95 protein-coding genes and 1 pseudogene (1 of these 96 running past the window's edge) are annotated in these 114,262 nt (G+C 68.0%); 43 read left to right on the top strand and 53 right to left on the bottom strand.

Features of this window, described 5'->3' with window-relative positions:
* Positions 1-141: 141 nt before the first annotated feature.
* Complete coding sequence (locus HNQ52_RS13865) at positions 142-1,392, bottom strand: aminotransferase class I/II-fold pyridoxal phosphate-dependent enzyme (RefSeq protein WP_183961767.1); 1,251 nt, start codon at positions 1,390-1,392, stop codon at positions 142-144.
* Between the two features lie 360 nt (positions 1,393-1,752).
* Between HNQ52_RS13865 and rsgA the strand changes: the two genes are divergently transcribed.
* The 4 genes and pseudogenes from rsgA to HNQ52_RS13845 all read left to right on the top strand — a co-directional run bounded on the left by rsgA (position 1,753) and on the right by HNQ52_RS13845 (position 5,319).
* Positions 1,753-2,838 (top strand): ribosome small subunit-dependent GTPase A, encoded by a 1,086-nt coding sequence (gene rsgA, locus HNQ52_RS13860; protein WP_183961766.1) that lies wholly within the window; start codon positions 1,753-1,755, stop codon positions 2,836-2,838.
* 4 nt (positions 2,839-2,842) lie between these two features.
* On the top strand, positions 2,843-4,102 hold the full coding sequence (locus HNQ52_RS13855; RefSeq protein WP_183961765.1) for a peptidase MATCAP family protein: 1,260 nt from the start codon (positions 2,843-2,845) through the stop codon (positions 4,100-4,102).
* A 27-nt stretch (positions 4,103-4,129) separates the two neighbouring features.
* Positions 4,130-4,538, top strand: a pseudogene (locus HNQ52_RS13850) (VOC family protein).
* Positions 4,539-4,548: 10 nt separating this feature from the next.
* Positions 4,549-5,319, top strand: a complete 771-nt coding sequence (locus tag HNQ52_RS13845; RefSeq protein WP_183961764.1) for an NRDE family protein — start codon at positions 4,549-4,551, stop codon at positions 5,317-5,319.
* Positions 5,320-5,322: 3 nt separating this feature from the next.
* Here HNQ52_RS13845 and HNQ52_RS13840 read toward each other — a convergent pair whose 3' ends face one another.
* Positions 5,323-5,748 carry a hypothetical protein gene (locus HNQ52_RS13840; RefSeq protein ID WP_183961763.1) on the bottom strand — a complete coding sequence of 142 codons (426 nt, stop codon included), beginning with the start codon at positions 5,746-5,748 and terminating at the stop codon, positions 5,323-5,325.
* On the bottom strand, positions 5,745-6,335 hold the full coding sequence (locus tag HNQ52_RS13835) for an RNA polymerase sigma factor (RefSeq protein ID WP_183961762.1): 591 nt from the start codon (positions 6,333-6,335) through the stop codon (positions 5,745-5,747). Before HNQ52_RS13835 ends, HNQ52_RS13840 begins: the two co-directional genes overlap by 4 nt.
* 126 nt (positions 6,336-6,461) lie before the next feature.
* On the opposite strand from HNQ52_RS13835, the gene HNQ52_RS13830 reads away from it, so the two are divergent.
* Both HNQ52_RS13830 and HNQ52_RS13825 read left to right on the top strand, forming a co-directional pair.
* On the top strand, positions 6,462-6,791 hold the full coding sequence (locus HNQ52_RS13830; RefSeq protein ID WP_183961761.1) for a DUF6249 domain-containing protein: 330 nt from the start codon (positions 6,462-6,464) through the stop codon (positions 6,789-6,791).
* A 115-nt stretch (positions 6,792-6,906) separates the two neighbouring features.
* Positions 6,907-7,950, top strand: a complete 1,044-nt coding sequence (locus tag HNQ52_RS13825) for an NAD(P)-dependent alcohol dehydrogenase (protein WP_183961760.1) — start codon at positions 6,907-6,909, stop codon at positions 7,948-7,950.
* A gap of 7 nt (positions 7,951-7,957) precedes the next feature.
* Here HNQ52_RS13825 and uraD read toward each other — a convergent pair whose 3' ends face one another.
* Together uraD and puuE are read right to left on the bottom strand one after the other, a co-directional pair.
* Entirely contained in the window at positions 7,958-8,458 is a 501-nt protein-coding gene (gene uraD / locus HNQ52_RS13820) for a 2-oxo-4-hydroxy-4-carboxy-5-ureidoimidazoline decarboxylase (RefSeq protein ID WP_183961759.1), read from the bottom strand.
* Positions 8,455-9,390 carry an allantoinase PuuE gene (puuE, locus tag HNQ52_RS13815; RefSeq protein WP_183961758.1) on the bottom strand — a complete coding sequence of 312 codons (936 nt, stop codon included), beginning with the start codon at positions 9,388-9,390 and terminating at the stop codon, positions 8,455-8,457. Before puuE ends, uraD begins: the two co-directional genes overlap by 4 nt.
* Positions 9,391-9,807: 417 nt before the next feature.
* Between puuE and uraH the strand changes: the two genes are divergently transcribed.
* From uraH to HNQ52_RS13785, 6 genes are all read left to right on the top strand, one after another.
* Positions 9,808-10,161, top strand: coding sequence for a hydroxyisourate hydrolase (gene uraH / locus HNQ52_RS13810; protein ID WP_183961757.1), 354 nt, complete (start codon positions 9,808-9,810; stop codon positions 10,159-10,161).
* 3 nt (positions 10,162-10,164) lie between these two features.
* A complete protein-coding gene (locus tag HNQ52_RS13805; RefSeq protein WP_183961756.1) occupies positions 10,165-11,433 on the top strand; it encodes a urate hydroxylase PuuD in 1,269 nt (422 codons plus the stop codon).
* 237 nt (positions 11,434-11,670) lie between these two features.
* Positions 11,671-12,777, top strand: coding sequence for a sensor domain-containing diguanylate cyclase (locus HNQ52_RS13800; RefSeq protein ID WP_183961755.1), 1,107 nt, complete (start codon positions 11,671-11,673; stop codon positions 12,775-12,777).
* 415 nt (positions 12,778-13,192) lie between these two features.
* On the top strand, positions 13,193-14,200 hold the full coding sequence (gene alc / locus HNQ52_RS13795) for an allantoicase (protein WP_183961754.1): 1,008 nt from the start codon (positions 13,193-13,195) through the stop codon (positions 14,198-14,200).
* A gap of 5 nt (positions 14,201-14,205) precedes the next feature.
* A complete protein-coding gene (locus tag HNQ52_RS13790) occupies positions 14,206-14,703 on the top strand; it encodes an ureidoglycolate lyase (protein WP_183961753.1) in 498 nt (165 codons plus the stop codon).
* Between the two features lie 339 nt (positions 14,704-15,042).
* Positions 15,043-15,588, top strand: a complete 546-nt coding sequence (locus HNQ52_RS13785; protein WP_183961752.1) for a phosphoribosyltransferase family protein — start codon at positions 15,043-15,045, stop codon at positions 15,586-15,588.
* On the opposite strand, the gene HNQ52_RS13780 is transcribed toward HNQ52_RS13785, so the two are convergent.
* A complete protein-coding gene (locus tag HNQ52_RS13780; protein WP_183961751.1) occupies positions 15,553-17,019 on the bottom strand; it encodes a hypothetical protein in 1,467 nt (488 codons plus the stop codon). The two genes, HNQ52_RS13785 and HNQ52_RS13780, sit on opposite strands and share 36 nt — an antisense overlap.
* Before the next feature lie 163 nt (positions 17,020-17,182).
* Here HNQ52_RS13780 and HNQ52_RS13775 point away from each other — a divergent pair, with 163 nt between their 5' ends.
* Positions 17,183-17,941 carry a DUF2884 family protein gene (locus HNQ52_RS13775; RefSeq protein WP_183961750.1) on the top strand — a complete coding sequence of 253 codons (759 nt, stop codon included), beginning with the start codon at positions 17,183-17,185 and terminating at the stop codon, positions 17,939-17,941.
* 248 nt (positions 17,942-18,189) lie between these two features.
* On the opposite strand, the gene HNQ52_RS13770 is transcribed toward HNQ52_RS13775, so the two are convergent.
* The 5 genes from HNQ52_RS13770 to HNQ52_RS13750 all read right to left on the bottom strand — a co-directional run bounded on the left by HNQ52_RS13770 (position 18,190) and on the right by HNQ52_RS13750 (position 26,202).
* The gene (locus tag HNQ52_RS13770) at positions 18,190-19,311 is read right to left on the bottom strand and encodes a histidine kinase (protein ID WP_183961749.1); all 1,122 of its coding nucleotides are present in this window, start codon (positions 19,309-19,311) and stop codon (positions 18,190-18,192) included.
* Positions 19,283-20,584, bottom strand: coding sequence for a Xaa-Pro dipeptidase (locus HNQ52_RS13765; protein WP_183961748.1), 1,302 nt, complete (start codon positions 20,582-20,584; stop codon positions 19,283-19,285). Before HNQ52_RS13765 ends, HNQ52_RS13770 begins: the two co-directional genes overlap by 29 nt.
* A 289-nt stretch (positions 20,585-20,873) precedes the next feature.
* Positions 20,874-24,464, bottom strand: a complete 3,591-nt coding sequence (locus HNQ52_RS13760) for an ABC transporter permease/M1 family aminopeptidase (RefSeq protein WP_183961747.1) — start codon at positions 24,462-24,464, stop codon at positions 20,874-20,876.
* A gap of 261 nt (positions 24,465-24,725) precedes the next feature.
* Positions 24,726-25,622, bottom strand: coding sequence for an ABC transporter ATP-binding protein (locus tag HNQ52_RS13755; protein WP_183961746.1), 897 nt, complete (start codon positions 25,620-25,622; stop codon positions 24,726-24,728).
* A 289-nt stretch (positions 25,623-25,911) separates the two neighbouring features.
* A complete protein-coding gene (locus HNQ52_RS13750; protein ID WP_183961745.1) occupies positions 25,912-26,202 on the bottom strand; it encodes a hypothetical protein in 291 nt (96 codons plus the stop codon).
* 478 nt (positions 26,203-26,680) lie between these two features.
* Between HNQ52_RS13750 and HNQ52_RS13745 the strand changes: the two genes are divergently transcribed.
* The 3 genes from HNQ52_RS13745 to lpdA are packed head-to-tail and all read left to right on the top strand — an operon-like array spanning position 26,681 to position 31,622.
* Positions 26,681-28,129: a dihydrolipoyllysine-residue acetyltransferase gene (locus HNQ52_RS13745; RefSeq protein WP_246387848.1), complete on the top strand. Its 1,449-nt coding sequence runs from the start codon at positions 26,681-26,683 to the stop codon at positions 28,127-28,129.
* A gap of 25 nt (positions 28,130-28,154) precedes the next feature.
* Positions 28,155-29,711 carry a bifunctional GNAT family N-acetyltransferase/carbon-nitrogen hydrolase family protein gene (locus HNQ52_RS13740; RefSeq protein WP_183961743.1) on the top strand — a complete coding sequence of 519 codons (1,557 nt, stop codon included), beginning with the start codon at positions 28,155-28,157 and terminating at the stop codon, positions 29,709-29,711.
* A gap of 51 nt (positions 29,712-29,762) precedes the next feature.
* Positions 29,763-31,622, top strand: coding sequence for a dihydrolipoyl dehydrogenase (gene lpdA / locus HNQ52_RS13735; protein WP_183961883.1), 1,860 nt, complete (start codon positions 29,763-29,765; stop codon positions 31,620-31,622).
* Between the two features lie 32 nt (positions 31,623-31,654).
* Here the strand turns inward: lpdA and HNQ52_RS13730 are convergent, their stop codons facing one another.
* Entirely contained in the window at positions 31,655-32,464 is an 810-nt protein-coding gene (locus tag HNQ52_RS13730) for a hypothetical protein (RefSeq protein WP_183961742.1), read from the bottom strand.
* A gap of 267 nt (positions 32,465-32,731) precedes the next feature.
* Between HNQ52_RS13730 and HNQ52_RS13725 the strand changes: the two genes are divergently transcribed.
* From HNQ52_RS13725 to HNQ52_RS13715, 3 genes are all read left to right on the top strand, one after another.
* The gene (locus HNQ52_RS13725; protein WP_183961741.1) at positions 32,732-34,099 is read left to right on the top strand and encodes a tryptophan--tRNA ligase; all 1,368 of its coding nucleotides are present in this window, start codon (positions 32,732-32,734) and stop codon (positions 34,097-34,099) included.
* A 338-nt stretch (positions 34,100-34,437) separates the two neighbouring features.
* Positions 34,438-35,370 carry an MBL fold metallo-hydrolase gene (locus tag HNQ52_RS13720; protein WP_183961740.1) on the top strand — a complete coding sequence of 311 codons (933 nt, stop codon included), beginning with the start codon at positions 34,438-34,440 and terminating at the stop codon, positions 35,368-35,370.
* A gap of 66 nt (positions 35,371-35,436) precedes the next feature.
* Positions 35,437-35,826, top strand: coding sequence for a VOC family protein (locus HNQ52_RS13715; protein WP_183961739.1), 390 nt, complete (start codon positions 35,437-35,439; stop codon positions 35,824-35,826).
* A 447-nt stretch (positions 35,827-36,273) separates the two neighbouring features.
* On the opposite strand, the gene HNQ52_RS17580 is transcribed toward HNQ52_RS13715, so the two are convergent.
* From HNQ52_RS17580 to HNQ52_RS13690, 4 genes are read right to left on the bottom strand one after another with little or no spacing between them, the layout of a single operon-like run.
* On the bottom strand, positions 36,274-37,998 hold the full coding sequence (locus tag HNQ52_RS17580) for a dihydrolipoamide acetyltransferase family protein (protein ID WP_343059372.1): 1,725 nt from the start codon (positions 37,996-37,998) through the stop codon (positions 36,274-36,276).
* Positions 37,995-38,348: an SH3 domain-containing protein gene (locus HNQ52_RS13700; protein ID WP_183961738.1), complete on the bottom strand. Its 354-nt coding sequence runs from the start codon at positions 38,346-38,348 to the stop codon at positions 37,995-37,997. Before HNQ52_RS13700 ends, HNQ52_RS17580 begins: the two co-directional genes overlap by 4 nt.
* A complete protein-coding gene (locus tag HNQ52_RS13695) occupies positions 38,348-39,334 on the bottom strand; it encodes an alpha-ketoacid dehydrogenase subunit beta (protein ID WP_183961737.1) in 987 nt (328 codons plus the stop codon). The genes HNQ52_RS13700 and HNQ52_RS13695 overlap by 1 nt, the downstream gene beginning before the upstream one ends.
* Entirely contained in the window at positions 39,334-40,428 is a 1,095-nt protein-coding gene (locus tag HNQ52_RS13690) for a thiamine pyrophosphate-dependent dehydrogenase E1 component subunit alpha (protein WP_183961736.1), read from the bottom strand. Before HNQ52_RS13690 ends, HNQ52_RS13695 begins: the two co-directional genes overlap by 1 nt.
* A gap of 427 nt (positions 40,429-40,855) precedes the next feature.
* Here HNQ52_RS13690 and HNQ52_RS13685 point away from each other — a divergent pair, with 427 nt between their 5' ends.
* From HNQ52_RS13685 to HNQ52_RS13675, 3 genes are all read left to right on the top strand, one after another.
* Positions 40,856-41,722 carry a tryptophan 2,3-dioxygenase gene (locus HNQ52_RS13685; protein WP_183961735.1) on the top strand — a complete coding sequence of 289 codons (867 nt, stop codon included), beginning with the start codon at positions 40,856-40,858 and terminating at the stop codon, positions 41,720-41,722.
* A 175-nt stretch (positions 41,723-41,897) separates the two neighbouring features.
* Positions 41,898-43,403 (top strand): peptide MFS transporter, encoded by a 1,506-nt coding sequence (locus HNQ52_RS13680; protein ID WP_183961734.1) that lies wholly within the window; start codon positions 41,898-41,900, stop codon positions 43,401-43,403.
* Positions 43,404-43,494: 91 nt separating this feature from the next.
* On the top strand, positions 43,495-44,973 hold the full coding sequence (locus HNQ52_RS13675) for a peptide MFS transporter (protein WP_183961733.1): 1,479 nt from the start codon (positions 43,495-43,497) through the stop codon (positions 44,971-44,973).
* Positions 44,974-45,164: 191 nt separating this feature from the next.
* Here HNQ52_RS13675 and HNQ52_RS13670 read toward each other — a convergent pair whose 3' ends face one another.
* Entirely contained in the window at positions 45,165-45,644 is a 480-nt protein-coding gene (locus tag HNQ52_RS13670; RefSeq protein WP_183961732.1) for a MarR family winged helix-turn-helix transcriptional regulator, read from the bottom strand.
* A gap of 91 nt (positions 45,645-45,735) precedes the next feature.
* Between HNQ52_RS13670 and hppD the strand changes: the two genes are divergently transcribed.
* The 6 genes from hppD to maiA all read left to right on the top strand — a co-directional run bounded on the left by hppD (position 45,736) and on the right by maiA (position 51,116).
* On the top strand, positions 45,736-46,824 hold the full coding sequence (gene hppD / locus HNQ52_RS13665; protein WP_183961731.1) for a 4-hydroxyphenylpyruvate dioxygenase: 1,089 nt from the start codon (positions 45,736-45,738) through the stop codon (positions 46,822-46,824).
* A gap of 199 nt (positions 46,825-47,023) precedes the next feature.
* Positions 47,024-47,353 (top strand): endonuclease domain-containing protein, encoded by a 330-nt coding sequence (locus HNQ52_RS13660; protein WP_246387847.1) that lies wholly within the window; start codon positions 47,024-47,026, stop codon positions 47,351-47,353.
* 50 nt (positions 47,354-47,403) lie between these two features.
* The gene (gene hmgA, locus HNQ52_RS13655) at positions 47,404-48,693 is read left to right on the top strand and encodes a homogentisate 1,2-dioxygenase (RefSeq protein ID WP_246387846.1); all 1,290 of its coding nucleotides are present in this window, start codon (positions 47,404-47,406) and stop codon (positions 48,691-48,693) included.
* Positions 48,694-48,710: 17 nt separating this feature from the next.
* Positions 48,711-49,337 (top strand): lectin, encoded by a 627-nt coding sequence (locus HNQ52_RS13650; RefSeq protein WP_183961729.1) that lies wholly within the window; start codon positions 48,711-48,713, stop codon positions 49,335-49,337.
* 57 nt (positions 49,338-49,394) lie between these two features.
* Positions 49,395-50,393 (top strand): fumarylacetoacetate hydrolase family protein, encoded by a 999-nt coding sequence (locus HNQ52_RS13645; RefSeq protein ID WP_183961728.1) that lies wholly within the window; start codon positions 49,395-49,397, stop codon positions 50,391-50,393.
* Between the two features lie 60 nt (positions 50,394-50,453).
* Positions 50,454-51,116, top strand: a complete 663-nt coding sequence (maiA, locus tag HNQ52_RS13640) for a maleylacetoacetate isomerase (protein ID WP_183961727.1) — start codon at positions 50,454-50,456, stop codon at positions 51,114-51,116.
* Between the two features lie 117 nt (positions 51,117-51,233).
* On the opposite strand, the gene HNQ52_RS13635 is transcribed toward maiA, so the two are convergent.
* Positions 51,234-55,619, bottom strand: a complete 4,386-nt coding sequence (locus HNQ52_RS13635) for an Ig-like domain-containing protein (protein WP_183961726.1) — start codon at positions 55,617-55,619, stop codon at positions 51,234-51,236.
* Between the two features lie 168 nt (positions 55,620-55,787).
* Positions 55,788-56,915, bottom strand: a complete 1,128-nt coding sequence (locus tag HNQ52_RS13630; RefSeq protein ID WP_183961725.1) for a PilT/PilU family type 4a pilus ATPase — start codon at positions 56,913-56,915, stop codon at positions 55,788-55,790.
* Between the two features lie 216 nt (positions 56,916-57,131).
* Between HNQ52_RS13630 and HNQ52_RS13625 the strand changes: the two genes are divergently transcribed.
* The 7 genes from HNQ52_RS13625 (at position 57,132) to HNQ52_RS13595 (ending at position 64,622) form a co-directional block, all read left to right on the top strand.
* Entirely contained in the window at positions 57,132-57,467 is a 336-nt protein-coding gene (locus HNQ52_RS13625) for a DUF4398 domain-containing protein (RefSeq protein ID WP_183961724.1), read from the top strand.
* On the top strand, positions 57,464-58,429 hold the full coding sequence (locus tag HNQ52_RS13620; RefSeq protein ID WP_183961723.1) for an OmpA family protein: 966 nt from the start codon (positions 57,464-57,466) through the stop codon (positions 58,427-58,429). Before HNQ52_RS13625 ends, HNQ52_RS13620 begins: the two co-directional genes overlap by 4 nt.
* A gap of 398 nt (positions 58,430-58,827) precedes the next feature.
* Positions 58,828-59,046, top strand: coding sequence for an HP1242/YdcH family protein (locus tag HNQ52_RS13615; RefSeq protein ID WP_183961722.1), 219 nt, complete (start codon positions 58,828-58,830; stop codon positions 59,044-59,046).
* Positions 59,047-59,371: 325 nt separating this feature from the next.
* Positions 59,372-60,742, top strand: coding sequence for a pyridoxal-phosphate dependent enzyme (locus tag HNQ52_RS13610; protein ID WP_183961721.1), 1,371 nt, complete (start codon positions 59,372-59,374; stop codon positions 60,740-60,742).
* 128 nt (positions 60,743-60,870) lie between these two features.
* Positions 60,871-62,031 carry a cystathionine gamma-synthase gene (locus HNQ52_RS13605; protein WP_183961720.1) on the top strand — a complete coding sequence of 387 codons (1,161 nt, stop codon included), beginning with the start codon at positions 60,871-60,873 and terminating at the stop codon, positions 62,029-62,031.
* Positions 62,031-63,227, top strand: coding sequence for a GumK N-terminal domain-containing glycosyltransferase (locus HNQ52_RS13600; protein WP_183961719.1), 1,197 nt, complete (start codon positions 62,031-62,033; stop codon positions 63,225-63,227). Before HNQ52_RS13605 ends, HNQ52_RS13600 begins: the two co-directional genes overlap by 1 nt.
* Before the next feature lie 30 nt (positions 63,228-63,257).
* The gene (locus HNQ52_RS13595; protein ID WP_183961718.1) at positions 63,258-64,622 is read left to right on the top strand and encodes a glycosyltransferase; all 1,365 of its coding nucleotides are present in this window, start codon (positions 63,258-63,260) and stop codon (positions 64,620-64,622) included.
* Positions 64,623-64,647: 25 nt separating this feature from the next.
* On the opposite strand, the gene HNQ52_RS13590 is transcribed toward HNQ52_RS13595, so the two are convergent.
* From HNQ52_RS13590 to HNQ52_RS13510, 17 genes are all read right to left on the bottom strand, one after another.
* Entirely contained in the window at positions 64,648-66,855 is a 2,208-nt protein-coding gene (locus HNQ52_RS13590) for a hypothetical protein (protein WP_183961717.1), read from the bottom strand.
* Positions 66,852-68,984, bottom strand: coding sequence for an acyltransferase family protein (locus HNQ52_RS13585; protein ID WP_221282095.1), 2,133 nt, complete (start codon positions 68,982-68,984; stop codon positions 66,852-66,854). Before HNQ52_RS13585 ends, HNQ52_RS13590 begins: the two co-directional genes overlap by 4 nt.
* 45 nt (positions 68,985-69,029) lie before the next feature.
* Complete coding sequence (locus HNQ52_RS13580) at positions 69,030-72,212, bottom strand: glycosyltransferase family protein (RefSeq protein ID WP_183961715.1); 3,183 nt, start codon at positions 72,210-72,212, stop codon at positions 69,030-69,032.
* A complete protein-coding gene (locus HNQ52_RS13575) occupies positions 72,209-73,966 on the bottom strand; it encodes a heparinase II/III family protein (RefSeq protein WP_221282094.1) in 1,758 nt (585 codons plus the stop codon). The genes HNQ52_RS13580 and HNQ52_RS13575 overlap by 4 nt, the downstream gene beginning before the upstream one ends.
* Before the next feature lie 13 nt (positions 73,967-73,979).
* The gene (wecC, locus tag HNQ52_RS13570) at positions 73,980-75,308 is read right to left on the bottom strand and encodes a UDP-N-acetyl-D-mannosamine dehydrogenase (RefSeq protein ID WP_281378039.1); all 1,329 of its coding nucleotides are present in this window, start codon (positions 75,306-75,308) and stop codon (positions 73,980-73,982) included.
* Positions 75,232-76,359: a non-hydrolyzing UDP-N-acetylglucosamine 2-epimerase gene (gene wecB, locus HNQ52_RS13565; protein ID WP_183961713.1), complete on the bottom strand. Its 1,128-nt coding sequence runs from the start codon at positions 76,357-76,359 to the stop codon at positions 75,232-75,234. Before wecB ends, wecC begins: the two co-directional genes overlap by 77 nt.
* A complete protein-coding gene (locus HNQ52_RS13560; protein ID WP_183961712.1) occupies positions 76,356-77,000 on the bottom strand; it encodes an ATP-binding cassette domain-containing protein in 645 nt (214 codons plus the stop codon). The genes wecB and HNQ52_RS13560 overlap by 4 nt, the downstream gene beginning before the upstream one ends.
* A 68-nt stretch (positions 77,001-77,068) precedes the next feature.
* Positions 77,069-77,854, bottom strand: a complete 786-nt coding sequence (locus HNQ52_RS13555) for an ABC transporter permease (protein WP_183961711.1) — start codon at positions 77,852-77,854, stop codon at positions 77,069-77,071.
* 116 nt (positions 77,855-77,970) lie between these two features.
* Positions 77,971-79,113, bottom strand: a complete 1,143-nt coding sequence (locus tag HNQ52_RS13550) for a glycosyltransferase (RefSeq protein ID WP_183961710.1) — start codon at positions 79,111-79,113, stop codon at positions 77,971-77,973.
* A 51-nt stretch (positions 79,114-79,164) separates the two neighbouring features.
* Positions 79,165-80,289 carry a dTDP-4-amino-4,6-dideoxygalactose transaminase gene (gene rffA / locus HNQ52_RS13545; protein ID WP_183961709.1) on the bottom strand — a complete coding sequence of 375 codons (1,125 nt, stop codon included), beginning with the start codon at positions 80,287-80,289 and terminating at the stop codon, positions 79,165-79,167.
* The gene (locus tag HNQ52_RS13540) at positions 80,286-81,158 is read right to left on the bottom strand and encodes a class I SAM-dependent methyltransferase (protein WP_183961708.1); all 873 of its coding nucleotides are present in this window, start codon (positions 81,156-81,158) and stop codon (positions 80,286-80,288) included. The genes rffA and HNQ52_RS13540 overlap by 4 nt, the downstream gene beginning before the upstream one ends.
* A complete protein-coding gene (locus HNQ52_RS13535; RefSeq protein WP_183961707.1) occupies positions 81,155-81,517 on the bottom strand; it encodes an EamA family transporter in 363 nt (120 codons plus the stop codon). Before HNQ52_RS13535 ends, HNQ52_RS13540 begins: the two co-directional genes overlap by 4 nt.
* A 32-nt stretch (positions 81,518-81,549) precedes the next feature.
* The gene (locus HNQ52_RS13530; RefSeq protein ID WP_246387858.1) at positions 81,550-82,497 is read right to left on the bottom strand and encodes a glycosyltransferase family 2 protein; all 948 of its coding nucleotides are present in this window, start codon (positions 82,495-82,497) and stop codon (positions 81,550-81,552) included.
* Positions 82,498-82,499: 2 nt separating this feature from the next.
* On the bottom strand, positions 82,500-83,144 hold the full coding sequence (locus HNQ52_RS13525) for a NeuD/PglB/VioB family sugar acetyltransferase (RefSeq protein ID WP_183961705.1): 645 nt from the start codon (positions 83,142-83,144) through the stop codon (positions 82,500-82,502).
* Positions 83,138-83,779, bottom strand: coding sequence for an HAD family hydrolase (locus tag HNQ52_RS13520; protein WP_183961704.1), 642 nt, complete (start codon positions 83,777-83,779; stop codon positions 83,138-83,140). The genes HNQ52_RS13525 and HNQ52_RS13520 overlap by 7 nt, the downstream gene beginning before the upstream one ends.
* A gap of 5 nt (positions 83,780-83,784) precedes the next feature.
* Complete coding sequence (locus HNQ52_RS13515) at positions 83,785-84,750, bottom strand: ATP-grasp domain-containing protein (RefSeq protein WP_183961703.1); 966 nt, start codon at positions 84,748-84,750, stop codon at positions 83,785-83,787.
* Positions 84,747-85,592 carry an NAD-dependent epimerase/dehydratase family protein gene (locus HNQ52_RS13510; RefSeq protein WP_183961702.1) on the bottom strand — a complete coding sequence of 282 codons (846 nt, stop codon included), beginning with the start codon at positions 85,590-85,592 and terminating at the stop codon, positions 84,747-84,749. Before HNQ52_RS13510 ends, HNQ52_RS13515 begins: the two co-directional genes overlap by 4 nt.
* Positions 85,593-85,808: 216 nt before the next feature.
* On the opposite strand from HNQ52_RS13510, the gene HNQ52_RS13505 reads away from it, so the two are divergent.
* Positions 85,809-86,549, top strand: a complete 741-nt coding sequence (locus HNQ52_RS13505; protein ID WP_183961701.1) for a CoA transferase subunit A — start codon at positions 85,809-85,811, stop codon at positions 86,547-86,549.
* A gap of 10 nt (positions 86,550-86,559) precedes the next feature.
* Positions 86,560-87,195: a CoA transferase subunit B gene (locus tag HNQ52_RS13500; protein ID WP_183961700.1), complete on the top strand. Its 636-nt coding sequence runs from the start codon at positions 86,560-86,562 to the stop codon at positions 87,193-87,195.
* Positions 87,196-87,436: 241 nt separating this feature from the next.
* Here the strand turns inward: HNQ52_RS13500 and HNQ52_RS13495 are convergent, their stop codons facing one another.
* The 7 genes from HNQ52_RS13495 to HNQ52_RS13465 all read right to left on the bottom strand — a co-directional run bounded on the left by HNQ52_RS13495 (position 87,437) and on the right by HNQ52_RS13465 (position 95,298).
* Complete coding sequence (locus tag HNQ52_RS13495) at positions 87,437-88,858, bottom strand: mannose-1-phosphate guanylyltransferase/mannose-6-phosphate isomerase (RefSeq protein ID WP_183961699.1); 1,422 nt, start codon at positions 88,856-88,858, stop codon at positions 87,437-87,439.
* The gene (locus tag HNQ52_RS13490; protein WP_183961698.1) at positions 88,855-89,367 is read right to left on the bottom strand and encodes a hypothetical protein; all 513 of its coding nucleotides are present in this window, start codon (positions 89,365-89,367) and stop codon (positions 88,855-88,857) included. The genes HNQ52_RS13495 and HNQ52_RS13490 overlap by 4 nt, the downstream gene beginning before the upstream one ends.
* 41 nt (positions 89,368-89,408) lie before the next feature.
* Positions 89,409-90,347 (bottom strand): electron transfer flavoprotein subunit alpha/FixB family protein, encoded by a 939-nt coding sequence (locus tag HNQ52_RS13485; protein WP_183961697.1) that lies wholly within the window; start codon positions 90,345-90,347, stop codon positions 89,409-89,411.
* Between the two features lie 181 nt (positions 90,348-90,528).
* Positions 90,529-91,275 (bottom strand): electron transfer flavoprotein subunit beta/FixA family protein, encoded by a 747-nt coding sequence (locus tag HNQ52_RS13480; RefSeq protein WP_183961696.1) that lies wholly within the window; start codon positions 91,273-91,275, stop codon positions 90,529-90,531.
* 146 nt (positions 91,276-91,421) lie between these two features.
* On the bottom strand, positions 91,422-93,284 hold the full coding sequence (gene cysN / locus HNQ52_RS13475) for a sulfate adenylyltransferase subunit CysN (protein ID WP_183961695.1): 1,863 nt from the start codon (positions 93,282-93,284) through the stop codon (positions 91,422-91,424).
* 127 nt (positions 93,285-93,411) lie between these two features.
* Positions 93,412-94,326: a sulfate adenylyltransferase subunit CysD gene (gene cysD / locus HNQ52_RS13470; protein WP_183961694.1), complete on the bottom strand. Its 915-nt coding sequence runs from the start codon at positions 94,324-94,326 to the stop codon at positions 93,412-93,414.
* Positions 94,327-94,434: 108 nt separating this feature from the next.
* Positions 94,435-95,298: an ATP-grasp domain-containing protein gene (locus HNQ52_RS13465; protein ID WP_183961693.1), complete on the bottom strand. Its 864-nt coding sequence runs from the start codon at positions 95,296-95,298 to the stop codon at positions 94,435-94,437.
* Between the two features lie 175 nt (positions 95,299-95,473).
* Between HNQ52_RS13465 and HNQ52_RS13460 the strand changes: the two genes are divergently transcribed.
* Positions 95,474-97,075: a serine hydrolase gene (locus HNQ52_RS13460; protein ID WP_183961692.1), complete on the top strand. Its 1,602-nt coding sequence runs from the start codon at positions 95,474-95,476 to the stop codon at positions 97,073-97,075.
* On the opposite strand, the gene HNQ52_RS13455 is transcribed toward HNQ52_RS13460, so the two are convergent.
* From HNQ52_RS13455 to HNQ52_RS13445, 3 genes are read right to left on the bottom strand one after another with little or no spacing between them, the layout of a single operon-like run.
* Positions 96,976-97,491 (bottom strand): GNAT family N-acetyltransferase, encoded by a 516-nt coding sequence (locus HNQ52_RS13455; protein WP_183961691.1) that lies wholly within the window; start codon positions 97,489-97,491, stop codon positions 96,976-96,978. The genes HNQ52_RS13460 and HNQ52_RS13455 overlap by 100 nt on opposite strands.
* Positions 97,491-97,772 (bottom strand): type II toxin-antitoxin system TacA family antitoxin, encoded by a 282-nt coding sequence (locus HNQ52_RS13450; RefSeq protein ID WP_183961879.1) that lies wholly within the window; start codon positions 97,770-97,772, stop codon positions 97,491-97,493. The genes HNQ52_RS13455 and HNQ52_RS13450 overlap by 1 nt, the downstream gene beginning before the upstream one ends.
* A 35-nt stretch (positions 97,773-97,807) precedes the next feature.
* Positions 97,808-99,409, bottom strand: a complete 1,602-nt coding sequence (locus HNQ52_RS13445) for an electron transfer flavoprotein-ubiquinone oxidoreductase (protein ID WP_183961690.1) — start codon at positions 99,407-99,409, stop codon at positions 97,808-97,810.
* Between the two features lie 161 nt (positions 99,410-99,570).
* On the opposite strand from HNQ52_RS13445, the gene HNQ52_RS13440 reads away from it, so the two are divergent.
* Positions 99,571-100,923: an amidase gene (locus HNQ52_RS13440; protein ID WP_246387842.1), complete on the top strand. Its 1,353-nt coding sequence runs from the start codon at positions 99,571-99,573 to the stop codon at positions 100,921-100,923.
* A 13-nt stretch (positions 100,924-100,936) separates the two neighbouring features.
* On the opposite strand, the gene HNQ52_RS13435 is transcribed toward HNQ52_RS13440, so the two are convergent.
* From HNQ52_RS13435 to HNQ52_RS13420, 4 genes are all read right to left on the bottom strand, one after another.
* On the bottom strand, positions 100,937-101,461 hold the full coding sequence (locus HNQ52_RS13435; RefSeq protein ID WP_183961688.1) for a Rid family hydrolase: 525 nt from the start codon (positions 101,459-101,461) through the stop codon (positions 100,937-100,939).
* Between the two features lie 130 nt (positions 101,462-101,591).
* Positions 101,592-102,182 carry a BON domain-containing protein gene (locus HNQ52_RS13430; protein ID WP_183961687.1) on the bottom strand — a complete coding sequence of 197 codons (591 nt, stop codon included), beginning with the start codon at positions 102,180-102,182 and terminating at the stop codon, positions 101,592-101,594.
* Positions 102,179-102,595 carry a YraN family protein gene (locus HNQ52_RS13425; RefSeq protein WP_246387856.1) on the bottom strand — a complete coding sequence of 139 codons (417 nt, stop codon included), beginning with the start codon at positions 102,593-102,595 and terminating at the stop codon, positions 102,179-102,181. The genes HNQ52_RS13430 and HNQ52_RS13425 overlap by 4 nt, the downstream gene beginning before the upstream one ends.
* Positions 102,596-102,597: 2 nt before the next feature.
* Complete coding sequence (locus tag HNQ52_RS13420; protein WP_183961686.1) at positions 102,598-104,421, bottom strand: penicillin-binding protein activator; 1,824 nt, start codon at positions 104,419-104,421, stop codon at positions 102,598-102,600.
* A 305-nt stretch (positions 104,422-104,726) separates the two neighbouring features.
* Between HNQ52_RS13420 and rsmI the strand changes: the two genes are divergently transcribed.
* The gene (rsmI, locus tag HNQ52_RS13415) at positions 104,727-105,569 is read left to right on the top strand and encodes a 16S rRNA (cytidine(1402)-2'-O)-methyltransferase (protein ID WP_183961685.1); all 843 of its coding nucleotides are present in this window, start codon (positions 104,727-104,729) and stop codon (positions 105,567-105,569) included.
* A gap of 91 nt (positions 105,570-105,660) precedes the next feature.
* On the opposite strand, the gene tfpB is transcribed toward rsmI, so the two are convergent.
* The gene (gene tfpB / locus HNQ52_RS13410) at positions 105,661-107,487 is read right to left on the bottom strand and encodes a type IV pilus assembly ATPase TfpB (protein ID WP_183961684.1); all 1,827 of its coding nucleotides are present in this window, start codon (positions 107,485-107,487) and stop codon (positions 105,661-105,663) included.
* An 87-nt stretch (positions 107,488-107,574) separates the two neighbouring features.
* On the opposite strand from tfpB, the gene glyQ reads away from it, so the two are divergent.
* The 3 genes from glyQ to HNQ52_RS13395 all read left to right on the top strand — a co-directional run bounded on the left by glyQ (position 107,575) and on the right by HNQ52_RS13395 (position 112,072).
* A complete protein-coding gene (gene glyQ, locus HNQ52_RS13405; RefSeq protein WP_183961683.1) occupies positions 107,575-108,492 on the top strand; it encodes a glycine--tRNA ligase subunit alpha in 918 nt (305 codons plus the stop codon).
* Between the two features lie 217 nt (positions 108,493-108,709).
* Positions 108,710-110,890 (top strand): glycine--tRNA ligase subunit beta, encoded by a 2,181-nt coding sequence (gene glyS / locus HNQ52_RS13400; protein WP_183961682.1) that lies wholly within the window; start codon positions 108,710-108,712, stop codon positions 110,888-110,890.
* Between the two features lie 282 nt (positions 110,891-111,172).
* Positions 111,173-112,072: an acyltransferase gene (locus HNQ52_RS13395; protein WP_183961681.1), complete on the top strand. Its 900-nt coding sequence runs from the start codon at positions 111,173-111,175 to the stop codon at positions 112,070-112,072.
* Between the two features lie 22 nt (positions 112,073-112,094).
* On the opposite strand, the gene HNQ52_RS13390 is transcribed toward HNQ52_RS13395, so the two are convergent.
* On the bottom strand, positions 112,095-113,723 hold the full coding sequence (locus HNQ52_RS13390) for a sulfite reductase subunit alpha (RefSeq protein ID WP_221282092.1): 1,629 nt from the start codon (positions 113,721-113,723) through the stop codon (positions 112,095-112,097).
* Positions 113,720-114,262: the 3' portion of an FAD:protein FMN transferase gene (locus tag HNQ52_RS13385; protein WP_183961680.1), read on the bottom strand. It continues 375 nt past the right edge of the window; 543 of the gene's 918 nt are visible here — the last part of the coding sequence; its start codon lies off the right edge, out of view; it ends in the stop codon at positions 113,720-113,722. The genes HNQ52_RS13390 and HNQ52_RS13385 overlap by 4 nt, the downstream gene beginning before the upstream one ends.

Genomic DNA, 114,262 nt, shown 5'->3' with positions numbered 1-114,262 from the left:
GCCAATCTTCCGACCGATCACACGTGGCGCCCTCATCCGCCCTGCCGGGCACCTTCTCCCGCAGGGAGAAGGACGGCTTCGCTTGAAGTTCCCGCAGCGTTCGATGCGGTCGGCGTCGGAGCGCTTTCGCAGCCGCACAGCTCAGGCAATCGCCGCCTGGCTCGCCGCGCCGCGGGTTTCCCAGCGCGCCAGCGCATGTTCGATCCGTCCGAACACGTCGCGGATCTCGTCCGGCTGCGGCAACAGCGTGACGCGGAAGTGGTTGCGGTAGCCCACGTTGAAGCTCGACCCGGGCACCACCAGCACACCCTCGTTGTCGAGCAGGTCGAGCGCGAAGCGATGGTCGTCGAAATCCTGCAATCCCGTGGTGTCGATGCCGGGGAAGGCGTACAGCGCACCCATCGGCGCGTGCAGCGAGAGGCGTCCGCTCGCGTTGCAGGCCTCGATCACAGCGCGGCGTGCCTCGAACAGGCGACCGCCCGGCGCGGTGAGTGCGCCGATGGTGTCCGGGCCGGTCAGCGCGGCGAGCGCGGCCCACTGGCCCGGCACGTTGGCGCACAGGCGCAGTGCGCCGAGCAGGTCGAGCGCGTGGTGGTAGTCGCCGCTGCGGATCGGGTCGCCGGACAGCACGGCCCAGCCGACGCGGTAGCCGCAGGCGCGGTGCACTTTCGACAGGCCGCTGAAGGTCAGGCACGGCAGGTCGCCGGCCAGCGGCGCGAGCGGAACGTAGACCGCGTCGTCGTAGGTGATCGCGTCGTAGATCTCGTCGCTCATCAGCAGGATGCGATGGCGCTCGGCCACCCTGACGATCGCTTCCAGCGTGGCGCGCGAATACACCGCGCCGGACGGATTGTTCGGGTTGATCAGCACGATGGCGCGCGTGCGCGGCGAGATCAGCGCCTCGATCTGTTCCGGATCGGGCTGGAAGCCGTGCTCGGGCCTGCAGTCGTAGTAGACCGGCACGCCGTCGTTGAGGATCGTGGCCGCGCTCCACAGCGGGTAGTCCGGGCTCGGCAGCAGCACTTCGTCGCCGGGATTGAGCAGTGCGCGCAGGCTCAGATCGATGAGCTCGCTGACGCCGTTGCCGAGGAACACATGCGCGGCCGTCACGCTGCGCGCGCCGCGCTGCACCTGCTGTGCGGCGATCGCCTCGCGCACCTGCGGCAGCCCCTGCTGGTGGCAGTACGGGTCCGATTCGGCGATGTGTTCGGCGATGGCGGCCTGCAGATGCTCCGGCGCGCGGAATCCGAACGCGCCCGGGTTGCCGATGTTGAGCTTGATCAGCGTGCGGCCCGTGGCTTCCAGATCGCGGGCGCGGCGGGCGAGTTCGCCGCGGATTTCGTAACGGACCTGGGACAGGCGCTGGCGGGTCGGAACGGTGCGGGACGACATGGCGGGAGCGGTGGTGAAGTGCGCGCAGGGTACCGTAAAACGTGCGTTGTTCCGACCGGAAATGAGGCGAAAACGGGGCAGCGCCGTGCGTTTATTCCTTCTCCCGCCGGGAGAAGAGCCTGCCCCGGACTTGATCCGGGGTGCCCGGCAGGGTGGATGAGGGCGCCACTTCGCAAACCACCGAAGCGGCGTGCCGGTAATCATGAGCGCCTGCTTCCGGCTGAAGACTCGGCGCACCCCTTCAGGACATCGTGGCGTGGCGCCCTCATCCGGCTGCCGCCACCTTCTCCCGCAGGGAGAAGGACTGCGAGACCGGGTGGCGCGAAAAAACCCGGCGTGCCAGACGGGCATAATCGGGGCATGACCGACGCCGCAGCCGTCCCCGCCCCGCTCCGCGCCTACGGTTGGCGCGACGACGCGCCGGCGGGCGTCGCCTTCGCCGCCGCCGGCGGCGGCCGCGTCGCGCGGGTCACCGAGCAGCACCGCTCCGGCTACATCGTCACCGACGGCGCCCGCGACTTCGCCGCGCAGTCTCCGGCGGCATGGATCCGCGCCGGCTTCGACCCGGTCGAGCGCGCCGCGGTCGGCGACTGGGTGCGGCTCGACGCCGACGTCGACCAGATCCTCGACCTGCTGCCGCGCAGCAGCCTGTTCAAGCGCGGCGCCGCGGGCGAGCACCAGAAGACGCAGCCGATCGCGGCGAACGTCGACACCGTGTTCGTCGTCACGGGCCTGGACAACGATTTCAATCCGCGCCGTCTGGAGCGCTACCTTGTGCTGATCCACGGCAGCGGCGCGTCGCCGGTGGTGGTGCTGACCAAGGCCGATCGCAGCGATGCCGTCGACGCCCTGCGCGCGCAGCTCGCGCAGATCGAACAGGGCGGCGTGCCGATCCACGCCGTCAACGCCAAGGATGCCGCCAGCGTGGCGCAGCTGCACGGCTACCTCGCGCCCGGCCGCACCGTGGTGCTGGTGGGGTCGTCCGGCGCCGGCAAGTCGACGCTCACCAACACCCTGCTCGGGCGCGAGAAGATGAAGACCAACGCGGTGCGCGGGCACGATTCGCGCGGCCGCCACACCACCACGCACCGCGCCCTGCTGCCGCTGCCGCAGGGCGCCTGCCTGATCGACACGCCCGGCATGCGCGAACTGAAGCTGACCGGCGACGAAGACACCGTCGACGCCGTCTTCGACGACATCGACGCGCTCGCCGCGTTGTGCCGGTTCCGCGACTGCAAGCACGACCGCGAGCCCGGTTGCGCGGTGCGCGCCGCGCTCGAGGCCGGTACGCTGGACCCGGCGCGCTGGGCCAACTACGCCAAGCTGCAGGGCGAACTCGCCACCGCCGCCGACGCGGTGGCCGCGCAGCAGGCCAGGAAGGGCGAGGCGCGCGTGCAGAACAAGGCGCTGCAGAAGCGGCTCGACGAGAAGTACGGAAAGCGCTGAGCGCATGGACGATCCCGCAACGCTGGACCGCATCGCCGACCTCGACCGCCGCCTCGTGGCGGCCGTGCGCGGCATCAAGCTGCTCACCGCGGTGAGCTGGCCGGCGACCACGCAGCAGGAGTTCCTCGCCGCGCACCGGCGCGGCAACGCGGCATTGCCGGTGGTGAGTTATCCGAAGCTCGAATTCTCCGCGGTGCGCGAGGAGCTGGACGCGATCGACGCCGCCGCCGATCCGCAGCATCCGCTCGGCGACTACCTGCACCGCACCACCGAGAGCTACCGCATCGCCACCTGGCTGCTCGAATCGCTCGGCACGGCCGGTGTGGTGGAGCCGTCGATCCGCCTGTTCGGCAAGCCGGGCGACCGGCTCGCCGGCGGCGATCTGAGCAATCTCGATGCGGCCCGCCATTTCATCGAACTTGCGAACGAGCTCGATCGTGAACTGGTGTCCGAGGACCAGGCCTACGTGCTGTCGGCCGAAGTGCTGCAGCAGGAACTGGGCGAGCAGATCGACCGTTTCTTCGTGCACCACAAGGTGCGCGTGGAGATCGATCCGAACCTGATCGCCAAGGCCGCTGCCGGCCCGACACGCATCCGCCTGCGTTCGGCCACCGCGTTCACCGAATACGATCGCCACCAGCTGCTCGAACACGAAGCCTTCGTGCATTCGCTCACCGCGCTCAACGGGCGCGAGCAGCCGAACCTCAAATCGCTGGCGCTGAACTCGCCGCGCACCACCGCGACCCAGGAAGGACTTGCGACCTTCGCCGAACAGATCACCGGCACCATCGACATCGAGCGCATGAAGCGCATCAGCCTGCGCATCGTGGCCATCGACAACGCGCTGCAGGGCGCGGATTTCCTCGACGTGTTCCGCTTCTTCCTCGATGCGGGCCAGAGCGACACGGACAGCTTCACGTCCACCATGCGCGTGTTCCGCGGCGTGCCGCTGACCGGCGGCTGCGCGTTTACCAAGGACACGGTCTACCTGCACGGACTGATGGGCGTGCACACATTCTTCCGCTGGGCATTGAAGAACCGGCGGCTCAAGCTCTGCCACCTGCTGTTCGCCGGCAAGATGAATCTGCACGACGTGTTCGCGCTCGAACCCTATTTCGACTCGGGCTTCCTCGCCGCGCCGCTGTACCTGCCGCCGTGGGTGGCGCGTGCGAACGGGCTCGCGGGCATGCTGGCGTTTTCGCTGTTCGCCAACCGCATCCGGCTCGACCGCGTGGAAGAAGAAGACCTCGTGCTCGGGTTGTGAGCGCGGCGCAACGCACCGGAGAGGACGATGGCGAACGTGCTGATCAATCTCGATGTCGCGGACCTGGCAGTTGCGGAGGCCTTCTACTGCGCTGCGTTCGGACTGCGGCCGGGGCGCCGCTTCGGGGGGGGGCGGGGTCGAGCTGCTCGGCGCGCAGGCGCCGATCTATCTGCTCGAAAAAACCGCCGGCACGGCCGACGCGTTTGCCCCGGCCACCGTGCGCCGTTACGACTGCCACTGGACGCCGGGGCACCTGGATCTGGTCGTCGACGACCTGGACGCCGCACTCGAACGCGCGGTGGCCGCAGGCGCACGGCGCGAGGGCGACACGCGCACGGCCGTATGGGGCCGCATCGCGCAGTGCGCCGACCCGTTCGGCCACGGCTTCTGCCTGCTGCAGTTTCTCGGGCGCGGCTACGACGCGATCGCGACGTGAGCGCCGCCTCATGTGCCTGATCGCGTTCGCCCTCGACGCGCATCCGCGCTACCGCTTCGCGCTGATCGGCAACCGCGACGAAGTCCACGCCCGGCCGAGCGCGCCTGCGGGCCCGCTCCCGGACCTGCCCGGCGTGTATGGCGGGCGCGACCTGGAACACGGCGGCAGCTGGCTGCTGGTGTCGCGGCACGGTCGGCTGGCGGCGTTGACCAACGTGCGCGCGGGCTTGCCCACCGAGGTTGCGCCGCGATCGCGCGGCGAGCTCGTGCGGCGGTTCGTGCACGAGACGACGGACGTCGATGCCTTCTGCGCGGCGCTGCGGCCGCAGGCCCCCGCGTACGGACGATTCAACCTGCTGTTGTGGGACGGCGAACGCACGCGGCTTGCCACCAACCATCCGGCCTTCGCCACGCGCGCGCCGGAGCGCGGCGTGCACGGATTGTCGAATGGCGACTTCGATGCCGACTGGCCGAAGGTGCGGCACGCGCGGACGGCGCTGCGCGACTGGCTCGCGCGCGACGACGGCGACATCGAACCGCTGTTCCAAGCGTTGCACGACGAGCGTCCGGCGGCGGACGACGCGCTGCCGGACACCGGCGTCGGCCTGGCGCTGGAACGCGTACTGTCGCCGCCGTTCATCCGCGGCGAACGCTATGGCACGCGGGCAAGTTCGGTGGTGCTGATCGACGCGGCGGGATGCGACTTCGCCGAGCGGCGGTTCGCATCGGGCGGCGTGCCGCAGGGGCAGACGCGGGTCGTGCTGCCCTGGGACAGGGCCTGAGCGTCAGCGGGCCGAGACAGCCTGCCGCAGCCGTCCCGTGAGCCACGACAGCCCCACGCAGCCTGCGAGCGCGGCAAGCCATCCCGCCGCCGCGGGGGATCCGGACGCGAGCAGCGATGCACTCGCCTGCCACCACGCCGCGCCGTACACGAGCGCGGTCACCGTGCCGCCGATGCCGAGCGCCACCGCGAGCCCCAGCGTGAGCGCGCGTTCGAGTCCGTCGCCGGCGCGTGCCACGCGCCGCGCAACATCGCGCGCGAACTCCGGCGGCAGCGCCGGCATCGGCGTGTTGCGCAGGGCCTGCGCCACGAGGCGGTACGGCGCGCTGGCGGCATCGTCGGCGGCCGAACTCAGGTGCAGGCGCGCGTTGCGGCGCGCGCGCTCCTGCGCCTGCCACTGAAGTTCGTCGATCTCGTGCGGCGTGTTCATGGGGGGACTCCGAGGCGTGGGGCAAGCAGGTCGCGCAACAGCTTGCGGCTGCGGAACAGGTGGCTCTTGATCGTGCCTTCGGCGAGCCCGGAGATGCGGGCGATGTCGCCGATCGGCAGCTCGTCCAGATGGTAGAGGGTGAGCAGCGTGCGCTGCAGCGGCGGCAGCGTGTCGATGGCCGCATGCAGGTGCGCCAGGGTCTGGGCATCGCCGTGCGCGGCTTCCAGGTCGATGCCGTCGCCGACGCGTTCGGCCAGGCCCATGCCGTCGTCGCGCTCGCCGCCGTCGGCCAGCGGGATGCGCTTGCGCTCCAGGTGCCGCTTCGCGAGCGAATAGGCCACCTGCCCGATCCACGACTTCAGCGCGCTCTCGTAACGGTACTGGTGCAGGCATTGGTGCACGCGCAGGAAGGTCTCCTGGCACAGTTCGCGCGCGTCCTCCGGGTTGTGCACCATGCGCAGCACGATGTGCCAGCACAGGTTCTGGAACTGGCGCACGAGTCGCTCGAACGCGCCCGGTGCGCCGGCCAGCACGGCCTGCACCAGGGCGTGATCATCGGCGGTGGCGTCGGCGGCGGCGTCGTTCATCGGGACAGGGATACGCCGGTGGGGCGATCGGTTGCAACTGCATCCGCACGGCGCCGGCTGCAACCGGCCGCGCGCCCGCCGTCTCTCTTGTGGCGTAGACCGGCCCCCACCCACTGGAATCCTGCCATGAACTTCGAAATCCTCATTCCCATCACCCTGTTCGCCTCGATCGCCTACGCGATCAAGGCCGTCGTCGATGCCCGCGTGCGCCGCCAGCTGGTGCAGTCGAACGTGTCGCAGGAGCTGGTGCGCTCCATCGTCGAAGGCGACGAGGCGCGCCGCCGGCATGCGTCGCTGCGCTGGGGCATCGTGCTGGTGGCGCTGGGCCTCGGCTTCGCCGTGATCGAAGGCCTGGACTGGACCGAGGTCACGCCCGGTGGCGTGGCCGTGCTGCTGGTCTTCACCGGCCTGGGCAATCTCGGCTACTACCTGCTGGCGCGCCGCCTGGGCGTGTGACCGCCGCCCGTCGCACGGGCACCACTGCCGCCGCGCTTCCGGACGATACGCGGCGGTGGTTAGACTGACCGCCCGAGGTCCGCACGCGTCGTGCGGCGGTGTGCACGGAACTCCCATGCTCGATACCCCTGCCTATGCCGCGCGCAGCGCCGACACGCCGCTCGTGCCGTTCACCATCCAGCGCCGCGAACCTGCCGCGCACGAGGTGCTGATCGACATCCGCTACTGCGGGGTGTGCCATTCGGACATCCACCAGGCGCGTGGCGAATGGGGCGGCGGGTTGTTTCCGATGGTGCCGGGGCACGAGATCGTCGGCGTTGTGGCGCAGGCCGGATCGGCCGTCACGAAATTCAAGGTGGGCGATGCTGTCGGCGTGGGCTGCTTCGTCGATTCGTGTCGCGTGTGCGCGCAGTGCACGGCCGGCGAGGAGCAGCACTGCAACCGCGGCATGGTGGGCACCTACAACGCGCGCGATCGCGCCGGCGCAGTCACCTACGGCGGCTATTCCACCCGCATCACCGTGGACGGGAACTACGTGCTGCGGATCCCGCCGGCGTTGCCGCTGGATCGCGCCGCGCCACTGCTGTGCGCCGGCATCACCACGTACTCGCCGCTCAAGCGCCACGGGGTGACGGCCGGCACACGCGTGGCCGTGGTGGGGCTCGGCGGCCTCGGCCACATGGGCGTGAAGCTCGCGCACGCGATGGGTGCACACGTCACCGTGCTGAGCACGTCCGAAGCCAAACGTGCCGATGCGCTGGCGCTCGGCGCGGACGCGTTCGCCGCCACCGCGGAGCGCGCAACGTTCAAGACGCTGGCCGGCAGTTTCGATTTCATCCTCGACACCGTGTCCGCCGCGCACGATTACAACGCCTATCTCTCGCTGCTGGCGTTCGAGGGCACGCTGTGCCTGGTCGGCATGCCCGACGCGCCGCTGCCGGTGTCGGCCGGCGTGCTCATCATGCGCCGCCGCACGCTCACCGGATCGCTCATCGGCGGCATCCGCGAAACGCAGGAAATGCTCGATTTCTGCGCGCAGCACGATATCGCATCGGACATCGAACTGATCGGCGTGCAGCAGATCAACGAAGCCTACGAGCGCATGATCCGTGGCGACGTGCGTTACCGCTTCGTGATCGACTGCGCCAGCTTCGGCTGACGCGGTCTCACAGGCCCAGTCGAGACGCCGCGATGCGTTCGATCTGCGCCAGCGATTCCGCCAGCTCCTCCTCGCGCGTGCGATGCATGCGCGTGCGCAGCGCCGCGAGGATGCTCGCGCGGGTGTGGCCGCGCACGGCCAGGATGAAGGGAAACCCGAAGCGCTCGCGGTACTCGGCGTTGAGCTGGGTCAGTTCGCTGAATTCCTCCGGCGTGCATTGATCGAGCCCCGCGGCATGCTGTTCGCGGGTGGAGTGGTCGGTGAGTTCGCCGCGGATGGCGGCCTTGCCGGCAAGCTCGGGATGCGCGCAGATCAGGTGCAGCCGGTCCTCGCCGTCGGCGTTGCGCAGCACGGCGCACATCGCGGAGTGCAGCTGTTCGATCGACGCGAACGGCCGCGCGTCGACCACGCTCGCCGCTACCCACGGCGAGTGCTCGAAGATGCCGCCGAGCGCGTGGATGAAGTCCTCGGCCGACATGGCGTTGAGGGTCTCGATGGCAAGGCTCATGCGGCGATTCCGACAAATGGATGGCGACGGTGCCAGTGCTCGGCGATGTCGATGCGGCGGCAGATCCACACGCGCTCGTGCCGCGCGATGTGGTCGAGGAAACGCTGCAGCGCGAGGAAGCGGCCCGGGCGACCGAGCAGGCGGCAGTGCATGCCGATCGACAGCATCTTGGGTGATTCGTCGCCTTCGGCGTAGAGCACATCGAAGCTGTCGCGCAGGTACTCGAAGAACTGCGTGCCGGTGTTGAAGCCCTGCGGCGTGGCGAAGCGCATGTCGTTGGCGTCGAGCGTGTACGGGACGATCAGGTGCGGCCGGGTGCGGCCGTCCCGGGTGGCGACCTGGGTCCAGAACGGCAGGTCGTCGCCGTAGTAGTCCGAGTCGTACGCGAAGCCGCCGTGCTCCACGACCAGCCGCCGCGTGTTGGGGCTGTCGCGGCCGGTGTACCAGCCGCGCGGTGCAGCGCCGGTGAGGCGGGTCTGCAGCGCCACGGCGCGCTCCAGGTGGGCGCGTTCGGTGGCTTCGTCCACGTCCTGATAATGGATCCAGCGCCAGCCGTGGCTCGCGATCTCGTGCCCGAGTTCGACGAACGCCGCGGTGGCTTCCGGGTTTCGCTCCAGCGCCATCGCGACGCCGAAGACGGTGAGGGGCAGGCCGCGACGCTCGAACTCGCGCAGCAGCCGCCACACTCCGGCGCGCGCGCCGTATTCGTAGATCGATTCCATGCTCAGGTGGCGCGCCGGATAACTCTGCGCGCCGACGATCTCCGACAGGAACTGCTCGGAGCCGGCGTCGCCGTGCAGCACGCAGTTCTCCGCGCCTTCCTCGTAGTTGAGCACGAACTGCACGGCGATGCGGGCGCGCTCGGGCCAGTCGGCGTGCGGCGGGGTGCGGCCGTAGCCGACGAGGTCGCGGGGGTAGGGTGGCTGGGTCATGCCGGGTCGCGTGGTGTGGGTTGCGGCGTCGTTGCCCCCCTTCCGGCTGCCGCCACCTTCCCCCGCTGTGCGGGAGAAGGGCTCCTTCGATGGGGGTCGGGATCAGGAGGGGGTAGGCTATCGCGTTGCGGTGGCTCGGGGCCAACGCGACACGCCATCAGTGCTCGATGATTGCGAGCCTCACGCCGCCGGCAACCCTGCGTCTGGATGCGCTCCGGCACCGCATCCATCGACCTGTCCACCTTGACGCTGCCGCGCAAACCACGTGTACTCCCCCACGGTCCGACCACGCGTGCGCACCACGGGTTGCCTACGGCAGGCAGCAACGCGGGCGGGCCACAATCTTCCTTTTTCTGGCGACGCCGGCACGCGTGGGCGTCGCGCGGTGCCCGCCGCCCGCATTCCGAGGACGCCAGCATGGGCAAGCTCACCACCCACGTGCTCGACACCGCGCACGGTCGCCCGGGCGCGGGCATGCGCGTGGTGCTCGCGCGTGTTGCCGATGGCGTGCGCAGCATCCTCGTCGCCTGCGTGACGAATGCCGACGGTCGCTGCGATGCGCCGCTGCTCGAAGGCGATGCGTTGCGGCCTGGCATCTACGAGCTCGACTTCGCCGTCGGCGACTACTACGCCGACCTCGGCCTCGACCTGCCATCGCCGCGGTTCCTCGATGTGGTGACGCTGCGCGTCGGCATCGCCGATGCGTCCGCGCACTACCACGTGCCGTTGCTGTGCTCGCCGTGGAGCTACAGCACCTACCGCGGCAGCTGACCGATGCTCGACCTGCTCGCCGAACCCGCCGCGCTGTTGCTGCGCTGGCTGCACGTCATCGCCGCGATCGCGTGGATCGGCGAATCGTTCTACTTCGTCGCACTCGACAACGGCCTGAAGACGCCGAAGCCCGGCACCGCGCCCGCGGGCGTGGCCGGCGAATCGTGGTCGGTGCACGGCGGCGGCTTCTACCACAAGCAGAAATACCTCGTGTCGCCGGCGACGATGCCGGCGGACCTGCACTGGTCGAAGTGGAAGTCGTACACCACGTGGCTGTCGGGCTTCGCGCTGTTTGCGCTCGTCTACCTGCTGCATCCGCAGGTGTACCTGATCGACACGCGCGTCGCCGCGCTCTCGCCCGCGATGGCGGTGCTGCTCGCGATCGGTTTCCTCGTCGTCGGCTGGCTGGTGTACGACGCGGCGTGCCGGCTGATCGGTTTTCGCGACCGCGTGCTCGGTGTGGTGGTCGGCCTGTTGGTGCTCGCGCTTGCGATCGCCGCGACGCAGCTGTTCTCGGGGCGCTCCGCCTTCCTCATCGTCGGCGCGACGCTCGCGACCATCATGTCGGCCAACGTCTTTTTCGTGATCATCCCCGGCCAGAAGAAGATGGTTGCGGCACTCGCGCGCGGCGAGGTGCCGGATCCGGCCTACGGCAAGCGCGGCAAGCAGCGCTCGGTGCACAACACCTACTTCACGCTGCCTGTCGTCTTCACGATGATCAGCAATCACAACGCCGGCACCTACCAGCACGAACACAGCTGGGCGATCCTCGCGCTGATCATGCTCGGCGGCGCGCTGGTGCGACAGTTCTTCGTGCTGTGGCACGGCGGGCGGCGGGTGTGGAGCCTGCCGCTGGCGGGGGCGGTGCTGGTGGGCATGGCCTTGCTGTGGACGCTGCCGAAGCCCGCGACGCCGGCCGTCGTCGAGCCCGCGCCCGAGGCTGCGGCCGACCCCGCAGCATCGGCCGATGCTGCACCCCGACCAACCGCCACCGAGCCGGCCTCGACACCCGCGCCGGCAGCGACGTCCGACGCCGTGCAGGCCGTCATGCAACTGCACTGCAACAACTGCCACGGCAGCAAGCCGACCATCATGCCGGTCGCGCCGCAGGGCCTCGTCTTCGACACGCCCGAGCAGACGCGCCAGCATGCTGCCCGCATCCATCGCCAGGTGGTCGACCTCAAGGCGATGCCGCTCGGCAACATGACCGGCATGACCGACGCCGATCGCGACCTGATCGACCGCTGGTATCGCGCGCTGCAGGCGCAGTAGTCGCGCTGTTCCTGTCGCCCTCCCCGCGAACGCCGCTTGCACTACAGCGAAGTCAGAGCGCGGATTGGTTTCCGAACCCTTCACACCGTCATTCCCGCGTTAGCGGGAATGACGACAGGGAAGGTTGCCGAAACAACGTCGCGCGTAGTCTCCGCTGCAACGAAGCCCTTCGGCGGCAGTGTCCGATCCGCTGCAGCGCACATTGCCACCACCGCGCCGATCCGGCCTAATCGGGCCATGTCCAGCCCAGCGCCCGACGCCGCGCCCGACGGTCCCGCGCGCGTGGACGCGCCGCGCCGCGCGCTGCCGTGGCAGGGCCTGCCGCGCACCGTCTACCTGTTCCGCGTGCTCGGCATGGGGCTGGGCCTGCTGCCGGTGTCGTTCGTGTTGCGCGATCTGCACGCGGGCTGGATGCCGTGGGCCTGGAGCCTGTTCGCCTGCCTGCTGTGGCCGCATCTGGCGTTCGCGCTGGCGCGCGCCAGCCGCGATCCGTTCCGCGCCGAGCGACGCAACCTCTATCTGGATTCGATCTTCGCGGCCAGCCTCGTGCCGCTGATGCAGTTCAACCTGCTGCCGTCGGTGCTGCTGCTCGTCGTGGCGACGGCCGACAAGATCAGCACCGGCATCCGCGGCCTGTGGTTGCGCACGCTGCCGGCGATGGCGGTGGCGCTGCTCGTGGCCGGCGCCTGCACCGGTTTCGCGTGGCAGCCGCACACGAGCATGGCGGTGATGCTCGCGAGCCTGCCCATCCTCGTGATCCACACCCTGGCCGTGGCACTGAACGGCTACCGCCTGATCCGCAAGGTGCAGAAGCAGAACCAGCGCCTCGACGACCTCAACCGCATCGATGCACTGACCGGGCTGCAGAGCCGTGCGCACTGGCAGCAGCAGGCCGAGGCGGCCCTGCACCGCTCGCAGCAACGCACCGGGGCGTCGACCCTGCTGCTGGTGGACGTCGACCGATTCAAGGACATCAACGACCATCACGGCCACGCCGTCGGCGACGACGTGCTGCGCGCCATCGCCGACGTGGTGCGCCGTGTCGCGCCCGCGGGCAGCGACGCCGGTCGTCTCGGCGGCGACGAATACGTGGTGGTGCTGCCGACGTCGCTGAGCCTCGCCGAATCCACCGCCGAAGCGATCCGCGCCGGCGTCGAAGGCCTGCGCTTCCCGCGCCTGCCGTCGCTGCGCTGCTCCGTCAGCCTCGGTCTCGCCGAACCGCCGGCCGCGGGCCTCACCCTGCGCGAATGGCTCGAAGCCGCCGACCGTGCGCTGTATCGCGCCAAGGCCGCCGGCCGCAACTGCACCGCCAGCCGCGACGCGGTGCGAACGCCGCAGCGCTGACCCTCGGCGTCAGTCCTCGGACCCGCCACGCATCGGGATCGGATCCGGCAAGCCGACGCGGGCCGTCGCGAAACGCCGGCGGCCGTCCGGCGTGTCTTCGTGCGCGTCATCGACCGGCTGGCCGGCGCCGGATGCCGTGATGTATGGAACCAGCCGCATCCCAACAGTGGCCGGCGTGGTCCGAGCATCGGGTCACCCTGCACGCCGACGGGCGCACCGTTCGCGGCATCCGCGGCCCTCGTCCCGGGGATGCGCAGCATCCTGCTCCACCCTGACAGGCCGGGTCGGAGAAGCGGGATCGATGGGGCTGTCGATACCGGTTTCCGACCGCCTCGGACTGTCCGGCTTCCCGCGATCGTCGCTATGCTGGACGCTCCGCGACGCAGCGCGTTGCCACGCCCACCGCCCGAGTCCCATGGCCGTCCAGCCCACCGATCCCGATGCGCCCGCCTTCACCCGCGAGGCGATCAATCTTGCCGATGCACGCCTCGGCGCCACTGCGCTGTCGTGTTCGGACGATTTCTTCGCTGCGAAAGAGCGCATGCTCGACCCGGCGCCGGCGGTGTTCGTGCCGGGCAGGTACGACACCAACGGCAAGTGGATGGACGGCTGGGAATCGCGCCGCAAGCGCGGCCCGGGGCATGACTGGTGCATCGTGCGGCTGGCGCGGCCGGGCCACATCGTCGGCGTGGACCTGGACACGAGCCATTTCACCGGCAATTTTCCGCCGGCGGCGTCGATCGAGGCCTGCCGGCTCGACAGCGGCGATCCGGATGCCGACACCGTGTGGACGCCGCTGCTGCCGCCGGTGAACCTGCGCGGCAACAGCCACCACTACCACGCCATCTGCGAGGACGCGGTGGTCACGCACGTGCGCGTCAACCTGTTTCCCGACGGCGGCCTTGCACGCCTGCGGCTGTACGGACGCCCGGTGTTCGATCCCACGCGGCGCGAGGACGGCCGCGTGGATCTGGTCGCGGCCGAGCAGGGCGGGCGCGTGGTCGCGACGAACAACGAACATTTCGGCGCCGCCTCGAACCTGCTGCTGCCCGGGCGCGGCATCAACATGGGCGACGGCTGGGAAACGCGGCGCCGGCGCGAGCCGGGCAACGACTGGTGCATCCTCGCGCTGGCGGTGCCGGGCACGATCGAACGCGTCGAGGTGGACACCGCGTTCTTCAAGGGCAACTACCCGGACCGCTGCTCGCTGCAGGCCGCGCGCGTGGTGGGCGGCAGCGAGGCGTCGCTGGTCACGCAATCGATGTTCTGGCCCGAACTGCTGCCCGAGCAGAAGCTCGCCGCCGATGCGGTGCACACCTTCGCGATGCAGCTCGTGGCGTTGGGTCCGGTGACGCACGTGCGCTTCAACATCGTTCCCGACGGCGGCGTGTCGCGCCTGCGGCTGCGCGGGCGTCCGGCCTGAGTCCGATGCAGGTCCTGCGCGTCGAGCCGCTCACCCGCACGGCCTTTGCGCCGTTCGGCGATGTCATCGCGGCCGACGACGAGGCGCACCACTACCCGATCAACGAAGGCACCACGGAGCGCTATCACGATCTCGCACGCGTCGACGTGCAGGCCGACGGCGGTCGCGCGCTGATCAGCATCTTCCGGGCACAGCCGCGTGTGCTGCCGTTCGAAGTGCGCATGCTGGAACGGCATCCGCTCGGCAGCCAGGCCTTCGTGCCGCTCTCGGCAAAGCCCTACCTCGTGGTGGTCGCGCCTGCGGGCGCGCTCGATCCGGCATCGGTGCGGGCGTTTTCCGTGGCCGACGGACGCGGCGTGAACCTCGCACGCGGCGTGTGGCACCACCCGCTGCTGGCGCTGCAGGCCTGCGATTTCCTGGTGGTCGATCGGGGTGGGGCGGGGAACAACCTGGACGAGTGTGTGCTGCCGGTAGCGCGTGTCGTGGAGTGGGCGGGGGGCTGACGGCGCGGAGCGGGCGGAGCTGGGCGTCCGACGCGGTTCGGGTGCAGGAGCGACCCCCTTCCGCCCTTCGGGCACCTTCCCCCGCAAGCGGGAGAAGGAACAGCGCAGCTTTCGGGGCCGGACACCGCATTCCTTCTCCCGCGCAGCGGGGGAAGGTGCCCGAAGGGCGGAAGGGGGCGAGCGAAGCGACGCCGGCGCGTGCGACGCAGAGTCGAAGCACGCCGCTGCGCAGGTTGTGCACATCGCTGCCAGCGACGACACTCGGCAACGCAGTCACGCGGCGCCGAACGCGCGCGGTCCGTCTGCTCCTTCCGCCAGCAACGCACCCGCGAGCCCGCCATGTCGCAATCCCGGTTCCGACTCTACGACACCGCCGCCCTGGACCGCGTGCTCGACACGATGGCGCGCCAGGCCGCCGCGCTGCTCGACACGCGGCCGGTCACCCTGTTGGGCGTGCTGCGCCGCGGCGCGCCGCTCGCGGACATGCTGGCCGAGCGCCTGCGCACGCGCCGCCCCGAACTCGCCGTGGACCGCACCGACCTGCGCGTGAAGCGCTACGGCGACGATCTCACCCTGCTGCATGCCGCCACCAGCCTCAGCGCCACGCCAGAGCAGCAGGCTGCGGCGTTTTCCGGCCGCCAGGTGATTGTCGTGGACGATGTTCTCTACCAGGGCTACTCGGCGTTCCGCGTGTTCGAGTTCCTGCGCGCGCACGGCGCCGACTGCGTGCACCTGGCGGTGCTCGTCGACCGTCACTGCAGCGTGTTGCCGGTGCGTGCCGCCATCGTCGGCCTCACGCTGCAGATCGCGCCGGACGACGTGATCGAATGCAGCGTGCCGCCGTTCGAATCAGTCTTCGCCGTCGACCTGCTCCGCCTGCGCTGAGGTCTCCACCGGCCGCACCACGAGCATGTTCTCGCCGTGTTCGAGGACATGGTCGGCGAACAGTGTCAGGTCGATGCCGCGCGCGCGGATCCGGGTGCCGGCGCCGCAGCGCGTCGCTGGCGCATCGCAGCCTTCGATGGCGGGCGCCTTCGGCAAAGCGATGTCGTAGCGCAGTAGGCCGTGGTCGGCGGGTGCCGCTTCGCCCAGCGGCGCTTCGTCCGGCGCATTCCACATGCGGATCGGGCGCGCCCGCACGCTGAGCTCGTACACGCCGTCGATGGCCGAGTTGAACGGCGACGGTGTCATCACCAGCACGCCGTCGGCGATGGTGTGCATCTCGGTGGTATCGAAGGTGGCGCTGCCTTCGGTGTCGGTGCGCACGCTCAGGGTGAAGTCGCTGGCGCGCTCGAACCGCGCCAGTGCCTTGCCGGCCGCGATGTCGCCGCGCACGAGCTGCCGTGCGGTGGCGTGCACGCCGCCCACATCGGCGCGCGCCGAAGCCTCCAGCAGCGCGGCTGCCTCGGCGTCGCTGTAGCCGGACGCCGTTTCGAGAATCGCGTACAGCGGCATGCCGGCGGCGACATGCGGCTTCCAGTCCACCTCCCAGCGGTCGAGCAGCAGGCCGGCCGCAGCGCCGGTGACGTAGCCCTGCCAGCGCAGCATGTATTCCCAGGTGCGGCCCATGTTGCGGCTGAGCGTCTTGAGACGGTCCTGCAGGTACTTCGCAGGTTCTTCGCTGCCGCGCACGATCGCACGCGTGCGCATGCTCACGTATTCGGCCGTGCCCTCGTACCGCAGGTACTGGTCTTCGATGGTCTCCGCCGCCGCCGGCATGCGTGCCAGCCGCGCCTTGCGCGTGGCGATGGCAGCACGCACCAGCGCGATCTGGCGTGCACGGTCGTCGGTGTCGGCGGCGCTGAGCAGGAAGCTGCTCTCGCGCAGTTTCATGCGGACCAGGTCTTCGTCGAGCGGGAAGCCGAAGTCGGTCGAGATGCGATCGGCGTCCTTGAAGGCGTCGGACTGGAAATCATGGAAGGCCTCGTGCAGCAGAAAGGTGGCCGTCCGATCCAGGTCCGCGCGGCGACCGGAGATTTGCACCGCGGGCGCCTCGACGCCGGCGATGGCCTCGCCCAGCACCATCGGTCCGCGGAACCGCGCATCGCCGCAGCGGCCTGCGTACAGGTCCGGTGCAGTATCCACGGCGGCGAAGTCCGCGGCCGGTGCCACGCTGCTGCGCATCACGCATCGGCCGTTGCGATACAGCACGAAGGGCTGGCCCGGCGGCCAGTAGCCGGGCCAGAGCGTGGACAGCTGCGGGTCGAGTTCGGCGATGTCACGCGCGAGGTGGTTGAGGCTGGCGGCAGGGGCCGCCGAAATGCCGGCAACCGACGCGAACGCCGCGATCAGGCATCGCTGGAGGACAGGGCGCATGGCGGCTCCGTTCAGGGTTGGACCGGCAACCATAGCGGCCCGCAGGTGCCGAAACCATGCCGAACGTCACACCGTCGCTCGACAGGTCCGCCGTTCCAACCCTGTCGGCATGCTTCGCCTCCAGACCCGTTGCCCGGCCCCGCGCCACCCTCCGAGGACTTCCATGAAACACACGCTGCTTTCCTGTGCCGTTGCCATCGCCGCGCTGTGCGCCGGCAGCGCGAACGCGCGCGGCTTCACCGGCTGCGATGTCGACAGCGACTACGACCTTCGGATCGGCGAGGACGCGCTCACCTTCACGCGCGAGACCGGTTCGCCGCAGCGCGTGGTGATGCGCGCGGGCACGCTTGCCGTCGACGGCGTGGCGCAGGATCTCACCGCCGCGGACGCAGCCCGCATCTCCACCTACGAGCGCGACATCCGCGCGATGGTGCCGGAAGTGAAGGCGATCGCGGTGCAGGCCGTGGGCATCGCGATCGACGCCGTGGTGCAGGTGGCGACGGCGTTCGCCGGCAACAACGCCGATGCGACGCGGCTCGCACGCATCGATGCGCTGGGCGATGCGCTCGTAGAGCGCATCGACGCCAGCGTCGACACCGCCGACTGGCGAGACGCACAGTTCGACGCCGCGATCGCGGAGGTCACCGCGGAGCTGGTGCCGATGATCGTCGGCGACATCGCTGCCGTGGCGGTGACGGCGGCGCTGTCCGGCGACGAGGACACGCTGGCGCAGGTCGAGGCGCGGGCCGCGTCGCTGGAACGCGAGGTCGAGACGCGCGTGGAAAAGCGCGCGGGCGACATCGAACGCCGCGCGGATCGGCTGTGTCCGCGCGTGCAGGCGCTCGACGAAATCGAATCGGCGCTGGAGCTGCGCCTGGCCGACGGCAGTCGGCTGGATCTGGTGCGGCTGGAGGACGAGTAGGTTGCGTGGGCGTAGGCGGGCCCGGTTCGATCGACGCAGGAGGAGCGGCGTGGCGCGGGTTCGGTGATGTGGGCACACGCAAGCGCGTGGCAGGCGTGCGAGGGGCGGGCCCCCTCCCGCCTGCCGGCACCCTCCCCCGCTGCGCGGGAGAGGGGAGGCTTTTGACCGGGCTGTCAGCCCGCATGAAGCGCCCCGCCTCGCGACCGGGCCGTCAGCCCGCATGAAGCGCCTCGCCTCGCGACCGGCGTTCAGCCCCGCATGAAGCGCAGCGGCACGCGCGCGACCACCTCCGCGCCGTTCTCCGCCGCGTCGGCGCTGCTGATGCCGTAGCCTGCGCCGTAGAGCTGCGCGATCCGCTCGGCGCTGTTCGCAAGGCCCAGTCCGCGTGCCGATTCGCAGCCTCCCGGGCCACGGTCGCGCACCCGGATCGCCAGGGTGTCGCCTTCGCGCCGGATGGTGATGCGCACCGCCACTAGCGACTGCGACGGGTCGGCACTGCAGCGCAACGCGTTTTCCACCAGCGGCTGCAGCAGGAACCGCGGCACGCGCGCCTGGCTCAGTTCCGGCGGCGCGTCCACCTGCACGAACAGGCGTTCGGCAAAACGCAGTCGCATGATGTCGAGGTACAGGTCCAGCACGCGCAGTTCGTCGGCGAGCGTGGTTTCGTGGCTCTGGTCCGGCGCGAACGCGTGCTTGAGCAGGGCCGACAGCCGCACGATCATTTCCTCGGCCGCCTTCGGTTTCACGAACACCAGTTCCGACACCGCGTTGAGGGTGTTGAACAGGAAATGCGGCTCGAGCTGGCGGCGCAGCGCTTCCAGTTGCGCCTGCGTCAGCTGGGCGCGCAGTTCCACGGCTTCCAGTTCCTTGTTGCGCGCGCCGCGGTAGCGGTCGACCACCAGCGTCAGCGCCACCACCACGGCGTAGATGATCAGCGCGGTCGGCAACGACAGCAGGTACTTGTTCACCGTCGGCGAATAGTCGCTGATGCCGCCGAGTCCGGGCAGGGTGATCAGCGCCATGCGCAGCAGCGACGTGGCCGTGGTGTGCACCAGCCCGACACAGACCGCCACCAGTCCGTGCAGCGGCAGATGCACGAGCCAGCGCGCGCCGAACGGCGCCCAGCGGCGCGTGGCGTAGACCATCACCGGCACCAGCAGCGCCGCCACGTAGGCGCCGGAGAGCTCCTCGATGAGGATGCGCGCCCAGTCGCCCGGACGGTTCGACGTCAGGCGTCCGAGGTATCGGTCGACGAACAGCAGCAGACCGACCGCGGTGGCGAGCCCGAACAGCCCGCCCCAGAGCTGGGCCGGGGAAAAGCGCCGCGGCTTGATCGTCGCGTCAGTCGGCAGCGTGTGGCTTGACGACACGGCCGCCCTTCATCACGAAATCCACGCTCTCGAGCTCGCGCACGTCGGCGAGCGGATCGCCGTCCACCGCGATCAGGTCGGCGTAGCGTCCGGGCGCCAGCGCGCCCACGTCGTCCGACCAGCCGAGCAGGTCCGCCGCGTTCACCGTCGCGGTCTGGATCGCCTGCATCGGCGTTGCGCCCCATTCCACCATCTTGGCGAACTGGCGGCCGTTCCAGCCGTGCGGAAACACACCGGCATCGGTGCCGAACGCGATCTTCACGCCGGCGCGCACGGCCTTGCGGAAGCTCTCGCGCTGGGTGCGGCCGACGTAGCGTTCCTTGTCGATGATCTTCTGCGGATAGTTCAAGCGACCGAACTCGGCCAGGATGTAGTCGTCATTGTAGATGTCGGCCACGAGGACGGTGCCGCGTTCCTTCATCATCGCGATGGCCTCGTCGTCGAGGAAGCTGCCGTGATCGATCGACGCGACGCCGGCGCGGATCGCCATCTTGATGCCTTCGGTGCCGTGTGCATGCGCGGCGACGCGGCGCTCCCAGCGTCGCGCCTCGTCCACGGCCGCGTCCATTTCTTCCTGCGTGTACTGCGGCGCGCCGGCCGAATCCTCCTCGCTCAGCACGCCGGCGGTGGCGATGAGCTTGATCACGCCGGCGCCGTGCTTGACCTGCTCGCGCACCTTCTTGCGGATCTCGAGCTCGCCGTCGGCGACGCCGTTGAAGCCTTCGAACTGCAGCCACGGCGACATGCCGCCGTTGTCGGCATGGCCGCCGGTGGCGCCGATGCCGTGGCCGGCTGCGAGGATGCGCGGGCCGTCGATCCTGCCCGCGTCGATGGCGCGCTTGAGCGCGATGTCGACGAAATTGCCGGCGCCGACGTTGCGCACGGTGGTGAAGCCCGCCTGCAGGGTACGCTGGGCGTGCGTCGGCGCCATGATGGCTTCGTCGACGAAGCTCTCGCGCAGCGCCTTGACGTAGTAGTCGCCCGATTCGTACGTCAGGTGCACGTGGCAGTCGATCAGGCCCGGCAGCAGCGTGGCGCTGCCGAGATCGATGTGTTCGTAGCCGGCCGGAATCGAGTCGCCGCGCTCCACGCCGGTGATGCGTTCGCCTTCGATCAGTACCAGCGGATCGTCGACGACCTTGCCTGCGACCGGGTCGACCAGGCGGGCGGCGGTGATCGCGATACGCACCGGATCGGCCGGCGCCGGCGCCTGCGCAGTGGCAGTGCCGCAGACGGCCAGCAAGGCGAGGACGAGAAGGCGGGAACGGAGCATCGCGGGATCCGGCGGAAGGCAGGTGCCAGCCTACCATCCGGGCCCGCGCGCTGCGCGGCGCAAGCCCGAGCGGCAAGGCGTTTGCTCCTCCTTCTCCCGCGGGGAGAAGGTGCCCGGCAGGGCGGATGAGGGACGAGCGTCGCACACGCCATGAACACGGCTGACTGCGGTTCGGCCTGAGCGACTCTCCGAACACACCGGAACGTCCTTCCCTCATCCGCCTTCGGCACCATCTCCCGCTGGGAGAAGGAACTCGCGCCGGAGGGTTGCCCAGCGCCGACACCTGCTCCTACTCCACCGTTACCTTGATCCGGTTGTCGTTGGAGTCCCGGTCGATCAGCTTGTTGTACGGATCCACGCCCGCGTCGTACGGCTCGCCGTCCACCACCAGCTCGAGCGTCGTCTCCTTGCCGGTGAAGCGGTGTCGTGCGAAATGCAGCACGGTCTCGTCAGACTCCGAACCGCCTACCGGCCGCGCGAAGATGCCGACGTCGATCTCCTGGTCGAGCGGCACATCGGTTTCCTCGCCCTTGCCTTCGGCTTCGAGCTTGGCCGTATGCAGTTTCAGCGTGACGGTGTATTTGCCGTCGTCGCGCTTCTTCGCCGTCGCGGTGACGGTGCGGTTGTCGTAGAAGACGATCTTCTCGAACAGGTCCTCGATCAGCGGATGGAACGACGGGTCCGTGCCTTCGCGGATCATCGCCAGCAGCTCGCGCGAGGTCGTGTACGGCGGTTGCTGGAAGCCCTTCTCCTCGAGGAACCGCTTCAGGATGGCGTTCAGCGTGTCCTCGCCGATGGCGTCGCGCAGCGCGTAGAACACCAGCGAACCCTTCTGGTAGTGGATGTACTGCTGGTTTTCGACGAGCGCCAGCGGCAGTTCCTCGCGCAGCTCGGTGGCGCGCGCGCGCAGGTAGCCGTCGAGTTCGTACTTGAGGAACTTGCGCATGCGGTGCGGGCCGTATTCCTTCTCCATCACCATCAGCGCCGAGTACTGCGCCAGCGATTCGCTGAGCATCGTCGAGCCCTGCACGTCGGCGCCGATGACGCGGTGCGCCCACCACTGGTGCGCCACTTCGTGCGCGGTGACGTAGAACACGTAATCGATGTCCTCCGGATCGCGCAGGTCGGCGACGAAGCCGATGGCTTCCGAGTACGGCACCGTGTTCGCGAAGGCCTGCGCGAAGCTCGCGTACGCCGGGAATTCGAGGATGCGCAGCTGTTTGTGCTGGTAGGGCGTGAAGTTGGCGTTGAAGTAGTCGAAGGATTTCTTCGAGGCCTCGATCATGCGGTCCACGTTCCAGTGGTGCGCGGGGTGGTAGTAGATTTCGATCGGCATGCCGTTCCAGTCGCCCTTCTTCACGTCCCAGCGCGCCGACAGCCACGCCGCGAAGTTCAGCATCGGCACGTCCATCGTGTAGTGGAAGTAGCGGCGGCCGTTCTCCACCCATTCGCGCTGCAGGTAACCCGGTGCGAGGGCGATCTGGTCTTCCGCGGTCGACACCGTGGTGTCGAAATCGATCCAGTCGGCGTCGTCGCTGATGTAGGTGTTGGCGCGCGCGGCTTCGTCGTCGATGCTGGCCATGCGTGGCACCTCGCCGAGATCGCGCTTGCGGCGTTCGTTGCGGTCGGTGATCTGGTAGCCGTCGCTGTAGCCGAACTGCGGGAACTGGAAGCTGTTGAAGAAGGTGCCGTTCTCCACCACCTGCGTCTGCGCGCGGTTGTTCGGGAAGCCGGGCTGCTGCAGCGTCATGTCGAAATCGAAATCGATGCTGGCGCCGGGGGCGAGCGGCGTGTCCAGCGTCAGCACCATGGTGTTGAGGCGCGTGTCGTTGGTCGTCACCTTGTGCGGGGCGGTGTCGATGGTGAGGCCGCTTTCCTCGATGCCGGCCGGTACCAGCAGCACGAGTTCGGGGATCGCCTCGGCGTGTTTGTTCACGAGCGTGTAGTGGCCGCGGATGGTGGCGATGCGCTGCACCGGATCGATGTCCACGTTCGTGCGCATGGCCGTGATGCGCGGCTGCTTGAGGTCCTTGAACTTCGAGTACGTGGTTTCGTACTCAGCCTGCAGGTCGAGCTGCTCGTCTTCCGGCAGGTACTCGTTGAGCACGTGCGTGTTGTGAAAGATCCACGCGCCGGCGCCGATAAACACCAGCAGGCACGCGGCCAGCGCGATCGACGGCCCCGCCGTGAGGCGACGCCGCGCTTCGCGCACGCGCTCGTTCCACGTCGAGCGGTTGCCGCGCACCCAGAACAGCATCGCTGCGATGAACAGCGCGCCGGCAAACGCCGTCCAGTACAGGCGGAACCAGCCCCAGCTGACAAGGAAATGACCGTAGCCGTTCATGTCCGAATACGGCACGCCCGGCGCCTGCATCGGGCGGTACAGGTAATCCTCGAAATCGAGCATGCCCATCACGCCGTTCACCACGAGGTAGACCAGCATCAGTGCGTAGCCGATGAACTTGTTGTTGCTCACCACCTGGAAGAACAGCGCCACCACGCCCATCAGCACGAACGGCGCGCAGCCGATCAGCAGGCGCGTGAAGTACAGGCCCGGCTCGATGTGCGCATAGCCGCGCACCAGCTGGTTGACGATGGCCACGAGGATGCCGGTGGACCAGAACGCGACGATCACGCCGCCGAGCGCCACGAGCTTCGCCGCGAGCGGAATCCAGTCCGCGTTCGGAAAGGCATCGGTCACTTCGCTGATGCGCTGGCTGCGTTCGCGCCAAACTAGCTCGCCGGCGTAGAAGGTGACCACGATGACGAGGAAGATTGCGTAGCTGCCGAGGATGAGCGTGCTCATCGTGCTCGTGGTCGGGTACAGCGTCGTCCCGTACATCTGCGAGCCAAAGATCAGGTTGATGATCAGGATCATGAGGCCGAGCAGCAGCATCACCAGCAGCGGCACGCTGGTGAACACGCCTTTCATGTCGAACCAGGCCTGGTGCAGGAACTGGCGCCACTGCGCGCCGGCGCCGGTCTGCAGGCGCGCCGTCGGCAGCACGATGCCGCCGTGCGAACCGGCCGACGCCGTGCCGCCGAGCACCGCGGCGCCGCGCTTGCGGCGCAGGCTGATGCCTTCGCGGTCGGTGCGGAACAGTTTGTACGCCAGCCACAGGAAGAACACGCTGACGCCGAGCCAGAGCAGGCGATTGGCGAGCAGCGTGCCATCCAGCGGCGGCAGCATGGTGTTGCGTTCGGCTGTGCTCCAGTAACGCGTGGCGACGTTGATGGCTTCCACGCCGAACGGATCGAGCAGGGCGCCGATCCAGCGTGCGTCGAGATCGGCCGTGAGCACGCCGGTGACGGCATTGAACGCGAAGAAGGCGATGACGCCGATGTAGGTGACCAGCATCGATCGCGTGGCCACGGCGAGGCAGAACAGCAGCGAGCCGATGAAAACCAGGTTCGGCAGCACCAGCACGAACAGCGCCCATAGGTATGGCACGGCGCTCATCGGGCCGATGCGCGCCTGGTCCACCCACGGCATGAACGGGCCGACGGCCATGCCGATGGCCACGGCGAACATCACCGCCACCATCGCGATGAAGCCGCCGCCGAAGCGGCCGAAGAGGTAGTCGCGTTTCTTCACCGGGGTGGTGAAGAAGAGTTCGGCGGTGCGGTTGTCGAAGTCGCGCAGGGCGCTGGCGCCGATGAAGATCACCACCAGCAGCATCGCGGGCGAGGTCATGCCGCCGAACAGCTGCACGATGACGTAGGGCGCATTGCGCATGGTGTTGCCGATACCGCCGCCCATCTGCACGGCGTCGGAGCTGGATGCGCCGAAGGCGAGCAGGGCGAAGACGGTGGCGACCACCCAGAAGACAGGATTGGAGAATTGCTGGCGCAGTTCGAAGGCGAGGATGTGTCGGAACATTGATCGGAGTCCGTGTCTGTTGGTTGCCGCAATGTCACCAACCGTCATTCCCGCGAATGCGGGAATCCAGTGCCTTTGCTCGGTGATACGGGCGTATTAAGGCGACGGGGGTGAAGCAAGGAAGAGGCGCTGGATGACCAGCTTGCTGTTGAGAGCCCCGCATTCGCGGGAATGACGGTTGGGTTGGTGAGGGCGGGTGTGAGGTGGCGGCTTCGCGTGGCGTTTTGGTTCAACGCATGTCGCGACAGCCGCACACCGCCATCACGCCGCCTTCGCCACCACCGGCGCGTTTTTCGCCTGCTCCCGCAACTTCCCGAAATACACATGCTCCAGGTCCGGCGCGATCGCTTCGAACCCGTCCGGCCGCGCATCGCTCAGCACATGGATCACCGGCTCACCCGCGACCAGCCGCGTCGACAGCACCGTGTAATCGCGCTCGTACTCCGCCAGCGCACCCTTCGCCACCACCTTGCGCCACACGCGGCCATCGAACGCACGCATCGCCTCGCGCGGTTCACCCGTGGCCAGTAGCTCACCGCGCGAAATGATCGCCATGCGCGGACACAGGTCGGTCACGTCGTCGACGATGTGCGTCGACAGGATCACCACCACGTTCTCGCCGATCTCCGACAGCAGGTTGAGGAAGCGGTTGCGCTCCTCCGGATCGAGCCCCGCTGTCGGCTCGTCCACGATGATGAGCTTCGGATCACCCAGCAGCGCCTGCGCAATGCCGAAGCGCTGCCGCATGCCGCCGGAAAAACTGCCGAGCTTGTAGCCGCGCTTCTCCCACAGGTTCACCTGCTTGAGCAGCGCTTCCACCGTCTCGCGCCGTTCCTTCGCATTGACGATGCCCTTGAGCACCGCGAAGTGGTCCAGCATCGTGATCGCCGGCTCCTTCGGATACACGCCGAATTCCTGCGGCAGGTAACCGAGCTGGCGGCGCGCCTCGGGCTTGTTCGCCAGCACGTCGAGGCCGTCGAGGGTGATGCTGCCGCTGTCGGGATCCTGCAGCGTGGCGATGGTGCGCATCAGCGTGGACTTGCCGGCGCCGTTGGGGCCGAGCAGGCCAAACATGCCTTTGGGGATGTCGAGCGAAACATCGCGCAGGGCCATCACCCCGTTGGCGTAGGTCTTGGACAGATTGCGGATCGACAGCATGCGGCGTTCCCCTCGGAGTCGGACGGCGTGGCGTTTGCGCGGCGCCGCGCAAGCGGCGGTCAGGACGCGCCGCTGCGCCGCGTGTGACGTGGCGGACGGCGGTTGCGCGAGGGAACAAGGCTACGCGGAGGACGCGACGGCGGCCACCGTGCCGGGAGCCGGAATGACCGATCGCACTGGCGGCGCGGCGTGCGCTCGGGGGAGGCGCCGGTGGCGGCGCGATGCTGCGGAGAGGGCGTCGTGCCCCGGGAATCGGTGCGTCGCAGGGTGCGACGCGGCGGCGAATCGATCAGCCGCCGCAGGAATCCACCAGGCAGCGCTTGCCGCCGCCGGCCGCCGGCAGGGTCATGGCCCAGCGCATGCGCGACGCCGCCGCGTGCGCCACCTGGCGGGCAGCGGCCGCTTCGGCACGGATCGCGATCACGACCGAATCGTGCGCCTGCTCCGCGCTGGCGAGCTCGGCTTCGTCGGCGGGCGCCGCGGCCTGGGTCGGCAGGGGCTCGCCGAGGGCGAACAGCGCGCTGAGGGCCAGCGCGGGGACCAGCAGGCGAAGCGAGAGACGGTGCAGGGTGGTGTTCATGCTGCGTTCCTTGGGGAAGCTTGTTGTTGGATGGTGGGGTGAAAGCAATCCGCGTGCCAGCATATGAATCAAATTAAATCAACATGTTGCGATGAAGCTTGCCTGTCGGTCCTGTCCGCTGGCGGACGCTTTGTTCGCGACCGGACGCGGACGGTGTCCTGCGCTGCCGCGGCGGCCACTGTTTTCGTCGTCCCGTGCATTCGACGAACCGCGGGCCGCGGCGTGACAGCAACGCATGCGGTTCGCCAAACGGAGCGGGCGCTGCGGCCTCCGAACCGCAGCACCCGCTCCATCCGCGCCGCACTCCGATGGCTGCCGACGCAGGATCGTTCGTGCGCCTTTCATCAGATGCGGCAAGCGCCCCGCAGGTTGCGCCCGGACGATGCAGCGGCAGCGCACGGGCGCCACCGGCCGCGGAGGTGGCGCGCGGCGATGCTCTGCGGCGAGAATGGGGGTTCGTCGCGAGCGAGGAAGAGTCATGGCCGTGAAGGAAGCGCGTGTTCCCGACATCGGGGATTACACCGATGTCCCCGTCATCGAAGTGCTGGTCGCGGTCGGCGACACCGTGAGCAAGGACCAGGGCCTGGTCACGCTCGAATCCGACAAGGCCACGCTCGAGGTGCCGGCACCGTTCGCGGGCGTGGTGAAGGAACTGAAGGTGAAGCTCGGCGACACGCTGTCCGAGGGCAGCGTGGTGGCGATGATCGAGGAGGCCGGTGGCGATGCCGCGGCGTCCGAGACGCCGAAGCCCGCAGCGCCCGTGCCCGAGAAGGCGCCGGCGAAGACGGCGGAGAAGGTCGAAGCGGCGGCACAGGCAGACAAACCGGTCGACGCGCCCAAGCCCGCGACCCCGCCCGCCGCACCCGCGGCGACGCCCGCACCTGCCCAGCAGAACGCCGCTGCGGCGTCCAGCCGCAATCTGTCCGACAGCGCCGGCGTCGATCCGGAAGCGGCTGGCCCGCGCACGCCGCCCGTCACCTTCGACGCCGATGCCGTGCGCCCGGACAAGGTGCCGCATGCGAGCCCGGCGGTGCGGCTGTTCGCGCGCGAACTCGGTGTCGATCTGGCGAAGGTGTCGGGCAGTGCCCGCGCCGGCCGCATCTCGAAGGAGGACGTGCAGAATTTCGTGAAGTCGGCGCTGGCCGGCGGTGGGGCGCCGGGTGCGCCTGCGGCGGCGGCAGGTGGCGGCGGTGGGCTGAACCTGCTGCCGTGGCCGAAGGTCGACTTCGCGAAGTTCGGCGAGGTGGAAACCACGCCGCTGTCGCGCATCAAGAAGATTTCCGGCGCCAACCTCGCGCGCAACTGGGCGATGATCCCGCACGTCACGCAGCACGACGATGCCGACATCACCGAGATGGAAGCCTTCCGCAAGAAGCTCGGCGAAGAGCAGAAGGACGTGAAGGTCACGCCGCTAGTCTTCCTGATCAAGGCCGTGGTCGCGGGCCTGAAGAAATTCCCGGACTTCAACGCCTCGCTCGATGCCACCGGCGAAAACCTGGTGCGCAAGAAGTATTTCCACATCGGCATCGCGGTCGACACACCGGACGGTCTCGTGGTCCCCGTGATCCGCGACTGCGACAGGAAGGGCCTGCTGGAGCTGGCGACGGAACTCGGCGAGGTGTCGAAGAAGGCGCGCGACAAGAAGCTCGGCCCGGCCGACATGAGCGGCGGCTGCTTCTCGATCAGTTCGCTCGGCGGCATCGGCGGCACCGGCTTCACGCCGATCATCAACGCGCCGGAAGTGGCGATCCTCGGCGTGTCGAAGTCGTCGATGAAACCCGTCTGGAACGGCAAGGAGTTCGACGCGCGCCTGATCCTGCCGCTGTCGCTGTCCTATGACCACCGCGTGATCGACGGCGCCCAGGCTGCACGTTTCACCGCGTATCTGGCGCAGGTGCTCGGCGACCTGCGCCGGATCCTGCTGTGACGCGCCCGCGCGCGGCGCGCCCCTGATGGCGATCGCGGCGGACAAGGCGCGTCTGGCCGTCCGCGAGGCCACCGCGGACGACATCCCGGCCATCGTCGCGCTGTCGACGCGGGTGTACGGCGAGGACAACGGCTACACCCAGGAAATGCTGCGCGGGCAGCTCACGCAGTTTCCGCAGGGGCAGTTCGTGGCGCTGTACGACGGCCGGGTGGTCGGCTACTGCGCCACGTTCCGTGCGTCGGAGGCGCTGGTGATGGCGCCGCACACCTGGCGCAGCATCACCGGCGGCGGCTACGCCTCGCGCCACGAGGCCGCGGGCGACTGGCTGTACGGCATGGAAGTGTGCGTGGACACGGCCTATCGCGGCCTGCGCATCGGACGGAGGCTGTACGACCGGCGCAAACAGTTGTGCGTGAACCTCGGCCTGCGCGGCATCGTCTTCGGCGGCCGCCTGCCGGGTCTTGCGCGCCGCATGAAGCGCGTCGGCAGCGCGCAGGCGTACGTCGAGGCGGTGCGCGGCGGGCATCTTCGCGACGCCACGCTCGGCTTCCAGCTGCGCAACGGATTCGAGCCGGTCGGCGTGCTCGAAGGTTACCTGCCCTACGACACCGAGTCGCTCGGCTACGCCGCGCACATGGTCTGGCGCAATCCGAAGCACGCCGACCACCCGCTTGTGGCCAGCGTGCAGCACGGCGGCCGCTTCCACGAGCGCGTGCGCGTGGCCACGGTGCAGTACCAGCAACGGCGCGTCGCCGACTTCGACGGCTTCGCCACGCAGGTGGAATATTTCGTCGACGTGGCCGCCGATTACAGCGCCGACTTCGTCGTGTTCCCCGAGCTGTTCACGCTGCAGCTGCTCAGCGTCGAGAACGCGCCGCTGTCGCCGGCCGATTCGATCCGTTCGCTCACCGGCTACACGCAGCGCTTCTGCGAGCTGCTGACCACGCTCGCGCTGCGCTACAACATCAACATCATCGGCGGCTCGCACCCGACCGTGATGGACGACGGCGACATCCACAACAACTGCTACGTGGCGCTGCGCGACGGCTCGCTGCACGTGCGCGAGAAGCTGCATCCGACGCCGAACGAGCGCCACTGGTGGCGCATCACCGGCGGCGACAGCGCGCAGGTGATCGAGACCGACTGCGGACCCATCGGCATCATGATCTGCTACGACAGCGAGTTCCCCGAACTCGGCCGCCACCTCACCGACCAGGGTGCGCTGCTGCTGTTCGTGCCCTTCTGCACCGACACGCGCGAGGGTTACCTGCGCGTGCGCTACAGCAGTCAGGCGCGCGCGATCGAGAACCAGAGCTACGTCGTGCTGTCGGGCAACTGCGGCAACCTGCCGGGCGTCAACAACTTCGACATCCAGTATTCGCAGAGCTGCATCCTGACGCCGTGCGACTTCCCGTTCGCGCGCGACGGCGTGGCCGCCGACACCACGCCCAACGCCGAGATGGTGGCGTTCGCAGACCTGCGTCTGGACACGCTGATCGAAGCGCGCGCCAACGGCACCGTGCAGAACCTCAAGGACCGCCGCCACGACCTGTATTCGGTGCAATGGCGGCGCAAGCGCTGATTCCACATGCGCGTCGATGCGGACATCGACGCCGAGACCACGGAGAAACACATGGCACGCATCGAGATCAAGGTTCCCGACATCGGCGACTACAGCGACGTGCCGGTGATCGAAGTGCTGGTCGCCGTCGGCGACTCGGTGAAGAAGGACCAGGGCCTGCTCACGCTCGAATCCGACAAGGCCACGATGGAAGTGCCGTCGAGCGGCGCGGGCGTGGTCAAGGAAATCAAGGTCAAGATCGGCGACTCGGTGTCGGAAGGCGCCGTGGTCGTGATTCTCGAAAGCGACGCTGCAGGCGAAGGCGCGCCAGAGAAGGCCGCGGCGCCTGTGAAGCCGCCGGTCGCGGCGTCGCCGGCGAAACCGGATGCCGCGAAAGTCGAGGCCGCTGCGCCGCTCGCGGCGACGCCGCCCGCTGCAGCCGCGAAGTCGTCGACGCCTGCGCCGACCGCCGCGGCCGCAAGCGGCCGCAAGGCCGACATCGAATGCCGCATCGTCGTGCTTGGCTCGGGCCCGGGCGGCTACACCGCCGCCTTCCGTGCCGCCGATCTCGGCCTCGATACCGTGCTGGTGGAACGCTACGCCGCGCTCGGCGGCGTCTGCCTCAATGTCGGCTGCATCCCGTCGAAGGCGCTGCTGCACGCCGCCGCGCTGATCGAGGAAGCCTCGCACTCCGACGACATCGGCATCAGCTTCGGCAAACCGAAGATCGATCTCGACAAGCTGCGCGGCTTCAAGCAGGACAAGGTCGTCGGCCAGTTCACCAAGGGCCTCGCCGGCATGGCCAAGCAGCGCAAGGTGCGCACGGTTCACGGCGTCGGTACGTTCATTTCGCCGAACGAACTCGAAGTGAAGGGCGAGGCCGGCACAACGCTGATCCGCTTCGAGCAGTGCGTGATCGCGGCCGGCTCGCAGGCGGTGAAGCTGCCGAACTTCCCGTGGGACGACGACCGCGTCATGGATTCCACCGATGCGCTGCAGCTCGCCGACGTGCCGAAAACCCTGCTCGTGGTCGGCGGCGGCATCATCGGGCTGGAGATGGCGACGGTGTATCGCGCGCTCGGCAGCGAAGTGACCGTGGTCGAGTTCATGGACCAGCTGATGCCGGGCGCGGACAAGGATCTCGTGAAGCCGCTCGCCGATCGCCTCAAGAAGCAGGGCGTGGTCGTGCACCTGAAGACCAAGGCGGCGAAGGTCGAGGCCGGCAAGAAAGGCATCACCGTGTCGTTCGAAAGCGCCACCGAAGGCGCGAAGCCCGAGCTCGAGTCCGGCACCTGGGATCGCGTGCTCGTGGCCGTGGGCCGCGCGCCGAACGGCGGCAAGATCGGCGCGGACAAGGCCGGTGTCGTCGTCAGCGATCGCGGCTTCATCGCCGTGGACCGCCAGATGCGCACCAACGTGCCGCACATCTTCGCCATCGGCGACCTCGTCGGCCAGCCGATGCTCGCGCACAAGGCCACGCACGAGGGCAAGCTCGCGGCCGAAGTCGCGGCCGGCGAGAAGAAGGAATGGGTGGCGCGCGTGATCCCGTCGGTGGCCTACACCGATCCGGAAATCGCGTGGGTGGGCGTGACCGAAACCGAGGCGAAGGCGAAGGGCCTGCACGTGGGCGTCGGCAAGTTCCCGTGGGCCGCGAGCGCACGCGCCGTCGGCATCGGCCGCGGCGAAGGCTTCACCAAACTGATCTTCGACGAAGCCACGCACCGCATCATCGGTGCCGGGATCGTCGGCGTGCACGCGGGCGACCTGATCTCCGAACTCGCGCTTGCGATCGAGATGGGCGCGGAAGCCGGCGACATCGGCGCCACGATCCACCCGCACCCGACACTGGGCGAATCGGTGGGCATGGCGGCCGAGGTGTACGAAGGAACGATCACGGATCTCTACATCCCGAAGAAGAAGCCGGCGGCCTGACGCCGCCGGCATCGCTCGGTGCGCTGCGAGGCTCACGGATCCGGCACGAATCCCGCCGGAAACGCCTGCGGCGATCGCCGCCACCGCGGCGGCATCGGGCGCGGGATGACGCCCATCGCCACGAGATTGCGCTCGCTGTCGTAGCGCAGCGTCGACACCTGCGCCGGCGCCGTGCTCGCACGTTCGAACGCCACGTGCCGCGCCGACGACTGCTCGCGCGCCCCGTGGCCGGTGCCGAGCGATTCGGCCGGCGCCGGCATCGCCTTCGCGGTCCCCTCGGTCCGCGCCTGTGGCGCAGCGGCGGCATCGGCCGACGCCCCGGCCGCGTTGCGCCGCTCGCGTTCCAGCGCGCGGCCGAGCTGCTGCGGCGGTGCCGGCGGCGGCGTCCAGCGTCGCGTCTCGCGGAACACCGCAATGCCGATCACGCCCACGTCGTCCGGCCGCCCGGTGCGCGCGGCGTAACTTGCCGACAGCGCCGTGAACTCGAACGCCGCCACCTGCGACAGGCTTTTGCGCCAGCCCGCCACCTCGGTGCTCTGGTAGGGCTCCAGCACGTAGCCGGTCTGGTGCGGGGACGCGGTTTCGCCGCTCACCGCGTTCACGCCGTCCACGCTCAGCACCGCCAGCACGCGCTCTCCGCTGCGGTTGGTGAGCCGCACCGCGTAACGATGGCCGGGCGTGCCGGCGATCCAGGCCTCGCCGTCGTGCTGCCAGCTCGGCAGCGTCTGGCCGGTGTCGCGGTCGACCACGTCGAGACTCACGAGCGGGTTCGGCTGCGTGCGGATGTGCGCCGCGGCGGTGCCCGCGGCGACGAGGAGGAGCAGGGCGAGGAGGGGACGCATGGCGAGGCTCCGGGTGGGTTCGGTGTTTCCAACGCAGCGACGGCGCACATGGGGTTGCCACATCGTCGTCCCGGCGAACGCCGGGACCCAGCGACGTGTCTTTGGTTCTCGTCCGTGTCCGACAAAACCGAGCAACGTCACTGGGTCCCGGCGGTCGCCGGGACGACGGCGTGTGTCGGGCGCGTACCTGTTGCTTGCCGCTCTCGACCCAGGCATCCCGCAACCGGATTGCTACACTGGCCGGCCCTCCCGCACCGCAGCACCGCCATGTCGAGCAAGACCCGCGTCCTCACCGGCATCACCACCACCGGCACGCCGCACCTTGGCAACTACGTCGGAGCCATCCGCCCGGCGGTGGCCGCGAGCCGCGACGCCAACGTCGACGCCTTCTACTTCCTCGCCGACTACCACGCCCTGATCAAATGCGACGACCCGGCGCGCATCGAACGCTCGCGCCTAGAAATCGCCGCCACGTGGCTCGCCGCCGGTCTCGATCCCGAGCGCGTCACGTTCTATCGCCAGAGCGACATCCCGGAAATCCCGGAGCTCACCTGGCTGCTGACCTGCGTCACCGCGAAAGGCCTGATGAACCGCTCGCACGCCTACAAGGCCGCGATCGACGCAAACCTGGACGCAGGCGAGGACGCCGATGCCGGCGTGACGATGGGCCTGTTCAGCTACCCGATCCTGATGGCCGCCGACATCCTGATGTTCAACGCGCACAAGGTGCCGGTGGGTCGCGACCAGATCCAGCACATCGAGATGGCGCGCGATATCGCTGCGCGCTTCAACCACCTCTTCGGCAACGGCCGCGAGTTCTTCGTGCTGCCCGAGGCGGCGATCGAGGAATCGGTCGCGACCTTGCCCGGCCTCGACGGCCGCAAGATGTCCAAGAGCTACGACAACACCATCCCGCTGTTCGACGGCGGCGCCAAGCGCATGAAGGACACGATCGCGCGCATCGTCACCGATTCGAAACTGCCGGGCGAAGCGAAGGATCCGGACAGCACCGCGCTGACCACGATCTACGCTGCGTTCGCGGGCGCGGACGAACTCGCCGCGTTCCGCGCCGCGCTGGTCGACGGCCTCGGCTGGGGCGAGGCGAAGAAGCAGCTCTTCGGCCGCATCGAACGCGATGTCGCACCGATGCGCGAACGTTACGACGCACTGATCGCCAAGCCCGCCGACATCGAAGATCTGCTGCAGGTCGGCGCACGCAAGGCGCGTGCGATCGCCGCGCCCGCGCTCGCGACCTTGCGCGAAGCGGTCGGCCTGCGAAAATTTGTCGCGCTTACTCCAGACGAGGCCGTTGTACTGCGTGGACGGCAGCTCACTCAGGCGGGCAGGACGTGGAATACGAACACCGTCAGCCTGAACTACCTGGAAGTAGTCAAAGGCAAGCCCAAGTTTAAGCAGTACCGAGACGCCGATGGTCGCTTCTACTTCAAGTTCTTCGATGGCGACGGCCGCCTGCTGCTGCAGAGCGACGGCTTCGCATCACCGAAGGATGCCGGCCAGCGCATCGCGCAGTTGAAGGCCGCCGCAGCGTTTGCGCTGCAGCCTGGCGAGACGCCTGGCGAAGGCGTGCAACCCAACGAAATCGAAGCGGCCCTCGCCGTTCTCGCGGCCGAGTAAAGCGGCCCTTCCTTCTCCCGTCGGGAGAAGGTGCCCGGCAGGGCGGATGAGGGCGAGCCGGTTCGTGCCGGACCGATCATTGCGTCGGTCGAAATGATTTCGACGGCGCATTTGCGATAGGGCGAAAACGTGCTCCGCGACGGCCTCACAAGATTGCAACGTGACGCCCTCATCCGCCTGCAGGTACCTTCTCCCACGGGGGAGAAGGAATGCGGTAGCGATGCACTCGCCGGCATGCGAAGCAATCCGGTCCAGTCTCCGATCGTTCGACCAATGGCCTGTCGTCTGCATCGCTTGCGGCCGCTAGACTCGAATGCTCCGTCGCCGCCAGCCCGCCCATGACGCACGCCCACGGCATCCACACCATCGACACCGCGTTCCAGCGCGCACACTTCGATGCCGCCTACCTGATCGTCGAGAACGGTCGCGCCGCCTTCATCGACTGCGGCACCAACCACTCGGTGCCCGCGATGCTCGCGGCACTGGCCGACGCCGGCCTCACGCCCGCCGACGTCGACTGGCTCATCCTCACCCACGTGCACCTCGACCACGCCGGCGGCGCCGGCCTGCTGATGCAGCAGCTGCCGAACGCGCGCCTCGTCGTGCATCCGCGCGGCGCGCCGCACATGATCGATCCGTCGAAACTCATCGCCGGCGCCACCGCGGTCTACGGCGAGGACGAAATGGCGCGCAGCTACGGCACGATCCAGGCGGTGCCGGCCGAGCGCGTGACGATCGCCGACGACGGGCACGTGGTCGATCTCGCCGGGCGCGCGCTGCTGTGCATCGACACGCCCGGTCACGCGCGCCATCACCTGTGCGTGTGGGACACACGCAGCCGCAGCTGGTTCACCGGCGACACGTTCGGGTTGTCGTACCGCGAACTCGATACCGCGCACGGTGCGTACGCGTTTCCGACCACCTCGCCCGTGCAGTTCGAGCCCGAGCCGCTGAAGGCCTCGATCGCGCGCATGCTGTCGTTCGGGCCCGAGGCGATGTTCCCCACGCACTACGATCGCGTCACCAACGTGGCGCGGCTCGCGGCGTCGCTGGTGGAGCAGATCGACGCGATGGCGGCGATCGTGCGCGCCACGCCACCCGGCGACGGTCGTCACGAGGCGCTGAAGATCGCGCTCGAAGCGCTGTACCTGCCGCGCATCCGTGCCCACGGAGTGACCCTCGACGATGCAGCCGTCCTCGACGTGATCGGCATGGACATCGAACTCAACGCGCAGGGTCTGGCGGTGTGGGCGGATCGCACGCCGGCGTGAGGCCACGTCGCGATCGCCGCGGCGGCGAGAGCTAGAATCGACACCCCGTCATCGAGGAGACGTGGCATGGCGCATCGCAGCCGGCTCGCCGGTTTCATCATCGACTGCAACACCGATTCGCTGGACGACGCGGCGGCCTTCTGGTCTGCCGCGCTCGGCACCAGCGTGGCCGATCCGAACGAAGGCGGCGACGGCAAGTACGCCGTGCTCGGCGACACGCCCGCCGCGCTGCACATCGAGGTGCAGCGTGTCGATCATCCGTCGCGCGTGCATCTGGACATCGAGACCGACGACATCGATGCGGAAGTCACGCGCCTCGTCGCACTCGGCGCGAAGGAAGTGAGCCGCCCGCACAATGCGCGCTGGGTGGTGCTCGAAGCGCCGACCGGGCAGCGTTTCTGCGTAATCCGGATGCGGAACGCGGACGCGGGACCCGCGCTCAACGCCTGGGATTGAGCGTGGCGGTTGCGGTGGTTTGGGCGTGGGCCTGGCGGCCCGGCCCCCTCCCGCCTGCCGGCACCCTCCCCCGCTGCGCGGGAGATGGGAGCTTCGATGGGCCGCGGGAGTGGGTGTTGGCATGTCGGATACGGGTGAGCGCGCGGACGGATTGCGCACGCACCCTCATCCTCACGCACACACACACACGCACAAGGGCACGATCATGAGCCCGAGCCCGAGCCCGAGCCGAGCCGAGCCCGAGCCGAGCCGAGCCCGAGCATTGGAATGCAACTCTCGGCGATCTGCAGGTCCGCAGTTCGTCTGGCAAACGCGTGTGCAACGTTGTCACCCCCGCTCCGATCGACCCGTGCCGCTCCCGAGTGAATCCCTCTCCCGCGCAGCGGGGGAGGGTGCCGGCAGGCGGGAGGGGGCGACCGGCGCGAACCCGTATCCGCCCGCCGTCCGTCACCGCCCCCGCTGCAGATCGTCGATCAACGCCCGCAGGAACCGCGCCGCCTCGCCGCCGGTCGCCGCGCGGTGGTCGAAGGTGAGCGACAGCGGCAGCATCCGACGCGTCTCCAGCCCACCCAGCACCGGCACCACGGCATGGAACAGGCGCCCCGCACCGACGATGGCCACGCACGGCGGCACCACCACCGGCGTCGCGTACTTGCCGGCGAAGACGCCGAAGTTCGACAGACTGATGGTGTAGTCGCGCAGTTCCTCCGGCGCGAGCGAGCGGTCCTGTACGCCGTTGCGCAGGCGGTTGAGTTCGGCGCGGATGTCCTTCGCATCGCGTCGATCGCAGTCGCGCAACGCGGGCACGAACAGGCCCTCGGAGCCATCCACCGCGATGCCGACGTCGACGCGCGCGTGGCGCCGCAGCGTGCCTTCCTTCGGCTTGAACCACGCGTTCAACGCAGGCTCGGCCTTCGCGGCGACGACAAGGCCGCGGACGAGGCGCGCCATGAGGTCTTCGCCCTTCTGCCAGGCGTGGATATCGGCGTCGTCCATCAGCGTGGTCGGCACCACTTCCGCGTGTGCGGCGGCCATGACGCGGATCATGTTGCGGCGGACGCCGCGGATGGGTTCGTCGGTGTCGAAGGCGGGGGCGTCGCGGGATGTTGCCGACGTTGCAGCTCGCGTCGCAGCGGAGCCCGGGCCTCCTGCATTCCCGCGCCCCTCCACACCGTCATTCCCGCGAACGCGGGAATCCAGTAACCTTTCTGTTGATTTCTCTGCAAGTGACGAAGAGCCAAGGTCGCTGGGTTCCCGCGTTCGCGGGAACGACGGTTGTGGGGATGTCGCGGATGCAGACGGCGCAGCGTCGCCGCGTGCAGCCGCGTCCTTCACGTCCTGCATCGTCACGACGCCGTCGGCGCCGCTGGCGCGAACGCGCGACAGATCCACCTTCAACTTTTTCGCCAACGCCCGCACCGCCGGCATCGCCTTCACGCCGCCGACCACCACCGCCTGCTCGCTGCGCACGCCGCCACCGGCCTGCATCGCACCGACCACCGTGCCCGCATCCTCGCGTTCGTTCGCAGCGTCCGCGCCGGCGCTTCTGCCTGCAGCCGCAGACGCGCTTGCACCGTCAGCGTTCCCCGCGCCGGCAGAAACAGCCCCTCTCCCCCCGGGAGAGGGGTTGGGGAGAGGGCCCGGGCTTTCGCGGTCCGTCGAACCCTGCGACACCGGTCGTCCCGTACTGCCTGCACCTCCCGCACCCGCACCCGGTCCAGGCGCCGAATTCGCCGGCGCATCATCCTCCGACGCAATCTCCCCACCATCGTCCGACGCATTCACCGTCACCGCGCCACCATCGTCGCGCGTGTGCTCCGCCGGAACCGGCGCCCCCGCGCCCTTGCCGCCAGCACCGTGCTCGTCGCCATGCGCGCCACCGTGGTGATGCCCCGTGTCCTGCGCCTCCGCCCGCTGCGGCAGGCTCGGATCGATGGCGAACTCGGCGAGCACCGATCCCGTCTCGATCACGTCACCGGCGTTGCCCGCGATGCGCAACAGCGTGCCCGAACACGGCGCCGGCACCTCGACGATCGCCTTCGCCGTCTCCATCGACACCAGCGGCTCGTCCAGGCGAATCACATCGCCGACCTTCGCATGCCATTCGACGATCTCGGCATCCGGCAACCCTTCGCCGAGGTCCGGCAGGCGGAACAGTTTGGTCTCGCTCATGGCGTGTCCTCATCCAGCAGTTGCAACACGCGCGCGGGGATCCAGCCCTGCGCGCCGTCCGGCGCGGTGGCCCACCACCAGTCGGCGTGCTCGCGGTCGAGCGCGAGTTCGGTGCCGGGATCGGCATCGAGTTCGCGCGTGTCGTAGTCTTTCAAGGCAATGGCGCTGCCGCGTTCGGCGTCGAAGACATCGGCGGGAATCCAGCCACCGAGCCCGTTCTTTGCCGTGGCCCAGACGAACTGCGGCCAGTCGCAATCGTGCGCGCCGAGCGTCACGCGGTCGCCCGCGGCCACGCGGATCGGCGAACGCGCCGGCGCGCGGTGCGCGGCGATGACGCGCGCGCAGCGCATCAGCTCGCCGCCAGCGTGCGCTTCGCGGCCGCGACGATCTTCGCGGTGCTCGGCAGGTATTTCATTTCGAGGCGGAACAGCGGCACCGGCACGTCGTAACTCGTCACGCGCTCCACCGGTGCCACGAGATCGAACATCGACTTCTCCGCGAGCTGCGCCGCGATCTCCGCGCCGAAACCCGCCGAACGCGGCGCTTCCTGCACGATCACGCAGCGGCCGGTCTTGGCCACCGATTCGGCGACGGAGTCGAAGTCGAACGGCCGTAGTGTGGCGACATCGATCACCTCCGCACCGATGCCGTCCTTCGCGAGCTCTTCCGCGGCTTCCAGCGCTTCCTTCACCTGCGCGCCCCACGTCACGATGGTCACGTCCGCGCCATCGCGCAGCACGTAGCAGACATCGAGCGGCAAGGCCTCGCCATCGTCCGGCACGAGTTCCTTGTACTGGCGGTAGATGCGCTTGGGTTCGAGAAAGATCACCGGATCCGGATCGCGGATCGCGGCCAGCAGCAGCCCGTACGCACGCTGCGGCGACGAGGCCGCGACCACGCGCAACCCGGGCACGTTCGTGAACAAGGCTTCGTTCGCTTCGGAGTGATGCTCCGGCGCACGGATGCCGCCGCCCCACGGCACGCGCAGCACCATCGGGCAGGTCATGCGGCCGCGCGTGCGGTTGCGCAGGCGCGCGGCGTGCGAGATCAGATGATCGAGCATCGGATAGACGAAGCCGTCGAACTGCACTTCGGCAATCGGTTTCATGCCCTGTGTCGCCATGCCGACGGCGAGGCCGGCGATGGTGGTTTCGTCGAGCGGCGTGTCGAGCACGCGCTGGTCGCCGAAGGTTTTCTGCAGGCCGGCGGTGGCGCGGAACACGCCGCCGTTGATGCCGATGTCCTCGCCGAGCAGCACGACGCTGTCGTCGTTGCGCAGTTCGTGCGCGAGGGCCTGCGTCACGGCTTCGATCAGTGTGATGGGCGCGGCGGACATCAGTGCTTGCCTCCCGCGTTGCGCGCTTCCCACGCGATGGCTTCATCGCGCTGCGCGGCGAGATCGTGCGGCAGCTCGGCGAAGACGTGGTCGAACATCGCTTCCACACCCGGCAGTTTCGATTCGAGATAGGCGTTGACTTCGATGTCGGCGAGGCGGCCGCATTCGACCTTCCACTCGGTTTCCATCGCCTCGTTCCAGTGGCCTTCGTTCGTCAGCCACGTGCGCAGGCGCAGGAAGGGTTCGCGCGTCCACGCGTCCTTCACTTCCTGCTCGCCGCGGTAGCGACGCGCGTCGTCGGCGGTGGTGTGGTCGCCGAGGCGGTAGGTCATCAGTTCGAGCACGGTGCCGCCATCGCCGCGGCGGGCGCGGTCCAGCGCGTCGTCCATCGCGGCGCGCACGGCGAGCAGGTCGTTGCCGTCCACCTGCAGGCAGGCGAGGCCACCGGCGATGCCCTTCTGCGCCAAGGTCTCCGCGCCGGTCTGCGCGCGGCGCGGCACCGAGATCGCCCAGCCGTTGTTGATGATGCACAGCACGAAGGGCAGGGTGTAGGCGCCGGCGGAGTTGATCGCGGCGTAAGTGTCGGTCTTGCTCGACCCGCCGTCGCCGACGCAGGCCACGCCGACGCGCTGCTCGCCGCGCAGCTTGAACGCGAGCGCCGCGCCGGCCGCGTGCAGGCACTGCGTGCCGATCGGCACGCACCACGGGAAATCGTGTTTCGGGCCGGAGAAATCGCTGCCGCGTTCGTCGCCGCCCCAGTACATCAGCAGGTCGCGCGGTTTCACGTCGCGCACGAACTGCGCGCCGTATTCGCGGTAGCTGGGTGCAAACACGTCTTCGGCGCGCATGGCCGAACCGATGCCGACGTGCGCGGCCTCGTGGCCAAGGCAGGAGGCGTAGGTGCCGAGCTTGCCGGTGCGCTGCAGCGCGATGGCCTTGCTGTCGAATGCGCGCACGCGCTGCATGAATTTGTACAACTCGACCACGGCAGACGCATCGCGCGCAAAGGCGGGAAGGTCGTCGCGCAGCAGGCGGCCGTCGGGTGCCAGGTACTGCAGGTGGTCGATCTGGAAAGACGCGACGGATTCGCGCATCGTGGTCCCGGATCGATGGAAAGGTTTCACTTGATACCAGTGGCGGTGTGACCGAATCAAGGCGCAGTGCGGCGAAGGTTGATGGGGCGCGTGGTTGGGCGCGGCTGGATCACTTCCGGGCACAGGTTTTCGCGCAGGCGTCGGGTTTCCCCTCAACGTCATTCCCGCGAATGCGGGAATCCAGTGCCGTTGCTCGTTTTTCGCTTTGTTCGATGTCGAAACCAAGAAGAGGCACTGGATTCCCGCATTCGCGGGAATGACGGGTGGAAGGTTTGCGCGGCTTTCGGGTGTTGCGCGAAAGCGCGGGAGCGGGAATGCAGCAACGCAGGGCCGCGCTATGCGTGTGTGTGTGCTGCCAACGGTCGATCACACAGCAAACGCCCCATCCCGCACCCCGCGTACAATCGCCCTCCACCGAGGAGCCCGCATGCCCGCCGACACCAACCAGCGCCCGCTCGAACACGACATCACCACCGACCTGCGCGACCGCCTCACCTACGGCGGCTACCTGCAGCTCGACACGCTGCTGTCCGCGCAGCTGCCGCTGTCCGATCCGCCGCATCACGACGAGATGCTGTTCATCATCCAGCACCAGACCTCCGAGCTGTGGATGAAGCTGGTGATCCACGAGCTGCGTGGGGCGATCGCGCACCTGCGCGCCGATCACGTCGATCCCTGCCTGAAAATGCTGGCGCGGGTGAAGACGATCCAGAAGCAGCTCAGCGAGCAGTGGTCGGTGCTCGAGACGCTGACGCCGAGCGAATACCTCGAATTCCGCCACGTGCTCGGGCCCGCCTCGGGCTTCCAGTCGCTGCAGTACCGCCTCGTCGAATTCCTGCTCGGCAACAAGAACGCCGACATGCTGCGCGTGTTCGACCACGACGCCGCCGGCCATGCCGAGCTGCGCGAGGCGCTCGAAAGCCCGAGCCTGTACGACGAACTGCTGCGCTGGCTCGCGCGCCGCGGCCACGCCATCCCGGGCGAGCTGCTCGAACGCGAGTGGTCGCAACCGCACCGCCGCAGCGAAGCGCTGATCCCGGTGTACAAGCGTATCTACGAAAACACCGAGGAGTTCTGGGAGGAGTACCACCTGTGCGAACAGCTCGTGGATGTGGAAACCAACTTCCAGATCTGGCGCTTCCGCCACGTGAAGACGGTCGAACGCATCATCGGCTATCGCAAGGGCACCGGCGGCAGCTCGGGCGTTGCGTTCCTGCGCAAGGCGCTGGATCTGACGTTTTTCCCCGAGCTGTTCGACGTGCGCGGCGTGCTGGAGAGCCCGTCCGCGCGCTGAAGCGAGCGCGACGCGCGACCTCCGGGTTTGACGCCCGCCGCCGCAGCGGGTAAACCTGTGCGGTCGCCAGCGGCCGCTTTGCTGCGGTTCAGCTTGGCGTCGAAGCCGCACCGCCACGCGCTCCGGCACGTCCGGGCCGCACCGATCATCTTCCACACGATTCAGGGGACACCGCATGAGCGGATCTGCCGCAACGCCCGTCGCGGGCGCCGAACTTCCGGACTTCAAGCAGGTGATGGGCCATCCACGTCCGTTGTGGATGCTGTTCATGACCGAGTTCTGGGAGCGCTTCGCGTTCTACGGCATCCGCTGGGCGCTGGTGCTCTACATCGTGGCGCAGTTCTACAACGGCGACGCCAGCGGCGAATCGCCGGCCAACCAGGTCTACGGCGCCTATCTTGCGCTGGTGTACGCGGCCGCGATCTTCGGCGGCTATGTCGCCGACCGGATCATCGGCTACCAGCGGTCCATCCTGGTCGGCGCCGTGATCATGGCGGCCGGCCTGTTCATGATCGCGATGCCGAACGATGCGATCTTCAAGCTCGGCCTTGCCACGATCATCGTCGGCAACGGGCTGTTCAAGCCGAACATCTCGACCATGGTGGGCCAGCTGTATTCGGTCACCGACGGCCGCCGCGATTCGGGCTTCACGCTGTTCTACATGGGCATCAACCTGGGCGCGATGATCGCCCCGATCCTCACCGGCTGGCTCGCCGAGCAGGTGTTCGGTTCGCCGCAGATGCCGGCGTACAAGGTCGTGTTCATCGCCTCGGGCATCGGCATGCTGCTGAGCCTGGTGTGGTTCTGGTTCGGGCGCGCGCAGCTCAAGGGCATCGGCGCGCCGCCGGCCGGCGCCGCGGGCGGAAGCCGCGTCGTCGCCACCATCGTCGGCGCGCTGGTCGCGATCCCGGTGTTCTACTACCTGCTCTCGCTCGGCAGCGCCACGCTGCAGTGGCCGCTGACGATCCTGTTCATCGCGCTTGCGATCCTGCTGCTGGTCGAAGGCATCCGCGAAGGGCCCAAACATCGCGACATGGTGATCGCGATGCTGATCATCTTCACCTTCAACATCATCTTCTGGTGTTTCTTCGAGCAGGCCGGCAGCTCGTTCAACTTCCTCGCGCAGAACATCGTCGAGCGCAACCTCGGCGGCTGGATCTTCCCGGTGGGCTGGTTCCAGTCGGTGAACTCGGTGGCGATCATCACGCTCGCCCCGGTGCTGGCGTGGCTGTGGGTGCGCATGGGGCGCAACAATCCGTCGATCCCGCGCAAGTTCGGCCTCGGCCTGATCTTCAACGGTCTCGCCTTCCTGCTGCTGATGGCCGCGCTCTCGGGCATGGTCGATCCGCAGACGCTGAAGATCCCGTTCTGGACGCTTTTCATGGTGTACGTGATCCAGTCGGTGGGCGAGCTGTGCCTGTCGCCGATCGGCCTGTCGATGGTGACCAAGCTCGCGCCCGTGCGCCTGGTCGGCTTCGGCATGGGCGGCTGGTTCCTGTCGACCGGCATCGGCAACAACCTGTCGGGCATCTTCGCCAGCCACGTCAGCGGCGAGACCGGCATGAGCGTGGAGTCCGCGCTGTCGGGCTACACCTTCGGCTTCTGGGCGCTGGTGATTCCCGGCGCGCTGCTGTTCCTCATCGCGCCGCTGATCCAGCGCCTGATGCACGGCGTGAAGTGACATCCGCGGCCGGGCGCATGCGCGCGCCCGGCCGTTCCTGCGGCCGCGCCGTGCGGCGCCGCCATCCCTGCTGCAACGACCGGACCCGACGATGGCCCAGCCGATTTCCGACCGCGTGTTCACGCCGCCGCCGCCGGGCGATTTCATGGGCCATCCGCGCGCGCTGTGGATGCTGTTCGGCGCCGAGTTCTGGGAGCGCTTCGCCTACTACGGCATGCGTGCGCTGCTCGCGGTGTACGTGGCGACGACATTCTTCGGCCTGCTGCCGGAGGGCGAGGCCAAGGCGCAGGCCAGCCTCACCTACGGCGCCTACACCGCGCTGATCTACGCCACCGGCATCTTCGGCGGCTTCATCGCCGATCGTTACCTGGGCTATCGGCCGTCGCTGTGGGTCGGCGGCCTGCTGATGGCGGCCGGCCTGTTCCTGCTGCTGATTCCGCAGCTCGACTGGTTCCTCCTCGGGCTCGCGGTGATCGTGGTCGGCAACGGCCTGTTCAAGCCGAACATCTCGACCATGGTCGGCATGCTGTATGCGCCGGGCGACGCGCGTCGCGATTCGGGCTTCACGATCTTCTACATGGGCATCAACGCCGGTGGCGCGCTGGCGCCGCTGATCTGCGGCACGCTGGTCGGCGCGCACTTCGGCTACAAGTGGGGTTTCTTCACCGCAGGCCTCGGCATGATCCTTGGCCTGGTGATGTTCCAGGCACTGGTGTCGTGGCTCGGGCCGATCGGCGCGGCGCCGAAGCCCGAGCGCAACTGGAACCGTGCGTTCAAGGTGACTGCGGGCTGCATCGCGCTGGTGCCGGTGGTGTACCTGATGCTGAGCCAGGCGAAAATCGTCGGCTGGATCCTCATGGGGCTGATGCTGGTGCTGGCGGTGTACTTCATCGGCAGCGGCATGCGCAGCGGCGACAAGGTGCAGATGCACCGCTACATCGCGATGTTGCTGCTGTTCCTGGCCAAGATCCTGTTCTGGGGCATGTTCGAGCAGGCCGGTTCGTCGCTGAACTTCTTCGCCAAGGACTATGTCGACGCGCCGTTCGACTTCACCCTGTTCCAGTCGGCCAATCCGGTGTTCATCATCCTGCTCGCGCCGCTGTTCGCGTGGCTGTGGCCGAAGCTCGAGACGCGCAACATCAATCCGTCGATCCCGCGCAAGTTCGCCATCGCGCTGGTGCTGGTGGCGATCGGCTTCACCACGCTGGTGCTGACCATCCAGCACGCGATGGCGGGCGACGGCCGCATCGCGTGGCAGATGCTGGCGCTGGCGTACGCGATCAACACGATGGGCGAGTTGTGCCTGTCGCCGATCGGCTTGTCGATGGTGACCAAGCTCGCCGCGCCGAAGGAAACCGGCATGGCGATGGGTGCCTGGTTCCTGTGCACGGCGATCGGCAACTACTTTGCCGGTGCCGTGGCCTCGGTCGCGAGCGGCGGCTCGGGCGCGACCGGGCTTGCGCAGTATGCGGAAACGTACACCCACATCGCGTACGCGGGCTTCGGCTTCGGGGTGTTGCTGATGCTGTTCGCGCCGCTGGTGAACAGGCTGATGCATGGGGTGAAGTGACGCGGCGGCGCTGTGTCCATTCCCCACCGTCGTCCCGGCGAACGCCGGGACGCCAGTGGCGTTGCTTGTGGTGCGGAGCGACCGGGAAAACCGAGCAACGTCACTGGGTCCCGGCTTTCGCCGGGACGACGGGGGTGAGGATCAAGCGGGTCCAGGCGAATCGGCTTCGTTGGACTCGATAGCGCCGAGACTCAGCCTGCCAGCGCTGCCCGTTCCACCTTCCACAACTTGTCGAGGATCCGTGCCAGCCACGCGCGCTCCTCTTCATCCAGATGCGCCAGCAGCTTCGCCTCGTGCTCCCGCGCCAGCGGGGCCACCGCATCGAAGATCTTCCACCCGGCGGCCGTCAGCCGCAGCACCGACTGCCGCTTGTCGTGCGCCGCCACGCTGCGTTTCACGCGCCTGGCATCCAGCAACCCGGCCACGGCGCGGCTCACCGCCACCTTGTCCATCGCCGTGCGCTCCGCCACCTCGCGCGCCGACACATCCGCGTAACGACCCAGCACCGCCATCACCCGCCACTGCGTGACGGTGAGGCCGAAGCGCTGTTCGTACTCGGCGGCGATCGCCTGGCTCACCGTGTTCGACAGCACCGACAACCGGTACGGCAGGAAGCGCTCCAGTTCGAGCGTGGCGTGTGTCTGTGCGGCGGACGCGGCGGATCGGGGCATGGTGCGCTGCTTCTTGCACTTGGTTTCAGATGAAACTATAAAGTCGGCTTTCCCGCGGCGCAATCGCCGCCACCGATCCTGGAGGTCCGCGATGAGCGCGCAGATCGACGCCGGCATGAAGCCGGTCACGTTCGACAATCCCATGGGCATCGACGGCTTCGAGTTCGTCGAGTTCGCATCCCCCGAACCCGAGAAGCTGCACGCCTACTTCAAGGCGCTCGGCTTCACCGCGGTGGCGCGGCACAAGACACGCAAGATCACCACCTACCGCCAGGGCGACTGCACCTTCCTCATCAACGAGGATCCGGATTCGTTCGCGTCGGACTTCGCCGCCAGGCACGGCCCGAGCGCCTGCGGTTTCGCGATCCGCGTCAACAAGCTCGCCGAATGGGCGCGCGTGCAGGCGCTGAAGAACGGCGCCGAGCCCGTCGGCGAACGTGAAGTGACGAAAGCGGTGGCTGCGCCGGTGATCAAGGGCATCGGCGACTGCATGCTCTACATCGTCGACCGCTACGACGACCAGGGCACGATCCACGATCCGGACTACGAGTGGATCGAAGGCGCCGAGAAGATGCCGACAGGCTTCGGCCTCACCTTCATCGATCATCTGACGCACAACCTCTTCCCCGGCAACATGGCGAAGTGGGCGGATTACTACGAGCGCTTGTTCAACTTCCGCGAGATCCGCTACTTCGACATCAAGGGCGTGAAGACGGGACTCGTGTCGAAAGCCATGACGGCGCCGGACGGCATGGTGCGCATCCCGCTGAACGAGTCGCACGACCCGAAGTCGCAGATCAACGAATACCTCGACGCGTACAAGGGCGAAGGCATCCAGCACATCGCCTGCTTCACCAACGACATCTACTCGACGGTGGAAAAGATGCGCGAGGCCGGTGTCGAGTTCCTCGACACGCCGGACGCGTATTTCCGCTACATCGACGAGCGGATTCCTGACCACGGCGAAGACGTGGCACGGTTGGCGAAGAACAAGATCCTGATCGATGCGGATCCGGAAACCAAGCAAAGGAAGCTGCTGCAGATCTTCACGCAGAATGCGATCGGGCCGATCTTCTTCGAGATCATCCAGCGCAAGGGCAACGAAGGCTTCGGCGAAGGGAATTTCACGGCGTTGTTCGAGAGCATCGAGCGGGATCAGATGCGGCGTGGGGTGTTGTAGGCGGGTTCGCTGCGGCGCGTGCGTCGCGCGGTGATCGCTTCGCGTAAGTCGCAAGGAAGCGACGTCCTTCAATCCCCCTGTCGCTGAGCCCCTCTCCCTCCGGGAGAGGGGTTGGGGTGAGGGTCCGGCAATGCCGACGAGTCGAAATCCACCGCTGCCTGCACACACGCGCAACATCGCCCGCACCTTGCGCAGTTCGATGCCCGATGCCGAGCGTGAACTCTGGTTCCATCTTCGCGGTGGGCGATTGCTCGGATTGAAATTTCGCCGTCAGTACCCGATGCCGCCATACGTGGTCGATTTCATCTGCATCGAGGCGCGACTGATCGTTGAGCTGGACGGGTCGCAGCATTCGCAGGATGTGGATCGTCGGCGCGAGGACATGTTGAAGGCACAGGGATTTCGGGTTGTTCGTTTCTGGAACAACGAGGTGTTGAGCAATACGGAGGCGGTGCTTGAGGCGATCATCAGTGCCGCTGGGTGCCGGACCCTCACCCCAACCCCTCTCCCGGGGGGAGAGGGGCTTTAGGCGCGGGACCGGGTGGGTGCGATCGGATTCTTGAATTTCCAGGTGACGTGATGGCGTACATGATCGGCTTTGCAAACCACTTCGCCACCGAAGCCCTTGACGGCGCGCTGCCCATTGGCCGCAACTCGCCGCAGCAGGCACCGTACGGCCTCTACGCCGAACAACTCTCCGGCACCGCCTTCACTGCCCCGCGCGTGCACAACCAGCGCAGCTGGCTCTACCGCATCCGCCCTGCCGCGATGCACGGCACGTTCGCGCCGTACGCCCATCCGCATCTGCACAACCGTTTCGGCGAACAGCCCACGCCGCCGGACCAGCTGCGCTGGAGCCCGTGTCCGCTGCCGTCGGTGCCGACCGATTTCGTCGACGGCCTCTTCACGATGGCCGGCAACGGCGCACCCGCGTCGCAGCACGGCATCGGCATCCATCTTTACGCCGCCAACGCCTCGATGCAGGGCCGCTATTTCTACGACGCCGACGCCGAACTGCTGCTCGTGCCCCAGCGCGGCCGCCTGCACATCGCCACCGAGTTCGGCGTGCTCGATGTCGAACCGCAGCAGATCGCCGTGATTCCGCGCGGCGTGCGCTTCCGCGTCGACCTGCCGGACGGCGCGTCGCGCGGCTACGTCTGCGAGAACTTCGGTGCGAACCTGCGCCTGCCCGACCTTGGTCCGATCGGTTCCAACGGTCTCGCCAACCCCCGTGATTTCGAAACGCCGGTCGCACGCTACGAGGACGAAGAAGGCAGCTTCGAACTCATCGCCAAGTTCCAGGGCCAGCTCTGGCGCGCCGACATCGGCCACTCGCCGCTCGACGTGGTCGCCTGGCACGGCAACTACGCGCCGTACCGCTACGACCTGCGCCGCTTCAACACCATCGGCTCGATCAGCTACGACCATCCGGACCCGAGCATCTTCACCGTGCTCACGTCCCCGAGCGACACGCCCGGCACCGCGAACCTCGATTTCGTGATCTTTCCGCCGCGCTGGCTCGTGGCGCAGGACACGTTCCGCCCGCCGTGGTTCCACCGCAACATCGCCAGCGAGTTCATGGGCCTGGTGCACGGCGCCTACGACGCGAAGGCCGACGGCTTCGCGCCCGGCGCCTGCTCGCTGCACAACAGCATGACCGGCCACGGGCCGGATGCTGCGACGTTCGAGAAGGCGTCGCGCGCGGACCTGTCGAAGCCGGACGTGATCGCCGATACCATGGCCTTCATGTTCGAAACGCGCGCGGTGATCCATCCGACCGCGCAGGCGCTCGATGCCCCCTGGCGGCAGCGCGACTACCAGCAGTGCTGGCAGGGCCTGCGCAAACATTTCGATCCGGCGCGGCGCTGAGCCGCAGGGAGTACGCGATGCATCGTTCCATCCCGATCCTGATCTGCACGTCCGCGCTGCTGCTCGCTGCGTGCAACGGTGCGCCGGACCCGGCGACGCCGCCGGCCGCGTCGACGCCCGCCGCCACACCCGCGCCCGCCACATCCGCGCCGGCCACGCCGGATGCCGCTGCCGACGCGCGCGTCGCGCTCAGCGCCGACGGCCCGCACTGGTTCGGCTACGGCCAACTGCGCTGGGGCATGACACCCGAGGAGATGCAGGCGGCATTCCAGCCCGGCACGCTGTCGCGGCCGGCGGGCGTCGGCACCGACGACACCTGCCACTACCTGGTTCCGGGCAACAGCGCCGGCGACGTGCGGCTGATGGTCGAGGAAGGCCGCTTCGTGCGCGCCGAATTCCTCACGCCCGCCACCACCGCGCCCGGCGGCGGGCAGGTCGGCTGGAGCGCGGCGCGCGTGCGCGCGACGTACGGCGCAGCACTCGCCGAGACGCCGCACAAGTACGAAGAGGGCGCGCTGTACCTGCGCATCAAGGCGCCCGAAGGCGACGGCGTGCTGCTGTTCGAGACCGACGCGAGCGGCACGGTGACGCGCTGGCGCATGGGCGTCGCGCCGCAGGTCGACTATGTCGAAGGCTGCGCCTGACCACATCCACTCCCGCCGCGGCGCTGCGTCGCCGGCGATGCACGAGGAACGCACGACGTGAAACTGGGTTCGTTGAAAGGCGGCGGCCGCGACGGTCGCCTTATCGTGGTCTCGCGCGATCTGTCGCGTGCGGTCGAGGCCGCCGGCATCGCGCCGACGCTGCAGCGGGCGCTGGAAGAGTGGGAGACGCTGGCGCCGCGCCTGAACGCGCTGTCGGAAGCACTGAACGACAGCGACGCCGAGACGATCAACGGCCTGCCCGTGTTCAAGCTCGATCCCGCCGAGCTCGCCGCGCCGCTGCCGCGCGCCTACGAATTCGTCGACGGCTCGGCCTACCTGCCGCACGTCGAGCGCGTGCGCCGCGCGCGCGGCGCCGAGGTGCCGGAAAGCTTCTATGTCGATCCGCTGATGTATCAGGCGGTGAGCGCCGGCTTCTACGGACCGCGCGATCCGGTGCGCGTGCCGAGCGAGGACTTCGGCATCGATCTGGAAGCCGAAGTGATCGTCGTCACCGACGACGTGCCGATGGGCGCGACGGCGCAGCAGGCGGCGCGGCACATTCAGCTGATCGGCCTCGTCAACGACGTGTCGCTGCGCAACCTGATCCCGAACGAGCTCGCGAAGGGCTTCGGGTTCCTCCAGTCCAAGCCGCGCTCGGCGCTCAGCCCGGTGTTCGTGACGCCGGACGAGCTCGGCAACGCCTGGCGCGACAACCGTGTGCATCTGCCGCTGCTGACCCATGTCAACGGCGCGTGGTTCGGTGCGCCGGAGGCCGGCGTCGACATGCAATTCGATTTCGCGCAGCTGATCGCGCACGCGGCGAAGACGCGGCCGCTCTCGGCCGGCACCCTCGTCGGCTCGGGCACGGTGGCCAACCAGGACACCACCTTGGGCGCCTCGTGTTTTGCCGAGAAGCGCACGGTGGAAACGCTCGAACACGGCAAGCCGATCACGCCCTTCATGCGCTACGGCGACACGGTGCGGATCGAGATGCTGGACGCCGACGGCGCCTCGGTCTTCGGCGCGATCGAGCAGACGATCGCGCCGCCGCCGTAGTCGACCTTTCCCGCAGGCGCCGGCCGGCGTAGGCTGCGCCCACACAGGGGAGGGACGGCGATGGGCGAGGGACTCAGACTCTACGGCTACTGGCGCTCGAGTGCGGCGTACCGCGTGCGCATCGCGCTCAATCTCAAGGGGCTCGACTACGTCACCGTGCCCGTGCACCTGGCGCGCGACGGCGGCGAGCAGCATGCCGCGGACTTCCGCGAACTCAACCCGCAGGCGCAGGTGCCGGTGCTGCGCGACGGGCACCGCGTGATCCGCCAGTCGCTGGCGATCATCGAGTACCTGGACGAAACCCATCCCGATCCGCCGCTGCTGCCGGCCTCCGCACGCGAACGCGCGCGCGTGCGTGCGCTGGCGCTGGCCGTGGCCTGCGACATCCATCCGCTCAACAACCTGCGCGTGGTGCAGTACCTGCAGGCGCAGTTCCCCGCATTCGCCGAGCAGCGCGACGCGTGGATGCGGCACTGGATGGCGCTCGGGTTCGCCGGCGTGGAGGCGCTGCTGGCCGAGCATCCGTCGACCGGCGAATTCTGCGACGGCGACAGCCCGGGCCTTGCCGATTGCGTCCTGATCCCGCAGGTGTACAACGCGCGCCGGTTCGCGCTGGACATGGCGCCGTACCCGACCATCGTGCGCATCGATGCGGCGTGTCGGGCGCTGGCGCCGTTCGAGGCGGCGCTGCCTGAGAACCAGCCGGACGCCACGCCCGGCTGAGTCCGGCCGCGCGGCAACGCGCGCTGCCGCGCCGGAAACGAAAAGGGGCGACCGTCGCCGGTCGCCCCTCTTGTTTTATCCCATCCCGGTCGCCTGCGCGACCGGGTGGTACGTCGCTCAGTCCTCGAAGCCGTCGCCGAAGATGTCGAGGCCGACGACGCGCAGCGTGAAGCTCGCCGATACCGTCTCGCCGTCGGGATCTTCGGCGGTCACGGTGACCGTGTAGTCGCCGATCTCCGCTTCGCTCGGCGTGCCGCTGATCGTGCCGGTGGCCGGGTCGATCGTCAGCGAGGCCGGCAGGCCGGTGGCCGAGAAGACCAGCGTGTCGCCGTCCGGATCGCTGAAGCCGATGCCGGCGACGAGGCTCACGTCGGTGCCGTACACGTAGGTGGCGTCGTCGATGACGCCGGCCACCGGCGGCAGGTTCGAGCACACGATCGTGATCGTCACCGTGGCCGTGCTTGCCTCGGTCCCGTCGCTGGCGGAGTAGGTGAACGTGTCTTCGCCGCAGGCGCCGTCATCGGGCGAGTACAGGATGGCACCCGTGCCCGACACGGCCACCGTGCCGAGCGTCGGCGGCGTGGCGAGGCTGGCGGTGAGGCTGTCGCCGTCGGTGTCGGTGTCGTTGGCGAGCAGGCCTTCCGCTGCTGCGACGTTGAGCACCTGGTCCTCGTCCGCGGTGTAGGCGTCGTCGACCGCCACCGGCGCGTCGTTGACGCAGGCGATGTCGAGCGTCACCACGGTGGCGTCGGACGATTCCGTGCCGTCGGTGGCGTGGTAGGTGAACGTGTCGATGCCGCAGAAGTCCGCCTCGGGCTCGTAATTGAAGCCACCATCGGCGTCCAGCACCAGCGCACCGTGTTCCGGCGATGCTTCGAGCACGGCCGACAGCGGATCCGGGTTCTCCGACGTGTCGTTGGCCAGCACGCCCGGGGCGGCGATATCGAGGGTGGTGTCCTCGGTCCCGGCATAGCTGTCGGCCACGGCCTCGATCCCTGTCGCGTCGAGCGTCGGCACCAGACACCATTCGGCCAGCGTGCCGGTGTCGATTCCTACCCGGTCGGAGATGTTGAGTTCCCACACGCCGGTGAGGTCTTCACCGTCGAACGCGGACAGCGGCGCGTTCGGCGTGTAGTGCCCGCCGACGGTATAGGCCGGGGCCGCGTTGACGCAGCTGCTTTCGACCGAGCCGTCCAAACCCTCGTCGTCGATCACGATGTCGACGTTGTCGCCGTTACAGCCGTTGGTGCTGGCCGGAACGCCGGGGCGGTCCATCGGGGTGATGACCGTGCCGGTGGCCACGTGCCGCAGCGTCACGACCAGATCGCCCGCCCAGGTGTGTGCCACGTCCAGACCCAGGTCGAGGTCGAGGATGGTGCCGCCCGCGGCCGCGCTGACGGTGATCGTGGAGGTGACGCCCGCCGGCGTGTTGTCCGGGATGGCGAGGTTCGGCGTTGCGCAGAACAGCGGCACCGTGGTGAACGAGCGCGGCGCCGATGCGACGCCCGCACCGCAGTTGTTGTTCGCCGTCACGCGCCAGAAATACGTCGTGGCGCCGCTCAGGGCGGTGCCCGGAACGTGGCTGGTGCCGCTCACGGTCGCACTGTAGTCGGGGCTGCCGAAGCCGGGGTCGTCGTCCACCACCAGGGTGTAGTCGATGGCGCCGGGCACCGCGTTCCAGGTGAAGGTGGGCGAGATCGTCACGTTCGACGCGCCGTTGGCCGGCGTGAGCAGCGCCGGCGCCGCGGCGAGCGCGGACGAGTGCTGCAGCATGACGGTGTCGTCGTGCGTGTTGGTACCGTCGTTGCCGACGATCGACAGCGGATAGTTGCCGCTGGCAAGTCCGCCGGTGGTCGTCACCGTGAACAGCGAATCGAACGGCGCCGCGCCGGAGGGCGGTGCGAGCGCCGCGCTCGCGCCTGCCGGCACGCCGCCGGAGGACAGCGTGACGTTGCCGACGTAGCCGTTGTAGGCGCCGACCTCGACATCCCACACCGCGCTGTCCGCGCCGCAGGTCTGGATCGCGGCAGGCGTTGCGTTGACGAAGAAGTCCGGCGTCTGGGCGCAATTGCTGCACACCAGCGAGAAATCCTGGTCGGTGCTGTCCGCGTTGTTCGGGATACCGTCACCGACGATTCCGGTGCCGGTCACGGTGACCACGATGGCGCCCGTGGTGCCGGCCGGCAGGAACACCGCTTCGTAGTTGTTGGCCGTGTCCGGGGCACCACCACCGGGGGTGCTGAACTGGCCGGTGAAGCGGTTGCCGGTGTACGCCACACCGTTCACGGTGACGCTCAAGTCGAGGTTGTTGACCTGCGGCGTGGTGTCGCTGATCGCGCCGGGTGCGTCGCTCCATGCCAGCGCGATGCGCACCGGCTTGGCCGGATCGGCGACGCCGCCGGCGAGCACGTAGGTGTCGCCGGTGGCACCGAAGACCTCGGTCTGGTCGACCACCACGTTGAGCGTGCTGTCGTCGAAGGCAGCGCTCATGTTCGGCATGCCGTAGCCCTGGTTGTTGGAGGGCAGGTTGTCGTTGGCGCTGACGCCGGTCAGGTAGGTCGGGAAGGCCATGAGCCAGGCCTTCATCATCGCCGAGCTCGGCGCCGCCACGCCGTATTCGGTCTGCAGCCAGCGGTAGACGAGCGACGCGATGCCGGCGACCGCGGGTGTCGAATGGCTGGTGCCGGACGACGCCGCGAAGACGGTCTGGTTGGTGGGGCGGAATTCGTCGCACACGCCCGAGCCGTCGTAGTTCGGACCGTTGCTGGCGGTGCCCTGGATGTGCGTGCCGGGCGCGATGAGTTCGGGCTTGGCGCGCCCGCCTTCCACCGGACCGCGGCTGGAGAAGCCGATGATGTCGCGTGCGTCGTTGGCGCCCGACGCGCCGATGCCGCAGCCATCGTTCCACGCGCCGGTTTCGTCGGGACCCGGGCGGGCGTTTTCCGACGCGCCCACGGTGATCATGTTCTTGCCCGAGCCCGGCGAACCGACCGTCGAGGCACCCGAGCCCTGATTGCCGGCCGCGAAGATGTGGATCATCGGCTGGTTGCCCGCTTCGGTCAGATCGCCGTCGCGCGTGCCGATATCGTAGGCTTCCGAGCTGTCGTCGTAGTTGCCGCCCACCGGCGCGCCCCACGAGTTGCTCGTGATCGGGGCGCCGCGGTCCTGCGAGGACTTGATCACGCCCGCGTCGGTGCCGCCGCAGTTGGTGACGACGTAGTTGCCCGCGTTGGTGAAGATCTTGGTGTGGGCCAGGCGGGTGTACGGGTTGATGCCCTGGCCGCGCAGATAGCCCTGCGGATCCTCGAACGGGGTCTGGATGCCGCCGCTGTCGCCGCGCGGATCGTAGCCGCCCACCACGTTCGTGTTCAGATGGCCGTGTCCGCCGCCGCCATCGGCCGGCGATGCGCCGGTGGTGCAGTTGAAGACCGAGGCCAGGCGCGTGGTCACGCCGTCGCCGTTGCGGGTGAAGGTGATGTCGCCGCCGCCGTTGACCGCCGAGCCGTTGCCCAGGCCGTCGTCGACGACGTCGATGATCGGATAGTCGGCCGGATCGGTCGAGAAGCCCAGACCCTGCAGCCAGCCGCGGTAGCCGATGCCGGACGGGCCGGAGCGGTCGCCGTTGAAGTTGCCGGCCACGATCTGCGCCTGCACCTCGTCGTAGAGGCGGCGCGGCACGCGCGTTTCGACCGCGAACACGTCGGGCAGGTTGGCGATGACCGAAAGATCCGATTCGATCACGCGCAGCTGCAGCGATTCCTTGGTGAGACGATCGTCCCACACCGGCGTATTGCCGCTGCGGTCGAGCGCCTGGATGGCCTGCTTGCTCGCGCCGGAGGCGGCGTGCTTGGCGATCTGCACCGTGATGTCGATTTCGTTGCCGGGCGAAAGGCCGGCGCGCGCGCGCTCGGGCAGTCCGCCGCTGAGCTTGTAGAACGCCGGCAGCGCCGTGACCGCGCGCAGCAGGGGCTCGTCCCGAAGCGAGGCGACCAGACGGCTCGCCGTGGCGTTGTCGGCGAGCACCGCGTACGCATTGCCCGAGAGCGACGCGACCACGCGCGTGCCGGAGGCGGCGATCGTGTTCATCAGCGCGTCGGTGGTCGGGCCGTTGAGCTGCAGGATGTGGATCTGCGGACCGTCACCCTTCGGCACGCCGAACGCACTCGGCACGTCCTGCGGCTGCGCGGGATCGAACGCGCCGGCTTCGAACAGCACGGCCTTGCCCTGCAGCGCCGATGCGTGGCGCGCGGTGGCCGCGATTTCGATGCGATGCGCGGCGTCCACCTGCCACAGTTGCAGCGTGCCGTAGTCCTGGACAAGGTGCAGGCCGGGCTCGTTGCCGGCGTAGACACCCGCGGGCAGCAATACGTGGTCTGCATCGGCCGTGGCCGAGAGGGTGGCCGGGCCGGCCAGGGCCGCGGCGCCGTAGAGAACGAGCGAAGTCGCGATGCATAGCCGCGACGGACTCAGCCTGCGCGTGCCGCGCAGCGAAAAACCGGACATGGAAAAACCCCCGAACAGGAAGGAAGACATCCGCGTACCGCGGATCCGATCCGGGTGGCGCCCCCGCCCCCCGAACGGGGTGACTGTATCAGGGCGGCGACAAACGCAAAAGAGCAGTGCAGAAGGTCACGCGAACGTACCGGAAGGTACGTCAGTGTTCAGTTTCGATCAGCCGTAACTGTCCTGCGCGCTCGGCTGGTTGAACGCGTCGGCGTACGGATCGTGTTCGCCGGTGGCGCCTTCGGAGAGACGGATCTTGAGCGCGAGGCCATCGCGCGAGTCGGCCTTGCGCAGCGCCTCTTCCAGGTCGATCTTGCCGTCCTTGTACATCCGGAACAGCGACTGGTCGAAGGTCTGCATGCCGTCCTGCAGCGAGCGGTCCATCGCTTCCTTGATCTCGTGCACCTGGCCGCGGCGGATCATGTCGCGGATCAGCGGGGTGTTGATCAGCACCTCGGTCGCCGGCAGGCGCTTGCCGTCCTTGCCCACCACCAGGCGCTGGCTGATGACCGCCTTCAGGTTCAGCGACAGGTTCATCAGGATGTTCTTGTGCGCGGTCTCGGGGAAGAAGTTGAGGATGCGCTCCAGCGTCTGGTCGGCGTTGTTCGAGTGCAGCGTCGCAAGACACAGATGGCCGGTTTCGGCGAACGCGATGGCGGCTTCCATCGTGGTCTGGTCGAGGATTTCGCCGATCAGGATCACGTCCGGCGCCTCGCGCATCGCGTTCTTCAGCGCGTTGTGGAAGCCGTGGGTGTCGAGGCCCACCTCGCGCTGGTTGACGATGGACTTCTTGTGCCGGTGCAGGAATTCGATCGGATCCTCGATGGTGAGGATGTGGCCGGGCGTGTTGGTGTTGCGGTGATCGATCATCGCCGCGAGCGAGGTCGACTTGCCCGAGCCGGTGGAACCCACCACCAGCACCAGCCCGCGCGGCTCCATGATGATGTCGCGCAGGATGGTCGGCAGCTTGAGCTGCTCGATGGTCGGGATCTCGGACTTGATCGCACGGATCACCATGCCGATCTCGCCGCGCTGCTTGAACACGTTGATGCGGAAGCGGCCGGCGTCCTTCACCGCGATCGCCATGTTCAGTTCCAGGTCGCGCTCGAACTGCGGCACCTGGCCCTCGTCCATCAGCGAATACGCGATCTTCTTCACCATGCCGGCCGGAAGACCCGTGTTGCCGAGCGGGTAGAGCTTGCCCTCGACCTTGATGTTCACCGGAGCGCCCGTCGTCAGGAACATGTCCGACGCGTTCTTCTCGGTCATCAGCTTCAGGAAATACCCGATATCCATCGTTGCGCGCCCCGTGCCTGCGTTCCGTCGTCCCCGACCCTTCGCGGAAATCCGTTGCATGATGGGCAGCGGGTTTCCACAATACGTTCGAGCGTGCCTCGAACGTTCCCCAGCGGATTTCTCCACGATCATATGACAAACACCGGCATGCCTAGAACCCTGATTGACTCGAATGTGGTCCAGACAGTGCGCAGAGCGCGTCTGGTTGTGACTTTGGTGGCGATTACAGGTATCGCCGGTTGCGCCGGCACGCCGCCGCCGCGTGGCCTGCTGGACGGTGCCGACCGCGCCATCGGCGACGCCCGCAGCGCCCGCGCCGAGGACCACGCCCCGGTGGAGCTGGGCCACGCGCAGGAGCGCCTCGCCGCGGCGCGCGCCGCGATGGCCGAGCGCGACTACGACGCCGCGGCCCGGTACGCGCAGCAGTCCGAAGTGGATGCCCGGCTGGCCGAACTGCGCAGCCGCGCCGCCGAGGGCCGCGAGCAGATCCAGCAGCGCAGCGCGGAAAACGCCCGTCTGCGGCGCGACCTGCTGGGCGAGGGCGGCCGATGAACGCCGTCCGCACCGGCCTGTTCCTGCTCGCCCTGGCGCTGGCCGCCGACGCGGTCGCCGCGCCCAAGGTCGATCCCACGGTCGACCGGCTGCGCAACGAACTGCGCGCGCTGACCAGCGATCCGGGCCTGGGCGACCTCGCCGAAGCCGAACGCATCCGCGCCGAGCAGGCGATCGCCGCGCTGGCGGCCGCCGGGCGACGCGAGCGCGAGGCGCTGGCCTACATCGCCGAACGCCGCGTCGACATCGCGCGCAGCGCGGCCGAGGTGCAGTTCCAGCAGCGCCAGCTCGACCAGCTCGAGCGCGAAAAGGACCGCATCGTGCTGCAGGCCACCCAGCGCGACGCGGAACTCGCGCGCCTGGAAGCGGAGAAGCTGCGCCTGCAGAACCTTGCGCGCCAGGAGGAAACCCTGCGCGCGCAGCAGAACGAGGCCAGCGCCATCGCGCTGAGCGAGCTGTCGTCGGCCGAGGCCGAACAGGCCCGGCGCGTGGCAGCGGCGCAGCAAGCCGAAGCCAGTCTGGCGCGGCAGGAGGCCGATCTGGCGTTCGCCGCGGCCGAGAGCCTGCGGCTGCAGCTGCAGTCGATGACCGCCCGCAGCGATGCGCGCGGCCAGGTGATGACGCTCGCCGGCGACGCCTTCGCCAGCGGCCAGTCCAGCCTGCGCGCGGAAGCGCGATCGAACCTGCAGCGCGTGGTCGAGTTCGTCAACGCCTACCCGGGCCAGCCGGTGCTGATCGAGGGCCACACCGACAGCCAGGGCAGCGCCAACCTCAACCAGGTGCTGAGCCAGAAGCGCGCCGAAGCGGTGCGCGATGCGCTGATCCAGGACGGCGTCGACGGCTCGCGCCTGAGCGCGCTGGGCGTGGGCGAGGACCGGCCCGTGGCCGACAACGCGAGCGAGGACGGCCGCGCCCGCAACCGGCGCGTGGAAATCGTGGTGCAGGGCGCCGGCGCACCCTGAAAAATCAGCGGCTTGCCCGCGATTTAACATCCTCTGAATCCGTAAACGCCTGAATCGACAGGCCTGTTGCCCACGCGCAACAGGCCTGCGGCGGACGTGGTTCTTAAACAAAACCCGAACAAAAACAGAGATTTGCGTATCGGCTTGCACCCTCCCGGGCAGCGGAGTAGGGTCAAATTCCCGTGCCGGCCGTCCCGCCGCCACGGCCTCGTGAAGCCAGGCCGATGACACCACTTCCTGCCACTTCGGAGACCGCCGCCGCCCATCGCCGGGTTCGCGCGGTTGCGCGGGCGACAGCCGCGCGGAGCCTGACTTCCCCGTGCCCGGAGCCTTTCCCGGAGACCGCCCGCGGCGGTGCCGCTGGCGGCCTTCTCCCGTCCGACAGAGGAGATCCGCCGATGTTCGAAGCCCAAGCACAAGCCGAAGTCGAAGCGCTGCTCAAGAGCGACACGGAATTCCGCAAGCTCTACCAGCGCCATCGCGAACTGGACAAGCAGGTCCTCGACGCCGAACTGGGCGTCCGCGCGATCGACGACACCACGCTTGTGAAGATGAAGAAGGAAAAACTGTTCGCCAAGGACCGCCTCACCCGGCTGTTCGAGGCACGGCTGCACTGACGCTGCATTTTCGCCAACCGCGTCCGGGTTTCGGGCGGCGGATTGGCGGATCCTGATTTGCGGCGCCTGCGGGCGTCGCCGATGCCGGGAGACGGCATCGAAACGGTCCTCGTCGGGCCGGTGACGGCTACCTCGTCGGTTCGTCACCGGCCCGCATTTCTTCCGCGTGCGCTACGACCGTTGCTCGCACTTGCCGCAACGGCGAACGAAGCGTTCCTTCTCCCGCAGGGAGAAGGAATTCCTCCGATGGCGCCGTTCGACTCCCCGCGAGCGCCTCCCGTCCGCCCCGGCTATCATCGCGGACCCACCCAGCTCGCGCCGCCGCATGACCATCCACGCCAGCGTCCTCGACCTCATCGGCCACACCCCCATCGTGCGCGCCCAGCGCCTGGACACCGGCGTCTGCGAGCTCTATTTCAAGCTCGAAAGCGCCAACCCCGGCGGTTCGATCAAGGACCGCATCGGGCTGTCGATGATCGAATCGGCGGAAAAGGCCGGCAGGATCAAGCCCGGCGATACCCTGGTCGAAGGCACGGCCGGCAACACCGGCATCGGCCTGGCGCTGGTGGCGCAGTCCAAGGGCTACAAGCTCATCCTCGTGGTGCCGGACAAGATGAGCCGCGAGAAGATCTTCAACCTCAAGGCCATGGGCGCCGAGGTCGTGCTGACCCGGTCCGATGTGGCCAAGGGCCACCCGCAGTACTACCAGGACATGGCCGAACGCATCGCGCGCGAAACCCCGGGTGCCTACTTCATCAACCAGTTCGGCAACCCGGACAACCCGCGCGCGCACTACGAATCCACCGGCCCCGAGATCCTCGAACAGATGGACGGCAAGCTCGACGCCATCGTCTTCGGCTGCGGCTCCTCCGGCACCATGACCGGCCTCTCGCAGTGCTTCGCCGAGCAATCCCCGAACACCGAATTCGTGCTCGCCGATCCCGTCGGCTCGATCCTTGCGCAGTACATCAACGAAGGCATCCTCAACGAGAAATCCGGCAGCTGGATGGTGGAAGGCATCGGCGAGGACTTCCTGCCGCCGATCTCCGACTTCTCGCGCGTGAAGAAGGCCTACGCCATCAGCGACAAGGAAAGCTTCCTCGCCGGCCGCGAACTGCTGGCCAAGGAAGGCATCCTCGGCGGCTCGTCCACCGGCACGCTGCTGGCCGCCGCGCTCAAGTACTGCCGCGAACAGACCACCCCGAAGCGCGTCGTCGTCTTCGTCTGCGACACCGGCAACAAGTACCTGTCGAAGATGTACAACGACTACTGGATGCTCGACAACGGCTTCCTCGAACGCGAAACCCACGGCGACCTGCGCGACCTCATCCTGCGTCCGTACTCGCGCCGCGACACCGTCGTCGTCGCACCCACGGACCTGCTGGTCACCGCCTACCAGCGAATGAAGCTCTACGACGTCTCGCAGCTGCCGGTGATGGAAGACGACCGCATCGTCGGCATCCTCGACGAATCGGACGTGCTGCTGCACGTCTACGGCAGCGAAGTGCGCTTCCGCGACCCGGTCTCGACCGCGATGGTCAACAAGCTCGAAATCCTCGATGTGAAGGCGCCGATCGAAGCGCTGCTGCCGGTGTTCGAACACGGCCATGTCGCCATCGTCATGGACGGCGAGAAATTCCTCGGTCTCATCACCCGCATCGATCTGCTCAATTATTTGCGCCGACGGGTGCAGTAACACCGTTTGTCACGAAATCACGCTCTTTTGCGTTAGGCCTTGTTCGCCGGGTGGTATTGCGGCGCACAAGCGGACACAATGCGGCCGGCCCATGGGGGTGGGCCGCTCTTTTCTGATGTTGGACTCTCATGCAGACGACCCCCGATCTCGGCCTCGGCACCCTCGCCATCCACGCCGGCCAGGAACCCGACCCGAGCACCGGCGCCGTGATGGTGCCGATCTACGCCACCTCCACCTACGCGCAGAAAAGCCCCGGCGTGCACCAGGGCTTCGAATACTCGCGCAGCCATAATCCGACGCGGTTCGCCTACGAGCGTTGCGTGGCGGCGCTCGAAGGCGGCACGCACGGCTATGCCTTCGCGTCGGGCCTCGCGGCCACGTCGACCCTGCTCGACGTGTTCGACAGCGGCAGCCACGTCGTCTGCATGGACGATGTCTACGGCGGGACGTATCGCCTGTTCGAGCGCGTGCGGCGGCGTTCGGCCGGGCTCGACTTCAGCTTCGTCGACCTCAACGACATGGCCGCGCTCGAGGCCGCGGTGCGTCCGGAGACGCGGCTGATCTGGATCGAGACGCCGACCAATCCGATGCTGAAGATCGTCGACATTCCGCGCATCGTCGAATTCGCGCGCAAGCGCGGCATCCTCGTCGGCGTCGACAACACCTTCGCCACGCCGATGCTGCAGCGCCCGCTCGATCTCGGCGCCGACATCGTCATGCACTCGGCCACGAAATACCTCAATGGCCACTCCGATATCGTCGGCGGCATGCTGGTGGTCGGCAGCAACGCGGAACTTGCGGAGAAGATGACCTTCCTGCAGAACGCGGTGGGCGGCGTGCAGGGCCCGTTCGACAGCTTCCTCGCGCTGCGCGGCCTGAAAACCCTGCACCTGCGCATGAAGGCACACTGCGAATCGGCGATGGAACTGGCGGGCTTTCTCGACGGCCATGCCGGGATCGAGAAGGTGATCTACCCCGGTCTGCCGTCGCACCCGCACCACGGACTGGCGAAGACGCAGATGCGCGGCTTCGGCGGCATGATCAGCGTCTACGTCAAGGGCGGCCTCGCCGGCGCCACGCGCTTCATGGAGCGGACGAAACTCTTCGCCTGCGCGGAGTCCCTCGGCGGCGTGGAGAGCCTGATCAACCACCCGGCGATCATGACGCACGCATCGGTGCCTGCCGAGCAACGCGCGCGGCTGGGCATCCACGACAACCTCGTGCGGCTGAGCGTGGGCGTGGAAGACGTGGCGGATCTTCGCGCGGAGCTCGACGCCGCGCTCCGCTGATGTTCGATCTAGCACCGCCGTTGCGTTCCCGATCAGGCCGCACCGCTCTGGTCGTCTCCACACAGCATTGGCGCTCACCGTTCCGGATCGGCAGTCATCACATCGCCGAAGAATTCGCGCGCCGTGGCTGGCGCGTGGCATTCGTGTCGGCCGCGCTCAGTCCGCTACACCTGCTGCCCGGTGTCGGCGCAATGAAGCCCGTCCGCTGGCAGAGCTGGCGCCGCGGTGGCGAATACGATGCCGACACCGGCGTTTGGCACTACGTGCCGTTCTCGCTTCTGCCGATCGCCTACGCCCGCGGTTTGCGTCAGCACTGGATGGTGCGCAATGCGTGGCGCTTTGCCCTGCCTCCGATTGCACGTGTCTTGCGCGCGGCAGGGTTTCCGACCATCGATGTGGCACTGACAGATCACTTCTTCCATGCGCAATTCTTTCCGAGCGTCGAACCGCGCATGACGGTTTATCGTGCGGCCGACATCACCACCGACTACCCAGGCGGAGGGAATGCGCTCGCACCGCTCGAGAGGCGGTTCGCGCGTGCCGCAGACCTCGTGCTTGCGACCTCGGTCGTGGTGCAGGCGCATATGCGTTCGAGCTGCGGAGTCGAGGCGTTGCTGCTCGAGAATGGTGTGGAACTCGAACGTTTTGCACGCCCTGCAGCACGACCACCCGAGTACGCTGCGTTGCAGGGGCCGATCGCGGTATATGTTGGCGCAATGGACGCTTGGTTCGATACGCCTCTGCTGCGGCTCTGCGCGCAACGTCGCCCCGACGTGCAGTTCATGCTGGTCGGCCCGCCGGGCGATGCGGCCGCGGCGTTGGCCGGCCTGCCGAACGTGCATCTGCTTGGGCCGCGCCCGCACGCGGCGCTGCCGGCTTACCTGCAGCATGCGGATGTCGGATTGATCCCGTTTCGTGCAGTCGGGAGCGAGCGCTTCATCGCCGGCATCAATCCGCTCAAGGCTTATGAGTACATCGCAAGTGGTCTGCCAGTGGTGTCCACACGGCTGCAATCGTTGCCGTTGTCGACGGCTGTGCGAATGGCTGACGACCACGCCACCTTTGCGCAGACACTGGACGCCACGCTGCTCGCACCGCCGGCGGGTGTGGCGGCGAATCCGGCGTGGGATTGGCGCCTGCGGCTGGTGCCGTTGTTCGATGCGATCGAACGTAGACTCGCGTCGGCCGATGCGTGATCGCCGGCAGCACGCGTATGGATGGCGCCGATGAATCGCGCCGATCGCATGCTGCGCTGGCTGAGCGAGCATGCCGAGCTTGCGCTTGTAAAGGCACTGCTGGTCTTCCTGCAGCGGGTACCATGGATCGGCCCTGTCGTGGCTTTCAGAATGGGTGACCTGCACGGCGCGTTGCGGGGATTGCGCCGCTGGCCGAACACACGTCTTGCATGGCAGGAGCAATTGCGCGACAAGATCGACGCGATGCTGGTGGACTCACCCACATCCGTGGGCCAGGCCCCGCGCGCGTTTGCGCGGGCACCGCAACGCATCCTGTATGTGGTAGACGTTGCGCCGAACGTGTCTCGGTCTGGCTATGCGTTGCGCACGGCCGCACTGACGGAAGCGTTGCGCGCAACGGGCTTGCAGGTACAGATTGTCGCGCGCTTTTCCTCGGAGCCGGATATGGCCAGTGCTGTTCCCGCATCGGTATTCGAGCCTGAGCGCGCTGCCATCGAGCGCCACGCGGCTGCGCTGGTACGCATTATCGAGCGTGAGCGCATCGACGTGGTACACGCCGCATCCCCGTATGCGAACGCACATGCAACCAACCTGGCGGCGGCACGTTGCGGGATCGCGTCTGTCTACGAGATGCGTGGCCTGTGGCATCGGACGCGAGCTGCCCGGGAACCGATGTATGGAGAAAGCGCGCATTACGCGCATGGTGAGCGTCAGGAACTGCGCGCCTGCATGGAGGCCTCGCTCGCGATCGCGTTGTCGACGCCGATGCAGGCCTGGATGGTTGCTGGAGGCGTGCCAGCCGCCAGTACTGTTGTGATCGGCAATGCGGCGAATACGGCGCGGCCGCATGCCATGCGGCCGCCGCGTGACGCGCGCACCGTAACACTAGGGTATGCCGGTGCACTGGAGCGATATGAGGGCCTCGACCGACTGCTCCCGTTGTTCGCAAACCACGCCCTGTGCGAAGCGCAACTCCTGATCGCGGGCGACGGTGCGGAGCGCAAGGCGCTGCATCGACAGGCAACGCGGCTGGGTCTCGGGTCACGCGTCCACTTCCTTGGTACGCTGCCGCCCGAGCAGCTCGAGGGGTTTTACGCGCGCTTGGATGCCATCGTCCTGCCGCGCATCGACAGCGCGATGACGCGCATGGTGCCACCGCTCAAGCCCTTCGACGCATTGGCGCACGGGGTACCGGTGCTGATGTCGGTCGCGGTCGCTGAAGCGGTGGGCGATGTGCTGCGCCGACGCGACGATGTGTCAGTGTTCGCCGATGTTGCGGAGGTGCCGTCACTGCTGCCCGAGCTGCAGCGTTCGGCGCTCTGGGTACCGCCACCGGATTGGAGACTGCGCGCCCGGGAATTGCTTGATGCCTACGGTTGCCTCTCGTGGCGCTGACGCGCCGCAGCTGCGGCTAGTGTTTTCACGATGCACCGCGGGGCGTGCGAAGCAGACGCAGAAACTGTACCTCGACCCGTGTCAGCCGATTCGCGCGTTTGCTCGGCGTGGTGATGCCGGAAACAAGATCCACCTGCACGGCACCGCACGCCCTGGCGGGCACGGCGTCCAGCGCAACGTAGTGTTCCACGGCGGCTTTTGCGGGCAAGTTCGTCTCGAAGACCTTGGTCCCATCGAATCGCACCTCCAGGGTGGCGAACGTCCGTTCGTCTGCCTCGGGGGTTGCGACCACGAAGAATGCAAGCGCCCTTGCCTCGTCTGCAGCGCCGCACACCCTGGGCGAGACCGCCCGGACGCGGGTGCCGACCTGCATCGGCTCGGTGAACCCAAGCACTGCCGCATGGGTGCCGAAGTTGCCGAGCAGTTGCAGGTCGGGGTTGTGCGTGGTGGATCTGCGCATGTCGCGACCGGAGTGCTGCTGCATCCGTCGCAGAGCCTTGCGTTCGGACACCTCGTCGCGGCCACCGGCGGAGCTGAAACGCCAGCCGTGGATGATGCGGCCGTCGGACGCATCGTAGCTCCGGTCGAGCACCACCCATGCACCCACCGCGCAGGAAACGACGACGGTTGCCGCAGTCGCACCAACCCCCAGGCTTCGGTACACCCAGGTGATTTGTCTGGTCGTCCGTTGCGCGTAGAGCGCGGTCGCGACGAGCTGTGCACCGATGAACCAGATCGGGAAAATGTACCGCGGTTGGCTTTCGCCGACGGCGCCAAGCAGCAGCAGCAATGCGCCGAGCAGGCTCAGCTGCATCAGCATGGCGTTTGATTTTCGCTCTTGTCCGAACGTGCGGACAAGAGCGAAGGCAACGGCGAGACAGAATGCTGCCGCGAACGAGACATTCCAGACGCGCTGTGCCCAGTAGCGGTCGCGCTGCGCGGTGTGCGTCTGCATCAGATAGAAGCGGTAGTTGGAGCCGAGGTCGAACTGCCGATAGAGACGGAACAGATGCGCATGCACACGCGACAGCGGCTGATTGGCGATGTCCGACAGCAGCAGCGATCGGGAAAACTCCCGCCATGCAGCCGGCGTAGGCTCCAGCTTGCGCATGTAGTCGTTTTCGAACCGTTCTAGCCAGGAGTAGTAGCCGCTGGCCAGACTGCTGCCGTGTGATGCGAACACGCGTGCCTGCTGCATCGCAACGGTGTCGGGGTCGCCCAGCAACCCGAGGGTTCGTAACGTCCAGCCGGTCAGCCCCATACCGCATACGGACGCGGCGAGCAGTACGCTTGCCGCCGCCGCCTGGCGGCACGTTTTGCGCCGGCCTTGCTTGCGGTGGGTCGCGATCATCCAGGTCAATACGAGGCGAATCAGGTGCACGCAGATCCCGAGGATTACCACGAGTCCGATCTGCCGCTGCAGGTCGAGCAGCGCGATTGCTAGGACGCTTCCGACGAACAGCACGCCGATGCGCAGCCACCGTGCTCGTGCAGGCACGGTGACTGCCACGATCGCGCGCTGCAGCGCAAGCGCGAGCGCGATCGCGATGGAGAGGAAGAACAATCCCCAGATGTCGTGGGAGGCGGTGATGCTGGCGTGATAGGTCTCCGGCACCAGGCCGAAGATCAGCGCGAAGACCAGTGCCGCGCGGCGCTGGCCGGAGCGCAGCAGCAGGCCGCAGCCGATGGCCTGGATCGCGGCAAGCAATGCGATGTTCATCGCCGGCACGATCACAGGATGCGCGCCGAAAGCGAACATCACCGGTGCCAGCAGCGGCAACGCGCGCCAATGGTAGATCGTCGGATCCGCCGGCAATCCCCGCGTAACCATCTCCTCGGCCGCCAGCCACATCGCCTCGAAGTCGCCGCGCAGGGGCTCGTCGATCGAACAGGCATAGAGCACGTGCAGCAGCACGCTTGCACAGATCACCGCCGCGATGGCACGCGCGATTCGATCGTGCGGCACGTGCCGGGCGAGTCCCACGATCAAAGCGGTCGACAGTCCCGTTAAGGTCACCCCGATGATCCACGCGCCAGGCCGCTGGTAGAGAAGCGTTAGATCGGTGAGCTCGTTGAGCGTGGCGAACAGGCCCAGCAGACAGCCGAGCGCCAGTGTCGGTAGCAACAGTGCAGCCAGCGGTACGTCAGGCAACACCTGCAGCCAGGTCGATCGTTCGCCCCGGTGGTGCGACGCAGCTGTCTGCGATGCGCTCTCGTCTCCGGCGTAGTTCACGGATCTGTCCGGGTGGCAGGACTGTCGGGCGACGGCGGTACGGCCAGCGCCGTTTCGAGACGGTGTTGCAGCGTCGGCGCGAGCGTGCGCGCGAATGTGGCCGTCATATGGTGCGAGTCGCGCCAGACGAGGATACCGTCGATCACCGGAGGACAAACCGCAGTCGGACACAGCAGATCGTTGAGATCGGCCAGCACCGCCTGTGGTGCGTCGCGTTGTGCCATGACCAGCGGGTCCGGCGTGGCCAGCACCAGCGAACGCGGGCGGCTGCAGCGTTGCGCCGATCCGCGCGGCGAACCCAGGCACTTCGGCACGTCCAAACCCATGCGCGGCGTGTCCTTGAGCGCCACCACGCGGATTCCCGCGGCCGCCAGCGTGTTCCAGCGCGAGGCCAGGCCCGCAGACAACGCGGCATGGCTGGAGGCGGCGCTCGTGCTGCCGTACGCGGTGAGCATCACCGCCTGACTCGTCACCACCAGTGCGGGGCGCTGTGCGAGGACATGTGCCAGCGCGGCGGCGTTCCACGCATCACACGAGGCGTATGGCTCGCCACCCTTGCCTTCGGCGACGCTGCCGTCCGCGAACGGGCATGCGGATTTGGTAAGTGAGGTCAGCCGCCAGCCTTTGTTCCCGGCGATCCACTGCAGCGCAGGAATCCATTGCGCCGCGTGGGAATCGCCTACCAGCATCACGTGCACGGTCGCGTCGTCGGCGCCCCAGGTGCAGGTGGACGGCTTCGCGCTGCGTGGACTTGCGTGGCAGCCCTGCGCGTAGACATCGGGATTGTCGTCGCGCGCACGCGCAAGCGGAGGCTTGAGGCCCTCGAGCGAGACAGGTGCAGCGACGCTCGAATCGGCTGCAGCGGGTGCGATCTGGGCCGACTCGAGTTGCTGCGCCGCCGGCTCGCTCGCCGGATACAACTCGATGCGAATCAAGACGGCAACCAGCAGACAGCACGCCATCGCGGCAGCGCCGAACGCGAATGGTCTGGCCCCAATCCGCAGCGCGGGGAGAAAGCGCAGGCGGTCCTCCACCAGGCTCTTCGTCTGGTGTGCCAACGCGAGCGAAATGGCGCCGAGCGCCACACCTTCGACCAGATCCGGTCGATGCCCCACGGCGGACTGAAATACGACGATCACAGGCCAGTGCCACAGATAGAGCGAATAGGAAAGGTCGCCGACGTACTGCATCGAACGCGAAGCCAACGTTGCGCGCAGCAGGGTTCCCGGCTGTGCCCCGGCGGCCAGCACCAATGCGGCGCCGAGCGTCGGCAGCAGCGCGAGGTAGCCGGGAAACGCCATCGACGCGTCGATGAGGAACGCGGCAATTCCGATCATCGCCAGTCCGACACAGGCCGCCAGTACGCCTGCCCGGGGTGCAAGCGCCCGCTCGCTAGCCCATACGGCGAGCAAGCCGCCCAGTGCCAGCTCCCATGCTCGCGTAGTGGTCGCGAAATAGGCCAGCCCCGGGTTGCGGGGCGTCAACCAGCACGAGTACACCAGCGACACTGCGAACACGACACCGATGATCGCGCCGAACAACGTGGTCGGCCGGGCTTTTCGGCGCCCCCAGACGCGCGCTGCGACGAGCAACAGCAGTGGCCACACGAGGTAGTACTGTTCTTCCACCGACAGCGACCAGAAATGCTGCAACGCGCTACCTGCGTGTTCCGACGCCAGATAGTCCACCGCCTGCAAGGCCAACCACCAGTTCTGCACATAGAGTGTGCTCGCCCCCAGGTCGACGGCGGTGCTGCGCCATTCCACCTGCGGCAACAGCGGCAGGCAGAACGCGACGGCCAGCAGCACCAGGGATGCCGCCGGCAACAATCGCAGTGCACGACGGGCGTAGAACCGCGAGAGCGCGATCGATTGGGTCGAAACGAATTCCCGCAACAGCAACGCGGTGATGAGGTAGCCTGAGATCACGAAGAACACGTCGACGCCGACGAAGCCACCGGGCAACCGGTCTGGCCACAGGTGATAGACGAGTACTGCGAGCACCGCGACCGCGCGCAGGCCCTGGATCTCGGGCACGAAATGGTCGCGCTGCCCCGGTTCGGCGCGCACGTCGCCGCTCCTGCCGCTCATCCTAGTGACGCCGACATCGGCGATAACCAGGAATGCCAAGACCGGGCTTGCACGGCGATGGACCTACCGACTGCGTCATCGGGATCAGATCAGGATGCGTGAAAGGTCGATACCCTCGCGCACGCCTTCGCAGCGCTTGAGATAGTCCTCGTCCTTGATCGTCCACGTGTGGCCGCCTTCGTCTCCACGCCGGACGCTGACGAAGTTGAAGCGGTCGGACGAGTAGATCGACAGGCCGGCGGCGGCAGCGTCGCGCAAGTACTGCGAGTCGCCACCGGAGCGCAAATCCTCGCTCCAGCGCAATGCCGTCGTGGTCGCGACACGTGCGGTAATGGTGCCGCCCTGGACGAATTTCACGTAGCCGTTCTCCACGCCCATGCGACGCAGGCCGGAGAGATTCCGGTGTTCGAGCAGTGTGTAGTAGCAGGTCTTGCCGACGATATCCGCATGCGAAAACTCCATTGCACGCACCAGATCGGCGATGTAGTGGTCGCCGTAGACGTTGTCGTCGTCCATCTTGCTCCAGATCTGGCCCGAGCACTGCGCAATGGCCGCGTTGAGACAGGTATAGAGAGACTCGGCTTCGTCCACATGCAGCACGGTCACGTTGGGCAGGTCGGCGAACTGCGCTCGCACCTCGTTCAGATCCACACCGTTGCGGTTGAGAACCAGCATCAGTTCGATGTCGGGATACGACTGTCGCCGCACGTTGTGCAGGCAGTTGGGGAGATTCTCCGGACGATTGGTACACAACACGATCGAGACCCGCGGCATCGCGCTCGCGACCGGGGCAGGCAGTCCGATGCGCTGCATCACCTGCGCCAGGCGCACACGATAGGTATGATCGGTCAACACCGCGCGCATCGCGAGATGGCCTTCGATGCGGCGCTTTTCCTCGTCTCCGAGCAGTTCAGCGATGTGCGCACGTGCTTCTGCTTCGTCCCGTGCCACGCGGACGAGGCCAGGCAGCATTGCCTCCATTCCGGCCGAGGGTGTGGACACCACGGGCGTCGCACAGGCCAGCAGCTCGAATACCCTGCGCGAGAACATGCTGGGAGATTCCAGAACCGAGTTGGCATTGAGAAAGACTTTGAACCGACGGTACGCGGTCAGCACGCTCGAATAAGGCAACGCGGGACGGATCCACTGCCGGTACTTCGATGGGAACGCGTAGCGCGGATCGTCCAGCGCCGAATGGCGATCGAAGATGTGCAACTCGAAATGCGTGGCCGCGTCCAGCAGCGGCTCAAGCACGGCGCGCCGCGTGTCGTGCTTTTCGGCGAACCAGCTGCCGGCAAATGCCACGTCGAACTCGTCGCGTCGCGAAGTCGGGTTGTGGATGTCCGGCTGCGCCGCGAACGGCAGTGCCGCCACGCGGTCGTGACCCAGATCCTCGCGGTATTTCGGCAGCAGCGATTCGTCGGTGGTGAAAACGTGATCGAACAGTCTGGCCGCGGCGATGAACTGGTCGTAGTTGAGCGGGTCTTCCTTGTTCCAGAACACGGTCGGGATGCCATGCTCTCGGCAGTAAGCGACGAGTTTCGGCAGTGCCGCGTCCGGTTTCTCGGCGCAGCGGTTGATCTCGCCCTTCCACTGTCCGCCGTTGCCGCGCCAGGCCGATTCCACCAGCAGAAGGTCGGGTCGAGTCGTTTCCAGCTGGGTCTGCCATTCGCGCTTGGACAGTGGCAGCAAGCGCGCTTCCGGCGCAAAACACTGTTCGGAGAATTCGTCGAGCACGGTGGCGATCACAGGCGACGCAGGCGCGCGATGGGCATGCGGGACGAATGCCTCGAAGCGAGCGGCTTCGATCGCCTGCCGATGCGCGGGTGCGCCGACGGCGGCGCGTGGCAGGCGCACGGCTGCAACCTCCGTATTGCGCGTAGGCTCAGATCGCTTCGACGCATGCGCGCCGTGCGGGACGCGGATGTAGTTCCAGACAACCGCAAGCAAGCGGAACGGCAGCAATACGACGCCGGTCAGAGGGCGTTGTGCAGCTTGCACGAACACTTGACCGATGCGGAAGCTCACGCTCTTGCGAAGTTCGCGAACGGCATGGCGATAGTGCTTGTCGCTTGCCGAAACGATGGCAAGCCGCTGCCTTGTTTCGGCGTGCTTACGGATTTCGGCCTTGAGTTTCTTGTCGCACGCCTCGGTCAAGCGCGAGGTGTCTGCACGCTTGCGTTCCATTATTTGCGCCAGACTGGCTTCCGCCATTGCGATCTGGCGCGCCTGCGACAGGGTCAGCGCCTTCAGTGAAGCGATACGTGCACCGAGGTCGCGATTGCGTTGACGGGACGCATCGAAAGCGGTGCGCATGTCGTCCGTACGCGCCTGCAGCAGTTCCCTCTGGCCGCGCTCGCTGCGCAAGGTGCGATCAATGTCGCCAGCGGCCCTTTCGAGTTCCGCGATCCGCGAGGCACGCTCCTTGTCGTTGCGTACCTGTGCGGCGAGCGCCGCTTCGAGGTCTCGCACCTTGAGACGAAGGTCGGTCGCCTGGGCGCTGTCCTTTTCGAGCTTGCCTACGGTCTTTTCGAGCGTGGAAATGCGCTTCTTGTGGTTGCGGATATGCCGATGCAGGGCGTGCTGCGCGGCGCGCGCCGCATCGTCGCCGAGTTCGACCAGGGCACGATCGCCCAGCTCCGCCCAGGATGCGTCGGGCGCCTCGTCGCGGATACCTGCGTACCGGATGTAGCCGTCAACCACCTCGATGGTCTCCACCGCCGTCCAGCGCCGGACCATGTCGCTGAATTGCGCGAGGCCGAATTCCTGTCGATGGTCGTCATCAGGGTGATACCCGAACGGCGTGGTGATTACGAGGCGGCCGCCATCGCGCAGGCAGGCAATGGCGGTTTCCAGCAGGCGCTCGGGTGCGATCAGATGTTCGAGTATCTCGCCCATCACCAGCGTGTCGAAGCTCGCGGCGGGCAGCGCCGCGCTTTCCAGATCGCCGTGGTGAAAGCGCACGCGCGCCTGCACTGCATCCGATTCCTGCGCAATCAGGGTACGCGCCGCGGCGATGGCTTCGGCATTGGTGTCGACGCCGGTGGTAGACAGACCCTCACGCGCCAGCAGCAGCGCCACGATGCCTTCGCTGCAGCCGACATCGAGAACCTGTGGGCCACGGCACTGCGACGCCACCCAGTCGATGCGGCGGCGCGTGCGTTGGATCATTTCGTGCGACCCGTACGCGCCGAAATAAGCCCGCGCCACATAGTCGCGGGTCGGATCGTCGGCAGGCCGCACGCTGGTGGAGGATTCCGAGATCACCGGGTCGATTCCTGCTGCAGTGTCATGGGTGTGCCGACATCGGCATGGCGCGGGTGGGCAAGGACGTCGATCATCTCGGCGCGGACGTGCTCCAGGTCATCAGTGTGCCAGACGAACGCCGTACCCAGCAGGCTGTCCGTTCCGTGGCAGCGGATCGCAAGCGAAAGTGCCGGCGCGGCGCGTGCATAGCCGCTTGTGATCCAACCCTGAAGCGGCGCCGTCTCGCCGCGATGCGCGCGTACGTCGCAGTCATCGCGAGACAACACCAGATGCAGCGTCGTGCCGTCGTCGAAGCGCAGCGTGCGCATGACGCTGGACGTGTCCGGCAAAAGCATCACGTCGCTGCCGAACTGGAACCAATGCGTGTACTCGTGCGCGTCGTCGGACCGCAGTGCATCGAGCACCAGCAGCATGCGCTGCGGGCGATAGACCAGGGTTCGGGTATGGCGCGTCGCGCGGGGTATGGCTTGCATCGAAGCCCGAAGCACAATACCGCCGTTTTCGATTCGGCTGGGCAACAGGGCCGAGCCATACGCGGCCTCGCCACCTGTGTGCTGGTTGCGCCCGTCGATCTGCACCGCATTATGTGCCCGGGTCGAGGCCATGTAGTCGCGTCGCGCGTCGCGCACGTAGCCGAAGCGGCCCGGATCGATCAGCACGGAGCGACCGCGGTCGAACCAGACGAAGCTCAGGTCATCGGCGTGCTTGTGCGTAGCGGAATGGTGCGCGGCCTGGAAAAACAGTGCCGAGCCGCGCTGCGCCGGAGCATTCCAGGCGCTGCGCGCGATCGCCCAGCCGGTGGACGGAAGGACCTTGAGCATGTAACACACATCGTCGATGCGCAGGGCACAGTCGGATTGCGGCGGTTTGCGTTTGGGTGCGGGGGCGCTGTCGCTGTCGCCGACCGCGAACAGATCGCCAGCGGGATCCGAGAGCCAGGCGCTCACCGCCTGCGCGCCGTCGAGGATCGCGATCGCCCGCGTGGCCTGCGCGTACCAACCGCTTGCCAGCATGCGGCGGAACGTCCTGAGCGCAAAGAAGTGGTACGCCGGCGAATGCTCCGCATGGCCGAAGTCGGGGAGAAACTGCTGGTCGAGCAAGCGTTCGAACTCCGCGAGTGCGGGCTGCTCGGTGCGTGTGCAGTCGGTCGCGCCCGCTCGACACAGCGCCAGCAACCCGTGCACCTGGAACAGGCCGTGATTGGTGGCGCTGAAGGGCATCTGTGCGAGCAACGTGTCGCGTGCATGTTGAGCCAGCGGTCCGATCACGGCGTCACGCGCACTCTCGCGGCCTGCGGCACCCAGTGCCACATGCAGCCACGCGAGCTTCTGTGCGCGAAGTCCCAGCGCCATGTCGTAGTCGCCGAACTCCGAACGGCGCCCCTCATCAAGGTGATATCGCTTCCAGTCGCGCGCCAGTGCCAGCATGCGGTCGAGCAACATCGGATCGGCGTCGTGTACGTAGGCGAGCACCAGCGGATCGAGCATGCGCCAGGCATGGAGCTGGAACCGCCAGTTCGGGTCGGCAAACGGGTCTGCGTTCCAGTCGATCGGCGGCGTGAGCGGCCACGGTTCTACGCCCTCGCGCGGCTGGAACTGTCCGGCAAGCGCTCTTTCGAGCGCCACTTCGGGATGCCTGCTTCGGACAAGATCGATGTGCGCTGCAAACGTGGTCACGGGTTCGGTGGGCAGCGCTGCATTCGCGAGCGGCGACAGCAGCGCCAGCGCACACAGGCATGTGCGCACCCGACGCATGATCATTGTCCGGTCACTGCAGCGCGCCGCACACATCGAGCACGGTCTTGTCGGTGCCCAGTGCCCGCAAGAGCGGAGGAAATGCGCGGTGGCGGACAAGCACGAGCAGCAGGTCGCACCGTGCGAGGGCATCTTCTGCGGTTACCAGTGTCGCGCGCACGCCTTGCGACAATACGTTCGGCAACGCGTCGATGTGGGGTTCGACCACGAGTATCTCGAATTCGCTTGCGAGACGATGGGCGATGACCAATGCCGGGCTTTCGCGCAGGTCGTCGATATCGGGTTTGAAGGCCAGGCCGAAGATGCCGATGCGGGTCGCGCCACGTTCAGTCGCCAGTGCCCGCGTCCGTTCGATGACGAAGTCCGGCTTGCCGTCGTTCACGATGCGCGCGGCGCGGATCAGGCGAGCCTGCTCCGGTGCGGAGTCGACGATGAACCACGGATCGACCGCGATGCAGTGCCCGCCGACGCCGCAGCCCGGCTGCAGGATGTTGACACGCGGATGGCGGTTGGCGAGGCGGATCAGTTCCCAGACATCCACCCCCATGCGATCGCTGATCAGCGAGAGCTCGTTCGCGAACGCGATGTTGACGTCACGGAAGGCGTTTTCGGTGAGCTTGCACATTTCCGCAGTGCGCGCCGTGGTGGCAAGGCACTGGCCGTCTACGAAGCGGCGGTAAAAGGCGATGGCGCGGTCCGTGCACATCGTAGTGATGCCGCCGACAATGCGGTCGTTCTCGACCAGCTCGCGGATCACCTGGCCCGGGAGCACGCGCTCGGGACAGTGCGCAACGTGAATGTCGCAGGCGTCGCCGTCTGCTTGCGGCACACGCAAGTCGGGACGCGCCTGGGCCAGCAGAGCGGCCACGCGTTCGGTGGTTCCCACCGGCGACGTCGACTCGAGGATCACGAGGTCGCCTGCCTTGAGCACGGGCGCCAGCGCCAGTGTCGCCGCGTCGACATAACTCAGATCGGGCGCATGCCCATCCCTGAACGGCGTCGGTACCGCGATGATGAAGACATCCGCCGGCTGCGGCTGCAGGTGGGCGGTGAGCTTGCCGGAACCGACCGCGGCACGCACGAACTCGTCCAGTTCCGGCTCCACGATATGGATGCCGCCGGCGTTGATCGTATCGACCACCCTTGGATTGACGTCCGTGCCGAACACGCGCGCGCCACGCGCTGCCATCACGGCCGACGTGGGCAGGCCGATGTAGCCCAGTCCAAGAACGCAAACGGTGGTGTCTTCCATGGACAGGGGCTCTTTATGAAGGTGGAAAGGGTGCGCCGACGCGGCCCGCCAGCGTCGCGACGATGCGAGGCACGGCTTGTCCATCGCCATACGGGTTGTGCGCGGCGCACATCGCATCGAACACGGCGCGATTGTCGAGCAGGGTGTGCAGCGCGTCGACAATGCGCCCGTGGCTGGCGCCGACGAGGCGGACCGTGCCGGCAGTGACAGCTTCCGGACGTTCGGTGGTGTCGCGCATCACCAGCACGGGTTTGCCCAGCGATGGGGCTTCTTCCTGGATGCCGCCCGAGTCGGTGAGGAGGATGTCGCTACGGTCCATCAGCGAGACGAAGGGCAGATAGTCGAGCGGCTCGATCAGGTGCACGTTTGGTCGCCCCGCAAGGATCCGGTTCACCGGCTCGCGCACGTTTGGATTCAGGTGCACCGGATAGACGAACTGCACGTCCTCGCGTACCGCGACGCTGGCGATCGCGCGGCAGATCTGCTCGAACCCGTCGCCGAAACTCTCGCGTCGGTGGCCGGTAACCAGCACGGTGCGGCGGGCCGGGTCGAGGAAATCGAAGGCGATCGAGGACGTGGGCAACCCCCGGATGCGGTCGCGCACCCAAAGCAGCGCGTCGATGACGGTGTTGCCGGTGACATGGATGGTGGCAGGAGACACGCCCTCGCGCAGCAGGTTGTCGCGCGCGCCGGGTGTGGGCGCGAAATGAAGGTCGGCCAGACGTGCGGTGAGGGTGCGGTTGGCTTCTTCCGGCCACGGTGCCTGCAGGTTGCCGGTACGCAGTCCGGCTTCCACATGTGCCACGTTCACGCGCGCGTAGAACGCGGCCAGCGACGCCGCAAACGTGGTCGTGGTGTCGCCATGCACCAGCACGCGGTCCGGTCGCACGGTTTCGATGACACGCCGCAGACCCTCGAGCACCGCACAGGTGACGTCGGTGAGACTTTGCCCGGGGCGCATGATGGCCAGGTCGTGATCGGGCACGATTCCGAACAGTTCGAGCACCGGGTCGAGCATCTGCCGATGCTGGCCGGTCACGCATACCTGCGCATCGAAACCGGGCTCGAGCCGCAGCGCCCGCACCAGCGGCGCCATCTTGATCGCTTCGGGCCGGGTGCCGAACACGGTGAGGATCCTCATGCGAAGGTTCCCTTCGATGCGTGGGAATCCCTGTAGGCGCCAAGCACCGTGTCCACGTCTCCGGCCAGACGCACGCGGCCACCGTCCAGCCACAGCGCGCGCCCGCACAGACGGCGGATCGACTGTTCCTGGTGCGACACCAGCACCAGCGCACGGCAGTCGGTGGCGAGCTCGCGCAGTCGCGCGCGCGCCTTCTCGCGGAAAAAGCGGTCCCCGGTTGCGAGGGTTTCGTCCATCAGCAGAACCTCGGGCTTGAGGTGACTCGCGATCGCGAATGCCAGACGAACCTTCATCCCCGACGAGTACGTGCGGATCGGTGCATCGAGGTAGACGCCGATGTCCGCGAAAGCGATGATCCGGTCGAGCAGCAAACGGACGTGCTGGCGCGAGAAGCCCAGGAGCGCTCCGTTGACGAAGATGTTCTCGCGGCCCGACAGAGCCTGATTGAAGCCGCTGCCCAGGCTCAGAAGCGTGGGTTGTACGCAACGCGCAATGTTCCCCTCGTCGGGTTCGAAGACCCCGGCCATGAGCCGCATCAGAGTGGTCTTGCCGGAGCCGTTGGAGCCCACCACGGCGAGACGTTCGCCTTCGTGCAGTTGCAGATCGATGCCGCGCAGTGCCCAGAACGGCTCGCGTCGCACGCGCAGGGCCGTCTGCGTTTCGCGGGTGAAGCGGACGCCGGCGGCGCGGATGTCGATCAGGCACGTCATCACAGCGCCTGCGGGATTCGGTTGCGCAGGCGGCCGTTGAGCCACGCGCCGGCCCAGATCAAGGCAAGTGCCAGCAGCGCGATCAGGACAAGACCCGGGCCGGGCGGATTGCCCCAGCGCTGCATGAGCAGATCGCGATAAGCGGGCAACAGGTGCGCGAAAGGGTTCAGCATGAACACGGTTTTGGCCAAGGCCGGCATCGTTTCGGAGGCCAGTACGCGATCGACAGCGTAGATCACCGGCGAGAGGTAGAACAGGATGCGGATGCCGTAATCGGCGAACTTGGCCAGATCACGCAGGAACACGGTGGCGGAGGCCAGCAGCAGACCGATCCCGAAGGTCAGCAGCAGCTGCAGCAGCATCAATGGCAGGACCAGCGGCAGTCGCCACAGTAGCGACACATCATAGACTGCCAGCATGAGTCCGAGCCCGATCAACGCGAAGGCCGAATGCAGCACGATGGGGGAGAGCACGTAGACCGAATACGGCACGGGCACGCTCAGGATCAGTCCCTTGTTTCGTGTGTACGCGGTCGCAGCCAACTGCATCGAGCGAGCGAACCACTGCCACGGCACGATGCCGCAGAAAATGAAGAACGCGTAGTCCTCGCCGCCGCGTTCGAGCACGCCCTGCACGAGAAAATAGTAGATCGCCATCAGCAGCAGCGGATCGAGCAGCCACCACAGGTAACCCATGCGGGTGCCCACAACGCTTGCGCGAAGGTCGGCGATCAATTGTGCGTAGAGGACCCCCCGGTTCGTCCACAGATCACGGATGAGTTTCAACACTGGCTCGTAGGGCTGCCTGTTGGGTGCATGGGGCATGGGAGTTGCGCAACGGCGGACGGGCCGGCGATCGCGCCGCGGCAGGCGAAGCGACCCGGCGGCGCAGCAGCGGGATTTTACCCTTGAATGGCGCCCGACGCATGCCCCGGTTCCGGAGTGTCCGACCGGCGCCCGCGTGGCGGCGACGCAAGCACACGTCCCAGGGACTCGGCAAAGCGGTCGCGACCGAATTCCGCCGCACGCGCTTCGCAGGCACGGCGCCGTTGCGCGCAAGCCTGCTCCGTGATTCCGGACACGAGTTCGGCCAGCTGTGCGGGTGTCGGATCGGCCGGCAACAGCCAGCCGCACCCCTCGGATGAGAGGATTTCCGGCAAGCCGCCCTCGTCGACGGACACCGCCGGCTTTCCCGCCGCCAGCGACTCCACGACCGACATGCCAAACGGTTCGCGCTCGGGGATATGGATTGCGGCCGTGCAGCGCTCGAGCAGGTCGCGAATGACCTGCGGATCGATGCTGCGTACGAAGCGGATATTCTCCGCACCTTGCGCGAGCTGAACCAGAGCGTCGTGGTCCGATCCGTCGGACGCCACCACCAGCCGCTGATGCGGCAGATCGCGGAAGGCGGCGACGACTCGGTCGACGCGTTTCTGGCCTTCCTGCCGCGCAAAACTCAGGAAGTGCCCGTCGGACGGTCGCCAGCGATATTGGGCCGTATCGCACGGCGGATGCAGGACCTGCGTGGCGATGCCGAACCGGCGCGTGTATTCGCTCGCGGTGAATGACGAATTTGCCAGCACGCAATCCACCCCGCGCAACGCCGCCTCGAAGCGCGGCTTGAGCCATGCGCCCAACACCGACACGCCGGCCGCAGTCACCGGATGTTCGTCTGCGATGATCCCGTGCGGCGGATCGTAGGCGAACGGCAACGGCGCGGTGTGAGCGTAGTAAACGCGCCGCTGCGATCCCGACGGACGCCCCGGGTCGATCGCGAGCGGCGCATAGTGACCGCTCAGCAGCAGCGTGTCGTAGTCGCGGAAGCGCCGTCGTGCCCGCAGGAACCCGTGGATGCAGCGCGAAATGCGCAACGCGCGGGTGGTCGAGAGCGGCTTTCGCGACAGCAGATGCACAGCATCGAGATCGCAGCCTGCAAAATGCTCCGACGCCGCCTGGAACCATAGCTCCGCGGAGGGCAGAAGCTTCCGCAGGTCGAGCGTAAAGCGCTCGGCGCCGCCACGCGTCTGCAGAAAGTCGTACAGCACCGCGGTGCGGCCGGATTGGGAGGCTGCAGAAATCATCGCCCAGTCAGCCGCTCAGGCGTCCAGCGCGCGCGCGACCGATGCGATCACACGATCGACATCCAGGTCCGGAAGCCACAACGGCAGGCGGAGCAGTGTCTCGCTGACCCGGTCGGTCACGGCCATGTCGCCCGCCGCGCGGCCGCAGCGGCGGCCGGCCGGTGCGCTGTGCAATGGAATGTAGTGAAAGACCGCCGAAACCCCGTCGGCCTTCATCGAAGCGATCGCTCGGGTGCGCGCGTCAAGCGAGTCGAACAGCAAATAATACATGTGCGCGTTGTGGGTGCAGTGGGCGGGTACGATCGGCCGGCGCACCTGGCCGCGCTCCTCGTGCGCAGAGAAAGCGGCGTGATAGCGATTCCACAGCGCCAGGCGCGCGTCGGTGATCCCGTCGGCGTGCTGCATCTGCGCATACAGGAACGCCGCGGTGATCTCGCCGGGGAGATACGACGAACCGATATCGACCCACGTGTACTTGTCTACCTGTCCGCGAAAGAACTGACTTCGATTGGTGCCCTTCTCGCGGATGACCTCGGCGCGTGCTGCGAACGTGACATCGTTGACCAGCAGCGCCCCGCCTTCGCCACTGATAATGTTCTTGGTTTCGTGGAAGCTCAGCGCCGCCAGAGCGCCGATGGAACCCAGCGGCCGGCCACGATACGTGGACAGGATGCCCTGTGCTGCATCCTCGATCACCACGAGCCCGTGGCGTTGAGCAATATCCATGATCTCGTCCATTTCGCAGGCGACGCCGGCGTAGTGCACCACGCAGATTGCGCGCGTGCGTGGCGTGATGGCCGCTTCGATCAGCGACTCGTCGAGATTGAGCGTGTCTGCACGGATATCGACAAACACAGGCACCGCTCCGCGCAGCACAAATGCGTTCGCCGTGGAAACGAATGTGAACGATGGCAGGATTACCTCGTCCCCGGGACCAAGATCCAGCAGCAGCGCCGCCATCTCGAGCGCTGCAGTGCAGGAATGGGTGAGCAACGCGCGCGCGCAGCCCAAACGTTCTTCCAGCCACCCGTGGCAACGCTTGGTGAACTGCCCATCGCCGGACAGGTGCCCGTTCGCATGCGCCTGCGCGATCGCTTCGAGTTCAGCACCGGTCATGTACGGCTTGTTGAAGGGAATCATGCGAGGGCCTTGGTGGCAACGACGAGTCGGCTCCCGCCGACGGGAAAGCGCAGTCCTGCATGGATCAGCACGCGCTCGAACCGCATCATCAGGGCAAGAGTCGAATCGAGCCAGCGCGGGATCCTGAACTCGCGGAACGGATCGTGTGGCGCCTCGCGTGCCCGATCTCCTCCGAGGCGCGAAAGCATCAGTGCGGGCAACAGAAGCGCCACGAACGATGTGCTGAACACCACCTTGAAGCCGGCCTCGGCAAGGCGCGATTCGGGTTCGCCCCGTCGGTAGCGGCGGACATGGTGCGCGATGTCGTCCTGCACGCTCCATAGCCACGGATGCTGCGGCACCGTCAACACCACGCCGCCACCCGGGCGAACCGCCCGGAACAGCTCCTGCAGTACCTCGCGTTCCTCGTCGATGTGTTCGATCACATCGAATGCGCCGATCACATCGAAGGCCGCATCGAACGGCAGTCGCCGCGCATCCATCTGGAACAGCGTGGCACGCGGTGTACGCTGGGCGGCGAAGGCGAGGCCCTCGACGAAGATCTCGCTGCCGTGCACCGCCATCGTAGGCCGCTCCGCAGCGACGGCCGAGAGAACGTAGCCTGTGCCGCACCCGATTTCCAGGTACGACTGCGCTGCCGGGAAATAGCGCGCGAGAGCATCGAGGATCAGCGCGTTGCGTGCACGGAACCAGAAGTTGCCTGCCTCCAGTTCCGCAAGCGAACGGTAGTGTTCCGGGTCGTAGCCGGGCGCGGCGCGCGCAAGGTCCGGCGCAAACGCGACGAATCCGTCGATCGACGCCGGTCGAAAACCGCAGGCCGCACAGGTGTCCGCGAGGACGGCCGCGCCGCAGATGGGACAACGATTCATTCGGTGCCGATCAGCAAGACGCCGACCACGATCAGCCCCACGCCCAGGACCTTGACAGTGCCGACCGGTTCGGAAAACAGCCACGCGCCGCCGAACACCACCAGCACGAACGACGCGGCCGTGAATGGGTAGGCATGGCTAAGCGGCAGCCTGGTCATAGCCAGCATCCAGCACAAGGCCGCGGCGAAGGCAGCGCCCAGGCCCACGATGATCCACGGCCGCAGCAGGAGCTGCCCGAGAAACTGGACCTTTTCCGGCAGGCTCACGGGCATGGCCCCTGCGAGTCCCACCTGCCATTTGACGAGGAATTGGCCTGCCACCGTGAGCAGGACGGTCAGTGCGACGAACAGATAACCCATGAATGCTCCGGCGGGGGCGGTTGCGAACCGGATTATCCGCCACGCGGCGGGTCGGGTGGCGAAAGATTGACGAGCGCGCGGATCGAGAACAAGGGCCGACCTTTGACCTCGCGATAAATCCGCCCGACATACAGCGCCGCCACACCCAGGAAAAACAGCTGCACGCCGAATCCGAGCAACAGCAGGCTCAACAGTGACGGCCAGCCCGCCTGAAAATCCACCAGGGCGAGCTTGAGCGCGACCACGGTGAGCACCGCGGCCAGGGCCAGCGCCGAGATCCAGGCTCCCAGCTTCACAGCGAGAGTCAACGGCAGTTCGGAAAAGTCCAGGATCGCGTCGAACGCCAGCGCCATCTTGCGGCGGAAGTTGAATTTGGACACGCCGGCGAATCGCGCCCGTTGCGCGATCTCGATCACGCCACGCCGCATGCCGATGTGCATGAAGATGCCTTCGATGAAGCGATTCTGTTCCGCGTAGCGCAGGAACTGGTCGGCGAAGCGGCGATTGAAGATGCGCATCACCGCCAGTCCGCGCGGAATCTCCAGGCCGGTGAACTTCTCGAGTGTGGCCCAGAACAGACGCGAAAACACGCGATTGAGGAGTCGATCCTTCTTCTCGCTGCGGACTCCGAAGACCAGGTCGTAGTCGTTCCCGATCGCGGCGAGGAACCGTGGAATTTCCTCGGGCGGGTCCTGCAGATCGGGATCCATGTAGAGCAGGAGTTCGCCGCTCGCGTGCGCAATGGCTGCCGACACCGCGGCCTGTTTGCCGTGGTTGTACGACAGTTCGATCAGCCTGATGCGGAGATCGGACAGCGCATGCTCACGGATGATGGCCGTGGTGCGATCGGAGCTGCCGTCGTCGCAGAAGACCATTTCGTACTCGATACCGAGCGGGTCCAGTACGGCGCGGCACTCGGCGATGAAACGGGCGATGCATTCCTGCTCGAAATACACCGGTACCACGAGCGAGAGTCGCATATTCATGCGTCGGTCCGTTTCAACCGGGCCGGGACGCCGACGTAAAGCCCGGGCTCGACCAGGTTGCCGATCACGACGGCGCCGGCACCGGTACGTACGCCGCTGGCGATCGTCACGTTGTCGATCACCGCCGTGCCCAGTCCCAGCGTCACGCCTGCGTCGACGTGCACGAACCCGGCAATTTTTACCGCCGGAGAAAGGAAGCTGCCTGCGCCTACGCTGCTGTGGTGGGCGACGACACAGCCGATGTTGAGCAGGACGTTGGCACCGATGCTTGCATGCTGGTCGAGCACGCAGCCCGGATAGACCACGGTGCCGTGGCCGACACGGCAAGTTCGATCCACATGCGCGGACGGATGCACCAGCGTGGCGAAAGGGATGTGCGGCGACAACTCGGCGTACAGGCGGTTGCGCAGAGCCATGTGGCGGTAGCCGATGCCGATCAACAGGGCATCGAACGCGCCGTCGCCGTGGCAGGCGCGAACTTCGGCAAGCGGCCCCAGCACGGGCAGGCCGAAAACCTCCTCTCCCGCCGTGCGGGTATCGTCGAAGAAGCCCGCACAACGCAGACCGTCGGCATCAGCAAGGTGATGCGCAATCTGCAGGCCCAGATCCCCTGCCCCGAGAATGGCGACTCGTTTCAGCACAGCGTTGCCAACGCATCAAGGCTGAGGAGGCGCGGCACCTTTGCATGCGGGAACAGGTCGTCGCGGTCGATCAGGAAGGTGTGGATGCCGAGTGCCCGTGCAGGTTCGATATCCAATCGCAGCGAATCGCCGACATATGCGATCGCTTCCGGCGCAAAGGCGCATGCATCGAGCATGCGGCGGAAAAACGCGGCGTCGGGTTTGCGCACGCCTTCCCTCTGCGAGCCGAGGATCCAGGAAAACTGCACGTCCTCGATCAACCCGAGCTGCTCCTGCAGGGTATTGTCCCAATTCGACAGTACACCGAGGGGCTGGCGCAGGGTGGTCAGCGCGCAGGTATCGGGAAAAGGCGCCCAAGGCAAGTAGCTGCAGGCGGCGAACATCGCATCGAGCAGCGTTTGCGATGGAGGCACTCCGAAGGAGCGCAGCAGATGGGCGTTGAAATCGTCGTAGAAAGGCCGGGATGTGCGATCGGGGAACACCACCACCTCGGACAGCCAGCGATGCCTGAGCGCAAGTTCCGTTGCGGGCAGATCGACGCCGTGCTCGCGCAGCGCTGCGGCCATCGCCGGAATCAGCGTCGGTTTGTGCAGCAAGGTGTTTGCCGCATCGAAGAAAATGGCCTGGATGCGCATCGGCGTCAGAAGATTCGGAACCTGTCGTCGCGGTTGTCCAGCTCGGCCAGCGACAGATCGGGATAGACCACGTCGTGCAGGATGCGCAAGGCGCAGCCGCCGGTGATCGCCGGGGCGTCCGGGCGTTGCCCTAGCAGCAGTTCCTGCACCGTATACGCAACGTCGGGAAAGCCGAATTGCGCGCGGATCGAATTGGTGCCGGAGATGCGGCAATTGATCTCGAACGGCACCACGCCTGCGGCTGTCACCCGGCTCTGCAGATTGCAGGAACCGCGGAACGGAAAGGCGGCGGTCATTCGGCGCAAGAGGCCATCGATCTGCGCATCGTAGGCGCGCTCCACCTCGCACGAAGAGGTATTGCCGTGATCGAGATTGCGTCGCAGCGTGATCGCGCCGTGCAGCGAACCATCCTTCAACACATAGAACGTTGTCGTGAGCTCGGGTCCGTCGAGATATTCCTGCACCACGTGCGTGTCGTCGAACGCGCGAGGGTCGGGCGGATCGACGTGGATGCCGCGCGAACCGCGTCCTTCGCGCGGCTTGACCACGGTGCGCGGGAAGTCATCCGCATAGCGCGACGGCAGCACGGAGCGAGCGAACGGAAGACCCCGCTCGGCAAAACGCTCGAAGTTGAGGAACTTGTCCAGGCACAAACCCGACACTTCGGCCGGAGCAGATGCCACCGTGGCCGGCAGGCTGTCGCGGTGGCGCGCCAGAACGTGTGCTTCGTAATCCGTGCTCGGTAGCACGAGGCGCACGTCCTGCAGCACCAGCAGTTGCCTCATGGTGTCGATGTAGCCGGGCGCGGTTGCGAACGGAACCTCGTGTACCGCATCGCAGAGGTGATTGCCTGCGCTGACCCGCACGGTGTTGGTGCCGACGATGCGAATGCCAAGCTCCATCGCGCGCAGATTGCGCAGGATGCCCTGTCCGACGACGCCGCCGATACCGGTGACCAGGATCGAGCTCATGCGAGCAGCATGCTCCGTAACGAGTCTTCGAGTGAATGGCGACACGGACCCAGGTCCACGGCACCGCCCAAGGCGTAACTGAAAGATGGCGACGTGTCCGTGCCGGCATGGCGAATTGTCGCGCCCGAAAAGTCCGCCACGATGCGTGCCACCTCTGCATTCGACCGGGAGCGCGCTGCAATGCCCAGGGTCAGGAATGAATCGTTGCGCAGGATCGCCCGCAGGCACATCGCGGCGGCATCGCGCAGGTCCACGTAATTCTGTAGCCGTGCGCCGTCGCCGTGCAATGTGAGCGCGCCGCTGGCGGCGGCCGTGATCAGCGCGGGAATGAATGTGCCGGTGCGCATGCCTGCGCCGATCAGCGAGGAAAACCGGATCACCGCGTGCGAGGTGCACTGGCGCACGAGACACTCGGCCGCCAGCTTGGACCACGCATAGGGCGAAGCCGGTGTAGTAGGGTCGTGGGTATGGATCGGCAACGTCGTCGGCGCGCCGAACACCGATACGGTCGAGGCGAGCACGTGCCGGGCCGCAGGCCAGGCCTGCACGAGGCGCGACACCAGGTCGACATTCACCGCGAGCAGGTCGTGCGGGCGTGGGTCGGTTAGCGGGATCCGGGCGGCGAGATGCAGCACGGCATCCGGCTGCACCTCTGAACGCAGCAGGGCACCGAGATCGTCGAATGTATCCGGTGCCGGCAGTGCGGCGGTGCCGCCCCGCACCAGCCCGATCACGCTCCACCCCGGCGGCAGATTGGCTCGCACGGTCCGACCGAGCGCGCCGTCGGCGCCTGTCACGAGCACGGTGCGCGGTCGGGTCGCGGGTGTCTGCGGCAAAACCATGCGTCGAACGTCCGGAATCGTGGGCGGGTTGTCGCGTGCGGGCAGCGGCACGTCCGGAAGACCGGCGGGCGAGTCTAGCCGTTTCGCGGGCGGGTCGGCTGTGTCGTCTCCGGGTTGCGGACCGGGAGGTCGTGAGCCATTGCCCGAAGGTCCATCGTGCGGATCCGCGCCGAGACGTTAAACTCCGGTAGTTTCCGCCTGATCGGATTGAGCCCAATGTCTGAAACATCTGCTGCGCCCTCGTCACGTCGAGGCCCCGGAAAGATCTCGCCCGACGCAGCCTCCGCGCTGCACGGCCTCGTCGCCGACGGCCAGACCCTCGCCGTCGGCGGCTTCGGCCTGTGCGGCATTCCCGAGGCGCTGATCGCCGCGCTGCGCGACAGCGGCGCGAAGGATCTCACCGTGATCTCGAACAACGCCGGCGTCGACGGCTTCGGCCTCGGCATGCTGCTCGCGACGCGGCAGATCCGGAAGATGATCTCGTCGTACGTGGGTGAGAACAAGGAATTCGAACGCCAGTACCTCGCCGGCGAACTCGAACTCGAATTCAATCCGCAGGGCACGCTGGCCGAACGCCTGCGCGCCGGTGGTGCGGGCATCCCGGCGTTCTTCACCGCCACCGGCTACGGCACCATTGTCGCCGAGGGCAAGGAAACGCGCGAATTCGACGGCAAGCACTACGTGCTCGAAACCGCGCTGCGCGCCGACGTGTCGCTGGTGAAGGCGTGGAAGGCCGACACCGCCGGCAACCTCGTGTTCCGCAAGACCGCGCGCAACTTCAATCCGGCCGTCGCGATGGCCGGTAAGGTGTGCGTGGTGGAGGTGGAGGAGATCGTCGAGGTCGGCAGCATCGATCCGGACCAGGTGCACCTGCCGGGGATCTACGTCGACCGCATCGTGCACAACGCGTCGCCCGAAAAACGCATCGAACAGCGCACCGTGCGCGCCACCGCCTGAGGACCGAACCATGCCCTGGACCCGCGACGAAATGGCGCAGCGCGCCGCGCTAGAACTCACCGACGGCGCCTACGTGAACCTCGGCATCGGCCTGCCGACGCTGGTGGCGAACTTCATCCCCGACGGCATGGACGTGTGGCTGCAGTCGGAGAATGGCCTGCTGGGCATCGGTCCATTCCCGACCGAGGCCGAGGTCGACGCCGATCTCATCAACGCCGGCAAGCAGACCGTCACCGCGCGCATCGGCGCGAGTTATTTCGGCAGCCACGACTCCTTCGCGATGATCCGCGGCGGGCACATCGACCTGGCCATCCTCGGTGCGATGCAGGTCACCGACAAGGGCGACCTTGCCAACTGGATGGTGCCCGGCAAGATGGTGAAGGGCATGGGCGGCGCGATGGATCTGGTGGCCGGCGTGAAGCGCGTGGTGGTGCTGATGGAACACACGGCCAAGAGCGGCGAGCACAAGATCCTGCGCGAATGCACGCTCCCGCTGACGGGTGTCGGCGTGGTGGATCGCATCATCACGGAGCTGGCGGTGCTGGATGTGACGCCGGAGGGGTTGCAGCTCATCGAGCTCGCACCGGGCGTCAGCGAGCAGGAGCTGCGCGAGAAGACCGGCTGCGAGTTTTCGCGCGCGGGCTGAAAAAGATCGAGTGCAGCAATCTGGAATCCTTCTCCCTGCGGGAGAAGGTGCCGGCAGGCGGATGAGGGCGCCACCTCGCACGCAAGCGAGGCGTCCCGACAGGAAAACGCCCAAAATCTCGAGCTCGAACCGATGACGGGAGTCCGGCACGACGTGACGCGGCGCCCTCATCCGCCCTGCCGGGCACCTTCTCCCGGCGGGAGAAGGAAAACTCCGCTGGATGCCCGGAACGCGTGCAGGATTACTGCAGCTTCGACGCGCGACCGTAGACATCGTCGAAGCGCACGATGTCATCCTCGCCCAGATACGCGCCCGACTGCACCTCGATCATCTCCAGCGGCAGCTTGCCCGGGTTTTCCAGGCGATGCTTGCTGCCGAGCGGAATGTAGGTGCTCTGGTTCTCGGCGAGGAAAAACGTCCGATCCTCGATCGTCACCTTCGCCGTCCCCGTCACCACGATCCAGTGCTCGGCCCGATGATGGTGCAGCTGCAGCGACAGCGCCGCGCCCGGCTTCACGGTGATGCGTTTGACCTGGAACCGGTCGGACGAATCGATCGAATCGTAGCTGCCCCACGGCCGCGCCACCTTGCGATGGATCGCGCCTTCCTTGCGTCCGCTCTCGCGCAGGCGGCCGACCACGTCCTTGACCTGCTGCACGTGGTCGCGATGCGCCACCAGCAGCGCGTCGTCGGTTTCGATGACGACCAGATCCTCCACGCCGATCAGCGCCACCAGCCGTTCGCTGCGCGCATAGGTGTTGCGGCTGTCGATCGTGATGACGTCGCCGTGCGCGGCGTTGCCGTGCGCGTCCTTCTCGATCGTTTCCCACACCGCGTTCCACGAGCCGACATCGTTCCAGCCGATCGACAGCGGCAGCACGAAGGCGTTCTGCGTGCGCTCCATCACCGCGTAGTCGATCGAATCGGCGCGCGCGGCGCCGAACGCGGCCTTGTCCAGCCGCAGCGCATCGCCGTCCTTCGACGCCCGTTCCACCGCCTCGCTGCAGCGCGCGAACATGTCGGGTTCGTTGGCTTCGAGTTCGGCCAGAAAGGTCGATGCGCGGAACAGGAACATGCCGCTGTTCCAGCTGTAGTCGCCGCTCGCCACGTACTCACGCGCGCGCTCGATGCCGGGCTTCTCGACGAACTGGTCGACATGCCGCAGCGCGCCGTCGCTGGCCGCGGCGCGGATGTAGCCGAAGCCGGTGTCCGGCCGTTCCGGAACGATGCCGAAGGTCACCAGCGCCTTGTCCGGCGCATTCGCGAGTGCGGTTTCGACCGCGCTGCGGAAGCCCGATTCGTCTTTGATCAGGTGATCCGACGGTAGCACGAGCAGCAGCGGATCGCCGCCGTCGGCCATCGCCGCAAATGCCGCTGCCGCAATCGCCGGCGCGGTGTTGCGCGCACACGGTTCCAGCAGCAGGCGCGGATGCGTGATGCCGACCTCGTTCAACTGCTCGGCCACGACGTAGCGATGATCGGCATTGCACACCACCAGCGGCGCCAGCGCGCCGCGCACGCGCATCGCGCGCAACGCGGTGGCCTGCAGCAGCGTGTGTTCGCCCGCGAGCGGCAGGAACTGCTTCGGAAACGCCTCGCGCGACAGCGGCCACAGCCGCGTGCCGCTGCCGCCGCACAGCAGGACGGGGAGGATCTCGGTCATTTGCGGGCGATCCGCCGTGCAGCGCTGGCATGCCGGATGCGGAACGCCGCCAGCATCGCGAGCAGGGTCGCCAGCGCGGCCAGGCCGGCGGGCCCGGACACGGGCACGATGGCAGGCGAGGACGCAGTTGCCTGCGACGCGATCGAGAACGTCGCCTCCTGCGTTGCGTTTTCGACGATGCAGTCGGGTGTTGTCGGCGTCCGGACGATGTTTGCGACAACCTCGTAGTCGCCCGGGGCGAGCGAGCCGACGTCGAACGACGATGTCAGCACCGGGGCGGCCGGCAGCGCACACGTGACCTCGACCGCCTGCTCGATGACGAAACCGTTGCCGTCGCGCGTGATGCTTGCCGACGTGACCGCGGCCGCGCTCGTGTACTGCTCGACGAGCGCGATGCGCACGGGCTGGCCCGGCAGCGGCGCGGGTGGCGTCACCACGATGGCGGCGTGCGCCGCCGTGGCCGAAACCATCAGGCCGAGGACCTGCAGGAGGCGAAGACAAGGATTCATGGGCGCCGTTCCGAACGTGGGCAATGGGGGGCGGATGCGCGTTACAGCGCCGCCTCGAGTTCCGGCACGAGCTTGAACAGGTCGCCGACGAGGCCGATGTCGGCGATCTCGAAGATCGGCGAATCGGCATCCTTGTTGATGGCGACGATGGTGCCCGCGTCCTTGATGCCGGTGAGATGCTGGATCGCGCCCGAGATGCCGATGGCGAGGTACAGCTCCGGCGCGATGATCTTGCCGGTCTGGCCGACCTGCAGTTCGTTCGGCACGTAGCCTGCGTCCACGGCCGCGCGCGAGGCGCCGACGGCGGCGCTGAGTTTGTCGGCGAGGCTGAAGATGATGCCGAAGTTCTCGGCCGAGCCCACGCCGCGCCCACCGGAGACGACGCGCGGCGCGCTCTGCAGGTCCGGACGGTCGCTCTTGCCGGCCGCGAGGCCGACGTAGCGCGTGTGCGTCGGCAACGCGGCGTCGGTCGATGCGGCTTCCACGGCGGCGCTGCCGCCGGTGCCGGCCGCGGCCCACGAGGCCACGCGCACCGTGGCGACGACGGTCTGCCCGGCCGGTGCCTCGACCGTGATGATGGCGTTGCCGGCGTAGATCGGCCGCTTGAACGTGTGCGACCCGTCCACGGCCATGATGTCGCTGACCTGCGCCACGCCGAGCAGCGCGGCGACGCAGGGCATCAGGTCCTTGCCGAACGTGGTCGAGGGGCCGAACACATGGGTGTAGCCGGCCGCCAGTTTCGCGATCTGCGGTGCGAGCACCTGCGCGATGGCGTGTTCGTTCGCGGCGTTGGCGACGGCAAGCACGCGGGCGACGCTGTCGATGCTCGCAGCTTCCGCGGCGATCGCCGACGGGTCGGCGGCCAGCACGGCGATGTCGATGTCGCCGCCGACGGCCTTGGCTGCGGTGACGCACTTGGCGGTGGCGGCGAGGTTGAGCTTGCCGTTCAGGTGTTCTGCGATGACGAGAATCTTGCTCATGACGTCGATGTCCTCATTGATCCGTCTCGCCCCTTGCAGCGGCGTCCGGAGTATTCCGTCGTCCCGGCGAACGCCGGGACCCAGTGACGTCGCTGTTCGTTCTGCTCTGAAGACATTTCGGAACGACGAAGATCAGCGTCACTGGGTCCCGGCGTCCGCCGGGACGACGGTGGGGTGTGGGTTACAGCAGGCCCTTGGCCTTCAGTGCCGAGACCAGCTCGCCGACATCCTTCACCATCACGCCCTTGGAACGCTTCGGCGGCGGCGCGTAGTGCGTGGTCTTCAGGTAATCGCCGGCCTCCACGCCCAGGTCCGCAAGCTGCAGCGTCTCCATCGGCTTGGATTTGGCCTTCATGATGTCCGGCAGCTTGATGAAGCGCGGCTCGTTGAGGCGCAGGTCGGTGGTGATGACGGCGGGCAGGTCGACTTCGAGCGTTTCCAGGCCCGCGTCGACTTCGCGCATCACCGTGGCCTTGCCGTCGGCGATTTCGACCTTGCCGGCAAACGTCGCCTGCGGACGGCCCCACAGCGTGGCCAGCATCTGGCCGGTCTGGTTGGCGTCGTCGTCGATGGCCTGCTTGCCGAGGATCACGATGTCCGGCGCTTCCTTCTCGATGAGCTTGAGCAGCGTGCGCGCGGCGGTCAGCGGCTGGATCGCGTCCGTGGTGACGACGTGGATGGCGCGGTTCGCGCCCATGGCAAGCCCGTTGCGCAGATGCGCGGCGGCATCGGCCGGGCCGATGGTGGCGACGATCACTTCGGTGGCAATCCCTTTCTCGCGCAGGCGCAGCGCTTCTTCCAGCGCGATTTCGTCGAACGGGTTGGCGGAGAGCTTCACGCCGTCGGTGACGACGCCGGAATTGTCCGGTTTCACCTGAATGCGCACGTTGTAATCGACGACGCGCTTGTAGCCGACCAGGATCTTCATCGGTCTGGGGTTCCTGCCTTGCGAATGGGGTTCGCCGGGCGGATCGCCGGGCGGACCACCATTGTAGCCGGTCCGCCGCGGGCTGCCGAACCTCGCCGCCGGCCGCGCGAGCCTTCCACGCCGGCGTCGAGCAATGACTCGAACCGTCAGCCGAGCAGGCGCGCGACCACGCGTTCGGCAGCCTGCTCGGTCGGCAACTCGACCGTGCGCAGGTGCAGTTCGGGGGACTCGGGTGCCTCATACGGCGCGCTGATGCCGGTGAAGTTCGGGATCTCGCCGGCGCGGGCGCGGCGGTACAGGCTCTTCACGTCGCGCGCTTCGCAGACCTCGAGCGGGGTGTCGACGAAGATCTCGATGAACTCGCCCGGCGCGAAGCGCTCGCGCGCGGTGCGGCGTTCGCTCGCGTACGGCGAGATGAAGCTCACCAGCACGATCAGGCCGGCATCCACCATCAGGCGTGCCACTTCGGTCACGCGGCGGATGTTCTCGACGCGGTCTTCCTCGGTGAAGCCGAGATCGCGGTTGAGGCCGTGGCGCACGTTGTCGCCGTCGAGCAGGTAGGTGTGGCAGCCCTGCGCGTGCAGGCGCTTTTCCACCAGGTTGGCGATCGTCGACTTGCCCGAGCCCGACAGCCCGGTGAACCACAGGCAGGCCGGCTGCTGGCCCTTGAGCGCGGCGCGGGCGGCGCGGTCCACGTCCAGGTGTTGCCAGTGGATGTTGCCGGCACGGCGCAGCGCGAAATCGATGCGGCCGGCGCCGGCGGTGGCGTTGCTGGTGCGGTCGATGAGGATGAAGGCGCCGAGCGCGCGATCCTCCTCGTACGGCGCGAACGCGATGGCGCGGTCCAGGCTCAGGTTCACCATCGCCACCTCGTTGAGTTCGAGGCGCTTGGCGGCAAGGTGCTCCTGCGTGTCGACGTCGATCCGGTGCTTGATCTCGGTCACCTGCGCGGCCACGGTGACGGTGCCGAGCCGGAGCAGGTAGGGCCGGCCGGGCACCAGCGCGGCATCGCCCATCCACAGCAGGTGTGCGGCGAACTGATCGGCCACCTGCGGCGGATCGTCGGCGGAGCAGAGCACGTCGCCGCGGCTCACATCCAGTTCGTCGGCCAGGGTGAGCGTGACGGCCTGGCCGGGCGCGGCGCGTTCGACTTCGCCGTCCGGACCGAACACCTGCGCGATGCGGCTCCTGCGCGCCGACGGCAGCGCCACCACGGCATCGCCCTTCGCCACGCTGCCGCCGCCGAGCGTGCCGGCGTAGCCACGGAAATTCTGGTGCGGGCGATTGACCCACTGCACCGGCAGGCGGAAGCCGCCGCCGCGCGCGCTGTCGTCCAGCCGCACGGTTTCCAGGTGTTCCAGCACGGACGGGCCGGTGTACCAGGGCGTTGCCTGCGAGCGGCGGATGAGGTTGTCGCCACGCAGCGCCGAGAGCGGCACGGCCTGCACGTGCTCGATGCCGAGCGCGGCCGCAAGCTTGCGGTACTCGCCGACGATGCCGTCGAACACCTCCTGCGAGTAGTCGACGAGATCCATCTTGTTGACCGCCAGCAGCACGTGGCGCAGGCCGAGCAGCGACACGATGTAGCTGTGCCGGCGGGTCTGCGTGAGCAGGCCGCGGCGGGCGTCGACCAGCACCACGGCGAGGTCGGCGGTGGACGCGCCGGTGGCCATGTTGCGCGTGTACTGCGCGTGCCCCGGGCAGTCGGCGACGATGAAGCTGCGTTTGTCGGTGGAGAAGAAACGGTAGGCGACATCGATGGTGATGCCCTGCTCGCGCTCGGCCTCGAGCCCGTCGAGCAGCAGGGCATAGTCGATCTCGCCGTTCTGCGTGCCGAAACGGACGCTCTCGCTGGCGAGCGCGGCGAGCTGGTCGTCGTAGAGGCGCTTGCTGTCGAACAGCAGGCGCCCGATCAGCGTGCTCTTGCCGTCGTCGACGCTGCCGCAGGTGATGAAGCGCAGCAGGCCCTTGGCTTCGTGCTGGCGCAGGTAGGTGGCGATGTCGGTCATGGGGAGAAGGCCGGGATTGGTGATTCGGGATTCGTGATTCGCACGGTCAGGCTCGAATCCTTGCAGCAACGCGGCCGCGCCTCGCTCCTTCGAATCCCGAATCCCGAATCACCAATCCCGGCTCTCATCAGAAATACCCTTCCTGCTTCTTCTTCTCCATCGACGCACCGCCGTCGCGGTCGATCACGCGGCCCTGGCGCTCGGACGTGCGCGCAACGAGCATCTCGGAGATCACCGCCTCCAGCGTGTCCGCGTCGGACTCGATCGCGCCGGTCAGCGGGTAGCAACCCAGCGTGCGGAACCGCACGCGGCGCTGCTGCGGGGTTTCGCCCGGCCGCAGCGGCAGGCGCTCGTCGTCGACCTGGATCAGCGCGCCGTCGCGCTCCACCACCGGGCGCATGTCGGCGAAGTACAGCGGCACCACGGGGATCTTTTCGCGCCAGATGTAGAGCCACACGTCGAGCTCGGTCCAGTTCGAAATCGGGAACACGCGCAGCGATTCGCCGGGGGCCAGGCGGGTGTTGTAGAGGTTCCACAGTTCGGGCCGCTGCGCCTTCGGATCCCAGCGCTGCTGCGTGCTGCGGAAGGAGAAGATGCGTTCCTTGGCGCGCGACTTCTCCTCGTCGCGGCGGGCGCCGCCGATGGCCGCATCGAAGCCGTACTTCGCCAGCGCCTGCTTCAGGCCCTGGGTCTTCATGATGTCGGTGTGCACGGCCGAGCCGTGCGTGATCGGACCGACGCCGTCGCGCACGCCGTCCGGGTTGGTGTGTACACGCAGGTCGACGCCGGTCTGCGCCGCGCGCCGGTCGCGGAAGGCGATCATCTCGCGGAACTTCCAGCCGGTGTCCACGTGCAGCAGCGGGATTGGCGGCTTCGCCGGCGCGAAGGCCTTCAGCAGCAGGTGCAGCAGCACCGAGCTGTCCTTGCCGATCGAATACAGCATCACCGGGTTGCGGCATTGCGCCGCCACCTCGCGCAGGATGTGGATGCTTTCGGCTTCGAGCCGGTCGAGGTGGCTGAGGGTGGCGGGCGGGGCGGTCATGCGGGGCGGCAAGCGGACAAGAGCGGTAGTGTCGATGCCACGCGGCGCGCATGCAATCGCATGCCGGGAATGAGCTTAGAACCGGACTTCGCGGCGGGTGCGATCGCGTCAGCGCGCGAGGCGCGCCGCGAGCAGTTCGGCGAAGCGGGCCGCCGCGCCCGCCGCGGTGGCGAGGAACAGCGACGGTTCGGTCAGTTCCAGTTCGAGCAGCTGCGGACCGGCGGGCGAGGGCAAAAGGTCGACGCGGGCGTACAGCGGGCGGCCGTGCGGAATCGCATCGAGCGCCCGGCGTGCGATGGCCTTTTCCTCGTCGCTGGGCGTGCGCGCGGTGATGTGTTCGGCCGCGAACAGCGCGCGCGTGGCGTCGGCACCGCGCGCCAGCAGCGGGCCCTTGCGGATGGCGTGCGAGAATCGGCCGTCGAAGAACAGCAGTGCGGTTTCGCCAGCCTCGTCGACCGCGTGCAGATAGGGCTGCACGACCACCGCGCGGCCCGCGTCGAGCAGCCGCTGCGCGTGCGCCACGGCGGCCGCGCGCTCGGCACGCACGTAGCGCTGCGTGTCGCGCGAGCCGGCGCTGACGGTGGGTTTGACCACGAATTCGTCGTGGTCCGGAAACGCGTCCGCCGCCTGTCCCGGCTCGACGAAGGCGCTCGGCACCGTCGGCACGCCGGCGGCGGCGAGGTCGGCGAGATAGTGCTTGTCGGTGTTCCAGCGCACGATCGGCAGCGGGTTCAGCAGCGTGGTCAGCGCCGTCATGCAGTCGCACCACGCGAGGAAGGCGGGCAGGCGCTGGGTGTAGTCCCAGGTCGAGCGCAGCAGCACGGCGTCGAACCGCGCCCAGGAGACCGTGGGGTCGTCCCACGCCACCACATGGGTGTCGATGCCGGCCGCGAGGCAGGCGTCGAGCAGCGGCGGCATGTCGTCGTCAAGGCCGGCGGCGGCGATGGCGGTGGCGAGGGCGAGCGTGGGCATCGGCAGTGCGATCGGGGGCAAGGGACGGCAGCATACGCGCCCGCGCCCGCTGCGTGCGATGCAACCGGCGGCGCGCTGGCCGTCTCCATGCAACAGGCCCCGTCTGCCGATGCCGGGCTGCCGCCGCGTCAGGCGGTGGCGTCCGTGCGCGGCTCGACCCCATACTGGAGATCCCGTGCGTTCTGTCCTGCTCGGCGTGTTTGTCGCGGCGTCGTCGACGTCGTTTTCCGCCATTGCCGCGCCGCAGTCCGCGGAGTTCGCCGGGCTCGCCCGGCTGGTGCAGAACGCCAAGGAGGCGACGTCGTTTCCGTCCGGCACCGCAATCGTCGCGATCGAGGGCGGACGCGTCGTGTACGAAGGCTACTTCGGGTATGCCGACATCGGCGCCCGCACGCCGGTCGATCGCGACACGGCGTTCTACATCGCGTCCGCCACCAAACCATTCTTTGCGCTGAACGCGCTGCTGCAGGGCGAGCGCGGCAGGATCGACACGGCGACGAACCTGCAGGCCATGTTTCCCGATCTCGCGTTCCAGCGGTTCGATGCGAACACGGTGACGCTGCGTGATCTGCTCTCGCACACGTCGGGCATCGACAACCCCGCGCTTGTGTGGGCGACGGCGTACAGCGGCCTCCACGATGCTGCCACGCGGCGCGCGCTCGTGGCGCAGACGACGCCGGACCCGGACACTGCGCACGGCGTCTTCGACTACAGCAACGTCGGCTACAACATCGCGAGCGTGTGGCTGGACGAGGCGATCGGAACGCCGTGGCAGACGCAGCTGCACGACACCATCTTCGCGCCGCTGGGGATGCATCGGACCACCGCGTTCATCGACAAGGCGCGTGCCGACGGCTGGTCCATCGCGCGGCCGTATTCGGTCATGAGCACCGACCGCAACATGCCGCTGTACCTCGAAAAATCCGACCGGACCATGCACGCGGCCGGCGGCCTCGTGGCATCGGCGCCCGATCTTGCCCGGTTCCTGCTCGCACAGATGCCGGATTCGTCCGGGCGCAGCGCACTGCCGGCACCGGTGATCGCGCGATCGCACGCGCAGCAGACGATCACCGACGGCGTCGCCTTCGAGGATTTCGAACGCAGCGGCTACGCCTGGGGCTGGTATATCGGCGAGTACAAGGGAAAACGCATGCTGCACCACTTCGGCGGATTCGCCGGCTTCCACGCACACCTGTCGTTCATTCCCGAATCGAACGTGGCGCTCGTGGTGCTCAACAACGAGGATTTCCTCGCCGCGCGTTTGACCAGCCTGATCGCCGACTACGCTTACGGCGTGATGCTGCGCGACGCGGACACCGACAGGCGCGTCGCGGCGCGCTTCGATGCACTGATCGAAAAGGCACGTGGCCTCGACGCGGCCGTCGCACGGCAGCAGGAAACGCTGCACGGCCGCACCTGGAATCTTTCGCGGGCGGCCGATGCGTACGCCGGCACCTACACGCATGCCTTGCTGGGCGATGTCGATATCACGCTCGATGCGAGCGGCCATCCGCACGTGCGCTGGGGACGCCTGTCGGCCACGGCCCTGCCGTTCGACGACAAGGACACCATGCGCGTGGAACTGGTGCCCAACAGCGGCAGCGTGCTGCGCTTCGAGCTCGATGAAGCAGGCGTGCGATCGCTTCGCTTCGAAGGACTTGCCTTTGCCCGGAGACCTCAGCGATCCGCGAATCCCGCGGCGGCAACGAGCGCGGCGACGCCTGACAGCGGCAGGAACAACGTATTCGCCGCATCGACGAGGGCGATGAAATCATGATGCCGATAAAACGCTGCGGCGATCTCGTCCTTCGCATCCACCAGCAGCGCGTATGCGGCGATGTCGGCGCGGGCGGAGCGCTGCAGTGCATCGGCCAGCAATGCGCTGCCGTAGCCTTGGCCGCGCAAGCTCCGGTCGATCGCCAGACGTCCGAGCCGCACCGCAGGAACCAGCGGATAACGCGGCAGTTTTTTCGCAAGAGTTTGCGGCAAATCGTGCAGCGGCACGCTGGACGCGCCGAGGGTGTAGTAGCCGACGATACGCTCTCCGTCGAGCAGCACGTGGCAGGCGGCGATGCGTCGGCGCACATCCTGCGCGGCCTGTTCGCGCAGGTAGCGATCAAGCGGGTCGCTGCCGGAGCGGAAGCCGCCGCGGTCGCGCGACGCATCCAGCGTCGCGATCCGCAGCGGCGGCATCAGGCGTCCGCGATCAGCGTGCGGCGACGGGCAAATGCGCGCTCCAGGGCAGGCGCAGGTTCGGGCGGCGCAAGCAACGCGCTGACGAAGCGTTCCTGATCGGCTGCAGAGAGGCGCAGCAGTTGCGCATTTTCGATGGCATCCTGGGCAGCGCGCTGCACCGAGGCCACCACGAAATCCGTCACCGTGCGTCCCTGAAGTTCAGCGGCACGCTTCAGCAGCGCGTGCAGGTCGGGGCTGATGCGCGCTTCGAGTCGGGAGGTGGCGGCAGATTGGCTCATGCGGGCATCGTACGGCAATCTGCCGTACGTGTCCATCACAGGTTCTGGTAATTCGGCCCCGCGCCGCCTTCCGGTGTCACCCAGGTGATGATCTCGTACGGGTCCTTGATGTCGCAGGTCTTGCAGTGCACGCAGTTGGCGGCGTTGATCTGCAGGCGTTTGTCCTCGCCTTCGCCGACGATCTCGTAGACGCCGGCCGGGCAGAAGCGCGTGCAGGGGTTGTCGTATTCCTTGGCGCACGTGGTGACGCAGATCGTGGTGTCGGCCACCTTCAGGTGCACGGGCTGGTCTTCGTCGTGCTCGGTCGCGGCGAAGTAGACACCGGCGAGGCGGTCGCGCGGGGCCAGCGTGCGGTCGACGTAGTCGCGTTTGGGTTCTTCGTGCTCGCCGACCTTGTGCAGCGAGGACCAGTCCGGCTTGTTCTTCAGTGTCCATGGCGAGTGGCCGGCGGTGATCGTTTCCCAGCCGGCATTGGCGAGGCCGAACCACTGGCCCTTCTTGAACCCGGGCTTGATGTTGCGCACGGATTTCAGCTCGGCCATCACATCGGACGCGCGCAGCTTCGCATCGAAACCGGCCGGAACATCGGTGGCGGCGATGTGTTCGGCCGCGAGCATGCCGCTCTTGATTGCCTGGTGGGTGCCCTTGATCTTCGGCACATTGAGCAGGCCGGCGGTGTCGCCGATCAGCAGCGCGCCGGGCAGTTCGCATTTGGGCAGCGACTGGTAGCCGCCGGTGACGATCGCGCGCGCGCCGGCCGAGAGGATCGTGCCGCCGTCGAGCAGCGGCTTCACCGTCGGATGGTTCTTCCACTGCTGGAAGGCTTCCCACGGCCGGTAGTGCGGATCGCTGTAGTCCAGGCCCGAGACGTAGCCGAGCGCGATGCGGTCCTTGTCCAGGTGATAGAGGAAGCTGCCGCCGTAGGTGCGCGTGTCGGCCGGCCAGCCGAGGCTGTGCACGATCTTGCCCGGCGTCACGCGCCCGGCCGGCACCTGCCACAGCTCCTTGATGCCGATCGAGTAACCCTGCGGATCGCAGTCCTTGTCGAGTTCGAAGCGTTTGATCAGTTGCTTGGTCAGGTGCCCGCGCGCGCCCTCCGCCAGCACCGTGATGCGCGCCTTGATGTCGATGCCCTGGGTGTAGCCGTCCTTGTGCGATCCGTCCTTCGCCACGCCCATGTCGCCGATGCGCACGCCGCCGACGGAGCCGTCGGCGTTGTAGAACGGTTCGGCCGCGGCGAAGCCCGGATAGATCTCGACGCCCAGCGCCTCGGCCTGCGGCGCCATCCACGCACACATCGCCCCGAGCGAGACGATGAAGTTGCCGTGGTTGCGCATGCCCGGCGGCACGATCGGCGACTTGAAGCCGCCGGTTTTCGTCAGGTACCAGAACTCGTCCTCGCCGGCCGGTACGCAGATCGGCGGCGGATTGTCGCGCCAGCCGGGCAGCAGCGCGTCCAGCGGCTGCGGTTCGATCACCGCACCGGACAGGATATGCGCGCCGATGGTCGAGGATTTCTCGATCACGCAGACCGAGAGTTCCGGCTTGAGCTGCTTCAGCCGGATCGCGAACGCGAGGCCGGCCGGGCCTGCGCCCACCGTCACCACGTCGTACTCCATGAACTCTCGCTCGCTCATCTGGCTGGCTCCCTCTGCATGCGGCGTCGATGCCGGTGGCGGGCCGTGCGGCGCAAGTGCGCCGTACGGCAGCGTTTGGTGCAATGCACGATTGTCCCGGTTTGCCGCCGGCCGGGCAATCGCGCACCATTCGATGTTTCGATGCTGTGGACGAGTGCATGATGGCAAAGGCCGAAACCCTGCGGCGCGCACCGCTGGTGTGCGTGCTGCACGCGCTGGCGGCGGGCGACGTGGGCAGCGAAGCGCTGACTGCGGCGTGCCTGTCCGCGATCGAACGCGACGCCGCGCTGCACGCCTGGACGCATGTCGACGCCGACGGCGCGCTGGCCGCGGCGTGTGCGTCCGATGCGCGCCGCGCCGCGGGCCAGCCGCTCGGCCGTCTGGACGGCGTTCCGCTCGCGATCAAGGACAACCTCGACGTCGCCGGCCTGCCGACCACGCTCGGCCTGCCCGCGCGGCGGGCGCGCGTGGCGCAGGAGGACGCGTTCACCGTCGCGCGCCTGCGCGGCGCGGGCGCCGTGCTGCTGGGGAAGACCGGCATGGACGAACTGGGTCTGGGCGTGTCGGGTCGCAATCCGCATTTCGGCGATGTCGGCAATCCGGCGCTGCCGGATCGCGTGGCGGGCGGATCGTCGGCCGGCGCCGCGGCGGCCGTTGCGGCCGGGCACGCGATCGCCGCGCTGTGCTCCGACACGCTCGGTTCGGCCCGCATTCCGGCCGCGTTCTGCGGCGTGGTGGCACTGAAGCCGACCTTCGCCGAACTCTCCAGCCGCGGCCTGGGCGCAGCATTGCGCCGGCTCGACTGTCCGAGCCTGATCGCGCGCGACGTGCAGGATCTTGCGCCTCTGCTGCAGACCCTCGCCGGTTACGATGCGGCCGATCCGCGCTCGCGCAGGCGCCGCGTGCCGCTGGCGCCGCCGGACTGGGCGCCGGGCACGCTGCGTGCGGGCGTGGTGTCCGATCTCGCGGCGCTGGGTGCATCGCAGGACGTGGTGCGCGGATTCGACGCCGCCGTGCAGCGCGCCGCCCCGGTGTTCGGCGAAACCCGGCCGGTGGCGCTCGACATCGCCGCGCTCGACGTCGCCGCCACGCGCCGCGCCGCGCTGCTGCTGATGGAAGCGGAGATCCTCGCCGCGCACGGCGCCGACATCGCCGGCGCCTCGCAGCGCGTGCTGGAGATGCTCGCCTTCGCGCAGAAGAAATCGGCGAGCGACTTCGCACGCGCCGATCGCAGGCTCGACGCGCACGTGGTGCGCGTGCGGCGCATGTTCGAGGACGTGGACGTGCTGCTGCTGCCCACCGTGCCGGTGCCGCCACCGCTGCGCGCGGCCGCGGAGCCCGCAAATCTTGCCGATTTCACCGCGCTGGCGTCGCTGGCCGGATGCCCGGCGCTGTCGCTGCCGTTGCCCGACGGAATCGGGTTGCAGCTGGTCGGATTGCCGGGCAGCGATCTGCGGCTGCTGGAGCTTGGCGAAGTGCTGCGGGCGGTGATCGAGGCGCAGGTGGAGACCTGACCCGACGCGCGGCTCAGTCGTCCTTCGCGGCGGCGTCGGCGGGTATGGGGATGTCCGCCAGCGGCCGCTTGCCCGAGCCGATCATTGCCTCGGCCCGCAGTTCCATCGGCGCGCCGTCCGAGAACAGCGCCGTCGTGCCCGTCGCGGTCCAGGCCGGATAGTGGTCGGGAAAGAACTCGCGGTGGACCTTGAGCACGACATCGATGCGCTGACGAAACTGCGCGTGGTCGGCCGCGACATGGACGCTGTTCAGTTCGACCACGTCCGCGAGGCTCGCCCCGGCCGTTTCCAGGTGCAGCTTGAGCTGCTGGAAGACCCAGCGAATCTTGTCTTCCTCGCTTTCGCCGACGCTGGCCGGAATGCCGGATACGATGACGCGCTCGCCGATCTTCACCACCGGCGAGTAGTGGATCTGGTGGTACGAACCTTCCCATCCGGCGGGCGCGAGGTGTTCGCGCGTCGGACCCGCGGCGGACAGGGCGCCCGAGGCGCACAGCAGCGCTCCGGCAAGACAGGCGGCATGGGCAGGGCGGGACATGCGTACTCTCCGGAACGGCGGCGGGGGACCTGGAGCCTAACCCCGTCCGGGACCGAACGCGGCGCCGAAATCGTCGCTTCGGCGCAGCCGCGACGAAACGACAGCCGCCGATGCGGTCAAGCCGATGGGCTCAATCGGTGTATTCGAACACCTTCACCACGCGCACCACGCCGCGCATCGAGCGCACCGTGTCCACTGCCGCATCGGCCTCGGCGCGCGAGACGAGGCCCATCAGGTAGACCTCGCCGCGGACCGTGGTGACGTTGACGCGGCTCGCGTCGAAGCCCGGCATGTCGATGCCGATCAGCGCGGTCTTGACCCGGCTGGTGAGCGTGGCGTCGGCGCTGCGGCGCCACACGCCGGGCGGTTGCCCGATGACGAGTTCGTTGACCACGCGCTTCACGCCCTGCAGTTCGTTCGCGCGCTCGCCGGCGCGTGCCTTGAGCGCCTCGTCGAACACCTCGCCGATCAGCAGCGCCACGCCGTTGTGCACCACGGCCTTGATCCGCGTGCCGTCGAAGCGGTCGCGTTCGGCGTAGATGCGGTCGATGATGGCGATCTGCAGCGCCTGGTCGTCGAGCACGGTGCCGACGCTGCGGCGGTCGTGCACGGCGGCGCCGGTGGCGGCACCGCCGGCCACCACGGCGGCGACGCAGCCGCCGAGCAAGGGCAGCAGCATCAGCAGGGCGAGCAGGCGGAGAGCGGGGGCTGGGCGGGTCATCGCGCGGGCATCTCGTCGAGGGTGAAGGCGTTGCGGATCCAGTCGAAGCGCGGCGCGGCGATGTCGCCGGCCACGCCCACCACGTCGAACCGGCACGGGCGGCGCGCCAGCAGCGGCTGCGCGGCAAGATACGCCGCCGCCGCACGCGCAATGCGCCGGCACTTGCGCGCATCGACCGAGATCGCGCCATCGCCGAAGCCGCCACCGCGCCGGTAGCGCACTTCGACGAAGACCAGCGTTTCACCGTGGTCCATCACCAGGTCGATCTCGCCGAAGCGGTAGTTGACGTTGCTGTCGCGCAGGCGCAGGCCGTGACGTTCGAGTTCGCGCTGGGCGGCCTGTTCGAACGCCGCGCCGAGCGCACGCCGGCCCGGCGGCGGTGCCGCGGCGGCGCCCGGCAGTAGGCGCCGCAGGATCACGGCTGGCGGAACTGCACGTCGTCGCCGATCAGCGCACCGTCGGGTGCCGGCCGTGCGCGGCCGCCGACGAAGCGCGCCCACGCCGGCGTGCGCAGCACGTTGCCGAAGCCGTCGACGCGCAGGTCGCCGGTGGCGCCGGCGAGGCGCGCGTTCGGATCGGCGGCGAGGTGGTCGAGGTAGCCGAGCAGACGGAAGGCATCGATGCCGAATGCCACCAGCCGCGCGCCACCGCCGCGCGCGCTGTCGAGCGTCTGCGCCAGCGTATCGCGGCGCGGCAGGCCGGGCGGGTCGGTGAACAGCCACGGCGCATCGGCGAATTCGATGCCGTCAAGCTCGCGGTCCAGGCGCGGATTGGCCCCGGCCGCGGCGATCTGCGAGGTGGCGAGCATCGGCACGTCGTACACGCCCGCCACGCGCAGCTGCGGGGCGAACAGCCGCGCCTGGTCGGCCTTGACCGCGAGGAAGATCGCGTCCACGGCCACCTGCTGGCGGTTCTGTTCGACCGCGGTGTCGCCGCCGCTCGCGACGCTGCTGCTGCCGACCGTGCCGAGCGCCTGGCGGATCAGCGGGGTGTAGTTCGGCGAATCGTCGGGCAGGCGGATCTCGGCCGCGACGCTGCCGCCGTTGCGCTGCACGCGCTCGCGGAACGCCGCCGCGCTGCGCTGCGCGTGTTCGTCCGCGCCGGCGACGACCAGCACGCGACGCCAGCCGCGCGAGTGCATGCGGTCGGCCGCGGCCACGCCTTCATCCTCGGGTGCGAGCGCAAAACTCACGCTGCCGGGTGGCGGCGGCAGGTCGCCACCGCGGTTGAGCGCCAGCAGCGGCACCTGCACCTGGCCCTGTTCGAACAGCGCGGCCACGGCCGGCCGCGCGAGCGGGCCGACGACGGCCTGTGCGCCGTCGGCGACCGCCTGCTGGTATGTCGCCACGGCCTGGGCGGTGTCGTCGCCCACCGGGTACACCCGCACCTGCGGCTTGCTGCGCGATTCGGCGAAATAGGCGCTGAAAAAGCCGTCGCGCACCGCGTTGGCGGCCGCGGCGATGGCGCCGTCCAGCGGCAGGATCAGCGCCACCCGGGTGTACGGACGATAGCCGTCGACGTCGGCCGGCGGGCGATCCGCACCGCCCGCGATCGCACCGCCGCGCTCGTACGGACGCGGCAGGCTCAGGCCGCGCGCGCCGAGCTGGCGGCCGGCATAGGCGTATAGCGGGTGGCCGGCGGGCAGCGCGGCGCTGCGCGAATACAGCAGGCCGTCGTCGACGGTTGCGAGCAGGCGTTCGATATCGCGCGTGTTGGCGGCGCGTTCGGCCGGGGCCAGATGCGTGTCGAGCAGGGCGCGGTCGGCGGCGGCGCCGAAGCTGTCGCCGCCGGCTTCGGCGGCGCGCGCGCGCAGCTCGTGGAAGCGCGCCCGGTACGGCGCGGGCACGCTTTCCGGTGCGATCGCGAGGCGGCCGAGGGCATCGGCCGGCTGGCCGGCGTCGAGCGCAAGCTCGGCCTGCAGCAGGGTCAGGCGCAGGCGCTCGTCGGCCTGCAGCCGCTTCGGCGTGACACCCTCCAGCACGCTGCGGGCGCGGGCCAGATCGCCTTCCTCGCGCCAGGCTTCGGCGGCGCGCAGCCGATAGGCGTCGCGGCGCGAGCGGTCCTGCGCGGCGGCGTCGAGGAAGCCCTGCGCGGCGACGGCAAACTCGCCGTCGGCGAAGGCGCGCTCGGCGGCCGTGGCCTCGACCGGTTCGACACGGCTGGTGGGCATCATGGTGCAGCCCTGCAGCAGGATCAGCAGCAGCGTCGCTGCGGCGAGGCGGTATCCGGATCGGGACATGGGCGACGGTCTGGGTGCGGTTGCGGGATAGTGTAGTGCGAAGCGCGCCCCCTTCCGCCTGCCGGCACCTTCCCCCGCACGCGGGAGAAGGATTCCTCCGTTGAATGCGACAGGGAACTTGCGCGGCCGGAATACATCCGCGCTGATCGAAGCGTCCCTTCTCCCGCGCAGCGGGGGAAGGGTGACGCCGGTTACCACCGGCGGAACGCAGGCGGAAGGGGGCCGGCAGGTGGGAGGGCGCGACGCGCCCGAGCGCCCCGACAATCGACCACTGCTAAGCTCATCCGCCGTTCCGGATCCGCGTCATGTCGCTTGCTCCCACCGGTCGGCTGCACGTCGTCGCCACGCCCATCGGCAACCTCGAGGACCTGAGCCCGCGCGCGCTGCGAACGCTGCGCGAGGCCGATCTCATCGCCGCCGAAGACACGCGCCACACGCAGGCGCTGCTGTCGGCGTTCGGCGTGCGCGGCACGCTGGTGTCGCTGCACGACCACAACGAGGCCGAACAGATCGATGGCCTGCTCGCGAAGCTGCGCGACGGCGCGCAGATCGCGCTGGTGTCCGACGCCGGCACGCCGCTGGTCAGCGATCCCGGCTTCCGACTGGTGCGTGCGGCGCGCGAGGCGGGCATCGAGGTCTCGCCCGTGCCCGGTGCGTGCGCCGCGATCGCGGCGCTGTCGGTCGCGGGCCTGCCGAGCGACCGGTTCGCGTTCGAAGGATTTCTGCCGCAGAAGGGTGCGGCGCGGCGCGAACGGCTGCAGTCGCTGGCGGCCGAAGCGCGCACCCTGGTGTTCTACGAATCGAGCCATCGCATCGACGAATGCCTCGTCGATGCGGCAGCGATTTTCGGCGCCACGCGGCGCGGCGTCGTGGCGCGCGAGCTGACCAAACGCTTCGAAACCGTGCTCGATGGCCCGCTCGGCGCTCTTGCGGCGCGGGTCGCTGCCGACGCCGACCAGCGCCGCGGCGAATTCGTCGTCATCGTCGAGGGCGCGACCGGCGACGACGCCGACGCCAGCCTCGCGCTGGGTCGGCGCGTACACGCGCTGTTGCGCGAACACCTGCCGCCCTCGCAGGCCGCGCGCCTCGCGGCCGAGATCAGCGGCGCGCCGCGCAAGAAGCTGTACGAGGAGCGAGACGCGGAGTAGGACGAGCGGGAGTCGGGAATCGGGAGTCGGGAATCGAGTGGGAGGGGGCGGGCGTTGTTCTGGCTCGTTTCTCCCTGCCCACTCCGCGCTCTCAGTTCTCCTCCGGCGGCAGCACCGTCAGCACTTCGGTCACGGTGGTGATGCCCTCGGCCACCTTCGCCGCGCCGGCCACGCGCAGTGGCTGCAGGCCTTCGTGCTGCGCGGTGCGGGCGAAGTTCGGCAGGTCGAGATTGGGTTCGATCAGCGCGCGCAGTTTCGGCGTGATCGGCAGCAGTTCGTAGAGGCCGACGCGGCCGAGGAAGCCGGTGTGTCGGCATTCGAGGCAGCCTTTCGGGCCGAACGTCCGCTCGGGCGCGGCGATGCCGTAGCGCGCGACGAGGCCCTGCCAGGCATCGATATCCACCTGCGCGTCCTGCGCCTTGCAGTGCGGACACAGCGTGCGCACCAGCCGCTGTGCCAGCACGCCGTTGAGCGTGGACTGGATGAGGTAATGCGGCACGCCCAGGTCGAGCAGGCGCGTGATCGCCGACGGCGCGTCGTTGGTGTGCAGCGTCGACAGCACCAGATGGCCGGTGAGCGAGGCCTGCACCGCCATCTGCGCGGTGTCCAGGTCGCGGATCTCGCCGATCATGATGATGTCAGGATCCTGGCGCAGCAGGGTGCGCACGCCGGCGGCGAAGTCGAGGTCGATCTGGTGGTGCACCTGCATCTGGTTGAGCTCGGGCGCGATCATCTCGATCGGGTCCTCGACCGTGCAGACGTTCACGTCGGACGTGGCGAGGCGCTTGAGCGTCGAATACAGCGTGGTGGTCTTGCCCGAGCCGGTGGGGCCGGTGACCAGCACGATGCCGTGCGGGCGCGTGACCAGGTCGTTCCACGTCGCGCCCTCGGATTCCGAGAAGCCGAGCTGCGCGATCGACTTGACCGCCGTGTCCGGATCGAAGATGCGCATCACGCATTTTTCGCCGAAGGCGGTCGGCATGGTGGAGAGGCGCATCTCGACTTCGCGCCCGCCCGGCGAGCGTGTCTTGATGCGGCCGTCCTGCGGCCGCCGGCGTTCGCCCAAGTCCATGCGCCCGAGCACCTTGATGCGGCTCACCGCCGCCGTCATCACCGGCGTCGGCAGTTCGAACACCTTGTGCAGCACGCCGTCGATGCGGAAACGCACGTTGCTGATGTCGCGCCGCGGTTCCAGGTGGATGTCGGATGCGCGCTGCTCGTAGGCGTACTGCAGCAGCCAGTCGACGATGTGCACGATGTGGCGATCGTCCGCGCCCACCTCGCCGGCGCGGCCGAGTTCCACCAGCTGCTCGAAGCTCGGCATGCTTCCGGGCGTTTCGTCGCGCGTGTCCTTGGCGCCGCGCACCGAGCGCGTGACGCCGAAGAACTCCATCGTGTAGCGCGCAAGTTCCAGCGGATTGGCCACCACCACGTCGATCTCGCGGCGCAGCAGGTGCGACAAGTCCGACTGCCAGCGCAGGTCGGTCGGTTCGCTGGTGGCGAACGTCACGCGTTCGAGACTCGCGGCCACCGGCAGGATGCGATGGCGCTGCGCGTACGCGTGCGAGATCACGGCGGTGACCGCGGGCACGTCGATCTTCATCGGATCGATGCGCAGGTAGTCGAGCTTCACCTGGCGCGCGAGCCATTCGGTCAGCGCTTCGAGCCCCAGCTCGACACCCGGCACCTTGAGATTGGGCAGCTTGAGGTTGGCGAGCAGCACCAGCGGGTGGATGTCGGCGCCGCCGCGCATCTCGCGCGCCGCCAGCCGCGCGCGGGCGGCATCGGCGGGCGCGATGATGCCGTCCTCGGCCAGCGCCACCAGCACCCGGTCGAGCTCCAGCCGCCGCCCGCCCGGCAACCGCTCGCGCGGCGGCACGGACAGGCGTTCGACGGTGGCGCGGCGGGTCGGATCCATCCAAAGCGGCCTGTGGCGCGGCGGACAGCCGCGGTGCGACCGTTATACTAGCGCGCTTGGCCCATTCCCCGGCTCGACGCCCATCGCATGCCAGCGCAATCCCCGACGATCACGTTCCAGCAGCTCATCCAGACCCTCAACAATTATTGGGGCGAGCAGGGTTGCGTGCTGATCCAGCCGCTCGACCTCGAAGTGGGCGCCGGCACCTTCCACCCCGCCACCTTCCTGCGCGCGCTCGGTCCCGAGCCGTGGAACGCGGCGTACGTGCAGCCCTCGCGTCGTCCCACCGACGGCCGCTATGGCGAGAACCCGAACCGCCTGCAGCATTACTACCAGTACCAGGTGGTGATGAAGCCGAATCCGGACGACATCGTCGAGCGTTATTTCGGCTCGTTGAAGGCGCTCGGTATCGACCCGCTGGTGCACGACCTGCGCCTGGTCGAGGACAACTGGGAATCGCCGACGCTCGGCGCCTGGGGCCTGGGCTGGGAAGTGTGGCTCAACGGCATGGAAGTCACCCAGTTCACGTATTTCCAGCAGGCCGGCGGCATCGAGTGCCGGCCGGTGACCGGCGAGATCACCTACGGCCTCGAACGCCTATGCATGTACCTGCAGAACTGCGACAACGTCTACGACCTGATCTGGACGGTCGGCCCGCAGGGCGTGGTGACGTACGGCGACGTGTACCTGCAGAACGAACGCGAGCAGAGTGCCTACAACTTCGAGCATGCGAACGTCGAGGAGCTGTTCCACCGCTTCGATGCCTGCGAAGCCGAGGCGCTGAAGCTCGTCGAGCTCGGCCTGCCGCTGCCGGCGTACGACCAGGTCACGAAGGCCTCGCACAGCTTCAACCTGCTCGACGCGCGCCGCGCGATCTCGGTGACCGAACGCCAGCGTTTCATCCTGCGCGTGCGCAACCTCGCGCGTGCGGTGGCGGAGGCGTACCACGCGCAGCGCGAGAAGCTCGGGTTCCCGGGCGTGAAGCGCGCGGCGGAAGCCGCCTGATCTGAGCCCCTCTCCCGTGGGAGAGGGGTTGGGGAGAGGGTCCGGGATGCCGAGCTATCCACTCCAGCCAACGCCTTCAGGATCGCGCAAAACCTCATACGTCACGACCGCAGCCGCAACACTCCAGCACCACGCTCCGCCCGAACCCTCATCCGGCGCTTCGCGCCACCTTCTCCCGGCGGGAGAAGGGCAAAAGAAACCTCCGGAACACGGCGACATGTCCGCACCCACGCAATCCCTCCTCATCGAACTCGGCACCGAGGAACTCCCGGTCAAGGCACTGCCCGGTCTCGCCGATGCCTTTCTCGCCGGCATCCGCACGGGCCTGGAGAAACGCGGCATCGGCTTCGATGCCGACAGCGCGCGCGTGCTGTACACGCCGCGTCGCATCGCCGTCATCGTCGACGCGGTGCAGGCGCAGCAGCCGGAGCAGCGCAGCGAGGTGCTCGGGCCGGCCGTCAACGTCGCGCTCACCGCGGACGGCCAGCCGTCGCCGGCGCTGCTCGGTTTCGCCGGCAAGAACGGCGTCGACTGGACCGCGCTCGAACGCATCGCCACCGACAAGGGCGAGCGTTTCGTCTTCCGCGCGGTGAAGCCGGGTGCGTCGACGGTATCGCTGCTGCAGGAGATCCTGCACGAGGCGGTGAAGGGGCTGCCGATTCCCAAGCCGATGCGTTGGGGCGACCACGACCACGCGTTCGCGCGTCCGCTGCACTGGCTGGTGCTGTTGTTCGGCGACCAGGTCGTGGATTGTGTACTGTTCGGTATCAAATCCGACCGCATGAGCCGCGGCCACCGCTTCCACCACGGCAAGGCGGTGTGGATCGCCGATGCCGGGAGTTACGTCGACGCGCTGCGCGGCGCGTGCGTGCTCGCCGACCCGCAGGAACGCGAAGCGCGCATCCGCAGCAGCGTGGGCGCCATGGCGCAGCAGGCCGGCGGCCACGCGCGCATCGACGAAGGCATCCTCGCCGAGGTCAACTGCCTCACCGAATGGCCGCACCCGGTGCTGTGCAGCTTCGAGCGCGACTTCCTCGCCGTGCCGCAGGAAGCGCTGATCGCCACGATGGAAGCGAACCAGAAGTTCTTCCCCGTGCTCGACAGCGCGGGGCGGCTGACGGAGCAATTCATCGGCGTGGCGAACATCGAATCGCGCAATGTCGACGAAGTGCGCAAGGGCTACGAGCGTGTGATCCGTCCGCGCTTCGCCGACGCCAGGTTTTTCTTCGACGAGGATCGCAAGCAGGGGCTGGAGGCGATGAATGCCGGTCTTGCGAACGTGACGTACCAGCAGAAGCTGGGCTCGGTCGCGGACAAGGTGGCGCGCGTGGCGGCGCTGGCCGAGGTGGTCGCGAGCGCCGTGGGTGTCGATCCGGCGCAGGCGCGCCGCGCCGCGGAACTGTCGAAGGCCGATCTGCAGTCGCGCCTGGTCAACGAGTTTCCGGAGCTGCAGGGTATCGCTGGCCGGCACTACGCGATCGATGCGGGTGAGTCGAAGGAGATCGCGCTCGCGATTGACGAGGCTTACCGGCCGCGCTTCGCCGGTGACGACATCGCGCTGTCGCCGCTCGGCAAGGTGCTGGCGATTGCGGAGCGGCTCGATACGCTGGCGGGCGGTTTCGCCGCCGGCCTGAAGCCGACGGGTAACAAGGATGCATTCGCGTTGCGTAGGAATGCGTTGGGGCTGGCGAGGACGATTATCGAAAGTGGGTTCGAATTCGATCTTCTAGCAATCCTTGCACACGCCGGCAAACTTTCGGCTGAGGCAACCGTCGCAGTTCACACACGCGATCTTCACGCAAAAATTGCAGCTGCAAAAAAAGACGGCGTGCAAGCACTTGCGGCAGCGACTGCAGAGTGGGTTGCGGACGAGCATTTCTTGGCGCGAGACATCTACGATTTTATGCTCGACCGCCTTCGCAGCTACTACGCCGACAAGAACGTTCCCGCCACACACTTCAACGCCGTCGCCGAACTGCGCCCGTCCTCGCTGTACGACTTCGACAGCCGCATCGACGCCATCGGCCTGTTCGCGCAGCTGCCCGAAGCCGAGGCACTCGCCGCCGCCAACAAGCGCATCCGCAACATCCTGCGCAAGACCGACGAGGCTATCCCGCACGACATCGACCGCAACCTGCTGAAGGAGCCGGCGGAGTCCGCACTGGCCGAGGCGCTGTTCGCGGCCGAAGGCGACACCGGCGCGGAACTCGCGCACCACGACTACGTCAGCGTGCTCAAGCGCCTCGCCCTGCTGCGCGGGCCGATCGATGCTTTCTTCGACGGCGTGATGGTGATGGCCGACGATGCCCATCTGCGCCGCAATCGCCTGGCGCTGCTCAAACGCCTGTCGGACCGGTTCCTCGCGGTGGCCGACGTGTCGCTGCTTGCGACGGGCTGAGCGGGCGATGCCGCAACAGGTCGCCCGCGCCCGTAACCCCTCCCCCCTAGACGGGGGAAGGGTTGGGATGGGGGCGGCTGTTGACCTTTTTTTTGCTCTCGCTGGTTTCGGCGCGTCGCTGCGATGGGGGGAGATCAGGCTCAAGAGCCACCCCCATCCCAACCCTTCCCCCGTCAAGGGGGAAGGGCTAAGCGGCAAGGTCGAGGTCAACGGCCACCCCCATCCCGGCCCTTCCCGCATCAACGGGGAAGGGCTCAAGGGCTGGAGCCTCGCAGGGACGGCATGCCTCGCGTCCTGATCGAAGTGCCGCGCGCGGTCCTTGCCTTCCTCGCGATCGCGCTCAACACCATCGTGCACGCCACGCCGCTGCTGCTGCTTGCGCTGGTGAAGGCGATGATCCCGCACGCGGGATTCCGGCGGCGCATGTCCACGTGGCTCATCGTGCTGGCCGAGAGCTGGATCGCGGTCAACAGCGCGCTGGTGGATGGGGTCGGCACACGCCTCGTGGTGCAGGTCGACGGGGCGCTCAATCGCCGCGGCTGGTACCTCGTGCTGAGCAATCACCAGAGCTGGGTCGATATCCCGGTGCTGCAGAAGATCTTCAACCGCCGCATTCCGTTCCTGAAATTTTTCCTCAAGAGCGAGCTGATCTGGGTGCCGGTGCTTGGGCTCGCCTGGTGGGCGCTCGATTTCCCCTTCATGAAGCGCTACTCGCGTCAGCAGCTCGAAGCGCGTCCGGAACTGCGCGGCAAGGACATCGAGGCCACGCGCCGCGCCTGCGAGAAATACCGCGAGCTGCCGGTGTCGGTGATGAATTTCGTCGAGGGCACGCGCTTCACCGCGGCCAAGCACGCGGACGGTTCGCCGTACGCACGCCTGTTGCCGCCGCGCGCCGGCGGGGTGGCGTTCGTGCTCGATGCGATGGGCGACATGCTCGATGCCATCATCGACGTGACCCTGCATTACCCCGGCGGCAAGCCGACCATCTACGACCTGCTCGCGGGGCGCGTGCGCGAGGTGCGCGCGCATGTGCGGACGATTCCGATCCCGGACGATCTGCGCGCGGGCAGTTACGAAAACGACGTGGCGTTCCGCGCGCGGTTCCAGGCGTGGATCAATGCGCTGTGGACGCAGAAGGATGCGCGGCTCGCGCAACTGGCAGGCGCCGAGGCGGCCGCCTGATCGACGCGCGCGCGCGACGGCTTCAGTAGACGTCGCGCCGATACCGCCCGCTGTCGGTGAGCGTTTCCAGCGTCGAGACGCCGAGGATGTCGCGCAGCGCCGCGTCCACGCCGCCGGCCATGCCGTCGAGGCTGCCGCAGACGTGGATCGCCGCGCCCTGCGCCACCCACGTGCGCACGCGGTCGGCGTGTTCGCGCAGGCGCTGCTGCACGTAGATGCGCTGCGGCTGGTCGCGCGAGAACACGAGATCCAGGTGTTCGATCCAGCGCTCGCGTTCCCACTGCTGCAGTTCGTCGCCGTAAAACAGGTCGCGCGCACGCTGGCGTTCGCCGAACAGCAGCCAGTTGCGCCGGTGCCCGGCCGCGATGCGTGCCTTGAGCAGCGCGCGCAGGCCGGCGATGCCGGTGCCGTTGCCGATCAGCAGCAGCGGGCGCGCGTCCGGCGGCGGATGGAAGCCTGGATTGCTGCGCAGGCGCACGCCGATCCGGGCGCCGAGGTCGGCGTATTCGGTGAGCCAGCCGGCGCCCAGACCCAGCGTGCCGTCGGGGCGGCGCAGTTGCCGGATGAGCAGGTGCAACGCGCCGTCGGCGGGCAGGGATGCGATCGAATATTCGCGGTGCGGCAGCGGCACGAGCGCCGCGACGATGGCGTGCGGCGGCTGGTCGGTGATATCGGCCGGTGCCGGCAGCTGGCTGCGCGAGAGCCAGGTCGCGAGCGTGTCGCTGCTGCCATCCCTGGCCACGACGCGCGTGCCGTCGAGGCCAGCCGCATCGAGCAGCCGCTCCACCGTCGCCGGCGCGTGGCGCGGGCCGATCTCGGCGATGTCGCCGGCCTGCCAGCACAGGTCCGCGGGATCGTCCGGGGTCAGCGCCACGTGGAACACCGCGCCGCCGACGCTGCCGGGATTGAGCTCGCGCCGTTCCTGCAACCGCCACGGCCGGTACTGCGGCGTCTGCCAGTCGGGCAGGTCGGTGTTGCCGCTGAGGTGGCCGAGGTGATGTTGCCAGTGGCGCAGCGCGCCGTCGTCGCCGTTGTCGACCTCGACCAGATCGAACAGCGGCAGCGCACGCTGGTGCCGCAGCCACGCGTCCAGCCGATGCCCGAAGCCGCAGAACTGCGCGTATTCGCGGTCGCCCAGCGCCAGCACGCCGTAGCGCAGGTCCGGCAGCGGCAGCGCGCGCGACAGCACGCGGCGTTCGAAGCCGGCGGCGCTGTCCGGCGCGTCGCCTTCGCCGGTGGTGCTCACGATGAACAGCGCGCGGCGGAAGCCCTGCAGTTGCAGCGCGTCGAGATCACCGAGCGCATGCAGCCGTGTCTGCACTCCGGCGATGCGCAGCGTGTCGGCGGTCTGCACCGCGAGCTGTGCGGCAAAGCCGGTCTGGCTTGCGAACACGATGGGCAGGGCATCGTCGGCCGCGTTGCCGGCCGGTCGCAGCGCGCGGCGACGCGAGACCGCGAGTGCGGCGCAACACAGTAGGTACACGCCGACCGTTGCGGCCGCCAGCCACCAGCGCGCGGGCGCATCGGTGAACTGCGGCGACGTGCTCTGCCACAGCCACAGCGCTGCGGCCATCGCCAGCAGCAGGCCGAGCACCACGGCATTGCCGAGCCACTCGCGCGACGGGCCTTGTGCCGACGGGTGCCGACTCATGGCACGCGCCGCGCCTCGAGCGCCGGAGTGAGGCGGCGTTCATAGCCGTCGGCGGTGCGCTGCGTGAACGCGGCGGCGATGTCGCGTTCGCGTGCGAACGACCAGCCACGTTCCGGGCCAAGCACCATCAGCGCGGCCGCGAGAGCGTCGGCCTGCATGGCCGTGGGCGCGAGCACGGTCACGGCTGCGAGGCCATGCGTGACGGGCGCGCCGGTGCGCGGATCGAGGGTGTGCGAATAGCGGATGCCGTCGTGTTCGAAACCGACACGATAATCGCCCGAGCTGCCGGCGGCGAGATCATCGAGTGCGACCACCAGCTCGAAGGCCCCGGCGTCCGCGCCGTCGGGCCGCTCCACCGCCACGCGCCAGGCGCTTCCGTCGGGTTTCGCGCCGGCGGCGCGCATCTCGCCACCGAGTTCGACGAGGAAGTTTTCGACGCCGTGTTCGTGCAGGCGCGCGGCGATGCGATCCACCGCGTAGCCGGGGCCGAGCGACGACACGTCGACGAACACACCGCCGGGCTGGCGGGCGCGGTGCGC

The organism is Chiayiivirga flava, from assembly GCF_014202825.1.
In the GTDB taxonomy this organism is placed as follows: domain Bacteria; phylum Pseudomonadota; class Gammaproteobacteria; order Xanthomonadales; family Xanthomonadaceae; genus Chiayiivirga; species Chiayiivirga flava.
The sequence above is the reverse complement of the archived record's forward strand: the minus strand, read 5'-3'. Positions and strand labels throughout refer to the sequence as shown.

What these genes read in the sequence shown, in the direction of transcription:
- HNQ52_RS13600 (WP_183961719.1), top strand. Translation starts at nt 62,031, where the DNA reads ATGTTCGATCTAGCACCGCCGTTGCGTTCCCGATCAGGCCGCACCGCT.
- puuE (WP_183961758.1), bottom strand. Translation starts at nt 9,390, where the DNA reads ATGACCCAGCCACCCTACCCCCGCGACCTCGTCGGCTACGGCCGCACC.
- wecB (WP_183961713.1), bottom strand. Translation starts at nt 76,359, where the DNA reads ATGAGGATCCTCACCGTGTTCGGCACCCGGCCCGAAGCGATCAAGATG.
- HNQ52_RS13480 (WP_183961696.1), bottom strand. Translation starts at nt 91,275, where the DNA reads ATGAAGATCCTGGTCGGCTACAAGCGCGTCGTCGATTACAACGTGCGC.
- rffA (WP_183961709.1), bottom strand. Translation starts at nt 80,289, where the DNA reads ATGATTCCCTTCAACAAGCCGTACATGACCGGTGCTGAACTCGAAGCG.
- HNQ52_RS13390 (WP_221282092.1), bottom strand. Translation starts at nt 113,723, where the DNA reads ATGAGTCGGCACCCGTCGGCACAAGGCCCGTCGCGCGAGTGGCTCGGC.
- rsgA (WP_183961766.1), top strand. Translation starts at nt 1,753, where the DNA reads ATGACCGACGCCGCAGCCGTCCCCGCCCCGCTCCGCGCCTACGGTTGG.
- uraD (WP_183961759.1), bottom strand. Translation starts at nt 8,458, where the DNA reads ATGAGCCTTGCCATCGAGACCCTCAACGCCATGTCGGCCGAGGACTTC.
- hmgA (WP_246387846.1), top strand. Translation starts at nt 47,404, where the DNA reads ATGGCGTACATGATCGGCTTTGCAAACCACTTCGCCACCGAAGCCCTT.
- HNQ52_RS13660 (WP_246387847.1), top strand. Translation starts at nt 47,024, where the DNA reads ATGCCCGATGCCGAGCGTGAACTCTGGTTCCATCTTCGCGGTGGGCGA.
- HNQ52_RS13825 (WP_183961760.1), top strand. Translation starts at nt 6,907, where the DNA reads ATGCTCGATACCCCTGCCTATGCCGCGCGCAGCGCCGACACGCCGCTC.
- HNQ52_RS13605 (WP_183961720.1), top strand. Translation starts at nt 60,871, where the DNA reads ATGCAGACGACCCCCGATCTCGGCCTCGGCACCCTCGCCATCCACGCC.
- HNQ52_RS13690 (WP_183961736.1), bottom strand. Translation starts at nt 40,428, where the DNA reads ATGCGCGAATCCGTCGCGTCTTTCCAGATCGACCACCTGCAGTACCTG.
- HNQ52_RS13445 (WP_183961690.1), bottom strand. Translation starts at nt 99,409, where the DNA reads ATGAGCGAGCGAGAGTTCATGGAGTACGACGTGGTGACGGTGGGCGCA.
- HNQ52_RS13755 (WP_183961746.1), bottom strand. Translation starts at nt 25,622, where the DNA reads ATGCTGTCGATCCGCAATCTGTCCAAGACCTACGCCAACGGGGTGATG.
- cysN (WP_183961695.1), bottom strand. Translation starts at nt 93,284, where the DNA reads ATGACCGACATCGCCACCTACCTGCGCCAGCACGAAGCCAAGGGCCTG.
- glyS (WP_183961682.1), top strand. Translation starts at nt 108,710, where the DNA reads ATGTCCGCACCCACGCAATCCCTCCTCATCGAACTCGGCACCGAGGAA.
- HNQ52_RS13395 (WP_183961681.1), top strand. Translation starts at nt 111,173, where the DNA reads ATGCCTCGCGTCCTGATCGAAGTGCCGCGCGCGGTCCTTGCCTTCCTC.
- HNQ52_RS13835 (WP_183961762.1), bottom strand. Translation starts at nt 6,335, where the DNA reads ATGAACGACGCCGCCGCCGACGCCACCGCCGATGATCACGCCCTGGTG.
- HNQ52_RS13430 (WP_183961687.1), bottom strand. Translation starts at nt 102,182, where the DNA reads ATGACCCGCCCAGCCCCCGCTCTCCGCCTGCTCGCCCTGCTGATGCTG.
- HNQ52_RS13730 (WP_183961742.1), bottom strand. Translation starts at nt 32,464, where the DNA reads ATGCGTCCCCTCCTCGCCCTGCTCCTCCTCGTCGCCGCGGGCACCGCC.
- HNQ52_RS13540 (WP_183961708.1), bottom strand. Translation starts at nt 81,158, where the DNA reads ATGAATCGTTGTCCCATCTGCGGCGCGGCCGTCCTCGCGGACACCTGT.
- glyQ (WP_183961683.1), top strand. Translation starts at nt 107,575, where the DNA reads ATGCCAGCGCAATCCCCGACGATCACGTTCCAGCAGCTCATCCAGACC.
- HNQ52_RS13515 (WP_183961703.1), bottom strand. Translation starts at nt 84,750, where the DNA reads ATGAGCTCGATCCTGGTCACCGGTATCGGCGGCGTCGTCGGACAGGGC.
- HNQ52_RS13865 (WP_183961767.1), bottom strand. Translation starts at nt 1,392, where the DNA reads ATGTCGTCCCGCACCGTTCCGACCCGCCAGCGCCTGTCCCAGGTCCGT.
- HNQ52_RS13650 (WP_183961729.1), top strand. Translation starts at nt 48,711, where the DNA reads ATGCATCGTTCCATCCCGATCCTGATCTGCACGTCCGCGCTGCTGCTC.
- HNQ52_RS13465 (WP_183961693.1), bottom strand. Translation starts at nt 95,298, where the DNA reads ATGCCCACGCTCGCCCTCGCCACCGCCATCGCCGCCGCCGGCCTTGAC.
- HNQ52_RS13610 (WP_183961721.1), top strand. Translation starts at nt 59,372, where the DNA reads ATGACCATCCACGCCAGCGTCCTCGACCTCATCGGCCACACCCCCATC.
- HNQ52_RS13785 (WP_183961752.1), top strand. Translation starts at nt 15,043, where the DNA reads ATGTCGCAATCCCGGTTCCGACTCTACGACACCGCCGCCCTGGACCGC.
- HNQ52_RS13620 (WP_183961723.1), top strand. Translation starts at nt 57,464, where the DNA reads ATGAACGCCGTCCGCACCGGCCTGTTCCTGCTCGCCCTGGCGCTGGCC.
- HNQ52_RS13575 (WP_221282094.1), bottom strand. Translation starts at nt 73,966, where the DNA reads ATGCGTCGGGTGCGCACATGCCTGTGTGCGCTGGCGCTGCTGTCGCCG.
- HNQ52_RS13670 (WP_183961732.1), bottom strand. Translation starts at nt 45,644, where the DNA reads ATGCCCCGATCCGCCGCGTCCGCCGCACAGACACACGCCACGCTCGAA.
- HNQ52_RS13495 (WP_183961699.1), bottom strand. Translation starts at nt 88,858, where the DNA reads ATGACCGAGATCCTCCCCGTCCTGCTGTGCGGCGGCAGCGGCACGCGG.
- uraH (WP_183961757.1), top strand. Translation starts at nt 9,808, where the DNA reads ATGGGCAAGCTCACCACCCACGTGCTCGACACCGCGCACGGTCGCCCG.
- HNQ52_RS13680 (WP_183961734.1), top strand. Translation starts at nt 41,898, where the DNA reads ATGAGCGGATCTGCCGCAACGCCCGTCGCGGGCGCCGAACTTCCGGAC.
- HNQ52_RS13775 (WP_183961750.1), top strand. Translation starts at nt 17,183, where the DNA reads ATGAAACACACGCTGCTTTCCTGTGCCGTTGCCATCGCCGCGCTGTGC.
- HNQ52_RS13535 (WP_183961707.1), bottom strand. Translation starts at nt 81,517, where the DNA reads ATGGGTTATCTGTTCGTCGCACTGACCGTCCTGCTCACGGTGGCAGGC.
- HNQ52_RS13765 (WP_183961748.1), bottom strand. Translation starts at nt 20,584, where the DNA reads ATGCTCCGTTCCCGCCTTCTCGTCCTCGCCTTGCTGGCCGTCTGCGGC.
- HNQ52_RS13750 (WP_183961745.1), bottom strand. Translation starts at nt 26,202, where the DNA reads ATGAACACCACCCTGCACCGTCTCTCGCTTCGCCTGCTGGTCCCCGCG.
- HNQ52_RS13715 (WP_183961739.1), top strand. Translation starts at nt 35,437, where the DNA reads ATGGCGCATCGCAGCCGGCTCGCCGGTTTCATCATCGACTGCAACACC.
- HNQ52_RS13760 (WP_183961747.1), bottom strand. Translation starts at nt 24,464, where the DNA reads ATGTTCCGACACATCCTCGCCTTCGAACTGCGCCAGCAATTCTCCAAT.
- HNQ52_RS13635 (WP_183961726.1), bottom strand. Translation starts at nt 55,619, where the DNA reads ATGTCCGGTTTTTCGCTGCGCGGCACGCGCAGGCTGAGTCCGTCGCGG.
- HNQ52_RS13780 (WP_183961751.1), bottom strand. Translation starts at nt 17,019, where the DNA reads ATGCGCCCTGTCCTCCAGCGATGCCTGATCGCGGCGTTCGCGTCGGTT.
- HNQ52_RS13855 (WP_183961765.1), top strand. Translation starts at nt 2,843, where the DNA reads ATGGACGATCCCGCAACGCTGGACCGCATCGCCGACCTCGACCGCCGC.
- HNQ52_RS13675 (WP_183961733.1), top strand. Translation starts at nt 43,495, where the DNA reads ATGGCCCAGCCGATTTCCGACCGCGTGTTCACGCCGCCGCCGCCGGGC.
- HNQ52_RS13490 (WP_183961698.1), bottom strand. Translation starts at nt 89,367, where the DNA reads ATGAATCCTTGTCTTCGCCTCCTGCAGGTCCTCGGCCTGATGGTTTCG.
- HNQ52_RS13745 (WP_246387848.1), top strand. Translation starts at nt 26,681, where the DNA reads ATGGCCGTGAAGGAAGCGCGTGTTCCCGACATCGGGGATTACACCGAT.
- maiA (WP_183961727.1), top strand. Translation starts at nt 50,454, where the DNA reads ATGGGCGAGGGACTCAGACTCTACGGCTACTGGCGCTCGAGTGCGGCG.
- HNQ52_RS13830 (WP_183961761.1), top strand. Translation starts at nt 6,462, where the DNA reads ATGAACTTCGAAATCCTCATTCCCATCACCCTGTTCGCCTCGATCGCC.
- HNQ52_RS13740 (WP_183961743.1), top strand. Translation starts at nt 28,155, where the DNA reads ATGGCGATCGCGGCGGACAAGGCGCGTCTGGCCGTCCGCGAGGCCACC.
- HNQ52_RS13695 (WP_183961737.1), bottom strand. Translation starts at nt 39,334, where the DNA reads ATGTCCGCCGCGCCCATCACACTGATCGAAGCCGTGACGCAGGCCCTC.
- HNQ52_RS13500 (WP_183961700.1), top strand. Translation starts at nt 86,560, where the DNA reads ATGCCCTGGACCCGCGACGAAATGGCGCAGCGCGCCGCGCTAGAACTC.
- HNQ52_RS13615 (WP_183961722.1), top strand. Translation starts at nt 58,828, where the DNA reads ATGTTCGAAGCCCAAGCACAAGCCGAAGTCGAAGCGCTGCTCAAGAGC.
- HNQ52_RS13520 (WP_183961704.1), bottom strand. Translation starts at nt 83,779, where the DNA reads ATGCGCATCCAGGCCATTTTCTTCGATGCGGCAAACACCTTGCTGCAC.
- wecC (WP_281378039.1), bottom strand. Translation starts at nt 75,308, where the DNA reads ATGGCGATGGACAAGCCGTGCCTCGCATCGTCGCGACGCTGGCGGGCC.
- HNQ52_RS13805 (WP_183961756.1), top strand. Translation starts at nt 10,165, where the DNA reads ATGCTCGACCTGCTCGCCGAACCCGCCGCGCTGTTGCTGCGCTGGCTG.
- HNQ52_RS13505 (WP_183961701.1), top strand. Translation starts at nt 85,809, where the DNA reads ATGTCTGAAACATCTGCTGCGCCCTCGTCACGTCGAGGCCCCGGAAAG.
- HNQ52_RS13450 (WP_183961879.1), bottom strand. Translation starts at nt 97,772, where the DNA reads ATGAGCCAATCTGCCGCCACCTCCCGACTCGAAGCGCGCATCAGCCCC.
- HNQ52_RS13440 (WP_246387842.1), top strand. Translation starts at nt 99,571, where the DNA reads ATGGCAAAGGCCGAAACCCTGCGGCGCGCACCGCTGGTGTGCGTGCTG.
- HNQ52_RS13790 (WP_183961753.1), top strand. Translation starts at nt 14,206, where the DNA reads ATGCAGGTCCTGCGCGTCGAGCCGCTCACCCGCACGGCCTTTGCGCCG.
- HNQ52_RS13510 (WP_183961702.1), bottom strand. Translation starts at nt 85,592, where the DNA reads ATGGTTTTGCCGCAGACACCCGCGACCCGACCGCGCACCGTGCTCGTG.
- lpdA (WP_183961883.1), top strand. Translation starts at nt 29,763, where the DNA reads ATGGCACGCATCGAGATCAAGGTTCCCGACATCGGCGACTACAGCGAC.
- alc (WP_183961754.1), top strand. Translation starts at nt 13,193, where the DNA reads ATGGCCGTCCAGCCCACCGATCCCGATGCGCCCGCCTTCACCCGCGAG.
- HNQ52_RS13800 (WP_183961755.1), top strand. Translation starts at nt 11,671, where the DNA reads ATGTCCAGCCCAGCGCCCGACGCCGCGCCCGACGGTCCCGCGCGCGTG.
- HNQ52_RS13420 (WP_183961686.1), bottom strand. Translation starts at nt 104,421, where the DNA reads ATGTCCCGATCCGGATACCGCCTCGCCGCAGCGACGCTGCTGCTGATC.
- HNQ52_RS13845 (WP_183961764.1), top strand. Translation starts at nt 4,549, where the DNA reads ATGTGCCTGATCGCGTTCGCCCTCGACGCGCATCCGCGCTACCGCTTC.
- cysD (WP_183961694.1), bottom strand. Translation starts at nt 94,326, where the DNA reads ATGACCGCCCCGCCCGCCACCCTCAGCCACCTCGACCGGCTCGAAGCC.
- rsmI (WP_183961685.1), top strand. Translation starts at nt 104,727, where the DNA reads ATGTCGCTTGCTCCCACCGGTCGGCTGCACGTCGTCGCCACGCCCATC.
- HNQ52_RS13435 (WP_183961688.1), bottom strand. Translation starts at nt 101,461, where the DNA reads ATGTCCCGCCCTGCCCATGCCGCCTGTCTTGCCGGAGCGCTGCTGTGC.
- HNQ52_RS13485 (WP_183961697.1), bottom strand. Translation starts at nt 90,347, where the DNA reads ATGAGCAAGATTCTCGTCATCGCAGAACACCTGAACGGCAAGCTCAAC.
- HNQ52_RS13725 (WP_183961741.1), top strand. Translation starts at nt 32,732, where the DNA reads ATGTCGAGCAAGACCCGCGTCCTCACCGGCATCACCACCACCGGCACG.
- HNQ52_RS13595 (WP_183961718.1), top strand. Translation starts at nt 63,258, where the DNA reads ATGAATCGCGCCGATCGCATGCTGCGCTGGCTGAGCGAGCATGCCGAG.
- HNQ52_RS13455 (WP_183961691.1), bottom strand. Translation starts at nt 97,491, where the DNA reads ATGCCGCCGCTGCGGATCGCGACGCTGGATGCGTCGCGCGACCGCGGC.
- HNQ52_RS13530 (WP_246387858.1), bottom strand. Translation starts at nt 82,497, where the DNA reads ATGCGACTCTCGCTCGTGGTACCGGTGTATTTCGAGCAGGAATGCATC.
- hppD (WP_183961731.1), top strand. Translation starts at nt 45,736, where the DNA reads ATGAGCGCGCAGATCGACGCCGGCATGAAGCCGGTCACGTTCGACAAT.
- HNQ52_RS13720 (WP_183961740.1), top strand. Translation starts at nt 34,438, where the DNA reads ATGACGCACGCCCACGGCATCCACACCATCGACACCGCGTTCCAGCGC.
- HNQ52_RS13685 (WP_183961735.1), top strand. Translation starts at nt 40,856, where the DNA reads ATGCCCGCCGACACCAACCAGCGCCCGCTCGAACACGACATCACCACC.
- HNQ52_RS13630 (WP_183961725.1), bottom strand. Translation starts at nt 56,915, where the DNA reads ATGGATATCGGGTATTTCCTGAAGCTGATGACCGAGAAGAACGCGTCG.
- HNQ52_RS13700 (WP_183961738.1), bottom strand. Translation starts at nt 38,348, where the DNA reads ATGCGCTGCGCGCGCGTCATCGCCGCGCACCGCGCGCCGGCGCGTTCG.
- tfpB (WP_183961684.1), bottom strand. Translation starts at nt 107,487, where the DNA reads ATGGATCCGACCCGCCGCGCCACCGTCGAACGCCTGTCCGTGCCGCCG.
- HNQ52_RS13840 (WP_183961763.1), bottom strand. Translation starts at nt 5,748, where the DNA reads ATGAACACGCCGCACGAGATCGACGAACTTCAGTGGCAGGCGCAGGAG.
- HNQ52_RS17580 (WP_343059372.1), bottom strand. Translation starts at nt 37,998, where the DNA reads ATGAGCGAGACCAAACTGTTCCGCCTGCCGGACCTCGGCGAAGGGTTG.